General features: G+C 44.3%; 109 protein-coding genes and 2 riboswitches (2 of these 111 only partly in view). Of the genes, 19 read left to right on the top strand and 90 right to left on the bottom strand.

What is annotated here, in order from left to right:
- The 4 genes from FGL80_RS06670 to FGL80_RS06655 all read right to left on the bottom strand — a co-directional run.
- Positions 1-355: the 5' portion of a threonine/serine exporter family protein gene (locus FGL80_RS06670; RefSeq protein WP_147001875.1), read on the bottom strand. The gene continues 419 nt to the left of window position 1, outside the view; only the first 355 of its 774 coding nucleotides appear in the window; the start codon lies at positions 353-355; the stop codon falls past the left edge of the window.
- A 161-nt stretch (positions 356-516) separates the two neighbouring features.
- Entirely contained in the window at positions 517-942 is a 426-nt protein-coding gene (locus FGL80_RS06665; RefSeq protein WP_055307919.1) for an Rrf2 family transcriptional regulator, read from the bottom strand.
- Positions 943-1,004: 62 nt separating this feature from the next.
- Positions 1,005-1,862: an NAD(P)H-binding protein gene (locus FGL80_RS06660; RefSeq protein ID WP_055307920.1), complete on the bottom strand. Its 858-nt coding sequence runs from the start codon at positions 1,860-1,862 to the stop codon at positions 1,005-1,007.
- A gap of 170 nt (positions 1,863-2,032) precedes the next feature.
- A complete protein-coding gene (locus FGL80_RS06655; protein ID WP_147001874.1) occupies positions 2,033-2,962 on the bottom strand; it encodes a DMT family transporter in 930 nt (309 codons plus the stop codon).
- Positions 2,963-3,164: 202 nt separating this feature from the next.
- On the opposite strand from FGL80_RS06655, the gene FGL80_RS06650 reads away from it, so the two are divergent.
- A complete protein-coding gene (locus tag FGL80_RS06650; RefSeq protein ID WP_055307921.1) occupies positions 3,165-3,653 on the top strand; it encodes an MscL family protein in 489 nt (162 codons plus the stop codon).
- A gap of 88 nt (positions 3,654-3,741) precedes the next feature.
- On the opposite strand, the gene FGL80_RS06645 is transcribed toward FGL80_RS06650, so the two are convergent.
- The 4 genes from FGL80_RS06645 to FGL80_RS06630 form a co-directional block, all read right to left on the bottom strand.
- Positions 3,742-5,076: a dihydrolipoyl dehydrogenase family protein gene (locus tag FGL80_RS06645; protein ID WP_055307922.1), complete on the bottom strand. Its 1,335-nt coding sequence runs from the start codon at positions 5,074-5,076 to the stop codon at positions 3,742-3,744.
- A gap of 170 nt (positions 5,077-5,246) precedes the next feature.
- Positions 5,247-5,882, bottom strand: a complete 636-nt coding sequence (locus tag FGL80_RS06640) for an NAD(P)H-binding protein (RefSeq protein WP_055307923.1) — start codon at positions 5,880-5,882, stop codon at positions 5,247-5,249.
- A 170-nt stretch (positions 5,883-6,052) separates the two neighbouring features.
- Positions 6,053-7,399 (bottom strand): FAD-dependent oxidoreductase, encoded by a 1,347-nt coding sequence (locus FGL80_RS06635; RefSeq protein WP_147001873.1) that lies wholly within the window; start codon positions 7,397-7,399, stop codon positions 6,053-6,055.
- 482 nt (positions 7,400-7,881) lie between these two features.
- The gene (locus FGL80_RS06630; RefSeq protein WP_055307925.1) at positions 7,882-8,082 is read right to left on the bottom strand and encodes a cold-shock protein; all 201 of its coding nucleotides are present in this window, start codon (positions 8,080-8,082) and stop codon (positions 7,882-7,884) included.
- A 260-nt stretch (positions 8,083-8,342) separates the two neighbouring features.
- Between FGL80_RS06630 and FGL80_RS06625 the strand changes: the two genes are divergently transcribed.
- From FGL80_RS06625 to FGL80_RS06615, 3 genes are all read left to right on the top strand, one after another.
- On the top strand, positions 8,343-9,644 hold the full coding sequence (locus FGL80_RS06625; RefSeq protein WP_055307926.1) for a Y-family DNA polymerase: 1,302 nt from the start codon (positions 8,343-8,345) through the stop codon (positions 9,642-9,644).
- Complete coding sequence (locus tag FGL80_RS06620) at positions 9,637-10,065, top strand: hypothetical protein (RefSeq protein ID WP_147001872.1); 429 nt, start codon at positions 9,637-9,639, stop codon at positions 10,063-10,065. The genes FGL80_RS06625 and FGL80_RS06620 overlap by 8 nt, the downstream gene beginning before the upstream one ends.
- A gap of 109 nt (positions 10,066-10,174) precedes the next feature.
- A complete protein-coding gene (locus FGL80_RS06615; protein ID WP_055307928.1) occupies positions 10,175-11,710 on the top strand; it encodes a glycosyltransferase family 39 protein in 1,536 nt (511 codons plus the stop codon).
- Positions 11,711-11,770: 60 nt separating this feature from the next.
- Here FGL80_RS06615 and FGL80_RS06610 read toward each other — a convergent pair whose 3' ends face one another.
- From FGL80_RS06610 to FGL80_RS06595, 4 genes are all read right to left on the bottom strand, one after another.
- On the bottom strand, positions 11,771-12,865 hold the full coding sequence (locus tag FGL80_RS06610; protein ID WP_425280882.1) for an ABC transporter permease: 1,095 nt from the start codon (positions 12,863-12,865) through the stop codon (positions 11,771-11,773).
- Positions 12,862-13,581, bottom strand: coding sequence for an ABC transporter ATP-binding protein (locus tag FGL80_RS06605; protein ID WP_411162046.1), 720 nt, complete (start codon positions 13,579-13,581; stop codon positions 12,862-12,864). The genes FGL80_RS06610 and FGL80_RS06605 overlap by 4 nt, the downstream gene beginning before the upstream one ends.
- A gap of 133 nt (positions 13,582-13,714) precedes the next feature.
- Complete coding sequence (locus FGL80_RS06600) at positions 13,715-14,395, bottom strand: VIT1/CCC1 transporter family protein (RefSeq protein WP_055307930.1); 681 nt, start codon at positions 14,393-14,395, stop codon at positions 13,715-13,717.
- Position 14,396: 1 nt separating this feature from the next.
- Positions 14,397-15,071, bottom strand: coding sequence for a VIT1/CCC1 transporter family protein (locus FGL80_RS06595; RefSeq protein WP_055307931.1), 675 nt, complete (start codon positions 15,069-15,071; stop codon positions 14,397-14,399).
- 176 nt (positions 15,072-15,247) lie between these two features.
- Between FGL80_RS06595 and FGL80_RS06590 the strand changes: the two genes are divergently transcribed.
- Entirely contained in the window at positions 15,248-16,114 is an 867-nt protein-coding gene (locus FGL80_RS06590; protein WP_055307932.1) for a LysR family transcriptional regulator, read from the top strand.
- 29 nt (positions 16,115-16,143) lie between these two features.
- Here the strand turns inward: FGL80_RS06590 and FGL80_RS06585 are convergent, their stop codons facing one another.
- The 35 genes from FGL80_RS06585 to FGL80_RS06420 form a co-directional block, all read right to left on the bottom strand.
- Entirely contained in the window at positions 16,144-17,349 is a 1,206-nt protein-coding gene (locus FGL80_RS06585) for an aminotransferase-like domain-containing protein (protein ID WP_055307933.1), read from the bottom strand.
- Positions 17,350-17,467: 118 nt separating this feature from the next.
- Positions 17,468-17,731: an MFS transporter gene (locus tag FGL80_RS09110; protein ID WP_244297910.1), complete on the bottom strand. Its 264-nt coding sequence runs from the start codon at positions 17,729-17,731 to the stop codon at positions 17,468-17,470.
- On the bottom strand, positions 17,713-18,696 hold the full coding sequence (locus FGL80_RS06580; RefSeq protein ID WP_244297907.1) for an MFS transporter: 984 nt from the start codon (positions 18,694-18,696) through the stop codon (positions 17,713-17,715). Before FGL80_RS06580 ends, FGL80_RS09110 begins: the two co-directional genes overlap by 19 nt.
- The gene (locus tag FGL80_RS06575; protein ID WP_147001871.1) at positions 18,693-19,466 is read right to left on the bottom strand and encodes an amino acid ABC transporter ATP-binding protein; all 774 of its coding nucleotides are present in this window, start codon (positions 19,464-19,466) and stop codon (positions 18,693-18,695) included. The genes FGL80_RS06580 and FGL80_RS06575 overlap by 4 nt, the downstream gene beginning before the upstream one ends.
- Before the next feature lie 10 nt (positions 19,467-19,476).
- Positions 19,477-20,448, bottom strand: coding sequence for an NAD(P)-dependent oxidoreductase (locus tag FGL80_RS06570; RefSeq protein WP_055307934.1), 972 nt, complete (start codon positions 20,446-20,448; stop codon positions 19,477-19,479).
- 14 nt (positions 20,449-20,462) lie between these two features.
- Positions 20,463-21,698 carry an aminotransferase-like domain-containing protein gene (locus tag FGL80_RS06565; RefSeq protein ID WP_055307935.1) on the bottom strand — a complete coding sequence of 412 codons (1,236 nt, stop codon included), beginning with the start codon at positions 21,696-21,698 and terminating at the stop codon, positions 20,463-20,465.
- A gap of 20 nt (positions 21,699-21,718) precedes the next feature.
- Positions 21,719-22,462 (bottom strand): amino acid ABC transporter ATP-binding protein, encoded by a 744-nt coding sequence (locus FGL80_RS06560; protein ID WP_147001870.1) that lies wholly within the window; start codon positions 22,460-22,462, stop codon positions 21,719-21,721.
- A complete protein-coding gene (locus FGL80_RS06555) occupies positions 22,459-23,169 on the bottom strand; it encodes an amino acid ABC transporter permease (RefSeq protein ID WP_055307937.1) in 711 nt (236 codons plus the stop codon). The genes FGL80_RS06560 and FGL80_RS06555 overlap by 4 nt, the downstream gene beginning before the upstream one ends.
- Positions 23,170-23,181: 12 nt before the next feature.
- Positions 23,182-24,009, bottom strand: a complete 828-nt coding sequence (locus FGL80_RS06550) for a transporter substrate-binding domain-containing protein (RefSeq protein WP_055307938.1) — start codon at positions 24,007-24,009, stop codon at positions 23,182-23,184.
- Between the two features lie 57 nt (positions 24,010-24,066).
- Positions 24,067-24,813, bottom strand: a complete 747-nt coding sequence (locus FGL80_RS06545; protein WP_055307939.1) for an amino acid ABC transporter permease — start codon at positions 24,811-24,813, stop codon at positions 24,067-24,069.
- Positions 24,814-25,060: 247 nt separating this feature from the next.
- The gene (locus tag FGL80_RS06540) at positions 25,061-25,735 is read right to left on the bottom strand and encodes an ABC transporter ATP-binding protein (RefSeq protein WP_055308118.1); all 675 of its coding nucleotides are present in this window, start codon (positions 25,733-25,735) and stop codon (positions 25,061-25,063) included.
- A gap of 4 nt (positions 25,736-25,739) precedes the next feature.
- Complete coding sequence (locus tag FGL80_RS06535; protein ID WP_147001869.1) at positions 25,740-26,798, bottom strand: FtsX-like permease family protein; 1,059 nt, start codon at positions 26,796-26,798, stop codon at positions 25,740-25,742.
- A 2-nt stretch (positions 26,799-26,800) separates the two neighbouring features.
- Positions 26,801-27,331, bottom strand: coding sequence for a TetR/AcrR family transcriptional regulator (locus tag FGL80_RS06530; protein ID WP_029509367.1), 531 nt, complete (start codon positions 27,329-27,331; stop codon positions 26,801-26,803).
- 101 nt (positions 27,332-27,432) lie between these two features.
- Positions 27,433-27,786, bottom strand: coding sequence for a VOC family protein (locus FGL80_RS06525; protein ID WP_055307941.1), 354 nt, complete (start codon positions 27,784-27,786; stop codon positions 27,433-27,435).
- Between the two features lie 109 nt (positions 27,787-27,895).
- A complete protein-coding gene (locus FGL80_RS06520; protein WP_055307942.1) occupies positions 27,896-28,546 on the bottom strand; it encodes a phosphatase PAP2 family protein in 651 nt (216 codons plus the stop codon).
- Positions 28,547-28,587: 41 nt separating this feature from the next.
- The gene (locus tag FGL80_RS06515) at positions 28,588-29,370 is read right to left on the bottom strand and encodes a COG4705 family protein (protein ID WP_055307943.1); all 783 of its coding nucleotides are present in this window, start codon (positions 29,368-29,370) and stop codon (positions 28,588-28,590) included.
- Positions 29,371-29,465: 95 nt separating this feature from the next.
- Positions 29,466-30,800, bottom strand: a complete 1,335-nt coding sequence (locus FGL80_RS06510) for a sensor histidine kinase (protein WP_055307944.1) — start codon at positions 30,798-30,800, stop codon at positions 29,466-29,468.
- 4 nt (positions 30,801-30,804) lie between these two features.
- On the bottom strand, positions 30,805-31,482 hold the full coding sequence (locus FGL80_RS06505; protein WP_055307945.1) for a response regulator transcription factor: 678 nt from the start codon (positions 31,480-31,482) through the stop codon (positions 30,805-30,807).
- A gap of 29 nt (positions 31,483-31,511) precedes the next feature.
- The gene (gene msrB / locus FGL80_RS06500; protein WP_147001868.1) at positions 31,512-31,946 is read right to left on the bottom strand and encodes a peptide-methionine (R)-S-oxide reductase MsrB; all 435 of its coding nucleotides are present in this window, start codon (positions 31,944-31,946) and stop codon (positions 31,512-31,514) included.
- A 127-nt stretch (positions 31,947-32,073) separates the two neighbouring features.
- On the bottom strand, positions 32,074-33,951 hold the full coding sequence (gene pabB, locus FGL80_RS06495) for an aminodeoxychorismate synthase component I (protein WP_055307947.1): 1,878 nt from the start codon (positions 33,949-33,951) through the stop codon (positions 32,074-32,076).
- Positions 33,938-34,537 carry an anthranilate synthase component II gene (locus FGL80_RS06490; RefSeq protein ID WP_055307948.1) on the bottom strand — a complete coding sequence of 200 codons (600 nt, stop codon included), beginning with the start codon at positions 34,535-34,537 and terminating at the stop codon, positions 33,938-33,940. Before FGL80_RS06490 ends, pabB begins: the two co-directional genes overlap by 14 nt.
- Before the next feature lie 36 nt (positions 34,538-34,573).
- Positions 34,574-35,263 (bottom strand): NADPH-dependent F420 reductase, encoded by a 690-nt coding sequence (locus tag FGL80_RS06485; RefSeq protein WP_055307949.1) that lies wholly within the window; start codon positions 35,261-35,263, stop codon positions 34,574-34,576.
- 2 nt (positions 35,264-35,265) lie between these two features.
- The gene (locus tag FGL80_RS06480; protein ID WP_055307950.1) at positions 35,266-36,306 is read right to left on the bottom strand and encodes an LLM class flavin-dependent oxidoreductase; all 1,041 of its coding nucleotides are present in this window, start codon (positions 36,304-36,306) and stop codon (positions 35,266-35,268) included.
- 168 nt (positions 36,307-36,474) lie between these two features.
- Complete coding sequence (gene ribH, locus FGL80_RS06475) at positions 36,475-36,954, bottom strand: 6,7-dimethyl-8-ribityllumazine synthase (RefSeq protein WP_055307951.1); 480 nt, start codon at positions 36,952-36,954, stop codon at positions 36,475-36,477.
- Between the two features lie 12 nt (positions 36,955-36,966).
- The gene (locus tag FGL80_RS06470; protein ID WP_055307952.1) at positions 36,967-38,160 is read right to left on the bottom strand and encodes a bifunctional 3,4-dihydroxy-2-butanone-4-phosphate synthase/GTP cyclohydrolase II; all 1,194 of its coding nucleotides are present in this window, start codon (positions 38,158-38,160) and stop codon (positions 36,967-36,969) included.
- Positions 38,153-38,749, bottom strand: coding sequence for a riboflavin synthase (locus FGL80_RS06465; RefSeq protein WP_055307953.1), 597 nt, complete (start codon positions 38,747-38,749; stop codon positions 38,153-38,155). The genes FGL80_RS06470 and FGL80_RS06465 overlap by 8 nt, the downstream gene beginning before the upstream one ends.
- On the bottom strand, positions 38,713-39,771 hold the full coding sequence (ribD, locus tag FGL80_RS06460; RefSeq protein WP_147001867.1) for a bifunctional diaminohydroxyphosphoribosylaminopyrimidine deaminase/5-amino-6-(5-phosphoribosylamino)uracil reductase RibD: 1,059 nt from the start codon (positions 39,769-39,771) through the stop codon (positions 38,713-38,715). The genes FGL80_RS06465 and ribD overlap by 37 nt, the downstream gene beginning before the upstream one ends.
- Positions 39,772-39,886: 115 nt before the next feature.
- A riboswitch (FMN riboswitch) is annotated at positions 39,887-40,031 on the bottom strand.
- Between the two features lie 86 nt (positions 40,032-40,117).
- The gene (locus FGL80_RS06455) at positions 40,118-41,116 is read right to left on the bottom strand and encodes an AI-2E family transporter (protein WP_055307954.1); all 999 of its coding nucleotides are present in this window, start codon (positions 41,114-41,116) and stop codon (positions 40,118-40,120) included.
- 30 nt (positions 41,117-41,146) lie between these two features.
- Positions 41,147-42,394 carry an LCP family protein gene (locus FGL80_RS06450; protein WP_055307955.1) on the bottom strand — a complete coding sequence of 416 codons (1,248 nt, stop codon included), beginning with the start codon at positions 42,392-42,394 and terminating at the stop codon, positions 41,147-41,149.
- Positions 42,395-42,536: 142 nt separating this feature from the next.
- The gene (locus FGL80_RS06445; RefSeq protein ID WP_055307956.1) at positions 42,537-44,564 is read right to left on the bottom strand and encodes a KUP/HAK/KT family potassium transporter; all 2,028 of its coding nucleotides are present in this window, start codon (positions 44,562-44,564) and stop codon (positions 42,537-42,539) included.
- Positions 44,565-44,768: 204 nt separating this feature from the next.
- Positions 44,769-45,248, bottom strand: a complete 480-nt coding sequence (locus FGL80_RS06440; RefSeq protein WP_010001556.1) for a glutathione peroxidase — start codon at positions 45,246-45,248, stop codon at positions 44,769-44,771.
- A gap of 26 nt (positions 45,249-45,274) precedes the next feature.
- Positions 45,275-46,327 carry a 2,3-butanediol dehydrogenase gene (locus FGL80_RS06435; RefSeq protein ID WP_055307957.1) on the bottom strand — a complete coding sequence of 351 codons (1,053 nt, stop codon included), beginning with the start codon at positions 46,325-46,327 and terminating at the stop codon, positions 45,275-45,277.
- Positions 46,328-46,490: 163 nt separating this feature from the next.
- Complete coding sequence (locus FGL80_RS06430) at positions 46,491-47,039, bottom strand: NADPH-dependent FMN reductase (protein WP_010001558.1); 549 nt, start codon at positions 47,037-47,039, stop codon at positions 46,491-46,493.
- 94 nt (positions 47,040-47,133) lie between these two features.
- Positions 47,134-48,405 (bottom strand): 2-hydroxycarboxylate transporter family protein, encoded by a 1,272-nt coding sequence (locus FGL80_RS06425; protein ID WP_055308119.1) that lies wholly within the window; start codon positions 48,403-48,405, stop codon positions 47,134-47,136.
- A 24-nt stretch (positions 48,406-48,429) separates the two neighbouring features.
- Positions 48,430-50,058: a malolactic enzyme gene (locus FGL80_RS06420; protein WP_055307958.1), complete on the bottom strand. Its 1,629-nt coding sequence runs from the start codon at positions 50,056-50,058 to the stop codon at positions 48,430-48,432.
- A 141-nt stretch (positions 50,059-50,199) separates the two neighbouring features.
- On the opposite strand from FGL80_RS06420, the gene FGL80_RS06415 reads away from it, so the two are divergent.
- Both FGL80_RS06415 and FGL80_RS06410 read left to right on the top strand, forming a co-directional pair.
- The gene (locus FGL80_RS06415; RefSeq protein WP_055307959.1) at positions 50,200-51,090 is read left to right on the top strand and encodes a LysR family transcriptional regulator; all 891 of its coding nucleotides are present in this window, start codon (positions 50,200-50,202) and stop codon (positions 51,088-51,090) included.
- 83 nt (positions 51,091-51,173) lie between these two features.
- Entirely contained in the window at positions 51,174-52,286 is a 1,113-nt protein-coding gene (locus FGL80_RS06410; protein ID WP_055307960.1) for an SLC13 family permease, read from the top strand.
- 34 nt (positions 52,287-52,320) lie between these two features.
- Here FGL80_RS06410 and pnuC read toward each other — a convergent pair whose 3' ends face one another.
- From pnuC to dnaG, 6 genes are all read right to left on the bottom strand, one after another.
- Complete coding sequence (gene pnuC / locus FGL80_RS06405) at positions 52,321-53,106, bottom strand: nicotinamide riboside transporter PnuC (RefSeq protein ID WP_055308120.1); 786 nt, start codon at positions 53,104-53,106, stop codon at positions 52,321-52,323.
- Between the two features lie 271 nt (positions 53,107-53,377).
- Positions 53,378-53,947, bottom strand: a complete 570-nt coding sequence (locus tag FGL80_RS06400) for a uracil-DNA glycosylase family protein (RefSeq protein WP_055307961.1) — start codon at positions 53,945-53,947, stop codon at positions 53,378-53,380.
- A 69-nt stretch (positions 53,948-54,016) separates the two neighbouring features.
- A complete protein-coding gene (locus FGL80_RS06395) occupies positions 54,017-54,754 on the bottom strand; it encodes a 3-oxoacyl-ACP reductase (protein ID WP_055307962.1) in 738 nt (245 codons plus the stop codon).
- Positions 54,754-55,311 (bottom strand): QueT transporter family protein, encoded by a 558-nt coding sequence (locus FGL80_RS06390; RefSeq protein ID WP_010001569.1) that lies wholly within the window; start codon positions 55,309-55,311, stop codon positions 54,754-54,756. The genes FGL80_RS06395 and FGL80_RS06390 overlap by 1 nt, the downstream gene beginning before the upstream one ends.
- Positions 55,312-55,317: 6 nt before the next feature.
- Positions 55,318-55,363: riboswitch (PreQ1 riboswitch) on the bottom strand.
- A gap of 52 nt (positions 55,364-55,415) precedes the next feature.
- Positions 55,416-56,714: an RNA polymerase sigma factor RpoD gene (rpoD, locus tag FGL80_RS06385; protein WP_010001570.1), complete on the bottom strand. Its 1,299-nt coding sequence runs from the start codon at positions 56,712-56,714 to the stop codon at positions 55,416-55,418.
- A gap of 59 nt (positions 56,715-56,773) precedes the next feature.
- Positions 56,774-58,636 carry a DNA primase gene (gene dnaG, locus FGL80_RS06380; RefSeq protein WP_055307963.1) on the bottom strand — a complete coding sequence of 621 codons (1,863 nt, stop codon included), beginning with the start codon at positions 58,634-58,636 and terminating at the stop codon, positions 56,774-56,776.
- Positions 58,637-59,203: 567 nt separating this feature from the next.
- Here dnaG and rsgA point away from each other — a divergent pair.
- Entirely contained in the window at positions 59,204-60,148 is a 945-nt protein-coding gene (rsgA, locus tag FGL80_RS06375; protein ID WP_186737144.1) for a ribosome small subunit-dependent GTPase A, read from the top strand.
- 160 nt (positions 60,149-60,308) lie between these two features.
- On the opposite strand, the gene spxB is transcribed toward rsgA, so the two are convergent.
- The 4 genes from spxB to FGL80_RS06355 form a co-directional block, all read right to left on the bottom strand.
- On the bottom strand, positions 60,309-62,129 hold the full coding sequence (gene spxB / locus FGL80_RS06370; protein ID WP_055307965.1) for a pyruvate oxidase: 1,821 nt from the start codon (positions 62,127-62,129) through the stop codon (positions 60,309-60,311).
- A 387-nt stretch (positions 62,130-62,516) separates the two neighbouring features.
- The gene (gene topA, locus FGL80_RS06365; protein ID WP_055307966.1) at positions 62,517-64,622 is read right to left on the bottom strand and encodes a type I DNA topoisomerase; all 2,106 of its coding nucleotides are present in this window, start codon (positions 64,620-64,622) and stop codon (positions 62,517-62,519) included.
- A 38-nt stretch (positions 64,623-64,660) separates the two neighbouring features.
- Positions 64,661-65,512 carry a DNA-processing protein DprA gene (gene dprA, locus FGL80_RS06360; protein ID WP_055307967.1) on the bottom strand — a complete coding sequence of 284 codons (852 nt, stop codon included), beginning with the start codon at positions 65,510-65,512 and terminating at the stop codon, positions 64,661-64,663.
- A gap of 72 nt (positions 65,513-65,584) precedes the next feature.
- The gene (locus tag FGL80_RS06355) at positions 65,585-67,468 is read right to left on the bottom strand and encodes an ABC-F family ATP-binding cassette domain-containing protein (RefSeq protein ID WP_147001865.1); all 1,884 of its coding nucleotides are present in this window, start codon (positions 67,466-67,468) and stop codon (positions 65,585-65,587) included.
- A 99-nt stretch (positions 67,469-67,567) separates the two neighbouring features.
- Here FGL80_RS06355 and FGL80_RS06350 point away from each other — a divergent pair, with 99 nt between their 5' ends.
- Positions 67,568-68,506 carry a dihydroorotate oxidase gene (locus FGL80_RS06350; protein ID WP_055307969.1) on the top strand — a complete coding sequence of 313 codons (939 nt, stop codon included), beginning with the start codon at positions 67,568-67,570 and terminating at the stop codon, positions 68,504-68,506.
- Between the two features lie 36 nt (positions 68,507-68,542).
- Here the strand turns inward: FGL80_RS06350 and FGL80_RS06345 are convergent, their stop codons facing one another.
- From FGL80_RS06345 to FGL80_RS06330, 4 genes are read right to left on the bottom strand one after another with little or no spacing between them, the layout of a single operon-like run.
- Positions 68,543-69,178 carry an ABC transporter ATP-binding protein gene (locus FGL80_RS06345; protein ID WP_055307970.1) on the bottom strand — a complete coding sequence of 212 codons (636 nt, stop codon included), beginning with the start codon at positions 69,176-69,178 and terminating at the stop codon, positions 68,543-68,545.
- Positions 69,168-70,073, bottom strand: coding sequence for an iron chelate uptake ABC transporter family permease subunit (locus FGL80_RS06340; RefSeq protein WP_172792720.1), 906 nt, complete (start codon positions 70,071-70,073; stop codon positions 69,168-69,170). Before FGL80_RS06340 ends, FGL80_RS06345 begins: the two co-directional genes overlap by 11 nt.
- The gene (locus FGL80_RS06335) at positions 70,070-70,924 is read right to left on the bottom strand and encodes an ABC transporter substrate-binding protein (protein WP_055307972.1); all 855 of its coding nucleotides are present in this window, start codon (positions 70,922-70,924) and stop codon (positions 70,070-70,072) included. The genes FGL80_RS06340 and FGL80_RS06335 overlap by 4 nt, the downstream gene beginning before the upstream one ends.
- A 1-nt stretch (position 70,925) precedes the next feature.
- Positions 70,926-71,717, bottom strand: coding sequence for an NEAT domain-containing protein (locus FGL80_RS06330; RefSeq protein ID WP_147001864.1), 792 nt, complete (start codon positions 71,715-71,717; stop codon positions 70,926-70,928).
- A gap of 395 nt (positions 71,718-72,112) precedes the next feature.
- Here FGL80_RS06330 and FGL80_RS06325 point away from each other — a divergent pair, with 395 nt between their 5' ends.
- On the top strand, positions 72,113-74,353 hold the full coding sequence (locus tag FGL80_RS06325; RefSeq protein ID WP_055307974.1) for a leucine-rich repeat domain-containing protein: 2,241 nt from the start codon (positions 72,113-72,115) through the stop codon (positions 74,351-74,353).
- Between the two features lie 97 nt (positions 74,354-74,450).
- Here the strand turns inward: FGL80_RS06325 and FGL80_RS06320 are convergent, their stop codons facing one another.
- On the bottom strand, positions 74,451-75,698 hold the full coding sequence (locus FGL80_RS06320) for an acetate/propionate family kinase (RefSeq protein ID WP_055307975.1): 1,248 nt from the start codon (positions 75,696-75,698) through the stop codon (positions 74,451-74,453).
- A 155-nt stretch (positions 75,699-75,853) separates the two neighbouring features.
- On the opposite strand from FGL80_RS06320, the gene FGL80_RS06315 reads away from it, so the two are divergent.
- Entirely contained in the window at positions 75,854-76,756 is a 903-nt protein-coding gene (locus tag FGL80_RS06315) for an N-acetylmuramoyl-L-alanine amidase family protein (RefSeq protein ID WP_055307976.1), read from the top strand.
- Positions 76,756-77,055 (top strand): hypothetical protein, encoded by a 300-nt coding sequence (locus FGL80_RS06310; protein WP_010001815.1) that lies wholly within the window; start codon positions 76,756-76,758, stop codon positions 77,053-77,055. Before FGL80_RS06315 ends, FGL80_RS06310 begins: the two co-directional genes overlap by 1 nt.
- Positions 77,056-77,110: 55 nt before the next feature.
- Here FGL80_RS06310 and FGL80_RS06305 read toward each other — a convergent pair whose 3' ends face one another.
- From FGL80_RS06305 to thrC, 3 genes are all read right to left on the bottom strand, one after another.
- The gene (locus FGL80_RS06305; protein ID WP_055307977.1) at positions 77,111-77,644 is read right to left on the bottom strand and encodes a 5-formyltetrahydrofolate cyclo-ligase; all 534 of its coding nucleotides are present in this window, start codon (positions 77,642-77,644) and stop codon (positions 77,111-77,113) included.
- 44 nt (positions 77,645-77,688) lie between these two features.
- On the bottom strand, positions 77,689-78,921 hold the full coding sequence (gene glyA / locus FGL80_RS06300; RefSeq protein WP_010001812.1) for a serine hydroxymethyltransferase: 1,233 nt from the start codon (positions 78,919-78,921) through the stop codon (positions 77,689-77,691).
- Between the two features lie 112 nt (positions 78,922-79,033).
- Positions 79,034-80,497 carry a threonine synthase gene (gene thrC / locus FGL80_RS06295; protein WP_055307978.1) on the bottom strand — a complete coding sequence of 488 codons (1,464 nt, stop codon included), beginning with the start codon at positions 80,495-80,497 and terminating at the stop codon, positions 79,034-79,036.
- Positions 80,498-80,610: 113 nt separating this feature from the next.
- Here thrC and FGL80_RS06290 point away from each other — a divergent pair, with 113 nt between their 5' ends.
- The 3 genes from FGL80_RS06290 to FGL80_RS06280 are packed head-to-tail and all read left to right on the top strand — an operon-like array spanning position 80,611 to position 84,135.
- The gene (locus tag FGL80_RS06290) at positions 80,611-81,897 is read left to right on the top strand and encodes a homoserine dehydrogenase (protein WP_055307979.1); all 1,287 of its coding nucleotides are present in this window, start codon (positions 80,611-80,613) and stop codon (positions 81,895-81,897) included.
- Positions 81,894-82,772: a homoserine kinase gene (gene thrB / locus FGL80_RS06285; protein ID WP_055307980.1), complete on the top strand. Its 879-nt coding sequence runs from the start codon at positions 81,894-81,896 to the stop codon at positions 82,770-82,772. Before FGL80_RS06290 ends, thrB begins: the two co-directional genes overlap by 4 nt.
- A gap of 4 nt (positions 82,773-82,776) precedes the next feature.
- On the top strand, positions 82,777-84,135 hold the full coding sequence (locus FGL80_RS06280) for an aspartate kinase (protein WP_055307981.1): 1,359 nt from the start codon (positions 82,777-82,779) through the stop codon (positions 84,133-84,135).
- 45 nt (positions 84,136-84,180) lie between these two features.
- Here the strand turns inward: FGL80_RS06280 and FGL80_RS06275 are convergent, their stop codons facing one another.
- From FGL80_RS06275 to FGL80_RS06230, 10 genes are all read right to left on the bottom strand, one after another.
- A complete protein-coding gene (locus FGL80_RS06275; RefSeq protein ID WP_055307982.1) occupies positions 84,181-86,730 on the bottom strand; it encodes a M1 family metallopeptidase in 2,550 nt (849 codons plus the stop codon).
- Between the two features lie 73 nt (positions 86,731-86,803).
- Positions 86,804-87,772: an asparaginase gene (locus tag FGL80_RS06270; RefSeq protein WP_055307983.1), complete on the bottom strand. Its 969-nt coding sequence runs from the start codon at positions 87,770-87,772 to the stop codon at positions 86,804-86,806.
- Entirely contained in the window at positions 87,769-88,560 is a 792-nt protein-coding gene (gene recO, locus FGL80_RS06265) for a DNA repair protein RecO (protein WP_055307984.1), read from the bottom strand. Before recO ends, FGL80_RS06270 begins: the two co-directional genes overlap by 4 nt.
- A 44-nt stretch (positions 88,561-88,604) precedes the next feature.
- On the bottom strand, positions 88,605-89,516 hold the full coding sequence (era, locus tag FGL80_RS06260; protein ID WP_055307985.1) for a GTPase Era: 912 nt from the start codon (positions 89,514-89,516) through the stop codon (positions 88,605-88,607).
- 113 nt (positions 89,517-89,629) lie between these two features.
- Positions 89,630-90,103, bottom strand: a complete 474-nt coding sequence (locus tag FGL80_RS06255; protein WP_055308121.1) for a diacylglycerol kinase family protein — start codon at positions 90,101-90,103, stop codon at positions 89,630-89,632.
- Positions 90,087-90,560, bottom strand: coding sequence for an rRNA maturation RNase YbeY (gene ybeY, locus FGL80_RS06250; RefSeq protein WP_055307986.1), 474 nt, complete (start codon positions 90,558-90,560; stop codon positions 90,087-90,089). Before ybeY ends, FGL80_RS06255 begins: the two co-directional genes overlap by 17 nt.
- Positions 90,541-91,551 (bottom strand): PhoH family protein, encoded by a 1,011-nt coding sequence (locus FGL80_RS06245; protein WP_147001863.1) that lies wholly within the window; start codon positions 91,549-91,551, stop codon positions 90,541-90,543. Before FGL80_RS06245 ends, ybeY begins: the two co-directional genes overlap by 20 nt.
- A gap of 62 nt (positions 91,552-91,613) precedes the next feature.
- The gene (locus FGL80_RS06240; protein ID WP_055307988.1) at positions 91,614-92,810 is read right to left on the bottom strand and encodes an ammonium transporter; all 1,197 of its coding nucleotides are present in this window, start codon (positions 92,808-92,810) and stop codon (positions 91,614-91,616) included.
- Between the two features lie 156 nt (positions 92,811-92,966).
- Positions 92,967-94,388 carry a pyruvate kinase gene (gene pyk / locus FGL80_RS06235; protein WP_010000856.1) on the bottom strand — a complete coding sequence of 474 codons (1,422 nt, stop codon included), beginning with the start codon at positions 94,386-94,388 and terminating at the stop codon, positions 92,967-92,969.
- A gap of 96 nt (positions 94,389-94,484) precedes the next feature.
- The gene (locus FGL80_RS06230; RefSeq protein ID WP_055307989.1) at positions 94,485-97,838 is read right to left on the bottom strand and encodes a DNA polymerase III subunit alpha; all 3,354 of its coding nucleotides are present in this window, start codon (positions 97,836-97,838) and stop codon (positions 94,485-94,487) included.
- Between the two features lie 127 nt (positions 97,839-97,965).
- On the opposite strand from FGL80_RS06230, the gene FGL80_RS06225 reads away from it, so the two are divergent.
- Complete coding sequence (locus FGL80_RS06225) at positions 97,966-98,163, top strand: DUF2929 family protein (RefSeq protein WP_029509313.1); 198 nt, start codon at positions 97,966-97,968, stop codon at positions 98,161-98,163.
- A gap of 30 nt (positions 98,164-98,193) precedes the next feature.
- Here the strand turns inward: FGL80_RS06225 and FGL80_RS06220 are convergent, their stop codons facing one another.
- The 12 genes from FGL80_RS06220 to FGL80_RS06165 form a co-directional block, all read right to left on the bottom strand.
- Entirely contained in the window at positions 98,194-99,081 is an 888-nt protein-coding gene (locus FGL80_RS06220) for a type I 3-dehydroquinate dehydratase (protein ID WP_055307990.1), read from the bottom strand.
- Positions 99,078-99,632: a hypothetical protein gene (locus FGL80_RS06215; protein WP_055307991.1), complete on the bottom strand. Its 555-nt coding sequence runs from the start codon at positions 99,630-99,632 to the stop codon at positions 99,078-99,080. The genes FGL80_RS06220 and FGL80_RS06215 overlap by 4 nt, the downstream gene beginning before the upstream one ends.
- Complete coding sequence (locus tag FGL80_RS06210) at positions 99,629-100,429, bottom strand: shikimate kinase (protein ID WP_055307992.1); 801 nt, start codon at positions 100,427-100,429, stop codon at positions 99,629-99,631. The genes FGL80_RS06215 and FGL80_RS06210 overlap by 4 nt, the downstream gene beginning before the upstream one ends.
- A gap of 13 nt (positions 100,430-100,442) precedes the next feature.
- Entirely contained in the window at positions 100,443-101,282 is an 840-nt protein-coding gene (locus tag FGL80_RS06205) for a prephenate dehydrogenase (protein WP_055307993.1), read from the bottom strand.
- The gene (gene aroA / locus FGL80_RS06200) at positions 101,279-102,574 is read right to left on the bottom strand and encodes a 3-phosphoshikimate 1-carboxyvinyltransferase (protein ID WP_055307994.1); all 1,296 of its coding nucleotides are present in this window, start codon (positions 102,572-102,574) and stop codon (positions 101,279-101,281) included. Before aroA ends, FGL80_RS06205 begins: the two co-directional genes overlap by 4 nt.
- 36 nt (positions 102,575-102,610) lie before the next feature.
- Positions 102,611-103,789, bottom strand: coding sequence for a chorismate synthase (gene aroC, locus FGL80_RS06195; protein ID WP_055307995.1), 1,179 nt, complete (start codon positions 103,787-103,789; stop codon positions 102,611-102,613).
- 43 nt (positions 103,790-103,832) lie between these two features.
- Positions 103,833-104,900 (bottom strand): 3-dehydroquinate synthase, encoded by a 1,068-nt coding sequence (gene aroB / locus FGL80_RS06190; protein WP_055307996.1) that lies wholly within the window; start codon positions 104,898-104,900, stop codon positions 103,833-103,835.
- A gap of 25 nt (positions 104,901-104,925) precedes the next feature.
- A complete protein-coding gene (gene aroF / locus FGL80_RS06185) occupies positions 104,926-105,936 on the bottom strand; it encodes a 3-deoxy-7-phosphoheptulonate synthase (RefSeq protein WP_055307997.1) in 1,011 nt (336 codons plus the stop codon).
- Entirely contained in the window at positions 105,933-106,766 is an 834-nt protein-coding gene (locus FGL80_RS06180) for a shikimate dehydrogenase family protein (RefSeq protein WP_055307998.1), read from the bottom strand. Before FGL80_RS06180 ends, aroF begins: the two co-directional genes overlap by 4 nt.
- Position 106,767: 1 nt before the next feature.
- Positions 106,768-108,708, bottom strand: a complete 1,941-nt coding sequence (locus tag FGL80_RS06175) for a transketolase family protein (RefSeq protein ID WP_055307999.1) — start codon at positions 108,706-108,708, stop codon at positions 106,768-106,770.
- A gap of 311 nt (positions 108,709-109,019) precedes the next feature.
- The gene (locus tag FGL80_RS06170) at positions 109,020-109,565 is read right to left on the bottom strand and encodes an ECF transporter S component (protein ID WP_055308000.1); all 546 of its coding nucleotides are present in this window, start codon (positions 109,563-109,565) and stop codon (positions 109,020-109,022) included.
- Positions 109,562-110,557 carry a nucleoside hydrolase gene (locus FGL80_RS06165; RefSeq protein WP_055308001.1) on the bottom strand — a complete coding sequence of 332 codons (996 nt, stop codon included), beginning with the start codon at positions 110,555-110,557 and terminating at the stop codon, positions 109,562-109,564. Before FGL80_RS06165 ends, FGL80_RS06170 begins: the two co-directional genes overlap by 4 nt.
- 316 nt (positions 110,558-110,873) lie before the next feature.
- Here FGL80_RS06165 and FGL80_RS06160 point away from each other — a divergent pair, with 316 nt between their 5' ends.
- Positions 110,874-111,104, top strand: a complete 231-nt coding sequence (locus FGL80_RS06160) for a hypothetical protein (protein WP_055308002.1) — start codon at positions 110,874-110,876, stop codon at positions 111,102-111,104.
- Between the two features lie 111 nt (positions 111,105-111,215).
- The gene (locus FGL80_RS06155; protein ID WP_055308003.1) at positions 111,216-111,782 is read left to right on the top strand and encodes a hypothetical protein; all 567 of its coding nucleotides are present in this window, start codon (positions 111,216-111,218) and stop codon (positions 111,780-111,782) included.
- Positions 111,783-112,270: 488 nt separating this feature from the next.
- On the opposite strand, the gene trmB is transcribed toward FGL80_RS06155, so the two are convergent.
- From trmB to FGL80_RS06140, 3 genes are read right to left on the bottom strand one after another with little or no spacing between them, the layout of a single operon-like run.
- Positions 112,271-112,930 (bottom strand): tRNA (guanosine(46)-N7)-methyltransferase TrmB, encoded by a 660-nt coding sequence (gene trmB, locus FGL80_RS06150; protein ID WP_055308122.1) that lies wholly within the window; start codon positions 112,928-112,930, stop codon positions 112,271-112,273.
- Between the two features lie 47 nt (positions 112,931-112,977).
- Positions 112,978-114,249 (bottom strand): ABC transporter permease, encoded by a 1,272-nt coding sequence (locus tag FGL80_RS06145; protein WP_055308004.1) that lies wholly within the window; start codon positions 114,247-114,249, stop codon positions 112,978-112,980.
- Entirely contained in the window at positions 114,236-114,979 is a 744-nt protein-coding gene (locus FGL80_RS06140) for an ABC transporter ATP-binding protein (RefSeq protein WP_055308005.1), read from the bottom strand. The genes FGL80_RS06145 and FGL80_RS06140 overlap by 14 nt, the downstream gene beginning before the upstream one ends.
- Before the next feature lie 70 nt (positions 114,980-115,049).
- On the opposite strand from FGL80_RS06140, the gene FGL80_RS06135 reads away from it, so the two are divergent.
- Positions 115,050-115,343 carry the 5' portion of an HIT family protein gene (locus FGL80_RS06135; RefSeq protein WP_010000190.1) on the top strand. Its footprint extends 138 nt past the window's final position, so 294 of the gene's 432 nt are visible here — the first part of the coding sequence; it begins with the start codon at positions 115,050-115,052; its stop codon lies off the right edge, out of view.

The following is a 115,343-nucleotide window of genomic DNA, read 5'->3' as shown; positions in this document are numbered from 1 at the left end:
AATCCACTACCTGCTGCTTTAACGTTTTGATACCGGCGTAAAATTCCTCTGGCGTGATTTGCCCAGCCACCAAACTGCGCGATAGTGTGTTCACATGGTCAACCGTTCGTAAATTAAAACCGGAAATACGCGCTTTAACTAATTTCGTTTGTACCCCATTGTTTGCTGAAACGATGACAGCGGTTAACGTCACGTAACAAGTCAATGGTAGGCCCAGTGATTGCCCAATATGTTCAACTGTTTCTTCAATCCGAAAGGATTCCGCCCCACCAAGGAGTAACAAGCGACCGGCATCGGTAGCGACATTGATAATGTCTGCTTCGCTATAGCTTGGATTCGTCATATTTGTTGCCATCAAATTCGTTCACCATCACTTGAACAGCGCCAAGTACTGTCCTTCATTCATTTAAATCATACAAAATGCGGTTATTGACGACGACAATATTCGTGTTAACGTCAATAGCTCTTTAATCAGTATACATTAAAAAGCACCCAAATTTATGGGTGCTTTTAACTTTATTTTTGGTCGTTTGTAACAAGGTCACGAATCACATCAGCTAATGAAATGGCTTGCATTTTCTGATAAGCCGCGGATTCAATGTCGGTATAAAAATGATTCAACGTTGCTTGAATTTGTCCCCCGACAAGACAATTGGGATTGGTTTTTGGATCAATATGCAATAATTGGTGGGTCATATTGATAGCCATGTAGATATCATACAGGCTAATATCTTCTGGTAATTGGGCTAATGCGGGTGTCGCCACGCCCTGACGGGTCGTTAGTAAGCCGGCTGCCCGCAAATCCAACATTAAACTCCGAACCACACTGGCATTCGCGCCAATACTGCCGGCGATTGCTTTACTCGATAAGTCGTTGGTTTGATTAATATGAATATAAGCTAAAATGTGTATGGCATCGCTTAATTTATAAGAAAAACGCATATTAGGCGTATGCCCTCCCTGTGATCTTTGACATTAGCCAGTGGATGTTTACTGGCAATGCGTTATGCTTGGCGTGACAAAATTTCCTTCAAAGCAGCGGGTAATGGCGTTAAGTCACGACCCAAAACAGTCGCTAAATCATCTGAAGCGACATCAAGTGATCCTTCTGCAATGGGACTTTGGAATGAGGCAAAGAGCACAGCCAAATCATGTGGCAAGTCGTTCTTTTCTAGAATCGCGACATAGTCGTCTTGCGTCACTTGATCCACTTGAATGTCTTGTTCAGTTGCTTCAATTAAAGCTTGACCAAGCGTTGCATAATCTGCTAACACGCCAGAGAATTCATAGACTGCTTTTGGTGCATCACTCACCAACACTTTAACCGCGGCTTCGGCATATTCACGTTCCAATGCCCAGCCTGCGCGACCTGGTGCCCAGTAGGCTGTCACTTGTCGATTGGCACCAGTTGTGATGAAGCCCATTTCATTTTCCAGATACCAGTTGTTTCTTAAAATTGCGGCTGAAATATCAGCCTTTTCCAAAGCTTTTTCAGTGGCTAAATGATCTTGCGCTAATGCACTCACTGACTTGTCAGCTTGGATAAAACTTGTATAAGCCACAAATGAGACATGATTGGCAACCATAGCATCAATCACGTTTTGGTGTTGCGTTGCGCGTGGAACTGGACCACCAGGTTGCGATGAAATGAACAAGACCCGATCAACACCAGCAAATGCCCGTGTCAAAGCTTCAACATCATCATAATCTGCTTCACGGATATCTGCCGACCCAAACAACATCTTGGCTTTCTCTTGATTACGTACAATAAGCACGATATCTTTTTCATCCACTAATTCTCGCAAATAGTGATAAGCTAGTTGGCCGAAGTGGCCTGTCGCAGCAGTAATGGCGTATTTCATAATCGGTGTCCTTTTCTATTACCTGTTGTTTTATTCTGTACAAGTATTATAGCACAACTTGTTGGTTTATTGATAACAAGTGATTATCACATATTATCGTCACAATCCAATAAAAAAGCACGCGTATCGGTAACAGATACACATGCTGCAACGCATTGTGACAAAGCCAATTAACCCAATTTAATGAAAGCCACACCAACGGCCATGATAATGATGCCAATGACCTTCAACCAAGACACAGCCTGTCGTGGTGATTGCCACCAACCAAAATGTGACACCGCCATTGAACCGGCAAGTGCCCCGATTAAGCCAATCATCACCGCAAAGCCAGCACCCAGCACTGGCACACTTACGGCCATGGCAACAACAAATATACTGCCAAGGATTCCCCCGATATACACCCATTTAGGTTGGCTGGGTACAGGTTGGCTTGGCATTAGACGTTTATCACGCAGCAATACAACAAGGAAAATAATTAACATGCCGACACCAAACGACACAATGGCGGCACCAATCGCAGAACCTAAGGCAACTGCCAATTTTCCGGCAATGGCCTGTTGTGCTGATGATACAGCACCCGCAATGACACCCCAGATTCGCCAAGCGTTTAATTCAAGCGTCGATTCTTCAGATTTATCAATCGCATTTTCACGATTTAATTCGCGTCGATTGGCCCAAACGACTGCAACATACACGCCAAACAATAATAAAGCCGCTCCGCCAGCTTTTGTCAGTGTCATAGGTAATTGTTTGGCTGCAAACCAACCAAATGTGTCAATCATCAACCCCATCAGCACTTGGCCAACAATGGGGAAAACAATCGCCTGAATCGCACCAATTTTTGGAAAGAGTAAAATATTCGACGTCAAATAAACAACGCCAAATATACCAGGCGTCCAAATCCACCAAGGATGTTGCCCTGTCAGTGTCACATGCTGACCGCTCACTAGAAAAACGGCCACCAAGAAGACGAACCCTACGGTAAACGACACCAAACTTGAACGGAATGGTGATTTTAACGCCGCACCCAAGCGCGCATTAATTGGCGATTGGTTGGCTAAAGCCACACCCCCTAACAATAACCCCACGATGTATAACATGATAATCTCCTTACTTTTTTAAAGCACATAGTACAAGTCTACGCGGATTCAAACAAATTGCAAGGGATTACGGCAAGTATCATTACATGTATTTATCGTTATATTTTAGTCTTGTGGTCACGACATTGCGAAAATTTGGCATGTCACCGTGAGATTTGTTATACTTATTCTTACTATATTTGTTAGGAATCATCAATCACACATGAAAAATCCAAGAAAATTTATTCAACAACAAACGAATCAAATGCTGTCCAAGTCCACTGAAAGATTGGGTCAATTTAAGCAATTTTTGTTTGCCCCCAACTTGATTACCTTTGTGATTTCAGTGGTTGTTGGAAACAGTTTTGGCTCTACTATTAAGGCATTGGTCAATTTAGTCTTTGGTCTTTTTGATTTTACAAGAATCTGGCTCTTTTCTACGCAGCACACGCTTTACTATAATCGGTTTACACAGCCGTTATCTGAATTTGCTAGTAGCCTATTAACCACTGTCTTAATTGCGACCATCGTGTTCTTCACTATCCGCTTTATTAATGAAACGTTAATTGTCGATCCCGTCAATAAATGGGGCTACAATCAAGCGCATGCCGATGCCCTACATCTGCAAAAGCAAAACGAAGAAACGATTGCCTTACAACGCAAAATCCTGGCAGAACTTGAAAAACTCAATCAACAAGAAAACCCAAAGTGATGACACTTTGGGTTTTTCTTTATCGCAATCGCAATTAATCCGTCATAAAAAACTTGAATGTCATACGGTATGCCAAGATGTTCATCCCTTAAAGTTGTCCCCATGCCGATGCTGCAATTGTTGGGAATAAGTAGACAAGACGTTCAATCTCAGCAGGTTCAAAGCCAAATTCAATTGCTGGCAACAAAGCATTAATGGCATTTTCTGCCTGAGGTGACACTTCAGTAGCCCCAACCAGTTGCTGTGCCTGGTTGAAAATTAAGATATTGTCGCCCATCGTCTCCTGATCAACTTGACGATACCAATCATCTGGCGTGTGGTGTGCCACAATTGTATAGTCATCGGGATGTTGCTTGGCTTCTGCAACACTTATTCCAGCTTGCGCCAAACGTGGTGACGTAAAGACAACAGATGGTATTACGGGGTAATTAATTGGTGCTACCGTTTCACCGGAAAATGTGTGCATTAAGTATCGCGATTCAAAAATAGCGGTTGGCGTTAACTTGGGTTGTATCTTATCAATCACATCCCCAGCAGCATAAATATTTGGCACATTTGTCTGCAAATAATGGTTGACGACAATCCCTTTATCCGTATAAGCAATACCAACTTCATCTAAACCAAGTGCTGCGATATTCGGCACACGCCCCGTTGCATCCAACACCCAGTCACTGGTCAGGTTAAGATCGTTGTCACCCACCACAACAAAATGATCCGCAATCTGTTGGATTGCCGTCACCGTTGTTTCTCGTATGAAGGTTACCCCACGTTGACTTAAATCACTGATAATCTGTTCCACAAAGGGTTGATGGTAAGCACGCAACGCTTGTGCGCCCCGCATCAAAACCGTGACTTCTGAACCAGCGGCGTTCGCCATTGTGGCAAACTCCATGGCGATATAACCGGCCCCAATAATCGTTAAGCGCTTTGGCATGGTGCTTAAATTCATAAAGTCTGCGGAATCATGCGCGAACGCCGAACCAGGAATATCGAGTCGATTGGGTCGTAATCCGGTTGCAATCACAATTTTGTCAGCCGTCTTAGGCTGACCAGCCACTAATACCGTGTGGGCATCAACTAACTGACCATGGCCAAAGAGCACATCGACCGAATTGTCATCAAGCAAGCCTTGAATAAACGCTGGTAAACCACCAATCACAGTCTGTTTATGCGCTTGGTTAGCAGCCCAATCAATTGTGACCTCACCTAGCATCACGCCATGAACATCAGCTAAGTGTCGCTGCAAGGCGACTGGTGAATCCAACACAATTTTGGCGTTACAACCACGATTTGGACAAGTGCCGCCGATCAAGTCTTGTTCAATCACACCAACCTTGACGCCTTTGGCCCCAAGTGGAATGGCACCATCAAAAGTCCCATGACCACTGCCAATATACAAAACATCATAATCATACGTTGTCATTTTTTCCGCCTCCTATGGCATACGTGCTGACTAAAGCCAACAATACTTTAATCATGCAATGGTTATCTACAGTATAACTGAAATCAGAAAACCTACTGGATTTAAGCACTGTGAAAATTACCACTTGCCAAAATCAACTGCCAATCTGATCAACAACACTAACTAACGGTTTAAATTGCTGCCAGTGCCGTGTCAATTGCAACCGGCCCATCACTCATCTGAATCACTTGCTTAATTGTATTATCATGATTGAGCAACAAAGCGAGGGTTTCGCCAACGTTTTGAATTGTATTTTTTGACCCACTAGCATCGTTTAACGCAATATGATGAGTGCCCTCACCCGTAACCAAGGCTGTTGCTTGCAAAATTGTATAATCGAGTTGTGTTTGATTCACTAAATAGTTGTCTGCGAAAAATTTTGCGATATTGTAGTCTAATAACCCAGCCAAGGCCGGATTATCCCATTTTTCAGGCGTGAGTGAAAAAGCAGAACTGAGCAAAATGAAACGTTGAATATGGTTCATTTCGGCCACTTGCATCATTTTGACCGCCCCAAAAGCATCTGTCTGCAGCAAGTCTTGACTGCGGGAACCAACCACAAAATAAATCACCGCAACATCTTTAACCGTCTGCGCCAAGTGCGTGACCGTGTCATGTAAATCCAATTTAACGGGCGTAATATGGTCAGATACCATAATTTTTTCTGGTGAACGTGCACCCGCAATGACTTCATGCCCTTGCGCGACCAACGACTGCAATAAGACCGTCGCTACCCGACCGGTTGCACCAGCAACAAATATTTTCATGTGAGGACTCCTTCTATTTGACGTATTCTTGAACGTCTATTCTAACACGTCACCGTGCATTATATTACACTTTATTCTTTGTAATTTTTTAAGCAACCCGTTATTAATCGCAGTTCAGTAGACTAAAAAACGCGTTGATACTAGCGCAACTAGTATCAACGCGATATGTGTTATTGAATCAAACCAAAAAGATCATTAAACCCTTCCATCATTGATGGATGTGAATAAATTTGATCACGTAATGCTTGGTATGGCAACTTGTGATGCATGGCCAAAGAAATCACGTTAATCAAGTCTTGTGCTTCAACTGCAAAGAAAGTCGCTCCCAAAATCAAGTCGTCTTCTCCAACCAAAACCTTGAGATAACCACGGGTATTGCCTTCAATATGGGTTTTTGGCAGGCTCGCAACCGGTAGCTTAGCGACCCGATAGGCGTTATTTTTGACTTCGGCTTGTGCTTCACTCAAACCAATTGTTGCCAATGGTGGATTGGTGAACAACACGTGCGGCACCAAATCTTGCTGTGCCAATGTGGCTTTCCCATCACCAAACAACTGTTGCCAAACAATCCGTGAATCATCGAGTGAGATATACGTAAACTGCGCACCCCCACGCACATCACCAACTGCCCACACATTGTCAACTGTAGTGCGTAGGTGATCGTCCACGACCACGGCACCATTTTCAACGGCAATATCGGTATTTTCCAAACCAAGATTGGCAATATTTGGTCGGCGACCAGTGGCAATTAAAACCGCATCAGCTGATAATGGTGCGACAGGTTCATCATTTGCGACAAGCGACAAAACGGTGTGATCACCGTCATCAGTCATTTCAACCACTTGTGTTTGGTAACGAATCTCGACACCTAAATCAGTCAAAGATTCAGTCACGGCCGTCACGGCTTCTGATTCGACCTGTGGTAACAAGCGATTGTCACGCACCAAAAGCGTCACCTTAGCGCCAAATTGGGCATAAGTCGTGGCGAATTCAACGGCAATATAACCGCCACCAATAATCACTAGGTGTTCCGGCAAAGTTTCTTTAGCCATCAAAGTGTCTGTTGTATAAACAAACGCACTATCCTTTAGCCCAATAATACCTGGCCAAACTGGCTTAGCGCCCGTATTAATAAAGATGCGTTCGCCCTTAACGGTCTCTGTTGTGCCATCCTTCATTTGGATTGTTAACGTATGATTATCAACAAACTGGGCTGCGCCAGTAATAACTGTTGCCGTTGGTAAATCTGCCACCTTACGGTAGTTTGCTTGACGTAGTTTACCAATCGTCGCATCTTTCTTTAAGACAGCACGCTGATAGTCCGAACGATCCGTCGCACTACGCGACAAAGTATACAAAAACTTTGACGGGATGCAGCCGACATTAATGCAAGTACCACCATACATTTGATCCGACTTTTCAAGTAGAATAACGGATTCCCCTTTTGCCGCTAACTTAAAAGCGAGCGTTTTGCCGGCCTTACCAAAACCGACAATGACATTTTTTGCTTCTCTCATACGATCTTACCACCCATTCTATTTTATTTATGATTATGACCAATTGGTGCCAACCGCTGGGCATTTATTTTTACAAAACTTGTTCATACCTTCATTACACAATGTCTTGAGTTGCAACGCTTTCACGCGATAGTTCTGACTTTTCCTAACTTTTTTACTTACAAGTCGATTATATCACTGATAGCAAGGTGTACATCAAAATCTGAATTGGATTTAAAAAAATTCATAAAAAAACCACGGTCTACCTTAATGGTAAACCGTGGCCTTCGGACTAAGAATGCCCAACATGTTATGTTAATATATGGGTTTTTATCATACAGAAAAAATATACTAAAGTAAGGTACAACCACATGTTGGGCCAACGCATGATGCGTTACTACAATAATTTATCATATCAACATCTAAATTGTCAAACCTTTATCAAAGAAAAATACTAAGCGATATAAATAAAAAAAGCTCACCTTAGTGAGCTTTTTGTCTTATTAAGCTTTAACGATATTTGCAGCTTGCAAACCGCGGTCGCTATTCTCAACATCGAAAGTCACTGATTGACCTTCATCAAATGTTTTGAAGCCATCGCTTTGAATAGCTGAGAAGTGGGCGAAGACATCATCACCGTTTTCACGTGTGATAAATCCAAAACCCTTGTCGCCATTAAACCATTTTACTGTGCCTGTTTCCATTATATGTTTCTCCCTTGGTGCATTCACCAATCTTTATTTGTAATTTAAATAATTGGTACTGAATGTCCTTCAAGAAAAGAGAAATCAAAATCAAAAACTTTATTAACCGTTAACTGTAACACGTATCACAACTAATAGCAAATTTAAAAACCCTCGACCGCGAATTAATGCGATTATCCATCTGAACCCGATACGCATGACTAGACAAACAGAACATTTGTTCGTATAATGAGACCATTAGTATTTTTGGAGGTTTTGACATGACTGACTATGACTATCGCTTTGAAACAAAACGTGTGGTATTCGTGATTGACACTAAATCTTTTTATGCTTCTGTCGAAGCCGTAGACCGTGGTTTGCACCCAATGAAAGTGCCACTAGTCGTCGTGTCAAAAGGCCCTAATGTTGGCGGTGGTGGCTTAGTACTGGCAACTTCCCCCATGGCTAAAAAGCGATATGACTTAAAGCATAATGTCAGCCGTCTGAAAGACTTACAAGGATTACCTGATCTTATTCAAGTCCCACCACGCATGAACCACTATATTGACACCAATCTAGCAATTAACAAGATTTATCGTCAATATGTTGCCGATCAGGATTGGCACCCTTATTCCATTGATGAAAGTCTCTTGGATATGACGGATACATGGGAATTTTTTGGACCAACACCACAAGCAGTCGCCCGTAGAATTCAGCTCGATGTCCATGCCCAAACCGGCTTATACACTACTGTTGGCATCGGGGATAACCCTACTTTGGCAAAAATTGCGTTAGATTTGTATGCTAAACAGGATCCTTCATTTATTGGCGATCTTCATTTTGAAACCGTGCCAGAAAAATTGTGGCCAATCAATCAACTAGATCGCATTTGGTCAATTGGTCATCGCACCGCTCACAAACTCAATCAAATGGGCATTTATAGCATGGGGGACTTAGCACATGCGAACCCATTTCGTTTAAGAAAAGTTTTTGGCCCGCAAAACGGATTACGCTTATACGCACTAGCTTGGGGCGTCGACCGGACACGCATTCGCGAAAAAGCGGTCCCTGCGTCTCAGAGTCTAGGCAATTCTCAAATTCTGCCACGCCCCTATACTGACATCAACGATATCCGCATCGTTTTGCAAGAAATTGTGGCACATGTTGCTACCCGTTTACGTCAACAGCATTTGCTGGCAGGCACCATCAGTATTCAGATTAACAGCTTCACAACGCGTCAGCAGTGGCAGCAGACACAACGGTTGGCGACCCCGACTAACGTCACTCAAATTTTACAACAACACGCAGCCGCCTTATTGACCCAACATTGGCAAAGCGGTGTTGCTCAACAATTAGCTGTTTACTTTGGCGAGCTATCATCAGATGCTGTGATGCAGTTAGATTTGTTTAACACCCCAACCACACTCGCCAAACAACAACAACTCGACCAGGCAATCGATCAGATTCGACAACGTTTTGGTCTGACTAAACTGGTGTATGGCGCATCACTTGATACAGCAGCAACAGCCATCAGCCGCGCCAATTTAGTCGGTGGACATCAAGGCGGGCAAGCAGATGACTGAACAATACCCCAATTATGAGCCAACCTGGCCATTACAAGTTTTTGGTCAGCTTTATCATGACCAAGGCATGAAAAAATGGGGTGGCTTTTATCTCTCTGATCACACAGCAGCCCGACAACGAGAAGCCGAAACAACAGCAGCCATCGTTGCTCGGCAACGTCACGCACAAATGAACCTGTCTGATATGATGGCACTGGCACAGTTAGCCATCGAAAAGCAGCTATCAGTTACCGCGCAAAGTAACACTGGCACCTATAATTTAGCTGGGGATCTTGTCTTACCCCCACTCATCCAGGGCCCCATTACCGGTTACACCACGCAACATCTCCGAATTGCCCAAACAATCTTAGCTTGGACGGACATTCGCTGGTTGGCCATACTTGACGAACATCAGAAAAGCACCGCTTCACCAAGCCATTAGTTTCCATCACGATACCAATCACAAATTTATCTGCAAAACATCATTATATTTGTTATGATAGTGCTATCTGTGTTTAAATTCATCGGAACTTTTGGAGGAACTTTCAGTTATGCAACGCGTGTTTTATCGCATGATTAACACCGCCACTTTAATTTTGTTACTGCTGGCACTCTTCTTATCACTACAATCCAGTACACTATCACCCTGGCAACTGGGTAATCGTTTGATTATCTGTCTTTTTGTCGTGCTATTGCTGAGTTATGTTGGGACACTTTTACCCCTACAACGGCCAATCGCCACAATTTGGCGGTGGGTTAAATCCCATCACAACAGCTTATTCTGGCTAGCATTTTGTCTACTAGTAAGCTGGCAAGTCGCATTACTCATGACGTTGCAAACTGACGTTGGTTCAGATGCGCAAGTGATTTTAGGTGGTTTAGAAACCCCACAAACCATTGCCCACTATTTATCCATTAATCCCAACAATACCATGTATTTTTTCATGAGTTTTGTCATGTCAAAAGTGATTGGGACCCAACTATGGGCATTTAAATTAGCGACGCTTGTCATCATTGATGTCTCAGTCCTACTCTTTCGCTTATTTGCTAAAACCTATTTTAACTCACGCGCGATTGCCAATAGTGCGACTTTAATTTTTGCCTACTTTGGCATGGCTCAGCCTATCTTTATCCTCCCTTACACGGATAACTACGGCCTCTTGTTTACCAGTTTGGCACTCCTTTTCCTACTCAAAGGGTTTAAAACCAACAAATGGGGATTTCTGTACCTCACGGTAGCTGGTATCGCCCTGGGGTTGCTCTACTTATTGCGCCCTAGCGCCATTATCTTTATCATCGCCTTGGTTGTTTTTCTGATCATCTCACCAAAGTATTTGCGTCATATGCAATCGCCTAAAAAAACAGTACTGTTAGGACTGACTGGCGGCTTGTTTTTTGCCATGACTGTCGTATCGTTTAATAGTTACGTAGCGAAACAACAAATCGTTACCATTGATCCAACAAAAGGATTTCCTGCCGTCCATTATATTTTGCTTGGTAGTTACGGTAATCCTGAAGATAAAAACACGGTACACGGTACATTTAATGACGCAGATTACGGATTTGCCATTGCTTATCCAAATAAAGACGCACGCAAAAAGCCAGAATTACAGCGCCTGATTGCTCGTACGCAAGAACGCGGACTGGGCGGTTCGTTGAAATTCTATCTCATGAAATATAGTGATAATGTGGATACTGGTATCATGGGGGCACACCGCGAGCAGTTGTGGTCAACCGTACGGACACTAAAACAAAAAAATACCGCCAGTCAAAAGTTACAAGATGTCATTTATCAACATAACATTCAAGTTGGCGATCGCGTTACTTGGCATGCGAATTACCAATTTATCATGCAACTAGTTTGGTTACTCATTTTAGTTGCTATGATTTATACCACCTGGTTTTATCAAACAAACGCTAAAACGACGCTGATTTCACTTATCTTACTTGGCGGTCTCCTATTCTTATTGATTTTTGAATCTGGTGGCACAAAATACATGATTCAATACACGCCATTTATCAGTTTATTAGCCGGCTATGGCCTTTATCACATGTGTCAACGACAAACATACATGAGCCGCCATTAATAAAAAAAGCTGAAGTAGCCATGACTACTTCAGCTTTTTTACTTGTCGTTTTACAACCATCTAAACACGACGATATTGTTTTAAACCGCGAATATTGATCCCGGTCAAAATGATGAAGAAGCTAAGTAAAACCAAACAGTCAAACCAAATATGGGTCAGACCGAAACCTTGCATCATAATTTTTTTATCCGCATTGGCGACATATGTCAAAGGCAGAATGTATTGTACTTTCGCAAGCCATGGGTTAATGGTATCCAACGGCACAATACCTGAAAAAAAGATCTGTGGCACGACAATCAGCGGAATAAACTGCATCATTTGGAATTCGGAAGTCGCAAAAGTCGACATCAAGATACCTAGCGCCAACGCAACTAATGCTAAGAGTATATTCGTCACAATAACCCAACCAATCTGGCCAACAATTGGCAAGCGCAACACGTATACCGTGTACAAAACAATCGTTAACGTTTGCAAAATGGCGAGCACGCCATAGCTAATGGTATAGCCAAAAATAATCTGTCCACGGCGAACTGGGGTGGCTAACAAGCGCTCAAGCGTCCCTGTTGTGCGCTCCTTCAAAATAGCCATGCCACTCACTAAAAAGACGAAGAAAAAGACAAAGAATCCCATTAGAATAGGCAACACCGTATCCATATACCGTGTCTGACTATCACCATATCGGTAGGTTTGTTCTACCTTTGGCTGAAGTTGTGCGGCCAACGCTTGAGAATGAGGTAACGCGCTAACAACCTGCAGTAATGCTTGCAACTTATTCTGCGTTAAGGTATTCTGTAGGGCTGTTTTGGCTAACGTCGTCTTATTCACATCCAAGTTAGCATACGTTACCTGATACGTATGCGTTGCCTTTTTGTAGACAATCACGCTGTCAACCCGCTGCGCTTTTAACGCATCATGCGCAGCCGCTTCAGTCGCATAACTAGTTTGCGTGACGTGTTTAACCTGACCAAGTTGCTTCGCCACAGTCGTTGGCATTTGTACCGTGCCAATTTTGACAGACGGTGTTGCATTCGTATTAAAAATTAAATTCATCAACGTTAAAATCAAAAGTGGTGCCAAAAACATCAAGGCCAATGTGCGTTTATCCTTCGCCAATTCTTTTAAAATACGTTGCCCAATAACCATACTTTTCATCATCTGGTAGCCTCGACTTCCGCTTTTAAGAATACTTGCTCCACCGTGGCAACGTCATACTGTGCTTTGAGTGCAGCAGGACTATCATCAGCGATAATGCGGCCATCAAAAAGAAGCACAACGCGATCAACTCTTTCAGCTTCGTCCATCACATGGGTGGTCATCAAAATGGTCTTTTGGTTGGCTTGTTGGCGCCGTAATTCCTCCCATATTTGAAGGCGCAACGCAGGATCAATGCCGACCGTCGGTTCATCTAAAATTAATAAATCCGGTTCCCCTAACAATGCAATGGCGAGTGATAGGCGGCGTTTCATCCCACCCGAATAGCCTTTAACTTGCTGGTTTAAGGCAGCAGTTAAATCAACAATCTGCGCCACCCGACTAATTTCGCGATCAACAGCTTTGATATCACGCATTTGTGCGAAAAACTTAAGATTATTATAGCCAGTCAGCGTCTCATAAAGCGCATCATTTTGCGCCATATAGCCAATTTGAGCTAACGCTTTGCGATTTGGCATCCGCATCTCAAAAATATACGCTTCGCCTGTGTCGGCTTGTGTCATGCCAAGGGCTAGTTTAATCACTGTTGATTTCCCCGAACCAGACGGGCCAATTAACCCTAACAATTGCCCCGTTGGTAACTGCAAGCTCACTTGATCAAGCACTGTACGTGCCCCATATGATTTTGTCATATTTTGGAGTGCCAAAATAGTTGTCATCCGCATTCTCCGTCATTCAAATTTACTTGATTATACGTCTGAGAAAATCATAAGTAAACACTTTAACCAATCGCAATATTGTATGACCTGTCATCAACTAAAAAAGCTGAAGTAGCGTTGTCTACTTCAGCTTTTATTTGAGCAAAGTCCCAATCCAATAAGTAAATCCCATCGTGATCACACCTGTTAAAACATTACGCAGTATAGCGGGTAATTTTGGCGCGTGACCTGACCAGGCGCTCAACCAACCAGTCAAGAAAAGCGCCCATAGCGTGGCCATGACGGTACCAATCACTTTATAGTCCTGCGGCAAAAATGCCACGGCTAATAGTGGCCAAATCCCCCCAGAAACTGAGGCGATAAAGGATGAAACTAACGCATGTGAAGGGCTTAAATATTCACCCACAACAATCCCATGCTTAATCTGAACATAGTGTTTTAAAGCATCCTTGGCCATTAAATCATCAGCGACTTGGGCCGCCAATTCAGGGGTTGCGCCCCGTTGTTCATAATACGTCGCAATGTCATCATGGACGACTTGCGGTTGTGTGGCTAATAAGGTTTCAGCCTTGGCAACAACGGCTTGTTCGGTATCTTTTTGAGACGACACCGATACAAATTCACCAGAAGCCATGGAGAAAGCGACCGCAAACATTTCAGCAACGCCCGCCACAAAGATAACCGTGTTATTTGTTGTCGCACCCGTGACCCCTAAAATAACCCCGGCACCACCAATGATCCCATCGTTAGCACCTAAAACCCCGGCGCGAATAATATTTAATCTTTCAGATAATGATAATTTCTTTTTTGTCATGTCAAGCAACCATGAGTAAACCAACTACATACGTGACCCCCATTGTCACGATTCCCATCAATACATTCCGTAAAATCACCCGTGTTTTCGGCGTATTGCCATAAACGGCTGAGAAATAACCCGTTAGTACGAGCGCTAACACCACAAAAATAAGCGTGGTGATGACGCGATAAGGTGCCGGCACTAGCGTCATGCCAACCATCGGTAAAATCGCCCCAATTGGAAAAGCGATCATCGAGGCCAATGCCGCTTCAATTGGTGAAATCAAATTATCTTCATCAATGCCATAACGGGCATGTAACGTTTCGTTCAGGGCATCTTGCTGCATCGTTTGTTGCGCTAACGCACGGGCATGCTCGGCAGTGATGCCGTCAGCTAAATAGTGTTGCGTTAGAAATTCTTTTTCTTGGTTAAAATGTTGGTCTAACGCCATAATCTGCTGTGACCGTGCTGCGCGTTCAGAATCTAGCTGTGAGTTAACCGAGACATATTCCCCTGTCGCCATGGAAAAAGTCCCTGCAATGGTAGCCGTTAACCCAGCCAAGAAAATAGCCCACGCATTCATTGAGGCCCCATAGACCCCAAAAACAACGCCTGCAATCGAAATAATCCCATCATTGGCACCCATCACAATTGCCCGTAAAATATTAATTCGTTTACTAATATGCATTTCCATGGGGACATTATAGCACAAAATAACACGTGTTTCACCTTAAAATTGGTCAAAAATGAGATGTTTAATCGTTGTCACACCACACTATATCACGTGATTATTAAGTGTGGTACGATAATACTATCAGCATATCTTCATGGCCAATTATCAGGGCGCATTGAAAAATCAGGAGTGTTATTGTGAACACATTCATCTATGAAACCATCGTCACAATTGTTGAAGAAAAGTCCTTCCAAAAAGCATCTGAAAAACTCAACATTACAGCCAGTGCGGTTAGTCACGCCATTAATCAAATCGAAAAAAAATACGGTTTCCCCATTTTTATTCGTAACCGTGCGGAAGTCTCCCTAACGACGAACGGCGCGCAACTTTACCCCGTTTTTCGTAAAATTCTTGCCGAAGAAAAAGAACTCGAAAAAACAGTGCAAGCAATCCAAGGTTTAGAATCTGGGGTCATTAAAATTGGGGCCTTTAGTAGTGTCTGCATTAATTGGCTACCCGATATTTTGCGTAATTACGCCAAACAGTTTCCCAATATCGCCGTTTCTCTGACCCAAGATAATTTTTCAGATATTAGCCAACACGTCGCCTATGAAGAACTTGATCTCGGATTTACCCTCCTCCCCGTCTCCGAAAACGTCAAAGTCACTGAACTCCTGCGCGATGAAATTAAGTGTGTCGCGCCTGCAAACTTTCAGCCTCGTAATGGGAAAACTATTACTAAGGCAGATTTGAAAGGTGTTCAGTTCATGTTGCAAAAAGCGGATTATGACCGTGACACCAAAAAAACGTTGGATTTTTACGATGTTCGCCCGAATACCATTAACTTTTCCATTGATGATCAATCAATTGTTTCAATGGTTGAAGCAGGCCTGGGCTTCGGTATTTTACCTGATTTAGCGCTTAAAAAACTGAGTGGTGATGTCAGCATTTTCTCATTCGATGAACCTTTTTACCGCACGATTGCCCTTGTCCAAAGTAAAAACGACATTTTGTCGCCAGCCGTGCGTGCCTTAGTACAAGAAATTGAAACTTATCTCAGCTAAAAAGCCAATCTAATGACAGATTGGCTTTTTTATTGTGCGACTAAAAGCTGCTGATGTAACGCTTTACCCAAACGCGCAATACCTGTTCTGATGTCATCTGGCGTTGCACCGGTAAAGTTTAACCGGAATTGATGGGTTACCTGCCGTGAGGCATATTGCATCTCTGATGGGACATAGACAACTTTGGCTTGTGATAACACCTGTTCGGCTAATAATGCAGTTGCATTAACCCCTTCAGGCAAACTCACCCAGATAAAGAACCCACCATTTGGCTGCGTAAACGTCACTGTGTCTGGCATATCAGCAGCTAAACAAGCTAACATCAACGCACATTTATCACGATATTTGGCATTAATGGTGGCAATATGTGCTTGAATATCATGCTTGCCTAAATAGTGATCAATCGCCATCAAGCTAATATACGACGGTTGGATATCAAGTCCTGATTTGATTTTTAAGAACAACGCCATTAATGCCGGATTGGCCACAAGCCAGCCCGTACGCAAAGCCGGCGACAAAATTTTAGAGAAACTAGAAATCAAAATCACACGACCATCTGTGTCTAATGCGGCTAATGAGGGCACGGCCTCGCCGCTGTAACGCAAATAACGGTAAGGGCTATCTTCAATGATATAAAAGTCATATTGTGCTGCTAAAGTTAATAATTGCTTGCGCTTCGCCAAGCTCATGGTTACCCCAGTTGGGTTTTGAAAATCGGGAATCGTATAGACAAATTTTGTCTCTGGATATTGCTGTAAGGTTGCTTCTAACTGCGCCATATCCATGCCATCAGCTTCTAAACTCACTTCATGATAAATCGGTTCATAGCTATCAAAGGCATCTAAAGCGCCCATATAAGTTGGTGCTTCAACGATAATATGATCATCCTTATCTAAAAAGGCGCGCCCAATAATATCAATGGCTTGTTGCCCGCCTTGCGTCATCATAATCTGATCAGCTGTTGGTCGGTAATCAAAATAAGTTGCCGTCAAAGCCGCAATTTTTTCTCGCAGGGACACTGGTCCTTGCGTATCGTGATATTGAAAAATTGACGCACCTGCCGTAACAATCGCTTCATTAAAAGCCTGAGCTAAAGCCTCGCTAGGAAAAACCGCTTCATCTGGTAGTCCCATTCCAAAAGAAATATTTTCTGGATCAGCCGCCTGGGCAAAAATTTGATCCATGTTTAACTCTGCTGTTTGTTGGTAACGGATTGATAAATGTGATCGTGTCATAAGCGTTTAGTCCTCTTGCTTTCTTGACAACTATCATACCCGAATCCAAACATGAATATGACGAAACTATTTTAATTTAACATGAATAAAATACATGTTAAATCAGTTACATCGATTGTCACAACATTTGACGATAGCGCATGACAAGGCTTAGCGTCGTGGCAACCAATATCGCAGCGACACAATACACCGCAAAATAGCCAAAATGACTGGCAAAAATCCCCCATATAATGGCACCCATACCATAGGCCACGTCCGTTCCGGATGAAAAAATAGCGGTCGCACGACCACGCTGTGCTGGCAAGATATCCCGTAGTACGACGGCATTCATCAAGGGCATCAACAGCGCAAAGCCAAGGCCAATTAATCCGCCGGCGACCAAACCCCCCCAATGCCTGGACTAAACGCAATGCATACATACGCACTGGCAATCATCACAATACTACTACCTACTAAGGTCAGCGTGTGAAAATACAGATACAGCTTAGCAAACCAAATCCGTGCTAAAACACCAACCAACGCTTGCACGGTAAAACTTAAACCAACTAGCGTCAAGGGCAACCCTTTTTCAAAACCAAATTGGACTAAAAAGGCGGCCACAGCGGCGTTGGCGAAAGCAGCAATAAAAACAACTAAACTTGGCACCCAAATACTCACTTGTGCAAGTAATGCCCAAATGCCAACTGGGGCCGTTGTTGCAGTCGTTTGCTGCGCCTTGACATCATAAGTGTCACGCACCAAAACAGTCAAACCTAATGCCACAACAACTAAACCCAGACTGAAATAAAACATCGCCTGAAATCCCCAGTGATTGACAATTAAGAGACCAATTGCTGGCCCAACTGCTGCTGGTAACGTTTGCGAAATACTGAAGTAGCCTAACCCAACTGATAACTGTCGTGGCGGTAATTTATCAGCGACCAGCGTCGCAACTGCGGTACTTTGAGTGCCATTACCAATGCCTTGAAACGCACGCAGTAAAATTAAAACAAGTAATGATTGACTAAAAATCAGTAAGCCAAAATCGACCACTAAAATGAGCAACCCTATCACGATTAATGGCTTGCGCCCAAAGCGATCAATCATTTTACCAACTGGCACACGTGCTACTAAGGCTGCTAACCCCCAAACCCCAATCACCAAGCCCGACATCATCGCATTGCCACCTAATTGCGTCACATATAATGGTAACGTCCCCATTTGCGCGGTCACGGCGGTCATGACCATAAAATTAATCACCATTAACAACAGAAAATCTTGTTGAAAAAGACGCTGCATCTGACCAACATGGCGGTCTTTGGCGGCGTCTTTGGTATGCGGCATCAGCCGATCATGCTGTTGTATCATAGGCTGACCAATTCAGTGGCACTGAAATCCTGACCAGCTAAGCGCGCTAGGAATTTCTGTGTGCGATGATCTTGCGGTGCATTAAAGATAGTTGCAGGCGTCCCTGATTCGACCACAACACCACCTTCCATGTACAAAATACGATCAGCCACTTCATAAGCAAATTGCATTTCATGGGTCACAACAATCATCGTATGCCCGGCTTGCGCTAGTTTTTTCATGGCCGTTAACACTTCCCCCACCAGTTCCGGATCAAGCGCACTCGTTGGTTCATCAAATAGAAGCAATTCTGGTTCCATGGCCATCGCCCGCGCAATGCCGGCACGTTGCTGCTGGCCACCGGAAAGCTGTGCGGGATAATAGTTCACACGATCAGCCAAACCAACTGCTGATAAAGTGCGTAAGCCAAGTTTAGTTGCTGCTGCGCGCGACACTTTTTTCACCCGAATGAGGCCTTCAATCACGTTCTGTAAAACCGTCATATTTGGGAACAAAGCATGTCCTTGAAAGACCATCGCCGTCTTTAAAATTAAGTCACGCGTATTTTTGGGGTCATGGCCAGCAAAATCTTTGGTCACCTCATCAATTCTAATCTGACCACGATCTGCCTTTTCTAGCGTGTTAAGACAACGCAAAAAGGTTGTTTTGCCCGATCCAGAAGGGCCTAAAATGACAATCACCTCGCCTTTTTCAATCGTAAGATTAATCCCTTTTAAAATTTCCTTGCCATAAAATGATTTATGGACATCCTGAATTGTAATAAAGCTCATGGTTGACCTCCTAATTTAGCACCACGTTGTCAGATATACCTGTACTGATCACATCGTAGGCATTGTCTAATGCCGTCATCACGATATCTCTAACGGCTGCCGATGTGTAATAGGCAATATGTGGGGTGAGTATAACATTCTCAAATGCTTGTAACGCCTGATAATATGGGTTTGTTTGAAAGCCTTGGGTATCTTCATTTTCTAAAGCATCTAAGGCCAACCCACTAAATTTACCTTGTCGGACATACCGAATTAACGCTGCGGTATCAATGACACTACCACGAGCAGTATTAATGAGTATCGCGTCATCGTTCATTTTCCCCAATGTTGCCGCATTAAAACGGTGATACGTTGTCTCATTTAACGGCACATGAATACTTACCACATCACTAGCCGTCAATAATGTCTCAAAACTCACTTGCGTCAAACCCAGCGCAGTTAACACTGGTTTGGGCGTGCGGGCATAAAACAAGACGCGCGCCCCCATGACATGCAAAGTTTTAGCGACTAGACTACCTAAGCGCCCGGCGCCATAAATACCAACTGTCACGTCCGTTAATTCTTTGCCAATCAAATGCTGCCGTGACACGGTATGTGCTGTTCTCAGCTGTTCCGGTAACTGTCGTAGCAACATCAAAATACTCATAATCGTAAAGTGCGCGACCGATTCAGGTGAATAGTTGGGGACATTAGTCACCGTCAACTGATAGTGCTGCGCATATGTCAAATTAATATTGTCGTAACCCGTTGATTTAATGGATAGATGCTTAATACCATTTTGCGCTAATTGTTGATACAAAACCGCATCCGTTTGAAATGCCCGACTGGGATAAAATATCAAGGCATCATAGCCGCGTGTTAACACGAGATTGTCATGGGACAATGGCGCCGCGACTGTCTCAACTGACACACCATGTGTTGTTGACCATTCAGCAATCAGACGTTGTTCGATTATTGAGGCGTTAAAAAACAAAAACTTCATCGCAGTGCCCTCACTCAAACTTCTACCTGTTGCTGTATTTTCGCGGCAGCTGCGGCTGCGACAATCCGTTTTATCCCTTCAGTAATGGTTTCTGGCGTTGGCAACGTGAAATTCAATCGAAAATATTGGTCATATCCCTGACCGGCAGCACTCATAATATTGCCCGGGATTACCCCAACATGCCGGCGATCTAATTCATCATAGAAAACAGTCGGGTCAATATCATCGTTGAGTTTCACCGAGACAAAGTAACCCCCATCAGGGGCAACAAAGGTTAAATGCTCTGAGCCATATTGTTGCAAAGCTGTCACCATCGCCGCCATTTTCACTTGATAAATCTGCTTGAGATAGGCAATATGGGCATTAAACTCATCGTCTTCAATCAATTGACTCGCTAAGTACTGCCAGTATAAATTGGCAAACGAATCCGCCACCTGTTTGACCAAGACCAACTTTTGGAACACCGGCTTTGGTGCCAGTAAAAAACCTAATCGTGACCCCGGTGCCAAAATTTTTGAAAATGAGCCCGCATAAATCACATGACCTGACGCATCAAATGATTTGATCTTTGGTAGCGCTGGCGTATCCATATATAACAAATCACCATATGGATCATCTTCATAAATCATGACCTGATGGGCTTGGCAAATGTCATAAACGCGTTGCCGATCGGCCGCTGACATCGACGTGCCAATAGGATTTTGAAAGGTCGGAATCAAGTAAAGCAGCTTAATTTTATGGGTCACATCGGCCGCTAAAATTTGGGCTAACACGTCTGGGTCAATACTGCCACGGTTAATATCAAATGGGAGTCCCTGCACTTGACCCCCATAAGATTTGATGGCATTCACGGCACCAACAAAAGTTTGTTCTTCCGTCAGCACAATATCCCCTTCATTGACGAAAATTTTAAACACCAAATCCATCCCCTGCGTTGAACCAGACGTAATCAACACATCATTATTGACGACATCCAGACCCTGTTCGGTTGCTAAGCGCGTTTTAATTTGTTCACGTAGTTTCGGAATCCCCTCACTTTCACCATACTGCATAAATTCAAAGGCATGTTCACGGTAAATGCGTTCTGATATTTTCGCTAATTTTGCGACCGGAAAGGCCTCATTGCTGGGATACCCATAAGTGAGTTTAATGAAATCATCAGCAATCTGCACTTGCTTTGCCTGCTCCCGCAGGGTATTTGGTTGTAATGACGCCACGCGCGTGGCAAATTGGTATTGCTGTTCTGACATATTGAACTCCTTTATATCTCTTAGGCATAACGCACTTTAAAGCGGTTGAGGAAGGCTTGCGTGCGCGGTTCTTGTGGGGCTTCAAAAATTTGCTGTGGTGTCCCTTGTTCGACAATGGCGCCATCGGCCATGAAAATCACCCGATCACTGACTTCATAAGCAAACTGCATTTCATGGGTAACCACAATCATTGCCACACCGGCCTGTTTAACTGCCTTCATGACTTTTAATACTTCGCCAACTAGTTCTGGATCTAGGGCCGCAGTTGGTTCGTCAAATAACAAGACGGTTGGATGCACCGCCAAAGCACGGGCAATCCCAATACGTTGCTGCTGACCACCCGATAATTGCGCCGGATAATAGTCGCCAAAGTCCGCTAAGCCGATAGCTTGTAACAACTCTGTGGCACGATCAAAAGCTGCTGTCTGACTCACTTGATGGACCAACGTCATGGGTTCCATGATATTTTGGCGCGCAGTTTTATTGAGAAATAACCCATAATTCTGAAAAACCATTCCCATGCTGCGCCGGAGTTTCATCACATCATCTGTTGTGGCTTGGTCAAATGACACCCAATCCCCATCGACTTTGATGGCACCAGAATCAGCCTGTTCCAGAAAATTTAAACACCGAAGAAACGTGGTTTTACCTGATCCAGAAGGCCCTAAAATTGTCACCACTTCACCAGGTTGCAAAGCTAAATCCACGCCTTTCAAGACTTCATTATTATTGAATTTTTTACGTAATGCTTTCACTTCAATCATGCGCGTGCCCTTTCCATTTTTTTAGCAAAATTCAATTCAAAGCGGTGCGCCGCCTGTTCAATTAAAATGGTCATTAGCCAATAAACAATGGCCGCTGCGATATACGCTTCAAAGTATTTATAATTTGAACTGGCCGATTGGGTGGCCGCTGAGAAGATTTCCACCACTGAAACCAATGAAGCAATCGCGGTGCCTTTAATCAAATTAATCAACATGTTGACAATCATTGGGAAAGCCACTGGAAAAGCTTGTGGAATCAGTACCCGTCGAATGGTTTGCAATCGTGTCATCCCCAGTGAACGGGCCACATCAAATTGTACGGCCTTCACCGACTCGAAGGCACCACGGAAGGCTTCACTGAGACCAACCATCGCCATCAATGACAGCCCAATAATTGCTAACAGGCTCATCGGCAAATCACCATATTTGATCTGCAACCCGATGGCCTTAGCGATATTATTAAAGTTTTGCGAGGTGATTAAAAAGATGACCAAGAAAACTAAGATCAACGGCACCCCTTTCAGAATTGTAATCACGGTGCCTATAATTGGGGATAACACCGGCACCTGATAGAAACGAATCAAAGCCACCACCAACCCCAAAGCGCCACCAATAATAAGACTAACAACCGCCATGTATAAGGTGATCGGCACGTAACGGATTACTGTCAGGATCACCTGCAAAATAAAGCCAAAATCAAATGTCATAGTTCTCTCCCGTTAATCCTTTGGCACATAGTCGCCCTTGAGCCACTTTTCGCTTAATACCTTCAATGTACCATCCGCCTTCAGTTCCTTCATCGCCTTGTTGACGGCAGTAGTGAGCTTTGGATCCGCAGACTTATTAAACATTGGGTAAGCGTTTGAATGGTTAACTGATTGACCAGCAATCAACTTTGTCCCAAACTGACGATTCAATAAATCAATGGAGTACTTTGGCGCCGGATAAACATTGAATTGCCCGGACTTAAAGCCTTGTGCAATTTGTTCAGTAGTATACGTACCCCGAACGACTGAAAAGGCATCTGGATGGTCCTTGAGATAAGCATCCGTTAAGGTTGCCTGGTTCGTCGAGTTCGTGATATACAGCTTTTTACCCTTTGCATCAGCAAATGAGTTTAACTTGCCAGTTGCAGACTGTGTTGCTAGCAGTGTATCCCACACTGTATAACCAACCTGCCCAAACTTAAAGTCTTGCTCACGTTCTGCATTTTTTTCAATCTGATAGAGAGCCATATCCGTCTTGCCGCTCTTCAAATTCGTAATCAACGTTGGAAAATCAGACAACACTAACTTAAATTTGTATTGTGGCAATTTCTTATCGATTGCTTGAATTAACGCAATATCCATTCCGGCTGGCTTACCATCTTTATCGAGATAACCAAACGGCTGACCATCATTACCAGAACCAACATTAACCGTCGTCACACCACTCGCCGATGTCGCTGACTCGCCATTGCCGTGCAGTACCATCACCGCCGCTACGGCCACCCCAACAACGCCTAAACCAAGCCACAACCCTTTTTTTGAACCAGACTTCTTTTCCATCCCTATTTCCTCTTTTATCTCTCTAACTTATTTTTTCAATACTGTAAATTCTGTTTTTTAAATCATTTTTGGTTTTTCAATCACCGGCATCACGGGTGCTGGTGCCACCGTCGGCACTGCTCGATTTGCATAATGATGTCGCTTCTCAACAAAACGGAAGACACGTTCTAACACGAAGCTTAATACCACAAAGATAATCATGGCACTGATATAAGCCTCAACGGTATGAAAAGTTGCCGTCCCCAATGCTTTAGCTTTACCAACCACATCTAATACGCCAATCGTAAAGGCTAGTGAGGTGTCTTGTAACAGTGAAATCACCATCGTCGCAAAGCTTGGGATCGCAATCACCGTTGCCTGTGGGAAAATAATTTTCATATACATTTGTTTTTTGGTGTAACCAGCTGTCATCGCTGCTTCCTTTTGCGTTTTTGGGACACTCAACAAAGCGGCGCGGATAATTTCTGATAAGAAAGCAGCCATATTCAAGCCGTAAGTCAAAAACAAATAAATCAATGGGTTCACATTATCCGTGTTAATGCTGATATAGCTTAAAAATAGGGGTAAGCCATAATACACTAAGAACATTTGAATCAAAATTGGGGTGCCGCGGACAAATGAGGTAAAAACAACCGCAATTTGTTTTAAAATCGGGGTATTTTCGAGTCGCACATAGGCAATCCCCGCCCCAACAATCACACCGATGATTGTGGAGACAATAGTTAACAACAACGTTGTCGGCAACGCTGATAGCACATCGGGTAAAAACTCCCCGATGAATTGTGGTTGAAAATAATTATGCATAAAACGCCTCCTTTGACACTAATGTTGCCTCATCGCTCACGTCATTTCCTTACGATCTTGTTTTATAAAGCCATTAACCGGTTAAATGTTTTTATAATTAGATATATTAAACGTGGATTGAAAATATCATACCTTCTCAGGATAATATAAACAAGTTTTTTGTTATTTTTGTTAACATTGCACAAAAACGTCCGGTGCACGATGTTGCAGAACACACAAAAAACGCTAACTTATCGTTAGCGTTTTGTTATTTTTCCTGTTGGATGTGACCATCCTCAATCGTATAAATATGATCAGCAAATTGTTTTAAACGTAAATCATGCGTGACAACTACCACAGCTTTTTGTTGTTCGGCTGCAATTTGTTGAAAGAGTGCCCCCACTTTCTGTACCCGATCACTATCCAATGCCGCGGTTGGTTCGTCAGCTAAAATGAACGCCGGATCGGCATATAAAGCGCGCGCAATGGCGACACGTTGTGCTTGACCGCCAGATAATTCACCAGGATATTTATCTAATAGCGCATCAATTCCGAGAATTTTTAAATACTGCTGAAATTGTGCCGGTGTTAGATTACCCGATTTTTTAACATGATTAACTAGATCAAATTGTTGTTGCACGGTTAGAAATGATACCAGGCTATGTGATTGCAAAACAAAGCCGACTTGATTCAAACGGAACGTATCTGAAGCTTGCTGATTTTGAATATCAATGGTTTGATCATTGACTTGTACAATGCCTGATGTTGGTGATTGTAAACCACCAATAATGGTCAGCAATGTACTTTTACCAGAACCTGATGGCCCAAGAATTAAGGTTAGTTCGCCTTGTTTCGCTTCAAAACTAACATCATCTAACGCCAAAACACGGTTACTCTCTTGACCATATACCTTAGATACATGGCTTACTTTTAATGTCTGCATCATGTTATCCCCCAATGCCTTGTTGTGGTTCGATTTTGATAATCAATCGAATTGGGATGAAAGCAGCCAACATACCAGCCGCAATTAAGCCCAAGCCAACGCCCATAATTAAGGTTATATCAAAGTACATTGGTACCACACTGGGGATGACCAAGCTACTTAGAAAACAACCGGCTAAACCAATGGCGACTGCTAATGCCATAATGATGGCAGTCTCACTTAACGTGTTCAAAACGAGATAACGACTCGGAATGCCTTGTGTCCGTAAGACGGCAAAATTAGGCAATTTTTGCATCGTTAAGATGTATAAAAAGATTGCCACGACAACAATTGAAATAACGACTAAGAAGGCTATCATAAATTCAAACGTTTTATTCTGTGCACTATATCCCGGCATATGATTAAACAATTGTTGCGGTGTCACCACGCGGATTCCCTGCACGCCCGCAATCTGGTTATCCGCCATTAACCCGCTAGCATAATAACTGTTCGCCAGCCCTTTAATGACTGACCAATGCTGTAAATCACCGTAAACCACCGGCGCCATATTATACGCGGCATTTGTCACAAAACCAACCACTGTGAGTTTCTGAGCCAATAAACCAATGGTAAGCTGATCACCAATTTTCAAGCCACTTTGTTGCAATTTGTTAGACACCACGACTTCCTGCGCTGTCTTTGGTCGGTGTCCGGCTGTTAGGGTCAGACGTTGCCAGTAGCGATCTTGTGGCAACCAACCCACATAGGTCGCTGCGACACGCTGGTTGTTATACTTGACAATCGCTTGTGCTACCCCGACTGGCGCACTGGCGTGCGTTTGCCGTTCTGCTAACTGTGTGACCTGTGCTTTGGATAATAAGGATTGGGCCAAATTCCCGTCTGCATCGTTACTCATCGCAACACTTTTTACGCGCCACGTTGATACAGCAGCAGTATTTTCATGGGATAGCCCCAATGCCAACGCGCTCAGAATAAAAATCAGAAAACTAATTAACGCGATGACTACAATCACCAAACCGTAGCGTAATTTTTCTTTACGCATTTCTTGTAGTGCTAAAAACATGTTTAGTCTCTTTTCTGCCAATTGGCGAGTGTCGTTAACGTCTTTAAAATGTCATCTTGCGCATCGGGATGTAAGAAGAAATCAGCGACCAAACCATGAACCGACTGTGTCACCAACCACTCATGTATTGTTTGGTCATCAGCATCTGGCTTGAGATGGCGTAGTCTTTTGCGCTGTTGATCTGGTAGCCGTTGCGCAATAATTGCCGCATTAACGGTATAGTGGTACTTTAAAAAATCATAGTCCTCACGCGTTCTCACATGATTCAAAAAAGCAATCGTCTGCGCAATTTGTTCCCCCGAACCTTGCAGTTGTTGATGAATATCGGCAAAAATGAGATCGGCTGCCCATTGATAGGCATCATAAATATCATCAAAGTAAGTGTAGAAAGCGCCACGAGAAATACCGGCCTGTTTGACGATATTGGCCACTTTGGCATCTAATAAGGGACGTTGTGAAAATTCTAAAAATACTGCTTGTCGTAACTTTTCTTGTTTAATTGGACTTAAGTTAGCCAGTGTGGGTTTAATCATAACTGGATCCTTTCTAAAATGACACCGTGTCAATATAATGACATTGTGTCATTATATGATAAAAAAGTCAATAAAAAAATACCTTTCGGTATTTTAATGTTTTAATCTGGCATTTTCGCCATGACATAATAATTGCCTTCAGGATCAGGAAAGTTAAAGGTGTCGTTCATTTTTTCGCGCCCCTCACCGAGTTTTTCATACAAGGCATCAAAGTCCTCTGTAAAGAACATCAAAGATGGTACCGGTCCAAGCACTTCTGGTGAATACTTGGCAATAAAGGCCTTCGGGAAAAGACCAAATTCTAGTTGCTCACTCACCTTCAAGTTAATATTAAGGTAACCATCCGGCAATGGATTCTCTGCAACAACTTCGGCCTGTAGTGTTGTGACAAAAAAATCACGGATAACCTTAACATCTTCAACATACAACATGACGCGTGTATTTTTGATACGCATATCTTATCTCCTTTTAACAGCGTGGTAACGCTGATAGCCACTTAAGCGTGTTTCACTCATTATATCACAGTTCAATTTGGCGTTTAAGATCCCAATCAACCGGCACGATTTATTTTTGCGGTAAAATTTTAAGCAAAAAAGTATTAGCTTGCATTCGTAATGGCGCTTTGCGAAAAGCTATTGCCGTAGTAGCCCACCAAAAGAATCCTAAGAAAACCGCGGCGATGGTATCGGTTGGAAAATGATCGCGTAAGTAGACACGAGACAACGCCACTAAGAAAATCCAAATGACCCCCAGTACACTGGCCACCATAAACTTCTTAGTCCCCTTGGTCATAAATGAGAGTACCAACAACACAAGCAAAACGGCTGATAAGGTGTGCACACTAGGAAATGACAGACCAGTATCTGGTACGAGTTGATGGATTGGGCGTTGACGTGCCGTGATGGTTTTAATGATTTCAGCTAAAAAGTCGCCACCAATCACGGTCACTAAGACCCAGATACTCTCAAAACGTTGCTGTTTGCGCCAAAAGACAACAGCCAATACGGCCATCACGACCAATACAATGGCAGGATTGCCAATGGTTGACACCAGCTTCATCACACTGGTTAAAAATGGGCTTTGCAGCTGGCCAATTGCCTGTTGTAAACTGTGATCGAGACCGTTAAATGGTTGCATGATGACATAACCTGTCATACCAAGCAAACCGACTAAAGCCGTTACGGCGACTGATTTTCGTGCTAAAATTGGATTCATTTTTTCCTCTTTCTATTGTTTCAAACTGACTAATCAAACCATTAGCCGATATTGAGCTGGTCTTCTGGTCTGACCAACGCCGGCTCTTTGACCACTTGCCCTTCTTTCATGAGCAAGTAAACAAACAAGCCAACAAAGCCAATCAACCAGATTAAACTCATACCAGCACTTCCTAACACGCCATGCTGCCAATGATAACCAAAATAGTCAGCGAAGCTGGCGCCAATTGGTCGGGTCAGCACATAAGCCGCCCAAAATGTGAACGTATCAAAGCGACCAAAATACTGGCGGTAAGCAATAATGGCCAAAAAGACCAACCCGAGATAAACCCCAGTATCTAAGAAACCAAGGCGCAGCGATTCTGCTAACCAATCACCGACTGCCGTCCCTAAAGTAAAACTCAACGTGACAGTCGCCCAATAAAACAGCTCACGATGATTGGTTGTAATGGTGTGCACAGACAGATTATGTGCATTGCGATACCACAACACAAAGGTAACAATTAAAGCCGAACCATAAATCACAAACGCAGCGACATACGATATGCCAATGCCATGGGTCGCATCCGCAATGAAAGTGCCAAAAATTGCTAAGCTTAACAAAGTTAACCAATAAGTCCAAACACGGTAACGCGGTTGCCTAAATTGTAAAAACAGAAATACCCCAAAGCTCAGTAAGCCAATGGCCAAATCCGCAACTGGTCCTAATGTCTGATTGAAAAAATCTGACCAAGATTCCCCTAACCCAGTGGTAATTAATTTTGTGGCCCAAAATGCTAGCCCAATGGCCGGCACCTTTGTCGCCAAATATGTCCGTTCTGTCATCAAAATAAAAAACCTGCCTTCATAAACTAACCTTAGTTTAGCGCAGGTTTTAATTTCATACTATGGGACCATTCTGATGGTTTTCTGATAATTTGTCAGGAAGTTTGTGGTGCTAGGAATGTCAACGTCACAATTGTCCCAACTGGCTGATTGTCCGATAGGGAAATACTGATGTTTTGACGCGCCGCTAACTGTTGCGCCAAGGCCAGTCCCAACCCATTTCCTGGCGTTTCCGAACGCGAGTCATCCCCACGATAAAAACGATCAAAGACCCGTGTTTTATCCGCTGCCGAAATCCCTTGCCCAACGTCTTTAATGATGACTTGGTTCAACGTACTCGTCACGGCGATTGGCGAATCGACTGCAGAATATTTAGCGGCATTATCCAAAATGATCCGCACTAATTGGGAAAATTCGTTCACCCGTAAGCGGACCGAAAAATCAGTTAACGTTGTGATCACGTGACGGTTGGTGTCGATTTCAAAAGCCGTCACAATATCTTGCAACACAGGCGCAATCTGAACAACTGTTGGTGGATTCACGTGATCATCGGTAGCCCGCGACATGTCAAGTAACGTATCCACCAAGTTTTGCATCCGCCGCGATTCTTGATCTAACATGGCAATCGCTGTTGGGATAATTTCTGGATGTGTTGCCCCACGCCGTTTAATCAGATCAATATTGCCACGAAAGCCCGCTAACGGTGTTTTCAATTCATGCGAAGCGTTGCTAATAAAGGCGCGCTCTTTTTCAATTTGGGCTTGTAGTTGTTGTAACCAATCTTGTAAATGTTGATTCAGCGTGACAATTTCTTCCGCTCCGTCAATATCAGGCAACGTCAGCTGCTTAGTTCCGGCTTGATCTAATTGTTTCACTGCGCGCGTTAAAGTCAATAACGGCGCATTCAAATCTTGTGCCAGTTGCCGCACGATAAATATCGCTAAGACAAAAATCACAGTTAGTGTCACAAATAAGGCGGTACTGACGGTCAGCACCATCCCAATCACTTCAGCTAAGCCAATATAAATTTGATAGGTCATGTTACCAATATGGCCCGTCTGATAGTAATAAAAATAACGTTCGCGCGCTTTATAGATCATTCCAAACCATAAATACCGACCCTTAATCCGTTTGAGAAAAGCCTCACTCCCAGTAGAATAATACGTAGCTTGCTGGGACTTAATCACGACAAACGTATCGCGGGTATCAATGGTTGAATTCCGACGCCAGTTCGCCCAATCAAAACGGGAATCAATATCAGCGCCACGTAAACTGGTCACAATGCGCTGGGCATCGGCCGTACGCGATTCGAGTAATTGATAACTTACCGTGCTCAGCACCACCACTGTCGTGGCGATATAAATTAACGCAAATAATTTAACATAGGCCCGGGTCATCAAGGCAACAGCTGTGTTTTGACGTCGTCTCATACGCTTAATCTCCGACACGCATAACATAGCCTAAGCCACGTGCCGTTTCGATCAAGGACGGTTGGCCATCACGCGCAATCTTTTGACGTAAATGGCGAATATTAACATCAACTGTGTTATATTGCCCCGCAAAATCAATGCCCCAAACATGATCGAGAATGGCATCACGTGACACCACCTGACCCTCATGCTGCATCAAAAAAGCCAACAAATCAAACTCACGCTGTGTGAGGGCAATCAGCTGATCACCTCGTTGTACCCGATGTGTCGTCGTATTTAAGGTTAAATCGGCCACTTCAAAAACAGTTTGCACCGGCGCAACTTGGCGGCGTAACACCACTCGCAACCGTGCTAACAATTCTTCAGTTTCAAAGGGTTTCGTCAAATAGTCATCCGCGCCATTATCAAGCCCCATGACCTTATCATCTAACTCACTTTTAGCCGTCATCAAAATCACCGGCAACGTCTGATTGGCTTGCCGAACATGACGTAAAACAGCCATCCCACTCTTTTTTGGCAACATCCAATCCAGTAATACAGCATCTACAGTTTCTGATGCCAATAAGGCAAGCCCTTGTTGCCCGTCAAAGGCCTGCAAAACCGTGTAACCTTCAAACGTCAATTCATTTTTAAGATAAAATTGCAGACTCATCTCGTCTTCAATGATTAAAACAGTCGCCATGCATCCTCCAAAGCGTTACAAAAATGACCTTACGCTTCGTTGTCAATATGTGCTAAATAGTTGCCATATCCCGCCGCAGCCATCTCTGCTTTCGGAATAAAACGCAGCGCTGCTGAATTAATGCAGTAGCGTTGCCCACCCGTTTCGGCTGGGCCATCAGGAAAAACATGCCCCAGGTGTGAATCTGCGTGCCGCGACTTCACTTCAACACGTGACATGCCATAACTACGATCCGTTTTCTCAACAATGTGGTCCGTAATGGCAGCCGTAAATGACGGCCAACCACAGCCAGCATCATATTTCTCTTTTGAGGTGAATAAGGGTTCCCCACTGACAACATCAACATAAAGTCCTGGCTCATAAAAATCATCATATTTGCCCGAAAACGGCCGTTCCGTTGCCGCGTTTTGCGTCACGTTATATGCTTCAGCATCTAATTTTGCTAAAATTTCCGACTTATCCATGGTGTCTCCTTTGCCGATTCGTACCAGTTATACCAAAACAAGTATCTCTTGATATCTGTGGGCCCAACAACTCACATTTTGTAACCCTATTGTACCTTATTTTATCTTCCCCGCGGCATAAAAACGATCAGATCCCAACGAGATCAATCGCAACCAGACCACGAACAGCATTTGTCATATAAAAAGCGTCAAAATTAACCAACTCACTCACCGGGATCTCCGCATAGATGACGTGATGCGTTTTGGCAAATGCTGCTAAATACGTCCCCGGCAAAGCTTGGGTACTTGGTGTCACATAAGTATCACCGCGCTTGGCGAGGAAATTACCAATTGACAATTCAGTCACGAAGCCATCCGTATGGAACAGCACATCTTGGTAGCCCTGTGTTTTTGCGTGCACAACTTCCGGATGAAACGCCTTTTGAAATGTCGGTCCGGATAACTTGTATTGTGTCAGGACGGACGGTGCAATTGCCTCATCCGCTAACTTCACGCGATACGGTCCCACTAAAGGCGGTAACGGCCGTGTGGTAGCGGTAAATGTGTCGCCATCGGTGCTAACACGTAGCACACCATCTGGACTTTGAGCGGCTAAAGTTTGCAGTCGTGTTGCCAAATCAGGCTGATGATACTGCCGTGCTAGACGGGCAACATGGGCCGATAAATTGCATAATTGGCCATCTTTGACCTGTCCAGTCGTAAAAATTGGCGTCGGTAGCGTCTCAATGCCAAAAACAGCTAAAAATGGTTGCGCCTTGACCACGATTTCATCAAATTCAGCAGCAGCATCGCTTTCATAAGTGACGCCACCACCCACGCCTAATCGGTAAGTCTGGCCATCAAAAACGAGTGTTCGAATCGCAATGTTCATATCCAAATCCAGCCGACGGTTCAACCAACCTTGCATCCCCGTATAAATACCACGTGGTCGTTTTTCAAGACTGGCAATGACCGCTTGGGCGCTTTTTTTCGGTGTCCCAGTAATGGACCCACCAGGAAACATCGCCGTCATAAATTCAGTAAAAGTCAAGTCAGCTTTGACGCGACTTTGAATAGTCGTTACAAGTTGATGGACATGCGCAAAAGTTTCCACGGCAGCAAATTTTTTCACGACCAAATGGCCTGGTTCACTAATACGGGCCACATCATTACGCAATAAATCGGTTACCATCAATAGTTCTGCATGGTCTTTTGTATTATCTGCGAGTTTGGCCAGATTCTGCGCATCTTCTTCAGGCGTTTGACCGCGCGCAATCGTCCCCTTAATCGGTTTGGTGGTCAATTCACGGTCATGAATGGCGACAAAGCGCTCGACTGAACTTGAAATTTGGGTCATTTCCCAATCAGGATAGTGTAAGAAACTGGCAAAAGGCGCTGGATTTTGCGTCACCAATGCTTGAAAAACACTGATTGGTTCAGCATCAGATAAAATATCAAATTGTTGGGTCAAATTACCCACATACAAATCACCAGCGGCCATATGCGCTCGCATTTTTTCAACACTGGCCATATATTCCTGACGCGTCTGATCCATAAAAATTGCCGCCGGTTGCCGCACGGCTGGGACTTTCTGTGGTTTTGGTAATGGCGAAGTTGCCGACACCCAGTAAGTTTGATCAGTTTGTTCAAATTGCGCCACATATAGTTCCTGTGTCTCATGGTCAAACAACATGAGTTCGTCATAAAGACTAAACCGCGCCGGATCGCCTTCATAACTCACAAAGCCTAGTATTTCAGGTTGAATCGGCCAGTCCGATAATTCTGGTAGTTTGGTTGTACGCAGCGTATCCACCGCTTCAGAAAAGGATAATGTCGTTTTTGCCTGATTGACGCGGACAACGCCATCGCGTTGCGTGACCGTTGCAAACGGCGCATGGGCCAAAATACTGAAGTGTTCCGACGCCTCAGGTTGACTCGTATAAAGGAAAACGATTTCTTCATCTTGCCGATAATGCGCCAAGAAAATATCCCAAATATTGGCATTATCGCGCTTAAATTTTTTCAAAATCCTGTACCTGCTCCAAAAAATTGTTTAAGATATCGTAACCATGTGCTGTCATCCAGCTTTCCGGATGAAACTGTACCGACCAGATAGGCAACGTTTGATGATGCATGGCTTGAATAACGCCATCTTCACTACGCGCATCAACACAAAAGACCGCCGGTAATGCGGTTACAATCAGCGAGTGATACCGTGCGACTTGAAAATTTTGGGGCAACCCCGTCATGAGACCTTGACCAGTATGCGTCAAAGTTGACGTCACCCCGTGTTGTGGCCGATCCCCGCGAATCACTTGACCACCAAAAACGTCTGCAATGACCTGATGTCCCAAACACACCCCAAGAATTGGTAAGTGCCCTGCGTAAGTCGTCACGACTTGACGAGAAAATGCCGCTTCTTTTGGTGTTTTTGGCCCTGGTGAAATTACAATCGCTTGATAATCGGTTTGCACAGCAGCCGGCAATTGCTTAACTTGTTCGGCTAAGGCATCCGCTTCAGTCACGACCGTCACGTCTTGCCCCAACTCTTTCAAATAGGTTACGAGCAGGTAAGTAAATGAATCATAATTGTCAATCAATAGAATACGCATGGTCACCTCATTACTTTTATTATACTAAAAAAACGCCTACAAAGCGGCGTTTTCTCGGGCTGATTTAATTTTTTGACCACGTGGTGATTGCGAAAAACGATCAATCATGGCTTGTAATTCTGGTAACGTCACATTGGCACCAAATACTTCACTGCCAGGTTCTAACATGATCCCATTTGCCAATGGTCCAACATAGAGACTATCAAAACCTAAATCATCGATAAACCCACGGACTGTCGCAATGGCAGCATCATCGTCACCGGCCAATGCCAAAGCCTTACGTTTTGGCGCCCCTGCCGGCGCTGACTCGTCAAACAAATCATGGTAACCCATATGATTAAAAGCTTTTATCACTTGACTGTTGGGTAAAAAGCGTTGGACTAATTCACTTGACGATTGCAAAGGATTGGTTAAATCAGTACGAATCCCATCAACTTCCCACCAATAATTCATCGCATCTAACACGAGCTTCCCATCCAAACCAGAGCGATCGATTGTTTCATATTTACTTAATGGCAAGGCAAGGATGACCAAATCGGCCTTAGCCTCCGCTTCTGCTGCCGTGACGGCTTTTGCGCCAGGTGCTAACACTTCAACTGTTAAAGCGATTTTTTCAACTGGCCCAGAACCAGCAATCAACACCTCGTACCCAGCTTTTAAGGCTAATTGTGCCAGTACGATTCCAACTTTTCCAGCCCCCAAAATACCGACTGTTTTAATCGCCATGGTTAATCCTCCGCTAATAATTCTCGTACACGTGGGATGACTTCAGTGGCGTACAATTCAATCATACGTTCACGGGCTGCTGCTGGTTGCTCACCAGCACCATAAACCAAATCAAAACGGCCAACCCCAAGCGTCTTGATCGCTTTAGCCATGCGTTGGGCAACAACCTCTGGTGTGCCGACATACATTGAACCAGATTGAATTTCGTGTTCAAAGTGTTCGCGAGACATTGGCGCCCAACCACGCGTCACCCCAATTTTATCAAAGGCGAGCTTAATATTTTCCCAAGCCATCTCAACAGCAGTTTCTTGCGTATCAGCAATGAAACCGTGAGAGTGCATTCCCAATGGGTGCGTTGGCATATCAAACTGCTTAGCCGCCCGTTCGTAAAGTTCAACATACGGCTTGAAACGAATCGGATCGCCACCAATAATGGCTAAAATCACTGGGAAACCAAAATGCGCTGCTCGGACAATCGATTCTGGTGAACCACCGACACCAACCCAGGTATCCAAATGACCACTCTCCGTTTTTGGAAAGACGTCGGCTTGTTTCAAGCTCTGGGTAAATTCACCTTGCCAATCAAACGGCTTTTCTTCTAATAACTTAGAAAACATAGCGATTTTTTCTTCAAATAAAGCGTCGTAATCACCAAGATCGTAACCAAACAATGGGAATGATTCTGTGAAAGAACCACGCCCTAAAATAATCTGGGCGCGACCGTTAGAAACGGCATCCAAGGTTGAAAAACGTTCAAATACACGGACTGGATCATCAGAACTCAAGACCGTTACACCAGAACCAAGGGTAATTTGCTTTGTTTGTGTCGCAATTGCGGCCAAAACTGTTTCAGGACTAGAAATGGCAAATTCTTCACGGTGGTGCTCACCTAGCGTAATCACATCAACGCCCAACTTATCCGCCAACACCGCTTCTTTGACAACTTGACGCAAAGCTTGCGCATACGTCATCAACTGCCCATCACTGTTTTTTGGGACATCCCCAAATGTATCTAATCCTAAAATTACTTTTTCTGGCGCCATGTTCTGCTCCTTGTTTTCACTTATTTTTTATAAGTAAATTTTATGTTGAAATCTAACATTTGTCAACCAATATGTTTAACAACAAAAAAAGCAAGCGCGTTTCCGCTTGCTCAAACGTTTTTGAACTTGGTTCAGATGCTGTGACCGCTGTCTTGTGTATCATGCTGTTTATTGCCGCGCCATGGTCGCAATTTGGTCATAAAGACTCAGCACTTCGAGTAAGCTGAGTGCGACTTCAGCGCCTTTATTGCCGGCTTTGGCCCCAGCACGGTGTTGCGCTTGTTCTAACGTGTCCGTCGTGACCACACCAAAGACAATTGGGATTGACAACGTCTGACCGAGCGTTGCCACCCCATTCGCCGCAGCATTAATCACTAAATCATAATGGGCAGTATCGCCTTTAATCACGGCGCCCAGCGTCACAATCCCGTCAAAGACTTGTGTTTCAGCGACTTGCTTAGCCACCATTGGAATTTCAAATGCTCCTGGCACCCAAAAAACACTGATATTTTCTGCTGCGACACCGTGCATGACTAGCATCGTTTGCGCACCTTTTAAGAGTTGCTCAGTAATTAAATCATTAAATCGACTGACAACAATTGCAATTCGTCGCTGTTCATGTTGCGTGAAATGGCCTGAATAGATCATCGTGATCTCCTTTTAGAGTTGATGCTGGAATTTTTCTTTTTTGGTTTGTAAATAGGTTTCGTTATAGGGATTTTTGCCAACTAACAACGGCACACGCGCGACAACATCAATCCCACACGCTTTTAAAGCGGTCACTTTATCTGGATTATTGGTGATTAACCGAATCGTCGTTAACCCCGCCGCACGCAATATTTCAGCTGCTTGGCTGTAAGTTCGTTCATCGGGTTGATGATTGAGGTGTAGGTTAGCATCATAGGTATCGAACTGGTACTCTTGTAAGACATAACTACGTAATTTTTCATGCAAGCCAATCCCCCGCCCTTCTTGTCTCAGATACAAAACGGCCCCGCCATCTTGGGCAACCATGGCCAATCCGGCTTGTAATTGCGGACCACAATCACAACGATAGGACCCAAACGTATCCCCAGTTAAACATTCGGAATGTAACCGTACTAATGGCGGTTCTGATACTGTTTGTTGACTGCGGAGTAAGAGCGCTGGTTCCGCTTGACCGGTTTGATATTCCGTTAACGTCAAATCACCATACTGCGTTGGCAATTGAACAGTTACGCCTTCCTGAATACTTAACGTCGCTTCAAATTCACGATAAGCCACCAAGTCGGCCATACTTAATTGTTGTAAGCCATGGGTTGCGGCTAACTTAGCCAAACTCGCTTCCCGGGCCATATGGCCATCATCAGCTAAAATTTCAATAATATAGGCAACTGGTGGCACACCGGCAATCTTGGCCAGTTCAACCGCTCCTTCCGTATGCCCTTGTCGTTGCAAGACGCCACCATCCTCAGCAACCAAGGGGAAAATATGGCCAGGTGTTTCAAACTGTTGGGCCCCGGCACTCAAATTCGCGAGTTGTTGAATTGTATGGGCGCGTTCAAAGGCCGACACCCCAGTTGTGCTAGCAATATGATCGACGCTCACCGTAAATTTTGTCCCAAATTTTTCTGAATTCTGCTGCGTCATCTGCGCTAATCCAAGCGTAGCAGCTCGTTCAGCGGTCATGGGCACAGCTAGTACCCCACGGGCAATGGCGAGTGCTTGATTAATTTTTTCAGGGGTCACAAATGAGGCTAAGCCAACTAAATCACCCTCATGTTCGCGATTGTGATCATCCGTTAAAATAATGAGTTCGCCTTGCTTTAAGGCTGCAACCGCCTGCCGGACGCGTGTTTGTACTGTATCACTCATGTGTCGCTCCCATTAAATATTTTGCTAAAATGTCAGTTTCAAGGTTGACCTTGTCCCCGACGCGTATGTCACTTAACGTTGTGTGAGTCAAGGTATGTGGAATTAACCCGATTGTGAAAGTATCTGTTGCACAAGTGACCACGGTCAAACTGACGCCTGACACGGTAATGGCGCCTTTCGGCACAATTTGTCGTTGCAATATTGGTTGCTCAGGTTTAAATGTCAATAACACGGTGTCATCAATTTCAGCAACTTGTGTCACTTGTGCCATGCCGTCCACATGTCCTGACACAATATGCCCGTCAAATCGATCCGTTGCCAACATGGCTTTTTCCAGATTAACAGCTTGACCAATCTGATACTGTTGCACAATGGTCGTGATATAAGTCGGTTGCATAATATCAAAGGTTGCTACGTCAGCCGTTTTCGTTACAATTGTTAAACAAACGCCATCAATCATGATACTATCCCCAATCGTACTGGTCTCAAAAAAATGATTGGGCGCGGTCACCTGTAGCCGCAATGTTTGTGATGATTGCTGCTGAATGCTGGTTACCCGACCAATGATTTGCGTGATGCCTGTAAACATGTGGCGACCTCCTGATTAACATAACGTTGTCGTTGCGTATGACCGATGCGCTGAATATCGTCTGGCAACTGTGGCAATACAATCCCACGTACGCCGTCAGGTAAAAGACGATCTGCGGTATAAATGAGACATTCATGCCAGAGTTGAGCTTGTAAGAAACTCGTGATCAAAATAGGCCCGCCTTCGACCATCACAGATTGCATACCCTTGCGACCAAGATCGGCAATGACCCCAGGTAGCCCTGCTGTCATCAATTCAACATTTTCCTGTTGGGCAAATTGTGCATTTTCTGTATACACCAACCAATCTTTTAAGCGGGTCGCAGGTTCATGTGCCAAACGACCACGCCGATCAATCACCACCCGTTGCGGTTGTTGATGCGTTAACATCACATCACGCACGGTTAAACGCGGCTGATCAATGACCCATGTCTCAGAGCCGACAATAATGGCGCTATGGCGTGCACGCTGGCGATGGACATCTAAATCCGCCACGGCATCTGTGATTTTACTACGTTGCCCACGTACTGCACTCACATAACCATTGTGTGATTGGGCTAATTTAAGTTGAATATAGGGTTGGTGCTGTTCGTGATACTGATAAAACGCTGGATTCAGCTGACGACTATCATCAGTATCAAGCACTACCACTGAAATACCGGCGGCGCGTAATTTTTGGACACCTAGGCCATGTGTGGTTGGATTGGGATCCAAGTCACCAATCACCACTCGTGCCAACCCCCAGTCACGAATCGTTTCCGCACAGGCAGCCACCTTACCACGGACTGCACATGGTTCCAGCGTGACATACAGCGTTGCCCCCTGTGCATCATGGGCAGCGCCTAAGTGATGAAACGCATTAATTTCCGCATGCGCCCCACCAAATCGTTCATGCCAACCAACCGCCAAGACTTGATTGTCCTTCACGATTACCGCGCCAACCCGCGGGTTTTCAAAAGTTTGTTCTGGCTGTGCCTTGGCAGCCGCTATAGCTGCCAGACGAAGCCCTGTTAAATCATCCATCTTTACCTCCTGTATTTTCAGGACAAAAAACCCGATATGCTAATAACAGCACATCGGGTTTACAGTAATTTGATCGATTCAAAAAAGCCCAAGATAGAGAAAATCCCCATCTTGCCTATCTCTTCTCCCATCCAGACTTTAACTGTCGGTCACAGATTCTCACTGTGTCAACCGCATGAACAATCACGCGGGTCACGGACTTTGGGACACATTGTCCCATCACCGTCGGTCGGGAATTTCACCCTGCCCCGAAGATTAATTATTTAACTCCTTCAGAGTAGCACCCAAAACCATCGCTGTCAATGAAAAAAAGCACGTGTGATCACACGTGCTTTTCTATGTGGCTTTAAACACCACGAAAACGTTGAATTTTGAAAAAATCTAATAAGAACGTTAAAATCGGTAACCCAATCACAAGGCCCCAAACACCAAAGAGTTTTTCCATAATAATCAAATTCAATAAGATCACCAAGATGGGCATATGGGTCCGATGTGACATAAAATGTGGGTGCAAGAAGTAAGATTCCAAAAAGTGAATCACCGCCACAGCAATTAGGATGACAAGCACCGTATGCCAATTACCGATAATAAAGGCGGTAATCGTTAACGGTACTAACGACACCAACACACCGACAACTGGAATCAAACCTAAAATGAAAATCATAATGGTAAAGCCTAGTAAATATGGAAACTGTAAAAAGGCTAATACCGCCACCATTGCGGCGGTATTAATCACACAAATCAACAGTTGAACTTCAAATAGACGGCCCAAAATAATAATAAAGCGGTGCAAAATAATATAAAATTCACCAAAAAACTTTTTGTATGGACTGTGCAAAAAATGGAGCGACCAATTTCTTAACTGCGGATAAGTAATACAGAAAATAAAACTAAATAGTAACGCTAAAATCAATTCATAGATAATATGACCCAATTGATTGATTTGAGACAGCGCCTTCGTTAAGATTTGTTCAGTACTAAACGAGTTCGTATATTGATGAAAATTTTTATAGACTTCTTTTAAAATCCCGTGGGACCGCCAACTGGGATCCGTTGCGAGGACAATCATGCTTTTGACTTGATGAATGAGCGTATTGGCCCCATGATCAATCGCCCAAATCAGGAATCCAACAAAAACGATATAAACTAAACTAATGGCAATTCCACGGGAAAGCTTGAAAATGCGTTGGACACGCTTACCAGCATTTAAGGCTAAATACGCAAAAATTGTCGTTAATAACAGCAAAGACATAAACTGTCTGAGCAAGAAAATGAGGACCACAATGGCCAGTAAAACAAAATAGCGATAAAATCGTCTATTCTTAACGGTTGCAAAAACGTTCATAGGGGCCTCTTTCCTTCAGTAACAGGTGCGTTAATTATTTGACAATTTTTCGTTGCTTGCAGTATTGAATTCTGGATATTGATCATCCGCAGAGCCAACCTGCGCCAACTGGTATGACGTGACATCACTACCAAATTCTTCACCAGTTGTTGCCGGTGGTAGCCCCAGAGCTGAACGTACCGTATCCGTTACAGCTTGCCGTTGTGCCGTCGTTACCCGTTGGTAAGACACACCTTGATACATTTGGCCTTCACCTTGGACAGTGTAAGAGTTAATGTGCTTTGTTGCAGCCATATAATTTGATCCTAATGCTAACATATCTCCTAATTTAAGGTTTGAGGCGATATTTTTCGTTGTCGCATTAATGAAATCCGTGTTCAAAATCGTGGTCGGATTCTTTTTAACTTTGTTCATGATGGCTTCAAGTAAAATCCGTTGACGTTGAGTACGACCATAGTCGCCCTTTGGATCTTGATAACGCATCCGCGAGAAAGCTAAAGCGGCTTTGCCGTCCATGTTCTTATAACGCTTAAAATGTTCACCGTCGGCGGCATACGAATAAGCACTTTTCCCTTCGGTAAAACGATAAAGATCATTGCCTGTTTCGTGTGCCGTTTCTTGACTGAAGTCGAAAGTTAGGGGTGATACCGCTTGAATCCCACCAAGTCGATCGACCACATCGCCAAGCCCACTCATGTTCACCATGGCAAAATAGTTAATTGGGATATTAAACATTTTTTGAATGGTCGTGATGGTCGTGCTAACGCCGTCGCCCAAGGTCGCTTCCTTATCAGCAGTTTCTCTGAAAGCATACGCTGCATTGAGCTTTTGTGGGAAACTTTCTTCAAACCCATCAATTGAGGTCATAATATCTCTTGGCAACGAAATCATGGTTGTGGTCTCTTTTTCAGGATTAACGGTCACTAACATCAGTGAGTCTGTCAAACCCGAACGATCGCGATCCGCGCCAAAACCACCAGTCGTTCCCGTATCGGTTCCCAACACCAAAAAAGAAATCGGCTGTTTATCTTTGATTAATTGACTCGACATTTTTTCAGATTTAAGGCCTGTTGCCGAGTATGAATGGTCAATCGATTGTTTCAAACTGTTTGCAAAGAAGATACCTAAACCGATACCAACCAATGCCAGTGCACTCAAAACCAATAACGCAATACGCCAACCTTTTTTACGCTTTGGTTGATGTCGGTCAGCCCTGTGACGATCAAGGCGCGAAGCTGACCCGTCAAGTGGCAATTCTGTCTTATTGTTGTCAGACATATTGTCATTCCTTTAATGATATTATTTTTTTGCTACATTACCTAATTTAACACAAAAAATAGCAAAAGAAAAATAAAGTTATAATATTAAAATACCGGATAAATCGACTGATTACCAATCAATTTATCCGGTAATGATACCACTATTCGTTGTCCTTCAAAATGTTTTTCACTTCAATCTGGGTTAACTTTTGACGATTGGTCGTCGCAATAAAGAGCGGTACGATTTCTTCTACCACATCACTAAACTCCAACCCATAAAAGTTACTTGAACTCACCGTATGTGATTGTAACCAAACACGGCCACCAATTAGGAAGCGATCCCAAGCATGAATGTTAGGCAAATTCAGGAGATCAGCGTAGTATTGAGTGGCCACAACATACTTAAAGTCACCGACATTACCATGTTTATTCATGGCATATTTAGGGAATTGTGGCTTTAACACATTTTGTTTAATCAGCTCATTAGCAACCTGTTTCAGATAAACCGGAATTTGTGGTTCCACTTTAAATCCAAGGTTAAATGTCACATGGACAATGTTATCCGTTCCCAACATATCGACCGCATAACTCTTACCATAAGGATCACTTGATTCTTTAACTGTCACAAACCAATAAATCGTCGCGCGTTTTGGTCGTGAGCCAAGGATTGAATAGATCATTGATCGCTTCAGCATATAATTCTGATGCATATGCGCAATGTAGACCAAATTCGTTGCAAAAATTGGTTCGTCGTCATCCTTTGACAGGTTAATCAATTGCTTACGATAATCCTTCAATGACACATAATCATCTTGCTTTGAAATGGCTTCCCGTCGCTTATTGCCATAATACCAGACCACCATCACCAGCAAAATAGCGAGCATAATAATCAACGTTGCATAGCCACCATGGATAAACTTAGCCAGACTAGCAATCAAGAAAACAAATTCAATGAAACCAAATAGTATTAAGAAACCATACGCCAAAACTTTTTGGCCTTGCAGTTTAATGAATTCAAACAATAAAATGGTTGTCATTAACATCGTGACTGTAATGGCAAGTCCATAGGCTGCTTCCATATTATGTGACGTTTGGAAACTCCAAACCACAATCAGCCCAACCGCACAAAGCAACCAATTTACCATGCCAATATACATTTGGCCACGGACATTACTTGGATAAAAAATACGTAGGCGTGGCATGACCTTCAGGTTAATCGCTTCACTGACTAAAGTATAAGCCCCCGAAATCAAAGCTTGTGAGGCAATGATAGCGGCCAGTGTTGCTAGGATAACGCCAACAAAGCGCCAGTGACCCGGCAAAATTTCAAAGAATGGATTGGCAGATTGATCTAAAAGATCGGGGCGTTGACTATTTGACATAATCCAAGCACCCTGTCCCATATAATTCAACACCAGCATGCTATAAACAAACGGCCAACTGATATAGATATTCCGCTTACCCACGTGTCCCATATCCGAGTATAGCGCTTCCGCACCCGTTGTCGCCAAGAAGACACTCCCGAGAATAAAAATCCCCGTCTTGTTTTCCGGATTAAAGAGAATTTGAATCGCATATACTGGTGACAAGGCTTTCAAAATCGACAGATCAGAAAAAATATTGATGAGACCAAATACGCCAATAAATAAAAACCAAACGAGCATCACTGGGCCAAAAATATTCCCTATCTTTTTGGTGCCTGCTTTTTGGAACGTAAAAATTACAAGGAGTAACACGCTGACAACACCAATCACGACGGTTTGATTATCCGGGAATAAAAAAGTCCCTATTTGTTGATTTTTTAACCCTTCAATGGCTGTGGTCACCGTTACCGCAGGCGTTAGCGTCCCGTCCGCTAGGAGCGCTGCCCCACCAATCAAGGCCGGAATCAACAACCACTTTTTATTTGTTTCACGTACCCGACTATATAACGCAAAAATACCACCTTCCCCGTGATTATCTGCTCGCAGTGCAATCAGGACGTATTTGACAGTTGTAATCAACATCAATGTCCAAAAGACCAACGACACGGAACCCAGCACAAATTCTTGGATTTGTGCCACACTACGCGCACTGTTGAGAATCGAATTCATCGTATAGAGGGGTGATGTCCCAATATCGCCATAAACAATTCCCAACGCAACTAATGCACCAGCTGAAACCCATTTTGGTGCCTTAACAATAGACATTTCGTTCTACCTCATTTGTTGTATTAATTCTGTATGGCGATAATTATCTCACAAATCAAGCAAAATGCCCACATTTTTTATGCTAACACAGCACGTAAAAGATTGTCCGCCACCTGTTTTATTTTGGCTTTACAGTCGACATATATATCAAAAAGCAGCGCATAAAAAGCATCTTTCGACTTTAAAAGATGCTTGCAATCACTATTAGGCAAATAATTTTTCGATTTCAGGGATCATCGCTTCTGGTGATGTTGCTGGTGAAAAGCGCTTCACAACATGCCCTTCTTGATCGACCAAAAACTTTGTGAAATTCCACTTAATGCGCTGACCCAAAACGTTTTTGGCATGATCTTTGAGATAGGCAAAGAGCGGCGCCGTCTGTTTCCCATTCACTGCAATCAATTGATGCATCGGAAAAGACACGCCATAGGTTAAACGACAAGCGGCCGCTGCTTCCTCAGCTGATCCTAACTCTTGCTTGAATTGGTTCGATGGAAAGCCCAACACCACCAAGCCTTGCGCTTGATAGGTTTGATAAAGGGCTTCCAATGCTTCAAATTGCGGCGCGTAGCCACACTTTGTTGCCGTATTGACAATAATCATTGGCTGACCAGCAAAGTCCCCGAGTGAATACGTCTCACCATCTTCTTTTACGGCATTAAATTGATAAATATTATCAGTCATCGGTTCCTCCAATGCTGCACAACGGCCTAGTCTTCTTCTGCTAAGTTCACTAAAATTTTCGCCTGTGACTTATCCGTTGTCAATGACTCAAAACCATCGGTGACAATGTTATCCAATGCAATCATATCGGTAATCACTGGCGCCACATCGATTAGCCCTTGGCTCACCAAATCAACGGTTTGCTGGAAAGTCTCTTTAGAATAAGCAATCGTTGTCGTCAGCTTAACACCAGCATTCATTAACTGCATTGGATCAAAACTAATTGGTTTAGCAAAGATTGACACAATCACCATGGTACCGCGTGGGCGCGTGGCAGCAATCGCTTGTTCAAATGTTGGTTGCACCCCAGCCACTTCAAACGTCACGTCGGCACCGCCAGGGATAATGGCTTTAATGGCGGCAATTATATCGTCCACTTCACTGGGATTCACCACATCAGTGGCACCCATTTCCAAAGCTTTTTCGAGTCGAACCGCTGACAAATCAACAGCCACAATTTTAGTCGCACCTGCTGCCTTAGCCGCTGCGGCAACCAACACACCAATTGGCCCAGCACCAAAGATCACCACTTTTTCACCAAAGCGCAAGCCACCTTCTTTAACGGCTTGTACGGCTACGGCAGTTGGTTCAATCGTCGCAGCTAAGGTAAGCGGAAAGTCCTGTGGTAAATGGTATAAATTCGCTTCGGGTACATTCACATGGGTAGTAAAGCCCCCATCCGTACTCAAACCAATAAAACTATACCCATCATACACATCGACATCATCTGCTACTTCACCCTTAGTGACAGTGGGATTAACTGACACATGATCTCCAACTTTAAAGTCGGTCACGTCAGCGCCAACCTGTTCAACCACCCCAGAAAATTCATGTCCCATGGTTAGCGGTGCTTGACCGCCTGTCAAACCATCCGGTTGTTCAACTGGAATAAAGACAGGTCCTTCCAGATATTCATGTAAATCACTGCCACAAATACCCGCATAGGCAACACGAACCACCACTTCATTTGCCTTTAACGGTTTTAACGTCACGTCCTCAACACGTACATCCTTTACACCATGCCATACAGCTGCTTTCATGTTCCTGCTCCTTTGCTTGCGTTAACTTATGTTCAGCATCTTTGGCCCCATTATAGCACTTACTGAAAGCGATAACACAAATTTAATATTGCGATTCATACAATACTTATTGGCCAACAAAAAAAGCCGTGACCTCACGGTCGCGACTTTTTCAAGTTTAAAATTATGACACAAACTTATCAGCAAATGTAACAAATTGTTGGGCTGCATCAGCCAAAAAGGCTTTTGTGTCCGCATTTGTAATTTGACCTGATTCATCAGCAAGTGTGCCGACGTTACCGATGTAAAGTTCTGGTTGTTGCATGGTTGGCATGTCTAAGAAAACCAATGTTTGACGCAACACGTGGTGTGCTAATACACCAGCAATCCCAGAAACTGATTGTGAAGCGACCAAAGCTGGCTTACCAGCCCAAACATTTTGACCCCAAGGACGTGATGCCACGTCCAATGCGTTTTTCAAAGCTGCTGGAATGCTACGGTTGTGTTCTGGTGTCACAAAAATGAAGGCATCTTGTGCCAAAACGTCATTTCGGAAACGTGTGTAAGCTTCTGGTGAAGCCGCATCGAAATCTTGGTTATATAATGGCAAATCTGCAATATTAAGGTATGTTACCTCTGCATCAGCTGGCAAGCCAGCAACAAGTGCATCCGCAACACCCTTTGAATATGAATTTTCCCGAATTGAACCAACAATAACACCATACTTTGTCATATGAATTCTCCTATCTTCTTACTAAATATAAGTATAAAGGAAAAATCAATAATTGCAAGTTTTGTGGCTAAACGTGGATGTCCGCAGCGACGTTTTAATGTAAGAAACGAATTAAGATGCCGCCAAGAATCAAGACAATGGCGCCACCCATTCGGTTGCCCATCTGGGCAAAAGCAATCATCTCCATGCGATTAGCGGCTGACAAAACGGCAACATTTCCAGTACCACCCATACTATTATCAGCCATCCCCGCTGCAATTGCCGCTTCAACAGGGTACAAACCAAATAACTGACCGATTAACGCACTCGCCAATCCCATCACCACCACACTGGTCAAAACTAACAACACAAACTGCCAAGTCAGTGAGTGGGCTAACACGTTCAAATCAATCAAGGCTAACCCAATACCAGCAAGCACAGCATGAGTTAAATTCCCCATCACGACTTGATTAAACATCACGACTGAATCCTCTAGTGGCTTTGGTACCCAATTGAACGCTTTAAAAATAATCACCAAAATGATGACAAAAGCATAGGTGTGCACTTTCGGCACAAAATCATTTAAGATAGTGCCGACCAAGAAAAATGAGAACGCAAGCATCATTCCAACACCAATCCGCGTCGTATCAAGTTTGGTTACGGGTTGTGATTTTTCAGCTGCCGAAATCGGAATTAAAACGCCATGCCCATCATATTTGGTATTGGCACCGACTTTGGCAATCAAAGCTGCCCCAATGACTGCCATGACATTGCCTAACGTTACGGCCGGAATCAATTCAGAAAACATTGCCCCAGCATTTGTCCCCAAGCCTTGGGCATAAATATGTGAGAGTGGGACGGCACCTGCGCCAATTCCCCCAGCCATCATCGGCATAGACACAAACATCACTGCATGGCCAAATCCAACACCAAGCAACCATCCAACTACCCCAACAGCAAAGAAGCCAAGTACCATTGCTGCCAGCGAAACTGGAATAAAACGTACAGCTGCCTTTAACAATAAATTGCGATTCATGCCTAGGATTGAGCCGACAATTAACGCGGCAATATAAAAATCAAGTAACCCGTTCGCATTCATAAAAGTTTTGGTTGCCATTACCACATCAGCTGGTATCCAACCCAATGCCGCTAACGCTGCAGCCGCAAAAATGGTAAAGACCGACCCACCACCCAAGTAAGATTTAACGATCGGTAAGCGATTGCCAATATAGTAGAAAAAGTGACCCAGCAAGACTAACATCAACGTTAATCCTAACATATTAAGTGGCAACTTATGCAGCGCAATGGTCAACGCTAAAATGACCATCATGGTGAGGTAAAGCGGTAAATTAACCCCACTAACCTTTGTTGCCCGTATTTTTTGCATCATAATTTTTATTATCTATCCCGCTTAATATTCTGCAGACCACTTTGCATCTTTGACAACCTGTTTTGCATCAACAATTGGCTCACGGTTCAAACCTTGATCCAAGACACTTTGAGCGGTCACCTCAGCGATTTTTTGTGAAAACGCCGTCAAATGAGAAACCGGTGGTAATACTGCAGCACCTGCTTCTTCCGAATCAACTAAGCCACCAAGCGCGTGAATTGCCGCCGAAATAGTTTCTTGCGTTAACAATTTTGCCGTTGATGCAATCAACCCAAATCCTAAACCAGGATAAATCAAAGCATTATTACCTTGTCCGATTTTGTAAGTCACACCCTTATAATCAACATCGGCAGCTGGAATCCCCGTCGCAATCAAGGCCTGACCATCAGTCCATTGAATGATATCTTCAGCAGTTGCTTCGGCCAGTTTGGTTGGGTTTGACAATGGGAAAATAATTGGACGTGGTGTATGTGCAGCCATTTCCTTCACAATTTCTTCGGTAAAAGTACCTGGTTGTGTTGACGTCCCAATCAAAACTGTTGGATGAATCGTTTTCACAACATCCGCCAAGTTCGTCAACGTATCAGCATTGGCAAATTCAGCCCGTGAACGGGTAAATGGCTTTTGGGCGGCTGTTAAGTCTGGTGTATCTTCAAATAACAACCCTTGCTTATCGACCAAGTAGAAGTGTTGGCGGGCTTCGTCAGCAGTCAAGCCAGCACGCTGCAATTCCGTGAATATTTGATTAACTATTCCCATACCAGCTGTCCCAGCACCAAAGGTAACGAAGGTTTGATCAATAAGTTTTTCCTTAGAAATATTCAAAGCCCCGAAGATACCGGCCAAAACGATCATCCCTGTCCCTTGAATATCATCGTTAAAGGTTGCGATTTCATCTTTGTATTTATCTAAGATAACTTGGGCGTTTCCCCGACCAAAATCTTCCCAATGCAACAACGATTCAGGGAATAAGGTTTGTTCTGCTGCCACAAATTGATCAATGAATGCCAGATAGTCATCGCCAGCGATACGTGGATGCCGGTTACCCAAGTAACGTGGATTATCCAGCAAAGCTTGATTATTGGTGCCTGCATCAATACTAATTGCCAAAACACTAGCTGGGTCAATGCCGGCTGCTGCGGTATAAACCATCAATTTACCAACCGCGATATCAACCCCGTTGACACCCCAATCACCCATGCCAAGAATGCCTTCAGCATCAGTCACGACAACCAACTTAATATCACGGCCAGCTGCTGCATTTAGCAAGGATTGCTTAATGTCTTCTGGTCGATCAACTGACAAAAAGGCAGCATTTTGTGGATTAGTAAAAATGTCATTATATTGTTCAATTGCATCAGCCACGACTGGATCATAGACAATTGGCATAAATTCAGCGACATGTTGGTCCATCAAATGATAAAACAGCGTGACATTTTCATTAAATAAGTTCATCAAGAAAATACGCTTTTCCAGTGGCGCATCTTTTGATTGAAATTGTTGATAAGCTTGCGCGGCCTGCTCATCGATTGTCTGCACTTGACTTGGCAAAGTCCCAATAAGACCAAGCGTGCGACGTTCTTCTTGTGTAAAACCGGTCCCTTTGTTCAGAAATGGATTACGCAGTACGTCATATCCTGTGGTTGTCATGTTTAAATCCTCCAAATGTTTGTTTATCATTTAACAACTGCCTTGACTATACAGGTCGCCATCGTTTATAGTCAAACAAGCACGTCGTCATAAATAAAATTTATGACGTTAATCAAAACATTGATATTTAGGGGTTTAAACATGCAAATTAACGATTTAAAATATTATGATGCGTTATATCATGAAAAAAGTTTTACAAAAGTGGCTAAAAAATTCAAAGTAAGTCAGCCATCCATTAGCAGTGCCATCAAACGGCTTGAGACATACTTTCAAGCCAAGCTAGTGATTCGCGGACACGCGACCGCAGATCTTAAATTTACGCCAGCCGGCGAACAACTCTACCAACATGCGGCCTCTATTTTAAATGAACTCGATAGCGCACACCAAGAAATTACCCATTTGCAATCACGCACGACAACAATTGGACTGCCCCCGATTCTCAAACATGCTTATTTTGCCAAAATCGTGTTAGCCACCAAGGCCTTTGATCGCCAATATAATATTGACCATATGCATATTTATGAAGCTGGCTCTAACGGATTAACCCAATCGTTGATTAATGGCGATATTGATTTAGCCTTACTTGGTTCTTTAGGTCAAGCCACTAATGACAAACTCCAAGTTTTTCCATTTGCCACAGCCCCGTTCTATATCTATATGGCCAAAACGAATCCGTTAGCCCAACAGCAAGCCGGTATTTATTTTAAAGATTTAAAAAACCAACTATTTGTCTCATTTGATGCGAGTTTTATTCACGTCCAAGCAATGAAGCAACTAGCCAAAAACGCTGACATTCGCCCCAAGACATTCCTAAAAACCAATGATGTTTCCTTTCTCATGAGCTTAGTAGCCGAAAACATCGGGGTCGCCCTACTAACCAATATCGTAACCCCAACCGATCCAAATATTGTAGCCATACCCTTACTTGATGACAATCAACCTACTTTTAGTGCTAATGTGGCCTTTCGTAAAAATCATAATTTAACGACTGAGGAAACTTTACTCATCCGAATTTTATCCCAACAAACCTAAGCCAAATCCCATCGTGATTAACAACCCTTAGCCCTGAAAAATCAGGTATAATGAGTGAATATCGAACTCTAGAAAGCAAAAAAATGATCACAGTAGTCAAAAGAATTTATACCGATAAAACGTTTTTGGTCACGTTGGGCTTAGCCATCGTTGCCCTTATTTTCGGCCAAGTGTCGCCGAAAGATATTGATAGTCATACCATTTTGGCCCTGCTATCACTGCTGGTCATCGTGACGATTTACGGCCAATTACATGTCCTGACCTACATTGCCAACACAATTGTGGTAAAATGTCGTACAACCCGAGATATCATTGGGGTGATGCTCCTCTTTTCATTTATTGGTTCAATGTTTTTTACCAATGATGTGGCCATTTTGACGCTCGTGCCCATCTTTTTTAAGATCAGTAAACAAATTAATATTGGCAAAATTGTCCCGATTAGTTTATTAACCATCTATGCGAACCTCGGTAGTGCTTTGACGCCGTTTGGTAACCCACAAAATCTTTATCTCGTCTCTTATTATCACCTCAGCTTACCGCATTTTATGACTTTATCACTACCAATTGGTGTGATTGGTTTTCTAAGCTTAGGTATCGTGACCCTATTTTTCCCAGCCCAACCGATCCCAGCCATGACAACAACAGCACAGCCCATCGACCGCCAAAAAGTCCGTTGGCTCTTGCTCGCTACTGTACTGGTTTTGCTCGGTATCTTATCAATCTTACCCATTTGGATTGCCGTTGGTGTCAGTTTATTAGCCGCTGCTCTGTTGGATCGCCAAGTTCTCGTCAAAGTGGACTACGGTATTTTATTAATGTTCATCAATTTTTTCATCATTGTCGGTGCCATTAGTCGCTTACCAGCCATTCACCACCTCTTGTCATTCACAACAGACACAACACTCAAAACATTTTTTGCCGGCGTCATCAGTAGCCAAGTGATTAGTAACGTGCCCGCTGCGGTATTGCTCTCTAAATTCACCACACACGTGACCGGTTTGTATCTGGGCGTCACCGTTGGTGGTTTAGGAACGCTCATTGCCTCATTGGCAAATTTACTCGCCTTACGTCAATATCAACTATTTGACCACGAGCGCTCGAGTTATCGTTTTTTCAAAACGTTTACTTGGCTCAACGTCGTCTATTTAGTTATTTTTATGGTCATTGGCAGCTTAATTTGTCTCTGGCTTACCTAAAAAAGCAACCAAATCGTATTTGGTTGCTTTTTTGTTAAGCGGTTTGTGACTTTTTTAACCACATATATTGACCATAAAATGAATTAATTAACATCATGATTTGCAAAGCGAGCATCGACGTTGCCCCAGCAGATGGGTCTGCTTGCAAGGCTCTTGTCCAGATAATCACGTTAATAACGTCTAATACAATCCAAGCGATCCACTGCGAGCGATACCCATAGGTCATCAAGACTTGCCCAATGATGCCAAGCGGTAAAAGTGTCGCATCAAGGTAAATTTGGGCACCATGCAGCGAGTGACTAATACCTAAAACAATCCCATAAATCACAAAGGTCATGATCAGATACAATACGGCATTTTTAGCTGATAGTTTTTTGGCTTGTACCGTATTGTCGCGCCCTTTATTTTTATGCCAAACTGAGATACCGACAAACTGCATCACAAAATAAAAAGATTGCGACGCAATATCACCGATCAGATGATTATTTAAAGCAACAATTAACCACACCGCACAACCAAGAACCCCCCAGCTGTAATTTGTTAAGCGGCCCTGATCCACTAAAATCAGATTCATGACCGTCGCGATACCAGTTATCAAGCTGATCCAACCAATAAAACCAAAGTTTTGACCTAAAATAAACGCGACAACAGTTGCGCTTAGCATTAACCCCATCATGATGCGTGAGGTTTTGGTTAATGCTGTCAGATCACGTATATTCTCGCGTAAACTGAAGGTGTACCGGAGTTGTTTTGGCAACGCCTGGAGACCAAATTTAATGTTGGTCCAACCGGTGGCAGCCGAGTTTGTTAAGGTATTCATTGACATGTTAAGTTCTCCTATTGTTTTTGAGTAGCCGTGTCGGGAAGCAACGCTACATTGTGTCGGGGCAAGTATTCTCGGTTATTTGCCGGTCTATGGGATAGGCATTATCATCCGCTAAACTCCTTCTAGTTATTTGTGATATATCACACATTATTGCTTGCCTTATTATAGCGCATCAGCCTCACTAATAAAAGTTAAATTGAATTTTATTATAATAGCCGCATCACACCACAAAAAAACCAATCATTCAACATGATTGGTTGCTCGTTTATTTTAAAATATTGTGAACGGTGGTTTGTAGTGCTGGCACAACGTCCTGTGAAAACCACGGATTCTTTTTCAGCCAAATATTATTCCGTGGTGACGGATGGACAATCGGGAAATAGCGCGGCAAATAATGCGCATAATTTTTCACCGTTGCTGTGATGGTATCCTTTGGTGATAAGTCGAGATAGTACCGTTGCGCATAAGCGCCAATTAAAATCATCAGTTCAACATCAGGCATTTGCGCCAAAAGACGTGGATGCCATTTCTCAGCTATCCCGGCACGTGGTGGCTTATCCCCCGACTTGCCCTTGCCCGGGAAATAAAAATCCATCGGAATAACACCAAACAAACCAGAATCATAAAAGGTCTCTTCATCAACCCCCAACCACGCACGCAAGCGGTCCCCAGAGGCATCATGCCACATAATCCCACTATCTTGCACTTTTCGGCTCGGTGCTTGGCCAATAATGACAATTTTGGCCGTTGCTGGTGCCGAAAAAATGGGTTGCCAACCCTTTTGGGTGAAAACCGCATTTTCCGGATCCGCCATAATTTCTTCTAAAATTGACATACTACTTGTTATCCCCCCTAGAAATAAGTTCAGTATAACATCAATTTTTGACCATGTCACATCTCGATTTTAATGCCCCAGCGTCCAGCCCCCATCAATCGGCAAAACCGCGCCATTAATGTAGTCAGCCTGTGGACTGGTTAAATATAACGTCAAATCAGCGACTTCTTGCGCAGTGGCCCAACGACGGGCGGGCGTTTGGGCCGCAACTTGTTTGGCCATCGCTCCCTCACCAGCAAAATCAGCCGCGTTCATCGGCGTCGCAATCGCTCCTGGGGCAATGGCATTGGCATGCAACCCTTGCGGTGCATAATCAAAGGCGAGCTGCTTGGTATAACCAATAATGGCGTGCTTACTCGTGGTATAAGCGGCCCCGCCGCCACCAGCCGAAAAGCCTGCAATCGAGGCCATATTAATGATATGGCCATAGCCACGCGCCAGTATCGCCGGTAATACGGCATTACTTAAAATAAACATTGGCGTTAAATTCGTGTCGAGTACGCGCTGCCATTCTGCCAAATTAGTGGCCAACGACGGCTGATAGTCATCGAGCACACCAGCCGTGTTGAGTAAAATATCAAAATCAACGCGATTGGTCAGGTCAGTCGCTAGCGCGGTTAAGGCATCATGGTCACGTAAATCAATTTGATAAGTCTGTAAACGCGGATGCACCAGCGAAATAGGTTGAAAATCCAACGCATAGACGTTTGCTCCCGCGGCCAAATAAGTCTCAAGTTGCGAAAAACCGATGCCTGAAGCGGCACCGGTTACTAAAATATGCTTGTTTTGATAATCTTGTTCAATCATTATTTGCTCAAATCCACAATCTTACTTAACGCGTAAATCACGACACCACCAATAATCAGTGAGGCCAATTCACCTGGTACTAAACTTACATAATACGCCAACCATTGCGCCATCAGACCACCTTTAGCTCCTGAAGGAAAGGCACCGCTAGCGCCAATATTAAAGGCAAAGGTAAATTCGGCTGCTAAAATCGCCATACCCAGCGTTGATACGACAACTGTACTGATAATAATTTTGATTAACGCGCTAGTGACACGCCGTGCCAAAAGATACGTTACACCCGTCATAATCACTGTCCCTAATGTCCCAAATACCCAGTCAATCCAACCAAGCGGTGACACTAAGTTTGCAATAAAGACCCCAATACCTAATGCCACCACATAGCGCTTGTTCCAAGCGGCCAAATGATTGAGCCCTTCTGAAGCGCGTAATTGGACTGGCCCAAAAGCCACGGGTTGAATCACGAACGTAATCGCTGCGTAAATCGCAGCTACTACGGCAATTAGCGTGATGTTATGTGCCTGACGGCCGTTAGTTGTTGTTAAATTTTTTTGCATGATGGCAATCTCCTAGTTTTTTTAAGCGGGATGGTTGATGAACCGCTAATAACCAGCATAACATAGGGCTCAAAAAAAAGCCACGCAACGCGTGGCTTTTAAGATTAGATATTGCCGTCATCCATAAAGTCCTTCAATTGCTTTGAACGACTTGGGTGGCGCAACTTACGCAAAGCTTTTGCTTCGATTTGACGAATTCGTTCACGGGTAACCCCAAAGACACGACCAACTTCTTCAAGTGTACGTGTGCGACCGTCTTCCAAACCAAAACGCAAACGCAAGACGTTTTCTTCACGATCCGTTAACGTTTCCAAAACTGATTCTAATTGGTCACGCAACATTTCATAGGCAGCTGAGTCAGCTGGTGAAATCGCTTCGTTATCTTCAATGAAGTCGCCCAAATGTGAATCATCCTCTTCACCGATTGGTGTTTCCAATGAAACGGGTTCTTGCGCAATCTTCAAGATTTCACGGACCTTATCTGGTGTCAAATCCATTTCAGCTCCAATTTCTTCAGGCAAAGGTTCACGACCCAAATCTTGCAACAATTGGCGTTGGATACGAATCAACTTATTAATGGTTTCGACCATGTGGACTGGAATACGGATAGTACGCGCTTGATCGGCAATCGCACGTGTAATGGCTTGACGAATCCACCAAGTGGCATAAGTTGAGAACTTAAAGCCCTTCGTGTAGTCAAACTTGTCAACCGCTTTCATCAAGCCCATGTTACCTTCTTGAATCAAATCCAAGAATTGCATCCCACGACCAACGTAACGCTTGGCAATTGAGACAACCAAACGCAAGTTAGCTTCCGCTAATTCTTGCTTGGCTTCCACATCACCTGCTTCAATACGCTTGGCAATGTTAATTTCTTCATCACCCTTTAGCAAGTTCACGCGGCCGATTTCTTTCAAATACATCCGCACGGGATCATTGATTTTAATACCGGCTGGTGTATCTTCCGCTTGATCAAGTTCTTCTTTTGAAGGCTTGTTTTGCTTAGCTTGCAAGACTTCTGGTGCTGGTTCACCCTTTTCATCCACGATGGCCACACCAGCATCTTCAACTTTTTCCATCAAACGTTCAATATTTTCACCATCTAAATGGAACGGTTCTGCCAAACGTTCTGACAAAGTGGCATATGTCACTTCTTTGGCTGGCTTATATTCAGCAATCAACGCTTTAACGGCTTTGTCATATTCTGGGCTCTTAATAATCCCTGACTTTTTAGCCGCTTTTGGCTTTGATGCACGACCGGCAGCAGCAGCTTCTTCTGGTGTTTTACCTTGAGCCAAAGCGAGTAACTCCGCTTTCTTGGCACGGCTATTATATGAAATGTTTTGTGAATCAAGATAATCTTTGATATCTGAGATTTTGCTTGAAGATAAATTAGTTGCCATGTCTTACTTCTCCTAATATACGGGTTAATCGTTATCACCGGATCTTTGGCCTAAGCCACTTACCCTGAATGTTGTTTCTTAAGATTGATCAATTCTGTCATCAGTTGCAACAATTTGGTGTCATCATGTTGTTGCTTAGCGACGTTGATCAATTGTTGTAATTCTTGCACGCGTGCTTCAATCGGCGCCTCTTCCATAATGATTTGCAAATAATCACGAATCGCCTCATGCTCGATGGTGAGATCACCATAAGCCCGATCAATGGCCATAATCTTTTGATTTAAAGCTGGTTTCTGGATAAAATCCATAAACTGGGCTAAATCAAATGGTTCTGGATGTTGTCCTTGATAAATGGCCGCCAGCATCATCAATAATTGATAATCTGGATGCACAAACGCAAACCCCGTGGTCGCTTTGACTTGGGCCAATACCTGTGGTGACTTAATCATGGCCATGAGCAAGGCGCGTTCCGCCTGCTCAACTTTAGTTAAGCGTTGGCCAACCCGCGGCTCGCTATCAGCTGGTGCTGCGGGCGGTGGTACCATTTGATCCGTGTAGGCTTTGGGCGCACGTTTTGAATAACTTTTCGTAGCAGCCGGTCTAGCCCGATTTTGAGCCAACGTTTGTTGCAATTGTGCCTGCAACGCTTGTTTTGAGGTGCCAAACTCATTGGCGATTTTGGTCAGTTGTAAATCTTGTTCAACTGGCGTGGCTTGTTGCAAGGTTTGCATCACCTCTTGCAAAAAAGCCAGATACTGCACTTGGTTACTGAGATTTTTCCCAGTCCGAGCAGCGTTGACCAAGAATTCAACCGGTGTTTGAATATTTTGTTCCAAGGCTTGTTGCAAGGCAGCGGTGCCACGCTGAATCCGCAGGTCATCCGGATCCAATTGATCTGGCAAATGCACGACCCCAATTTCAACTTGTTGCGCATGCGTGCGAATTAAATCAATCGCACGTTTAGCTGCTTTTTGACCCGCTTCATCCCCATCGTAAACGAGTAAAATACGTTGGGCAACCCGTGCCAATTGCTGAACATGTTCTGGGGTTAAAGCCGTTCCCATCGTGGCAACACCCATGGTTTTGCCCGCCATGTCTGCCGAAATGACATCCATAAAGCCTTCAAAAATCAGGGCTGTATTGGTTTGCCGCATCTGATTTTTGGTACGGTCAAAATTATAAAGAATTTTGCCTTTTGTGAAAAATGGACTTTCCGGGCTGTTCATATATTTGATGGTGTTATCTGACGCAAGGGCACGCCCAGAAAAACCAACCACTTGGCCACGTGCCGTCTTGATGGGCCACACAATCCGTCCCGCAAAACGATCACGCATCACCCCTTGATCGTTTGTAATAAATAATTCCGATGCTTGTAGGATATCTGGTGCAATGTTTTGATCTTTGGCGTACTGCAATAACACATTGTCGTCCGGCACAAAGCCAATCCCAAATTGCTTGATGACCATATCAGATAACTGCCGCTTATCGTGTAAATAAGCTAAGGCTGTTTCACCTGAGGTGGTATTTAATAAAATATGCTGATACAACCGCTGTGCCGCTGAATGCAAATCATAAATGGCTTGCGTGCGACTGTCAATGGGATGAGCGGCTTGCGCTGTCAATTGTTGATCAACCGGCATATCCGCTTTTTCAGCCAAAGATAGGACCGCTTCAGGATAACTCAGCCCTTCTTTTTCCATGATAAAAGAAAAGACGGAGCCTGAACGACCACAAGAGAAACAGTTAAAGACTTGCTTATTTTCTTCAACGAAGAGTGATGGATGGCGATCATCATGGAAAGGACACGATCCGTTCCATTGGCGTCCGCGTTTAACCAGTTGTGTATATTCCCCGATCACATCAACAATATTCACTTTTTTACGCACTTCATCAATGAAGGCATCTGGGATTCGACTTGCCATGGCCGCCTTTCAATAATAAAAGTCGCAGACCACAGTCTGCGACACGAATGAACTGTACAAAAAATTATACGTTTTTACGCGCAACTTGTCAAGTCATTTGTTTCGGTGCAATCGTTGATATGACGGCATTTTTATTTTTACGTTACCAGATTATGTAAACCAAAAAGAACGTGAGCCCGTTAGTGCCAAACCAAAAATTGATAACCTTTTAACTTTTTTCTGGTTTAGATGTCCTATATTGTGTTTTCAAGCAGTAATGACTAGACTTTTTTCACTTTATTTTGAGGTATCTTGGCATTTTCTCATGTTCGCTCTCTGGTCAATACGGAAAATAAGCCACGACATCGACAATAAAATCCATCCTCTGATACATTAGAGTGAAATAAGTTTTTTATTAGTTAAACACTTCGATTCGTTAATATTTCATTACTTTTCTAGTTGTGATACTATTTAATCAAGGATCTTGATATGTTAGAAAAAAGTTCAACCACATTTTTTGCGACTGTTGTGTCACAAAATCATGATTTATATACCGTTGCTAAACATCATGCGTTGGACAACGACGTTTTGTTAGCAAAAATTTCTGGCCAGTTCGCTTACAATATTAGCACGTCGTTATCATATCCTGTTGTGGGCGACATTGTGGCAATAACACATTCACCTTTTGATAAAATAGCGATTATTCATCGCGTTTGTCCACGCAAAAGTTTACTGTCACGCGTCACTTCTGGCAGCAGTCATACTGTTCAGCCGATTGCGGCCAATATCGACATTGTTTTTGTCACCACCTCACTTGATCAAAATTTCAATTTAAGTCGCATCGAACGTTACCTATCTGTCGCTTGGGAAAGCGGTGCCCAACCGGCCATCATTTTGACAAAAGCTGATTTAGTTGTTGATTTAGAAAACAAAATGGCAGCCCTTAAACAAATTGCCAAATCGTTACCTATCTTCGTGACAGACAGTCATGAGTTTGCTTCATTAAAACATTTTTTATTGGCTCAACCACAAACTGTTGTGTTTATTGGCTCATCTGGCGTCGGAAAATCAACGTTGATCAACAATCTTCTTGGCTATGAAGCCATGCAGACGAAACAAGTTCGCATGCGTGACCATAAAGGTAAACATGCCACTACCCATAGACAATTATTTCGATTAGAAAATGGTAGTCAGATCATCGATACACCAGGTATGCGAGAATTACAAATTGATGTTGGCAATACCGAGGAAACTTTTGAAGATATTGCGCTTTTGGCTCAAAACTGTCGCTATAAAAATTGCCAACATCATGGTGAACCGGATTGCGCCATTTTTTCAGCAATAGCAAGCGGTCGCTTATCTCAAAAACGCTTCGACAATTATCAAAAAATATTACGAGAAAATAAGTACACGCAAATGTCAGCATCAGAAATTGCTGAAGATAAGTTCAATCGCTATTTTGGCAGCAAATCTGAAGCAAAGCGCGTCAGAAATCTTAAAAAAAATCGCCAAAAAGGCTATGGCCGGTTTTGAATTTATAGTGACTGCAATCATGGTGACGTTAAACCATGATTGCAAAGCCAAATCCTACACCATAACAGGCATTATCACCACAGATGCGCACAAAAAAGGTCAGATACACAAGTATCTGACCTTTTTCGCTCACCGCTATTTAACACATCGCGAGTTGCGCTTAAAAACTATATTTATTACCAGTAGCTGCTGCAACAACTTGTGACGTTAGGCCTTCGGCTTCAAGGAATTCACGGAATGGCACAAGATCTTGTGCTTCATACCGTTCTTTATAAGCCGTAATGACATCTTCGCTATACAACTTTGGATCAAGCTTTAACGTTTCAACTGGGATTGGTCGATCCTTCGTGATTTTTGCATCAATCACAACCACGCGACCTTGGTTGTAGTAGTCAACGGCTTCTTTCACAACCCGATCAACATCTTCAATGCGGCGCACAGTTAAACCAACTGCCCCTTGAGCTTCCGCAATCTTAGCATAATCAACGTCGGTAAAGTCCACGCCGAAGTTATACGTATTCGTATCTTCATACTTATTTTTAATGAAGCCATATTCCGTATTGGTAAACACGACGTTAATTACTGGTAAGTTATAACGCACGTTAGTCACCACGTCTGGGTATGTCATTGAGAAAGCACCATCACCCATTAAGTTCCAGACTTGTCGGTCAGGATAAGTGTTTTTAGCCCCAATCCCACCTGGCAACCCAATGCCCATTGTGGCAAATAATGGTGACGTCCGCCACATATTCTTAGGCGTCATATGCAAGTGACGTACTGACATTTGCGTCACATTACCAACATCAGTTGAGAAAATCGCATCTTCGTCGGCATACTTATTAATCGCCTGATAGACTTGATAAGCTTGTAAATCGCCTTCAGTTTTTTGTTCCAAGCGGTTCAGATATTGACGCCAGTTTTGCACATTTTTAACGTTAGCTTGCCACCATGGCGAATCAGAAACTGCAGTCACCTTATCCAAAATTGCCGTAATGGCCTCACCAGCATCACCTAAGATCGCCACATCATTGCGGTGACGCTTACCTAACATGGCAGGGTTGCTGTCAATTTGGATGAACTTCTTAACATTGCGGAAAGTCCCTTCAACTTCAGAGAATGGGAAGTTTGTCCCCGCAAACAAGACCGTATCAGCTTCCAAAACAGCTTCGTTGGCTGGTTTCCAACCAACACGGAACGTTGAGCCCGTAAAGCCTTCAAAATCCCACTCAAATGTTTCAAAGTTCTTCCCTGTCGTAATAATCGGTGCTTTAAGCTTACGGGATAATTCTTGGACGGCTGGGCCATGTCCCATTGTCCCAATTCCAGCATAGATGATTGGTCGCTTTGCTTGGTTCAACAGTTCTACCGCCGCATCAATATCGGCTTCGTCCACTGGGGCTGAACGGTATTCTTTATAAGTCAAACCTGATGAATAAAGCGGTGAAGAGTAAAGTGCGTCAGCATCAATTTCCGTAAAGCCAAAATCAGCTGGGACTTCTAACACAGCAACACCACGTTTTGCAATTGCCGTTCGGATCGCATCATCAACCAAATGCGGTAATTGTTCAGCAGTGGCAACACGACGGTTATAAACAGCAATGCTTTCGTACATTGGGTTTTGGTTTAATTCCTGAAATGAATCCATGTTCAATTCACGAACTGGCTTTGAGCCCAAGATGGCTAACACTGGAATATTATCCATCGCGGCATCATAAAGCCCGTTAATTAAATGTGTTGCACCGGGACCACCAGATCCTACCGTCACACCCAACTCACCACCGAATTTCCATTGCATAACAGCAGCCATTGCGCCAACTTCTTCGTGTTTCACCTGAAGAAACTTGATGTCATTATCAGGATGCCCCATTGCATTCATCAAACCACTTAAAGTACCAGATGGAATCCCATACATTGTGTCGACACCCCAACCTGACATTACCTTTAATGCCGCAAGACCTGCTGAAATTTTGTTACCTGCCATGTTACTACTCTCCTTCAAATATGATCGCTTTTTGTAAGCGCTTTCATTTCACTTACTTAGTATAGGTTATGGTCACTATAATAGCAAGCCCCAAACTCATTACCTTCGTGATATCTCATACGATAAAATCAACGTTGCACGCGATTTCATGAAATTTTTATCACAAAATTACAGTGCCATTATTGTTATGTAAATTTTTTCACGACACGTCATCTGCACTTTAAGTGCATCAGCGACTTTCATGACGACACATCAAGGTCATCTTTCAAACTCACCTCATCACATAATACAGAGCCACAAAAAAACGGTGAGCCATCACTGGTCACCGTTTTTGGCTGTCAATCGTGTGCTGTTATTTGCGTCAAACCAGCACAGCCCAATCTTAATTTACTTTTGATCCGCTGTTTGTGCCTCATCTTTTGGCGTTGTGCCATCAGCTAAGGTTTTATCCGTAGGCTTCTCCCAAGAGACAAAATCACAATCTGGATAGCGTGAGCAGCCATAGAATGTCCGTTGTTTTTTCGTTTTGCGTTCAACCACTTGACCTTTATGACACTTTGGACATGTCAAACCAATTTCTTTAATAATAGTTTGTGTATGCCGGCAATCAGGAAAACGTGCACAAGCAAAGAATTTACCATATCGGCCCATTTTAACAATCATCGGTGACCCGCAAACCTCACAGTCCATCCCAGCCAGTTCATCATGCATAATGACCTTTTCCAAGGTGGCGGCAGCGTTATCGACTTCTTTTGAAAACGGCTTAAAGAACGCATCAATGACGGGTACCCACTGCTTATCACCCGTTTCAACTTCATCTAACTCATGCTCAATGCGGGCGGTAAACTGTGTATCCGTAACATCGGGGAAATTATCCACGACAATTTTTTGTACGATTTCCCCTAATTCTGTTGGCACAAACTTACGCGCATCAATTCTGACATAATTCCGGCGTTGAATAGTATCTAGCGTTGGCGCATAAGTTGATGGCCGCCCAACGCCGTTTTCTTCTAACGCTTTGATCAGCGCTGCTTCTGAATACCGTGCTGGTGGTAAGGTGAAATGCTGTTCCGGATTAATGTTGGCTAACCGAATCTGATCACCAACCGCTAATTCCGGTAGCGCATTATCTTTTTCTTTTGCGGCTGGATACGCCTTAGTAAACCCTTGAAATTTAGTTTTAGACCCATTGGCCCGGAACGTCACGCCGTTTTGCTTAATCGTAACAGCCATCGTGTCTAAGATTTCAGGCGTCATTTGGCTGGCCACAAACCGTGACCAGATCAAACTATACAACTTAAACTGATCAGGGGTTAATTTATCTTTGATACTTGCGGGTGTTCGCATGACATCCGTTGGTCGGATCGCTTCATGCGCATCTTGCGCACCTTCTGGTAAATCACCTTTTAACGGCTGGTGGCGTGAATATTCCGGCCCCCAAGTCTCATGAATATATTGTGCCGCCGCGTTGCGTGCCACAGTTGAGATACGCGTTGAATCCGTACGCATATAAGTAATCAAACCGACTTGACCAATGCCACGCCCTAAGTTAATCCCTTCATACAATTGTTGGGCGGTCATCATTGTTTTTCGCGTCCGGAAATTAAGCTGCGTATTAGCTGTTTGTTGCATCGTTGACGTGGTAAACGGTAGCTGCGGGTTGCGCTTCCGTTCTTTGGCTTCTACAGTAACAACCTCAAAATCTGCTTCACGGTCAAAACGTTGCATGACTTCTTGCACATGCGCCTGATCCGGCAATTTTGTTTTTTGATCATCTACGCCATAAAACGTGGCTTTGAATTTAGTTCGTGATTTTTTAAATTCGGAATCTAATGTCCAGTATTCTTCTGGTTCAAAGGCTTGAATTTCTTGTTCGCGGGCAATGATTAATCCCAGCGCGACAGACTGTACCCGTCCAGCTGACAAACCACGCTTAACCGTTTTCCAAAGAATTGGCGAAATAGAATAACCCACTAAGCGATCAAGGATACGTCGCGCTTGTTGCGCATCAACGAGGTCTTGATTAATTGTTCGTGGTGTTTTAAACGCATTTTTGACCGTATCTTTGGTAATTTCATTAAACACAACGCGATTAGGTTGGTCTTGATCCAAATCAAGCAGATGTTGTAAGTGCCAGGCAATGGCTTCTCCTTCACGATCCGGATCGCTTGCCAAATAAACTTTTTTAGCTGCTTTTGCTTCCTTACGCAGTCCCTTGATCACATCCCCTTTACCACGAATCGTGATATACTTCGGATCGTAATCATTGTCGACATCAACACCTAAAGTGGATTTCGGCAAATCACGCACATGCCCAAGACTGGCAATAACTTTATACGTACTCCCCAAGTATTTTTCAATTGTTTTAGCCTTTGATGGACTTTCCACAATCACTAAATTTTTCTTGGCTTTAGTCGTCGTCTTGCGCTTTGCCGGCTTTTTGGTTGCCGCTTTTTTTGTTGTTTTTGTCGCTTTTTTTACTGTATCTACCATTTGATATGCCTACCAATCACTTCTTATTATATAGCATATCAGATTGTATCTAGATTTTGGACACTTTCGAGAATATCGGTTGGTTTTGCGACTAATTTTGCGCCCAATTGAATCAATTCATGGGTACCTTGTGCTGTTGCTGAAAAAATTGTCCCCGGTACTGCTAGGACATCACGATTTTCCTGTAAGGCAAAATTAGCCGTGATTAAGCTGCCTGAATGTTGTTTCGCTTCAACAACCAATGTCGCTGATGACAGCCCAGCAATGATACGATTGCGTGCAGGAAAATGTGATTTTTGTGGTCCAGTGCCAGGTGGGTATTCGCTTAAGACCAATCCTTGTTCGCCAATTTGGGTTTGCAAGTGGTGATGCGCTTTGGGATAAGCCACGTCGATACCCGTGCCAATGACGGCAATCGGTACACCACGTTGTGCCAACGTCATTTGATGTGCCATCACATCAATACCTTTTGCTAAACCCGACACAATCACGACATCAGGTAGTAGCGACCGCAACACGGCTAGACCATACGGCGTAGCGGTTCGCGTCCCCACAACGGATAGACTGGGTAACCTTAAAGCTGCTAGATGACCCTGGTAAAACAAGACCAGTGGGGCATCATAAATTTCTCGTAGACGACCAGGATAACACGCATCAAAATACGTCATATAAGATGTGGGCCACTGTTGCACCCGTTCAACCGCACTACTATACGTCCGCCGAATCAAATGATGACTGCGTTGATCACCAAAAGACAAAATGAGATCCAGCGGCCAAGGGTATATGGTCGGCACTTGCACCGCTGTAACGGCTGTGATCACGGCACGTGCTGCTTTAACCCCCATACCAGCTGTCAAATGGATGGCAAGTAACTGTTGATTTAAGTTCATGTTCAACTCCTTAAATCATCATACGTTTTCGGTCACTCATGCTCAAAAAAACGACCTGTTGCCAGATCGTTTTTAGCCTGTGACAATCTCACTCAAATATTCCCAGCGCAACATTTTTTCTTCCAATGTGGCTTCGAGTTGATCTTGTTCTTTTTGTAATTCGCCTAATTTCACATAATCCGTGCCAAATTTAGCCATTTCATCAGGAATAGCTTGGAGACGCGTTTCCAATTCGGTAATATCGTCTTCAATCGTTTCCCATTCCTTCTTTTCGTGATAAGTGAGTTTCTTTTTAGCTGGCGCAGCTGGTGTTGTTGGCTTTGGTTGGACCACTTTCGCAGCTTGGGCCGTCTTTTCTGCGGCTTGTTGGGCCAAGTATTGACTAAACAAACCATCATACCGCGTCACCACGCCATCACCTTGAAACATATACAGTTGGTTCGCCACTTTATCAAGGAAATACCGATCGTGTGATACCGTAATCACGGCACCCGCAAAATCATTCAGGAAATCTTCCAAAACCGTCAATGTACTAATATCTAAATCATTTGTTGGTTCGTCGAGTAACAACACATTGGGTTGTTGGAGCAATAGTTTCAAGAGATACAGACGGCGTTTTTCCCCACCTGACAATTTGCGAATCAATGTGCCATGCATAAACGGTGGAAATAGGAATTGTTCCAGCAGTTCTGACACACTAACTTGATTGCCATTTTTATCCGTGACCGAACTGGCCACATCAGATAGATAGGCAATCACCCGCTTATCCTCAGGAATCGTTTCCGTTACTTGTGTATAATACGCCATCTTAACGGTCTCGCCCAACTCGATTACACCGCTTGTTAATGGTACTTGTCCGGCAATGGCATTCAAAAAGGTGGTTTTTCCTGCGCCGTTTTCACCGGTAATTCCGATTCGATCACCCGCAGCAACACGCAAATTAAAATCATCCAGAATTTGTTTGTTACCAAACTGTAACTTGGCATGCTCAATGACGATGACTTTTTTCCCCAGTCGTTGTTGTCCTAGATTCACGGCAACATCGTCATCTACCTTCAACGTCCCCATTTGTGATTCTAATTCAGCAAAGGCATTTTCACGGGCTGTTTGCTTCGTTGTGCGTGCTCGTGCTGATTTACGCATCCAAGCCAATTCTTGCTTATAGAGCTGTTGTTGCTTGTGTTCGGCAATTCTTGACTGGGCAATCCGCTCAGACTTGCCTGCCATATAATCCTGATAATTCCCTTTATATTCGTATAAATCACCAAATGATAATTCGAAAATACGCGATGCCACAGCATCTAAGAAATACCGATCATGGGTCACAACCAAGACAGCACCTTTATAATTGGCCAAAAACTTTTCCAACCAAGCAATTGAATCAAAGTCAAGATGGTTGGTCGGCTCATCCAGAATCAACAAGTCTGGGGCTTCAATTAACACTTGTGCCAACCCCACACGCTTGCGCTGACCACCGGAAAGTTCGCTCACTTTTCGGTGTAAATCTGGCATGTGCAATTGCGTCAAAATCGACTTAATATGCGCTTCAGTCGTCCAAGCGTCATCACGATCCATCGCATTTTGGGCCGCCTCAAATTGTTGAGCCGCCTTCTCATCAGTCGGATGTTCACCAAAATGTTGCAACGCATATTCGTATTGCCGAATCGTTTGAAAAATTGGTTGATCACCAGACAAAATTGCATCCATCACGCGGGCATCTGGATCCAAGTTCGGATTCTGTGTCAAATACCCAATGGTGTAGTCATTTTGTGTGATGATTTGGCCGGCATCAGCTGGATTGACGCCAGCAATGGCATTCAAAAGCGAGGTTTTCCCCGACCCATTGACACCAATTAAGCCAATCCGATCACCTTCTGTGATTAAAAAAGAGATATCGTTAAATAACACTTTTTCGCCGTAAGTACTTTTTAAGTTTTCTACTCTAAATTGTTTCATACTTCTATTATACCCAACCTTTGACCTTTTTATCGGCTTATTTTTTTGATATACTTGGACTAACATTTTGCGAACTTGACGAATTTGAGGAGACGAAACATGCAATTAACTGCCGCCATTCAAAATTTTAATTTTGACCACATTTTGCTGAATGCAGCTGGGGTGATGTGCCAGACAAAAGCAGAACTTGATACAGTTCTGGCTTCCAATTACACTGGTGCTGTGGTGACAAAGTCGGCAACACCAGCCTTGCGTGAAGGTAACCCCACGCCACGTTACTACGAAATGGCACAAAATCTTGGCACGATTAATTCAATGGGCTTGCCCAATGCTGGGTTTGACTACTACATGGATTACGTCTCGCAAAAGCAAACCGATAAACCTATTTTCTTCTCAATTGCTGGTCTTTCCAAGCAAGATAATTTAGACATGCTGCGTCAACTGGAAGCTTCAGATTTTAACGGCTTGATTGAATTGAATCTCTCATGCCCAAATGTCCCAGGCAAGCCCCAAACAGCTTACGACTTTGAAGCAACCGAAGCTATTTTAACCGAAGCATTTGCCTTCTTCACTAAGCCTTTGGGCGTTAAATTACCCCCATATTTTGATATTGTACATTTTGACATGATTGCCGCTATCTTAAACAAGTTCCCACTCGCGTTTGTCAACACGATTAACTCAATTGGTAATGGTTTGGTCATTGATCCTGAAACTGATACTGTTGTGATTAAGCCAAAAGCCGGCTTTGGTGGTTTGGGTGGCACAATTGTGAAAGCCACGGCCTTAGCTAATGTTCGGGCTTTGCGTGATCGCTTGCGTAACGATATCAAAATTATTGGTACTGGTGGTGTCACAACTGGCCGTGATGTTTACGACCATGTGTTATGTGGGGCCGATTTGGTTGAAGTCGGCTCACAATTGGCAGTTGAAGGTATTGGTGTCTTTGAACGACTTGAAACAGAATTAGCCGCTATTTTAGCAGAGAAAGGCTTCACTTCACTGGATCAAGTCCGCGGTCAACTCAAAACAATCGCTTAATAAAAAGCAATCCGCATGGATTGCTTTTTTTAGTGCTTAACTATCAAAATAACGCTGTCCGTCCACCGTGACCTGATGTTGAATCGTCGTCTGGAAAACAGCGGATAATAGCGCATCATTCAACATCTCCGTTGGCGTACCGGCAATAACAGTCTGTTCATGCATTATCCAGACCCAATCTGCCACCCGTTGCGCATAGTTCAAATCATGCACAATCATGATCACGCTTGTCTGTGTTGTCACAAGTAACTGCGTCAACCGTTTTTGATAGCGTAAATCTAAAGCTGCCAGTGGTTCGTCTAGAAGTAAAATTGGTGCCTGTTGGACCAGCATAAATGCTAACCAAACGCGCTGTTGTTGACCGCCAGACAGTGTCCGCATGGCAGTTTTCAGTAAAGGTGCGAGATCAAACGCCGCAACCACATCAAGACGTGTAGGTTGGGTCGCACGTTGCTGGCCAAGTGCTAGCACCGCTTGTACCGAAATATCGTCGTAAATGTCATTTTTTTGCGGTAAATAAGCCGCTTCCGGTAATCGACGGGCTAATTCAGCTAGTAACGTTGATTTCCCAACCCCATTTTGACCAAGCATCACGGTTATGCCTTGATCAGGCCAGCATACCGTCTGTTCGTGCAATAGATCACGTGGCAAGGTTAAGTCGTTAATTTTCATATTGTCGCCACCATAAAACCATAAAAAATGGGGCTGTTAGTAACATCAGCATTGCCCCCGTTGGTAATTCAATCGGATAGCGGCTACTATGGGCCAGCATATCACTCAAACTCAAGACCAATGTACCGAACAACGCAGTTGGTAACAAGCGTTGTTGCGCACTGCCACCAAACCAAAAACGCACTAATTGCGCTACGATTAGCCCCACAAAAAAAATTGTCCCTAATACAGCACTCACCGCACCAATATAACCTGCTGCGACAAGCTGCCAGGGCCAACTTAATCGCGATTCAGGATAGCCCAAGCGTGCAATATGGCCCTGCGACAAAGCAAATAATGCTAATTGTGCCGGTCGCAATTGTATGAAGATTAGCCCCATCAAACCAATCACGGTTAACAACCAAGTGTCGGTCACGGTCACGTTGGCCAGTGACTTCCCCAGCAAACCTTGTTGGTTAGTCAGTAAACTGGTGCCAGCATTGAAAAACAACGCCAACGCGAGTCCACCCAGTGGCAACAATAGAGGTTGGCGGCCCATTTTTAAGACACTGCGGCGCAATACAACTAACCACCCCATCGCCAGCATGGCCCCAATGGCCACGCGATAGGTCAGCGCGGGCGCCCAGATTACCGTCAATAACGCTAGGCCTAACTCACTGCCACTCGCCAAGCCCAGCATACTGGCATCAATATAGTGATGTCGTAAAGTTGTTTGGAAAATCAAGGCACTAACTGCTAGCATTGCTCCACCTATTAAAGCGAACAGAACGCGGGGCAAGCGCAATTGCCAAAAAATATCCCAACTCGGCCATTGATTTCCTAACGGAAAGCCCAATGTTATCACCACCACTAACACAATACCCAAATACAAGATCAGCATCCCCCATCGTCTCATTGCGCCACCGCCAGCCATTGTTGAATATCGCGATAGGCCGTCACGACTTGTAAGTTTGCCGTCATCCCAAAATCAGGGGCCGAGACATCATGAATTTGACCTGATTGCGTCGCCTTTAAATGCGCATAAGGCGCTTGCTGAAATATTTGATCAAAACTCTGCTTGACCTGGGTTGGCATCGCATGAGCCAGTCGTATCACAACAGCGGGATTTTCTTGGGCAATCGCTTGTGGATTTGGTGTGGTCAAAGACTGATTCACATCACCGCCAACGACTTCACCGCCGGCACGTTTAACCAAATCACCGAGATAACTGTGCGCATTTGCCACCAAGAAGCCACCGCCAGGCATCCCCACCAAAATTAAAACCTTCACTGGTTTTTTGAGCGTTTTTGGTGGCAACTTAAGCGTTCTCAATAACTTCTGGGCTGACGCAACTTGATGATAAGTCATGCCAAGTTGCAAAATATTGCGCGTCAACTGCTGATAAGTTGTGAAATCAAGTGCCGTCATTTTAATCTGACTGGCCTTTAGTTTGGTGGCATAATCCGCCGTTAAAGCCGCATCAACATACACCACGCTGGGGTGAACACGGAGAATTTGTTCAAAATTGACACTCACATGGTTGCCGACTTTTGGCAACTGCGCATAACGCGGTGGTAGCGGTTCTTGACTGGTTGGCACAGCGGCTAGCGGTACCCCCAACCGATCAAAAATCGCCACTTGTGCCATCGTTGTCGCAACCGGTCGTTTTGCTGGGTGCGCTTGCCGTTGTGTCACCGCATAGCCAGCACCACCGATTAGGAGCATTATCAAAATCACACCACTAACCAACACCTGTTTTTTAGCCATGTTAACTCACTTTCTGTCGTTTTTTGGTCCAAACGATATGCCCAACGACACCAAGCCCGCCCAACAAGACCCCTGCTAAGGCTGCCGGCCATAGCGGCGCTTGTTGATGACGTTGTGGCGTTGGTGTTGCCGCTTTGGTAACACTGGCAGCCTGCGAGGTTGCCAGTTGGGTTGACGACGACGCAGCCGCCGGCGTTGGTTGATCGGCTGCTGGTTGGACATTACTGCTACTGTTAGCTGACGGCACCACTTGCTGCGACGCTGCGGTGGCCGATGTGCTGGATTGGTTATCGGCTTGACTAGCAGCTGACGCTGGTACTGATTGTTGCGCCTGCCCAGTGGTAGTAGTTGCTGATTGTGTTACCGCTGGCAAATTTTTGGCATCAAACTGCAAATTAAAATCATAAGTATGGTGATAATTTAAACTCGCAACGTCAACTTTCATCGTGCCACTTAACAGCGTATTGGGATTTTTGACCAGAAAGCTAAATGTATAATAGTCGGTATTACCTTGTGTGCTCTGAGTGACCGTTGGTTTTTGTTGATTAATCGTCAAAATAGTCACTGGAAACCGACCTAACTCGTGCTGTGTTGCAATGACAAGTTGCGCCCGATACTGGTCGCCAGCTGGCACTAAGTCACCCGGCGTCACAAAATAAGCACTGGCATACGACACGTCATGCGTTCCGTACTTCAAGACCTGATAAGGTATCGCTTGAGCCTGCACACGGGTCATGTCAGCAGTCCCAACAATGGCGCCAACTAGACACCCAAAAACAATTTTTTTAAACACACCAACCTCCACCAAACGTTATTTCTCACTGTTGCCGCCTTTATCACGGCAACCCCTAAAAAGGCAATAGACCCATTATATCGTTTTGACAAGTCAAAAAGTTTTATAATGTGATAAATTTATCAAATGATAAGACGTGTGACCCATTGGCACCGTAACAATACGCGCGTTTTATTACGATTGACGTATTTACCATAAAACCGGTCAAATACTTCATTATATACCCTTTGATAAGCGTGAAATGCCTTGATAGCTGGGGATTTTCGGCTATTTTTCATGCGCTTTTAACCCAGGCACCATCACGCTTTGCATAAAATTGTGAAATGAGAAGCAATGCGATACAATAATGCCTTAGTCTCTTTGACAGTAGAATAGGAAAGATAGGATAATAGCTCATGAGTCGAAAACACGTGACGGTTTTCTTGGCAACTGCCGCACTTGCAACAGTCGTTGCAACGTCACCCCAGAGAATCGCTGCAGCTGACGTTACAGGTAGTGCGCCAACCCTCGCACAACCTGAAACAGATTTAGCAACTTGGTTGCCCGATAAAAATTTGCAAACCAATTTGCAACAGCTCCTCGGACCAGATGTCCCACTGACACAGGCCAATTTGGCTAAATTGACAACAGTTAATTTAACGTATAGTGATATTACCAATTTAAAAGGGCTAGAATTCGCCAAAAATCTGCAACAATTAGATTTGACCGGCAATGCCATCAGTGATCTATCACCACTGCAGCACTTAACACAATTAACCGACCTGAGCTTACGTCTAAATAAAGCTGATCAACTGCCCGATTTAGCAAAATTAGGGCAAGCGCCCATCCAACAGTTAAACCTCGTTGGGGATGCTTATGGCACGGCGCCACAACAACTGGCCGGTTTATCACAACTGAAACAACTACAATCGCTCAAGTTAGTCAACAGCAAACTCACCACGCTACCGCCACTGGCGCCAACCGCTCCCCTCACTGCGCTTGATTTATCCGGAAACAAACTCACAGATGTGACCGGACTCGCAAACTTTCCGTTGCTGACGACATTAAGCCTTGGCAGTAACCAAATCGCAGATTGGCGCCCTGTTGCGAATCTCAGCCACCTCACCAGCCTCACAACTGGGAATAACCCACAAACAAACATTGGTGTGTTACAACGTTTAACCCAACTCAAAAAACTGAATCTCTCACAATTAGGCATGACTGACCAAGATTTGAAACTCGTGGCGAACATGACAAATCTACAAGATTTGGCGATTGATTTCAACGGAACCATTTCTGATTTATCACCGTTGGCCGGTTTAAAACAATTAACCGATCTTGATTTCAGTAAAGATGCGGTTAGTGATTTATCACCGCTAGCTGGTCTGACCCAGTTGGCGAATTTGTCTTTATCCAACAACCAGGTCACGGATTTATCGCCCTTGGCAAATCTCACCCAACTCGGGAATTTAACCATTTTACGTAACCAAGTACGAGATTTGAGTCCACTAAAAATGCTCAAAAAGTTGACCTACCTCAACGCTAAATTCCAATTTGTCACCATGCCAACGTTGACTATCCCAAGTGATACCGCCCAATTTAACACGCACCTCTCGGCTAAAGCCATTGATGGTACCGTGATTCCACTAACGTACCAAAGCGGGCTGAATGCCACGGTCAACCTTGACCAAATTAACTATTCAGGTCTGACTGGCGATGGGCAAACCAGCTTCTCATGGGACAATGCAGCTGGCGCTAACAAACTCAGTAGTCGATTTAGCGGGTCCCTCATCCAACCAATTAAATTGGTGCAGACTGTCGTCACCCCCACCCCAACACCCGATGTTGCGCCAGAACCGGTGACATTGTCCGTCATGAAGGGCGACAATCAGAAGTTAACCTCCGTAGCAAGCAATTACATTTTACCGACAGCGACGTTAACCCGACATGCGGATGGCTCGGGCAGCTTAACTTTCACCGCGAATGTCCCCGCTAACTACGGTAAAGACAGTATTGCCTTTACGCAAGCCACTCAAGTTTCTGCTGACCTAGTCGGGAGTGCCTATATTCTCACCTATACGTTACCACTTTCGGCAGCCGAATTAGCCCAACCCGCTATTTTGGAAGATATGCAAGTGGCCATTGATCTGCCTGGCTTTGATTATCATCATGCTTATCAAGTCTATTTCAAATTGTCACAAGATCCCAATGCTGCGCCGGCCTCACCTGCGCCAATCTTTGAGATCCCGCAGACAACACCTGATCTGCAACTAAAACCTGATTATGGGTTCGATCAGGCAGCCACACCACGATTGGCTAACAGCCAATCAAGCGCATTACGGCAATCATTACCAGTATTGTCACAGCCCCAGTCTACCAAAAAAACATCGGCACAACCCGTAACCACTGCGAAACAGCCGATGTCCCCAATAGCGGCTGCAACTGTGCCAACAGCACCCAAGTCGACCCCAGCGCCGACGACACCCACTAAAAAAGCGCCTGTGTCTCATGCAACTACGCCTCAAAAAGCTGCAACGGCACACTCCAACCCCGCACCGAAAAAAATAACCCAACACTACGGTGCTCAAATTGCCATTTTCACGGTTTCACTACTTAGTGTCCTTGGGCTTTATGGCTTCCGTGTCTTGCGAAAATAAGCCATTAAAAAAGCCGCTGTTTTGATTTAAAAAAAACAGCGGCTTTTTTTGGCCAACAAAAAACGCCACACAATGCTTGTGTCGCGTTTAATTTGTATTAACGCAATGATTCAACGTCGCGGGCAATCATCAATTCTTCGTTTGTTGGAATCAACAAACCAGTTACTGATGAATCAGGCGTTGTCAAAACAGTTTCCTTACCACGGACATTGTTCGCTTCGGCATCTAACTTCACCCCGGCAAATGACAAGGCTTCAAGGATCTTCGCACGTGTCACGGCATCGTTTTCACCAATACCAGCAGTAAAGATTACGGCATCAACACGACCAAGTTCCGCAAAGTATTGGCCAGCGTAACGAATGACACGGTCATAGAACATATCAAGTGCCAACTTAGCGTGTGGGTGTGTTTCTTGGACTTCTTCCAAATCACGCATGTCGTTTGAAATTGTTGAAATACCCAACAAACCTGACTTCTTGTTCAAGATTGACAACATTTCTTCGTTTGTCAAACCTTCACGTTCTTGAATATAGTAAATCAATGATGGGTCAACATCACCTGAACGTGTCGCCATTGTCAAACCAGCCAATGGTGTGAAGCCCATTGATGTGTCGTATGACTTACCGTTCTTAATCGCTGTAACTGATGCACCAGCACCCAAGTGGAATGAAATTGCGTTGAATTGATCCAATGGAATACCAAGCTTTTCAGCCGCACGTTCTGTCACGTAACGGTGTGATGTCCCGTGAGCACCATACTTACGCGCACCGTAGCGGGCATAATATTCGTAAGGAATGCTGTAAAGATAGTTCTTTTCTGGCATTGTTTGGTGGAATGATGTGTCAAATACCGCTACTGACAAAGCATCTGGCAACAACTTTTGGAAGGCACGGATGCCCATGGCGTTGGCTGGGTTGTGCAATGGTGCATAATCACCCAAACGATCAATCTTAGCAAGCACTTCGTCAGTCACAACAACAGAATGGTTGAACCATTCACCACCGGCAACGACACGGTGACCGACACCTGTGATTTCGTTAAAGTCCTTCACGATGCCGAGATCTGTCATCTTTTGCAATAGCACGTCAATTGCTTGTTCATGATCCTTAATGGCCATTTCATGTTCAAACTTCTTGCCGCCGTTTTTAGTTAATGTGATATGCCCTTCTTCGGCACCGATCAAACGCTTTGGTTCGATATTATTACCGTACTTGATTGAAATTTCAGCATTATCTGAACCAATACGTTCAATAATACCTTGCATCAATACCTTTTCCTCAGGCATTTCCAACAATTGGAATTTAAGTGATGAGCTACCAGCGTTAACCGCCATTACTTTTGACATCGTGTTTACCTTTTAACCTTTAAATGTATTCATAACAGTTCCTGCTATGTCATAATTCAATTGTAACATTTTTTCCGGGTAAAGGGCACGTTGATATAGCGCGAAATATGTTACAATATTTATACATAAATAACAATCGCTTGAGTAGGTAAAACATGATAAAAAAATGGTTATTAAGCAATCTCATCGGCGTGAGTATTAGCGTCTTCGTCTTAATGACAACTTTTGGATTAGTTTACTCGCTCACCAATAAAGACAAAATCTCGACCGGTCCAGATAACGTGCAATTACGTTCTGGCCCGGGCGTACAATACCGATCACTGGCCACTTTAAAACGTGGCACTGATTTGATTATCCTAAAAGATGATCGCGGTTGGTATCAAGTACGTCGCGCCGATAATGAAAAAGTTGGTTGGGTTGCAAGTTGGGTTGCCAAATCACGCACCTTACGTCACGCAACACCACTGAGTGAGGCAACGATTGTTTTAGATCCCGGTCACGGTGGTGATCCGGAAAAACGCTATAATGGTTTGTCTGGTGACAATGGTTCATCATCAGCCGATGGGAAGTATCACGAAAAGACGTACACCTTACGCACGGCACGTCAAGTACGTGATGCGTTGGCCCCAACGGGCGCACGTGTCTTGATGACACGTGATTCAGATGTGCTAGTGCCCTTATTAGACATCCCAAAACTCGCGACCAAGTATCATGCTGATGCACAAATCTCCTTTCACTTTGATCACGCTGGAGATGAAAACAGTGCAACAGCTGCCACAGGCATTACCCAATATTATTATCACGACAATGGTCAGGCACTGACCTCAGCACTGCATAACGCTTTAAATAGCTTACCAATGACTGATCGTGAGATGGACACCGCCAAATATGTTGTCCTCAATCGCGCGACGCAACCAGCAACATTACTTGAATTAGGTTATATCAATAACCCTTCGGATTTTAAGCGCATTCGGTCAACGCGTTATCAAGAACAAATTGCCAATGCGATTACCAAGGGACTGACAGCATACTTTAACAATGAAGCAGGAAAGAAATAATGGCATTTTTTAAGAAAACAAAACAAGCATTAAGCGCAAATATTGCGAACCAAACGACAGAACAAGTCGAAGAACATTTAGATGGGATGATTGTGCAACCCTTTGCTTACCGGAAATTATTAATTATTTACCGGATTGAACAGTATCCAAGTACAAGCAATCATATTGATAACAAAATTTTGACCTTTGATACCAAAGAACCGTTATCAGAACGCCGTTATCATGAAATTATTGAACGGTTAAAAAACGACGAGAGTGATCGTATTTCGATCGTTAATATTTTGCCCCTCGTTGACTAAATCAACACAAAAAGCCACGCTAACCTATCTCAGCGTGGCTTTTTGTTTGTTTAAATTAACTTGTCAGTACTTGGTCGATGACTTGATCATGTGATTCTAATGGCAACGTCTCAAGTAGTTGTGGCGTTAAGGCCAAAGCAATGGTTTGGCCTGTATAAGTCGACAAAAACCGATCATAATAACCAGCGCCAAAACCTAACCGTCCCCCTTGCTTCGTATAAGCTAAGCCAGGAACAATCACAAGATCAATGTTCTCTGGTGGATACGGCGTACTGTGCTGTGGCTCTTGAATATTTAACGCCCCGGCAGCAAATGTCGTTTGCGGCGTAATCGCAACAAAATGCATCTGCTTCGCCACAATCTTTGGCACCACAACTTGTTTCCCAGCAGCCCATGCTTGGGCAATAATTGGCTGTGTGTTGAGTTCCATTGGTGTACTGAGTACCACTGCAATGGTTTTCGCTGCAGCCCATTGCGCTGTATCAAATAGTTTAGCCTGTAACGCAGCCTCTTCGGCTAAACGGTCCGGTCCTTGATAAGCTTGTAGTTTCTGCTTTTGTAGTTGTCGCAAATCGCGTTTTGTATGCATGTTATTGCCCCCAATAAAAAAAGTCGGCCTAGACCGACTTGCCATTATTCAAATAAGTGTGCCATGGCCAAAATTTCGGCTTCTCTTTTCACTTCTTTTAGCACCTTTGGATCGTCATAATTGTGAATGGCTGTCACAATTAATTCAGCCACGCGACGGGCATCATCTTCCTTGAAACCACGCGTTGTGATGGCTGGTGTACCAATACGAATACCAGAAGTGACAAATGGGCTGAGTGTTTCATTTGGCAAGGCTTCTTTATTGGTTGTGATTGACACAGAATCCAATAATTCTTGCGTTTGCTTACCATTCAAGCCAGTCTTAGTCAGGTCTAAGTTAAACAAATGGTTATCTGTACCACCAGCCACTACGCGAATATCTTCAGTTTCTGAGAATACTTCTGCCATGGCTTGAGCGTTCTTGATAATTTGTGCGGCATATGTCTTGAATTCAGGTTGCAACGCTTCCCCAAAGGCAATCGCCTTTCCTGCAATCACGTGTTCCAATGGCCCACCTTGTGAACCAGGGAAGATTGCTGAGTTCAATTGCTTAGCATACTTTTCTTGTGACAAAATGACACCACCACGTGGGCCACGCAACGTCTTGTGTGTTGTTGACGTGACAACATCTGCAATGCCCACTGGATTTGGATGCAAACCAGCAGCCACAAGGCCAGCAATATGCGCCATATCAACCATCAAGTACGCACCAACTTCATCCGCAATCGCACGGAACTTGTCAAAGTCAATAATACGTGAATAAGCCGAAGCCCCAGCAACAATCATTTGTGGTTGTACTTCACGTGCTTGTTGCGCAATGGCTTCATAATCTAATTGTTCCGTTTCAGGGTCCAAACCATAAGTAAATGATTCGTACATTTTACCGGAGAATGATACTTTCGCACCATGTGTCAAATGCCCACCGGCATCCAAATCCATCCCCAGAATACGGTCACCAGGCTTTAAGAACGCCATGTAAGCCGCAGCATTTGCTTGTGAACCAGAATGGGGTTGCACATTGGCATATTCAGCGCCAAAGAGCGCCTTCAAACGATCAATCGCAAGTTGTTCAATCACATCGACATACTCTGTACCACCGTAGTAACGCTTATAGGGATAACCCTCAGCATACTTATTCGTTAATACAGAACCTTGTGCTGCTCGGACACCTTTTGAGGCAAAGTTTTCCGATGCAATCAATTCAATCGTGCGGTTTTGGCGGGCACCTTCTTGTTGAATGGCGCTCCACACTTCAGGGTCACGTTCTTTAAATGACATGATGTTCTCCTAATACGTTAATGACTTAATTATAACGTATTGAACCATTTTTTTCTTTCTAATTATCCGTATAATAACGAATTATTTATCATATTTCATCAAAATGTTCGTTTTATAACAATTCTTGGCGGAACGTCTTTTCAATTTGCGCGGGTGTAATCACCTGACGGTGCAAAATTGGTTGTGCAAACAAGGTGTCGACTGCTGTTGGAATGGTTGTTTGCGTGAGTTGGGCTAATTGGGCCAAACCTTGATAACCTGTTTCAGCTTGCGTACCTAATGCCGTCAACACTGTATCCGCAAACTTATACGGACTCGCCGTCGCTGCTAGCAAAGTTGGGCCACTAATCGCTTGTTCTGACAAGACAAAACGGCCAACAGCCGTATGTGGATCAATGGTGTACTGCGTCTGATCAAATACGTCTTGAATTGTTTTTGTTACCTGTTCTTGCGTGGCAAAGCCAGCCGTAAATTGACTGAGTTGACGACGTGTTTCAGGCGTGACCTCATATACTCCCTTATCAGCGAGGTCTTGCATATAACGTTTCACTTCAGCTGTATTCCGGCCGCTGGCAAAATACAACAAACGTTCTAAATTACTTGACACCAAAATGTCCATTGCTGGGGCGTTGGTGACCTTGAATGCGCGTTGTCGATCATAACGACCCGTCTGGAAAAAGTCAGTTAGCACATGATTTTCATTTGACGCGACGACAAATTGTCGCACAGGTAACCCAATTTGACTAGCATAATAAGCGGCCAAAACATTCCCGAAATTACCGGTTGGGACAACAATTGAGACCGGCTCACCTGCTTGCACTTGCCCTTGTTTAACCAATTGCGCATAGGCATGAATATAATAAACAATTTGTGGCACCAAACGCCCAATATTAATCGAGTTAGCCGATGAAAAACGTTGATGATGGGCAGCTAAATCAGCCACTAACTCTTTTTCAGATAGCAACGATTTTACCGCTTTTTGGGCATCATCAAAATTACCCGTAATGGCAATCACATGGGCATTTTTGGCAGCTTCCGTTTGCATTTGTTGTCGCTGCATCTCACTCACACCCACTTCAGGGTAAAAGACGACAATCTCTGTTTGTGGGACATCACCAAAGCCGCGCATCGCTGCCGTTCCCGTGTCACCAGACGTAGCCGTTAAAATAACCATCGTATCCGTAATCTGGTGCTTTTTAGCAGCAGTGGTCATCAAATGTGGCAAGGCTTGCAAGGCCACATCTTTAAAGGCCAGTGTTGGGCCATGAAACAGCTCCATATACGTCAGTTGGTCTTCTTGGTGATACGTGACAACGTCGCGCTGCGCCCACTGGTTTCCATAAGCTTTCGCAATAATATGATCGATTTCAGCCACACTAAAATCATCAAAAAAACCATCAAAAACTTGTGTCGCAATTTCTTGATACGTCTGGTTTTTTAATTTTTCCCAATCCAGTGTCAATGTTGGCCACACTTCAGGGACATAGAGTCCACCATCTGGCGCAATACCATTTAAAATGGCTTGGCTGGCGGTCACCTTTGGTGCTTCACCACGTGTTGAAACATAATTAAGCATACATGATTTCCTTTAATATTGAGTAATTTAGTTTGATTATAACAAATAACTTCTAATTCTTGAAGAAAAATGATAGAATTGTCATAATAATGAACGAAACAAAGGATGATTTTATGGAAATTGGAATTGGCCTCTTTGGCTTAGGCACAGTCGGCAGTGGCGTGGTGAAAATCCTCCAAGAAAATGCCGAACAAATTACAAAACGTACCGGTGCTCGCCTTGTCGTGAAGCAAGCTGTCGTGCGTAATTTAGCAAAGCAACGGACTGGTTTTCACCAGAATTTTCCAATCACCGATGACCCCAATGACATTTTGGCAAATCCAGCAATTCAAATTGTCGTGGAGGTCATGGGTTCAATTGATCAAGCCTACACGATTATCAAACAAGCCCTGACTGCAAAAAAGCATGTGGTTACAGCCAACAAAGACTTGATTGCCAGTCGCGGTCAAGAACTCGTCGCCATTGCGGAAGCAAATGGCGTTGATTTGTTTTTTGAAGCGGCAGTTGCCGGCGGTATTCCAATCCTCCGTACCCTGTCAACGAGTTTTACGGCGGATGAAATTTCGCGTGTTGCCGGTATTATTAATGGCACCAGTAACTTCATCTTAACGCAGATGGCAACCAATCAATTATCTTATCACGCAGCTTTGAAGTTAGCCCAGGAAAAAGGTTTTGCGGAATCTGATCCAACCAATGACGTCGATGGTTTTGATGCCGCCTACAAACTCATCATTTTGGCTAATTTTGCGTTCGGTGTCCAACCCGTGATGTCTGATTTAACCATTCAGGGCATTACGGGTATAACTGATGCTGATATTGCGGATGCCAATAGTTTTGGCTATGCCCTTAAATTACTAGGGGTTGCGCAACGCGTCGGGGAAACAAAAGATGCCATTAGTATCGAAGTGTCGCCACAATTAGTCCCTTTCACCCATCCGCTAGCCACTGTCAACAATGAAAATAACGCAGTCTTAGTCAATGGCGAGTCTGTTGGCGAAGTCATGCTTTATGGTCCAGGTGCCGGGGAAATGCCAACCGCTAATTCGGTGTTAAGTGACTTAACCAATGTGGCAACCGACCTCGCCTTAAACACGCCTGGTCGTCCCTTTAACTCCTTTAACCAAAACATTGATTTGGCCAAGCCATCACAGCGTATTGCACGCCGGTTCATTGTGATTGAAGTGGATGATACACCAGGTGCGATGTATTCAGTAACCGGCATGTTTGCTGCGGCTAAAATTAGCTTTACAGATCTCAAACAAACCCCTGCTGCTAACGGTACCGCGCGCTTAGTCGCCTTAACCCACCCTGCTAGTGATGCTCAAATCAACCTCATTCGAACGACCATTCGCAATGCCGATGGTATCAATCTCGCTGCGGAGTATAAGTTATTCTCATGATTACAATTAAAGTACCAGCTACTAGCGCAAATATTGGCCCTGGTTTTGACTCACTAGGGATTGCCTTACAAACCTATTTAACCTTAGAAATTCACGAAGAAACCGCTAAATGGGTGGTAGAACACACAATGGGTGCTGCCATTCCCCATGATGCCACGCACTTCATTGTGGCAACTGCTCGCCAATTAGCCCCAGATCTGACACCCCATCGTTTGGTGGTCAAATCAGACATTCCATTAGCACGTGGCCTGGGCTCATCTTCATCGGCCTTACTGGCTGGTTTGGCGATGGCCAATGAATTGGCTAACTTACAGTTAACAGCTGATGATATCTTAACGTATGCGACGAAACTAGAGGGACATCCAGATAATGTCGCGCCAGCATTATTTGGCGGCGGGGTCGCTGCCTACTTTGACGGTCAACAAGTTTATCATGCCCCGATTCATTTCCCTGAGGATTTGCAATTGGTCACCTATATTCCTGACACGCAATTATTGACGGCCGCAGCGCGGGCTGCGTTGCCCGCCCAATTGGATTTTAAAACCAGTGTGGCAGCTGGTGCGATTGGTAATACCTTGATTGCGGCTCTCAATGCCAATGATTTTGAGACGGCTAAGCAGTTGATTGAAGCCGATAAATTCCACGAATCTGCACGTCAGCATTTGGTCCCGCATTTGGCACAAATTCGAACGATTGCCCATGATCTCGGAATTGTGGGCACTTACTTGTCCGGCGCAGGCCCAACAGTCATCACCGTAGCACCTGCCCAAGCCGCACAAAAATTACTAACAGCACTGAAAGCTGCCGGTTTAGCTGGTACTTGCCAACAATTGCAGTTGGATACCACTGGCCTCACTATTCAAAAGGAAGATTAAACCCATGAAAGTTTCTAAATTTGGCGGCTCATCACTCGCTGACGGTCGCCAATTACAACGTGTTTTTGATATTATTCAAGCCGATAACGCCCGTAAAGTTGTGGTCGTTTCTGCTCCAGGTAAGCGTTTTAAAGACGATACCAAGGTAACTGATTTACTCCTTGCTTATGCCGAGGGGACAATTGCTGACACCGACACAACAGAGATTGTGCAAACTATCAAAGCGCGTTATCACGCCATCGGCGATTATTTTGATCTCCCTGCTTATGAATTAGCAGACATTGATGAACAAATTGATCATCTTGCCCAAAAACACTACCGCTCATTTGATTATCTTTACGCCGCTTTCGCCGCCCACGGTGAATTTCTCAACGCACAACTAGTCGCCAAAGTCTTCACCCACCTTGGCTTACCAGCCCGCTTTGTTGACCCTAAGGAAATTGGCCTCCGCGTTGATGATCAGGCACGCTCAGCCACTTTTAATCCAAAATCTTACGATACCATTGCGAAACTTGATTTGACCACCAGTGAACGTTTGATTGTGCCAGGCTTTTTTGGTTACACGGAAAATGGTGATATGGCAACATTTTCACGAGGTGGTTCTGACATCACTGGTGCCATTATGGCACGTGGTTTGAGTGCTGATTTGTATGAAAACTTTACGGATGTCAGCGCGATTTATGCCGTTAATCCCAACATCATTGACCAACCTGCAGCCATCAAACAAATGACTTATGACGAAATGCGTGAATTATCTTATGCGGGATTTGCTGTTTTTCATGATGAAGCCATTATTCCAGCCATTCAGGGTGGCATTCGTATTAACATTAAAAATACCAACGACCCTGACGCGCCTGGCACTTTTATTGTGCCACCAACTGAAGTGCAGCAAACAACACCGGTAACTGGTATTGCGAATTCTAATCGTTTTGCCGCCCTCTACCTCCACCGTTATTTGCTCAACAAAGAAGTTGGTTTCACACTACGTATTCTGGAAATTTTAAAGCGGCACAACATTTCATATGAACACATGCCTTCAGGAATTGATGATTTAACCATTATTTTTGATAAAACCCTCCTTTCTCAAGCCCAAATTGATCATATGTTGGCTGACATTGCCGCCGAAATTAAGCCGGACACGCTCAAATGGTTACCAAGTTATGGCATTATTATGATTGTGGGCGAAGGGATGCGTAACCGTATTGGTGCGTTAACTGAAATCGTGGCACCGCTTAAAGATCAAGGCATTAGCTTGCAGATGGTGAACCAAGGCGCCAGTGAAATCTCAATTATGTTAGGTATTCAACCTGATTTAGCCGATCAAGCAGTTAAAGCCATTTATCATAATATTTTCACAGCCTAAAAAAAATCACTCACAATGTGAGTGATTTTTTTGTGGTTAGGTATCTTAAACCTTATCCGCAAGATAAGTCGTTAATGCTTGGCTTAACGGTGCACGTTGGTTATCAACCAACGCCATTTGGTTCGCAATGACAAGCTGTCCCATTTTGATTTCTCGGGTCAAATTAAGTTGCTGTAATTTTGGCATGAAGAAGGCGTTAAACTCCGTGAGCCGTTGCGCCGTTTGGAAATAGTTAGCTGGGACTCTTACCAAATTGGTATAGTTCATACTACCATTCAATTTATGGTCCAGCCATGACCAATGTTGGCGCACCCAATCCCATACCTGTTGTTGTGCCAACGGATTATGCAAGAGGCCACCATACCAAATGGCAAAATCTTGCGGCTTGATAATGGCTGGTTGATTCAAGCTCGCAATCAGCTTTTTAAGCGCGGTAGCGTCTGTACTTGCTGGCAAAACAGCCATTAAATCATTTTTAAACCCAGTATCCGTTGTTTGTTGATAAGCTGTAAATAGCTGTTCAAACAACGCACCCGTTGGCTGGGTCGTTAACTGATATGTCAACACCGCACGCCGCATATAAGCTGGCATTTGCGTGAGATTGTCGCGATATTGGGTGAATTGTTGCGTCGCCATCGCCATAGCTTCCGGCAACTGTGCGTATAAGGCGGCATCCAATATTAACGGCCGCACTCTGACATCATCATTTGAGTCTGTTGGTTTCTCATCCCAACCCAAGCGTTGTAAATGCGATTGAACCAACTCTCCGACAAACTGCTTGAGCTGCGCTGTGCTTGCAGGATCATCTGCTACCAGACGCTTTAAGTCCGCAATGATTTGATGTACAGCTTGTTGCACTAAAATAGTATCACTTTGTGCCAATATTCCAAGCATTGGCACCAATTGCGCATACGATATCACTTGCGCTTTAGCAAGTAATCTGAGATCCGTCAACAGTTGTAATTGTGTCACCGCATCCAGCTGGTCACGATGCGCCATTAAATCAGCCAATAATCGGTCATCATAGTGCATCACTGCATGTACTTGATTGTGCAAATTAAACTGCAACGGTCCCCCAGCTTGCACACGCAATGTGGCATAGTCGCCCACAACCATTTCAGGCGTCGTCAACATCAGGGTGTCCTCTGAAAAATTATTGGTCAATGGCACCTGCCATAATTGCCCTGTTGTCGTATGCTGACCGATGAAAAACTGACTTTGCTTGACCACAAGTTGCCCATCGTCATTGATAGACACTATGATCATAGGATAGCCTGGTTGTGACAAATAAGTCGCCATCACACCCGACACATCTTTTTCAGACGCTTGCGACAAAGCACGCCATAAATCGTCACCAGTCGCATTGCCATATTGGTATTGATCAAAGTACTGCTTCAGACCCGCTCGGAATGCTGTTTCACCAATCATGGCCCGTGTCATCACTAACATCCGCGCCCCTTTAGCATACACAATCGCACTATCAAATAAAGTGTTCACTTCATCGGGATGGTTAATGGCCACATGCACCGGTTGTACGCCGTCAATTGCATCACGATTTAAAGCTAATGAGACGTCATTCATTTGGAATGATTCCCAAATGTGCCATTCTGGCATTAAAGCATCAACAGCAACATATTCCATCATATTGGCAAAACTTTCATTTAACCACAAATCATCCCACCATGTCATCGTGACTAAATCACCAAACCATTGATGCGCCAATTCGTGCGCAATGATGGTCGCAACCCGATGTTTCTGCGCCAAAGACGCATTGTCAGGGTCTAAAATCAGCGCTGATTCACGATATGTGACCAAGCCCCAGTTTTCCATGGCACCAAATGACAAATCTGGCACGGCAAGTTGCTTGGATTCTGGCAATGGATAAGTGGTATCAAAGTAATCTTCATAAAATTCAATACTGCGCTTGGCAATATCCAGCGCAAAACGGAGCGCCGAAGGTGTATAAGCATCCGAAGCAAAAACTTGAATTTTTACTCCAGACGCCGTAGTCGTTGTTTGACTAATTAACGCCCCGAAAGCAAAGGCTACCAGATAGGTCGACATTCGTTTGGTCGTGGCAAAATAGTGTACCCCGTCGGTAACATGCGTTTCTGGCATATTCGCCAAAATGGTTTCATGCGGTTGCTCGTCATACTTGATCGCCAGATCAAAAGTCGCTTTAGCCGCTGGTTCATCAATCCCTGGAAAGGCCTCACGTGCACCACTGGATTCAAACTGTGTTAACACAATTTGTTTTTTAACACCATTGACCTCATAATCTGCCGGATAGATCCCCATCAACGTCGCGGTTAAGACTGTCTCATAAGTGACAACAATTTGAATATCACCCAAAGGGACGTTAGGAATGATTAACGCCTCCTGCTCATCTTGGGTGTTAAAAGCCATCGCTTGATCATTGACGGTAACCGTTTTGATTTTGAGACCACGTTGATGTAACAAAATTTGATTCGTTAATGCCTGACCAAAAATGGTGGTTTGGCCGCTAATGTGCTGTTTTTGTCGATCAATATCCAGATAAACATCATAATGTTCCGGTATGAATGTTGTCAGAAAATGTTGCAATGGTTTCGTCATCAGATCTCCTTTTGGGTCACCAGTCTTGGTGGTCAAGTAATGGCGTTCGCATCAGCTCACCCGTATTTCAGTATTAAAATTGGTGCAAATAGTTTTTCAAAGCCACATCATCCAAGTGATTATCTAAGCCAATCAACAGCTTGAGACGTGCTTTTTGACCGTTAATACTTGTGGCAAAGATGGCTCCAGCTTTTTCAAGTTGGACACCACCACCCAAATAGTCGTAGACTGGTTCAGCCACACCATTGAAACTCCGTGACACAATCACCACTGGGATGTTGCGTGATAAGAGATAAAGCACCCCATTAGCCGCTTCTTTTGATAAATTCCCGGCTCCCAAGGCTTCAATAATGATCCCATCAATTTTAGCGGCCGCTAACAATTCTAATAGTTGACCGTCCATGCCGGCATACGCCTTTAGTACCGGAATATTTTGCTTAACGCTGTTGATTGGTAACACATGGCGTTGTGGCAAATCATAAAAATAAATAATTTGATGTTTCGTCAATAGCCCCATCGTGCCACTAATTGGTGAGCCGAATGTGGCCACATTGGTCGTATGCGTTTTAGTCACAAAACGCGCGGCATGAATTTCATCGTTCATCACAACCAATACACCACGGTGTCGTGAAGCATCATGTGCCGCAACCCGCAATGCAGAATGGTAGTTATATAACCCATCTGACCCAAGTTCATTAGACGAGCGCATTGCCCCAGTCATCACGATCGGAAAATCAACCGCTAACGTACTATCCAAAAAGAATGATGTTTCTTCTAACGTATCTGTCCCATGTGTAATCACAACCCCATCAAAGGCTTGCTTTGCCGCTAAAATGCGCTGTTGTAATTGCAACATATGCACGGGACCAATATGCTCACTGGGCAAATTGAAAATATTTTCAACCGTCAGTTCAACATCTGGTAAGGTCAATTTAACGCCCGTTAAGGGATTTTCAACGCCTGTTTCAACACCACCATTTTCGCCTTCGTGCATTGAAATGGTCCCACCAGTATGGAGGACTAATATTTTTTTAACGGTCATGATGCACCTTCCTTATTCTTTCTGAAATTAACCAATGTATTTTGCCAAGCATGCATTTGCTCGATAAACGTTTTAGCACGCGGTTTTAATCCCACTTGCTTATCATAAATATGATCAATCACCCGCTGAAGCCCGCGTTTTGTAACGGGCGACAAATTGATTTGATTGATTTGCCGCAAATCAATGACACTAAATTGCCGCAAATAAAAAATGGTTTTCTGATCTAACATCAATCGATGTTCGTCTAAATCATAATGTTCTTCAGCTAAAATGCCATTATATTTTTCCGAATAATCAAAACGCCCGGTCACTTGGCCACTGATTGGATCTGCGCGCCAATTAGGCGCGACCCCAAGTGGCACGAGCAACTGAATTTCAAAGATATTGGCAATCACTTGCGGATCAAGGCCCGCTTCTAATTTCTGTAAAGCCAGTTCAAACTGATGATACCAACGCGTCAGCGGTTCACCCTCTTCAAAACTCTGATCAATCAGACTGGCAATTAAAGCCGCATAAGCATTGGCTTCAACGTCATCAATCAATCGTGGATACAAGTTAGCTTGCTGCGCATCGTTGATGTAGCCAAGTCCGGTGTGGCGCTTTGGCAATGCCCCTTCAAACGATAAAATCGTGAACGGCTGCACGGCTGCACTCAACGCCGACTTTGGCTTTTTAGCACCACGTGCCAAAAAAGTTCGCAACCCATCGTTTTCGGTGAGCATACGAACTAATAAATCATGGTCTTTATATTGTCTGGTATATAGCACAATGCCATTAATTACTGCCATTTATCACATTACCAACTACATTAACTGGCAGGTCATCGTCAAGCTTAATAATCTTCTTTACGGTAACCTAGTGTTTGCAAAGCTTGTGGTCGGTCGCGCCAGCGTGGTTCAACCTTAACCCATGTTTCCAAGAAAACTTTGTCGCCCATCAAACGTTCAATATCTTTACGGGCGCGCGTGCCGATTTCTTTAATCATCGCCCCTTGCTTACCAATAATAATATTCTTTTGCGTTGGGCGTTCGACAATAATTGACGCTTGAATATGAATTTTATCTTCACTTTCACGTGCGATCTTATCAATCACAACAGCCACTGAATGTGGAATCTCCTGACGTGTCAATTGTAAGACTTTTTCACGAATCAATTCGCCAATGACGAAACGTTCCGGATGATCTGTCAATTGGTCAGAATCGAAGTATTGTGGGCCTTCTTCAAGACTTTCAACAATGTTACCCAATAATTCTGGCACATTGTCCCCTTCAGTTGCAGAAATTGGGAAAACTTCAGCCCAGGTTGGGGCGTCTTCTTGATAACTCTGAATCACATCAAGGAGCTCATCTGACGTGACCAAATCAACCTTATTAATCAACAGATAGATTGGTGTGTCTTTTACTTCTTTGAGTCGGCTAATAATAAAATCATCACCGCGACCACGTGGCATTGAGGCATCAACCACGAACCAGATGGCATCCGCTTCATGCAACGCTGAGAAGGCTGACTTCACCATGAAGTCGCCCAATGAATTTTGTGGCTTATGCACACCAGGTGTGTCAATGAAGACCACTTGTGCGTTATCAGTGGTATAAATACCTTGGATTTTATTCCGTGTTGTTTGTGCTTTATCTGACATGATGGCGATCTTTTCACCAACGATGCGATTAAGCAATGTTGACTTACCAACATTTGGTCGGCCAATAATGGCCACAAATCCTGATTTAAATGGTGTTTCTGTCATAATATTTTGCGACGCCTAGGTCGACTTTCTCCCCTATTGATATTGATAGCCCGATTACCATTGGCAATCAAAGCACAACTGGTACCTTATCGATACCACATATTAATGTTACCTTATTTAAAATTATGTAGCAAATCAGAAAAATTAGTCACAATGCCGAATTGACGCCAAACATAGGGCTGAAAAATCAGCAATAAAATAATAATTTCAACGCCGACGGCCACTAATACCGCCCCCGCAGCGACATCCTTGGCGAGTTTCGCCAACGGATGATATTTTCTCTCCACAACTAAGTCCACAACGGCTTCAATAATCGTGTTCAAAAATTCACTGAAAATAACAATAAACACGGCCATTGTAACCCAAAGCCAGTCTGATCGATACAAGCCATAATGTAAACCAGCGACTAAAATCAGAAAAGCCAACAAAATATGGATACGCATGTTGCGTTCGCGTACCAAGATTAACCAAATACCATTAAGTGAGTTGCGCATTGCGCGCAAAAAATTGCGATTACGCGTTGTTTGCCGCTTTTCTGATGCTGGTTCACCGATTAATTTTGTCTGTTTATTATCTCTTGAGGCCATAATCATCCAAAATCTTCCGCTGCAAATCAAACATTTCCTTTTCTTCTGCATCACCTAACATATGGTCATAACCATTTAGATGCAAAAAGCCATGCACAACCAAGAATCCGAGCTCACGTTCATAGCTGTGGCCTAGATATTCTGCTTGCGTGGCGATGACATCCACAGAGACAATGATATCACCAATGTTTTTAGCAATTTCATCAATCTCAGCGAATTGTTCAAACACATCATCGCCCTCTTCGATTGCAAAACTAATCACATCAGTTGGTTTGTCCACGCCACGATATTCACGGTTATAGCGTTGAATATCCTCGTTGTTGACGAACGTAATCGACATTTCTGTATTATCTGGTAAAGCCAATGCTTGTCCAGCAAAATTGATCACCGACGTCACAAGGTCGTGGTGATACTGACTGATGCCAGCCTGTGTTTGATCAATGATCGCTAAATCCATGTGAGGATGGCTCCTTTTCATTCGTGTGTTGTGCGGCTTCTGCTGCCTCATAGGCATTAACAATCAAGCCGACGACTGGATGTCGCACCACATCAGCGCTACTAAAGTTAATAAAGGCAATACGGTTCACTGATTGCAAAATCTTTTGTGCCGTAATCAAACCAGACTTAGCCCCACGTGGTAAATCGATTTGTGAGATATCACCATTGACGATCATTTTGGAGCCAAAGCCCAAACGCGTCAAAAACATTTTCATCTGCTGATTGGTTGTATTTTGTGCTTCATCCAAAATGATGAAGGCATCATCTAATGTTCGCCCACGCATGTATGCCAGTGGCGCAATTTCGATGACACCACGATCCATCAAGCGTTGCGTCTGTTCGGCCCCAATAATGGCATGCATCGCATCATAGATGGGCCGTAAATACGGATCAACTTTCTCTTTCAAATCACCTGGCAAAAAGCCTAACGATTCACCTGCTTCAACAGCTGGTCGTGTAATAATAATCCGCTCAACTTCACCACGCTTCAGCGCAGAAATCGCCATAACGACAGCAAGATACGTCTTCCCCGTACCGGCCGGACCAATCCCAAAAGTCACATCATGCTTACGAATGGCTTGGATATACTGCCGTTGGCCAAAGTTCTTTACACGAACGGCACGGCCTTTATTATCCCGAATCAATGTTTCAGAATATAAATCACCAAAATATTCAAGTGTGCCACGTTGTGCCATCGTGACAGCACTCACGACATCTGCTGGTGAAACGGTAATTTGATGTTTAATCAGTTGCGTTAGTTCATGTAAGACAGCTTGCGCAAGTGCCACCTGATCGGCTTCACCCGCAATCGTCATCTGGTCGCCGCGTGCATGCAACGTGACATCTAATCCTTCCTCGATGAGACGGATTAGACTATCATTTACCCCAATTAATTTCGTCTGCTGCTCAGCATTCTCGAATTTAAAAATTTGCTGTATTTGTGCTGACAAATTGCAAATCCCCTTTTATATTGTTTCTTTTAATTTTAACACAAAAAACGGGCATTTGCCCGTTATTCCACCGTTAAATCATGCATAATATTGTCATAGCCCTGCGCTTCTTCTTCAGGTGTTAAGCGTAATGGTGCGGCGATCACTGCGGTGATTTTTGCCAAAATATAGGTGCCAATCGCAGCAAAGGCCACAGTGAACAAAATAGCAACCAACTGTTTCCAAACTAATGACCAATCACCGTTCACAGCACCGGCAATACCACCAATCGTTTTATCGGCAAATACACCGGTTAAAATAGCCCCAACTGCACCACCAATGCCATGAATTCCAAAGGCATCTAGCGTATCATCATAACCAAAACTATTCTTAACAAAAGTAATTCCGCCAAAGCCAATGACACCGGCCAACAAGCCCATCACAACCGCTGCCCAAGGGGCAACGAAGCCTGCAGCTGGCGTAATGGCAACTAAACCAGCAACCCCACCACTGGTAATCCCAGACAAGGTAGCGCGGCCATGCATTTTATATTCGGCAAGTCCCCAAGTCAACACACCAGCAGCTGAAGCCAACCACGTGTTAACCAAGGCCAAGACAGCAATACCATTAGCGGCTAATGCAGAGCCTGAGTTAAAGCCGAACCAACCCACCCAAAGCAACGCCCCACCAATCAACACATAAGAAGGTCGAACAGGTACATGCTTATCGTTATGTCGGTGACCAATCATCAAGGCCAAGACCAAGCCAGTCACACCACTTGAAATGTGAACAACTGTCCCACCAGCAAAGTCAATCGCACCTAGCTTTGCCAACAAACCACCGCCCCACACCATGTGTGCCAATGGCGTATAAATAAAAATCAACCATAGCGTAATGAACACAATCATGGCTTTAATGCGGACACGGCCAATCACCGAACCGGTAATGATGGCAGCCGTGATAATCGGGAACATGCCCTGGAACAAGGCAAACGCACCATCGGGAATCGTTAAGCTCTTTGTTGAATGGGTAAACGATACCCCAGACAAAAATAAATGCTTAAAGTTACCAATGATATCCCCCGCGCCACCAAATGCCAGCGAGTAACCAACAGTGAACCAGACCATTGTTGCAATCCCAATGATTAAAATGGGCACAAACATGGTGTGCAATAAATTGCGTCGTTCACCCAAGCCACCATAGAAGAGGGCCAAACCTGGCGTCATTAACCAAACCAATGCTGCCGAAATTAACACCCAAGCCAAATCACCTGTATTCATAATACCTTACTCCTCTTTTAACGTTGCTCTAATCATATCAGCTAGACCAATTGAACGTTTTAATTGTGGTAGGTTTTGTGACATTACCGATTTTTAGTCAGAAGCATAAAAAAAATAGCCGCTAGCGGCTATTTTCATTGCATCAATTGCGTTTGATTAAACTGTTTGTACAGTAATCATGTTTGTTGTACCAGATTGTGACATTGGTACACCGGCTGCGATGACAATTGTGTCACCTGTGTTAGCCAAACCTTGTTCCTTAACAGCTGTCTTAGCCAATGCAATCATTTCATCGATTGTTGCAGGAGCATCGTAAACAACTGGCAAGACACCGTAGTTCAAAGTCAAACCACGTTGTACACGTTCTGAATAAGTCACGGCCAAAATGTTAACTTCTGGACGGTACTTTGATACCATACGTGCTGTGTAACCTGAGTTTGTTGACACAACGATTGCCTTAGCATTTACGCTGTGGGCAATACGTGATACAGCTGAAGCAACGGCTTCTGTCGCATCTGTTTCATCAAAGTGAAGATCTTGATGACGACCGTTGTAAGGCAATGATGATTCAGCCTTTTCGTCGATAGCAGCCATTGTGGCAACGGCTTCAACTGGATATTCACCGTTAGCTGATTCACCTGACAACATTGTGGCATCAGTACCATCGAAGACAGCGTTGGCAACGTCGGAAGCTTCGGCACGTGTTGGACGTGGGTTTTCTTCCATTGAGTCAAGCATTTGTGTCGCAGTGATAACTGGCAAACCTGCCAAGTTCATCTTGCGGATCATTTCCTTTTGTACCAAAGGCACGTTTTCGGCTGGAATTTCGACACCCATGTCACCACGTGGTACCATCAAACCATCAGAAACGGCAATAATAGCATCAAGGTTGTCGATACCTTCTTGTGATTCGATCTTAGGCACGATTTGCACGTGTTCCATGTTCTTTTCCTTCAACAAGGCACGAATTTCGAGCACGTCTTCAGGCTTACGAACGAATGATGCGGCGATATAGTTGATACCGTGGTCCAAACCGAAGCGAATGTCATCAGCATCCTTTTCAGTGATACCAGGCAGGTTGATTGAAACACCTGGTGCGTTGACACCCTTACGTGATCCCAAGATACCATCATTGTCAACACGAACAACAAGTTCACGGTTAGCAACGTCCTTTTCAAGAACAGTTGTGCCAAGCAAACCATCATCAAACAAGACTTGTCCACCCACTTGCACGTCATCAAACAAACCTGCGTAGGTTACGGCAATCTTTTCCTTTGTACCTTCAAGGTTTTCGTCCATTGAGATACGCAAAACGTCGCCTGTTTGGAATTCAATCTTACCATCGACTTGCTTTGTTGTACGGATTTCAGCACCCTTTGTGTCCAACAAGATACCGACTGTCTTACCTGTGATCTTTTCAGCTTCATGAACAGCATTCATGCGGCTCAAGTGTTCTTCGTGATCACCGTGTGAGAAGTTGAAGCGGAATACGTTGGCACCCGCTTGGATCAACTTGACGATTGTTTCGACATCAGATGATGACGGACCAAGTGTTGAGACGATTTTCGTCTTTTTCATGGTTAAATATGCTCCTTAGTTATCTTGGTTGTTGCTTGTGCAACACTACCCAAGCTCTATTTTATACATTCTTAGGTGTTTATACAAGCCATAATATTAATGATTTCGTCGAAAGACCACATTGTCATTTCCCAGTAATGGCGCTAGTTCACGCATGATAGCGGTTTCATCACTCAACCAAAACGCCGGTGCTAATTGTTGATTTTTTTGGTCATTTTGCCAATGAATCACGACTGGATTATCGCCATGATACTTTTTCAAAACCGCAATGACGTCACGACGATTTGTTTGCGTATCATGTACGGTATCAAACTGCAAAAACCACGTCCCATTTTGTTGTGATTGAGCTAAATCCGGGGCCAAACTCAAGTGATTAGCCACAACTGAAATTTTGCCATTATAGTGATCGACACGGCCCGTGAATTGAATGATGGCTCCAACCTTTAAGTCAGCTTTCACTTTGTCATAAAGTTGATGGAAAACGGTCACACTAGTTGTGCCCGTCGCATCTGATACTGTGACAAAAGCCATTTCCTCACCTTTTTTGGTACGTGTTGTGCGCACTTGGTCAATGAGGGCAATAACGGTCACCGGTTGCTTTTTATCAGTCTTTTCAGTCAAATCAGCAATTTCTTGGTAATTGTGATCGGCAATTAAGCTGGCATAGCCATCGAGTGGATAGCCCGATAAATTCACACCGATAGCCTCTTTTTCGTAGGCTAACTTCTCCGTTAAGTCCCAATCAGGCATTTTCTTAATTTTGGTCTCGTTTAAAATCAAGTCGCCAAAACTAGCCGCTTCAATCAAATCATCTAAAGCGGTCACAAGTTCCATCCGGTTGTAGCCAAATGTATCTAAAGCCCCCGCATAAACTAACTGACGCAGCGTGTCCCGTTTTCTAAACTTTTCGGGTAGGCGTCGAACAAAGGATTGAATCGATTGAAACGGGCCATTGGCCGTCCGTTCAGCCAAGACAGCAGCCACAAAATCAGTCCGTAAACCACGGATGTTATTAAGTCCCATTTGCAAAACACCCTGATTAACTGTCCAAAAACGCTGTGACTGATTGATGTGCGGTGCTGCTACCTGCAATTGACGCGCCTTGGCTTCCGCAACATACAGCCGTACCTTTTCGGGTGACCCTAAATTGGCATTTAACACGGCGGTAAAGAATGCCGCTGGATAGTGGGCCTTCATATAAGCTAACTGGAAAGATAGCTTACTATAAGCCACCGCATGCGAGCGGTTAAAGCCATAGTTTGCAAACTCATCAATATAAGCAAAAATTTGGGCCGCTTCTTGGCGGTCATGTCCCAAGGCTACCGCACCATTAATAAACTTTTCTTGCATCGCCGCCATTTGTGTCAACTTCTTTTTTGACATGGCACTACGCAACACGTCCGCTTCCCCAAGTGTCAAACCAGCGTAAGCTTCGGCAACCAACATGACTTGCTCTTGATACACGATAATGCCAAATGTTGGTGCTAAAATGGTCTTCAAACTGGCGTCAGGCACCGTCACCGGTTCAAGACCATGTCGACGTTTGATAAAGCTTTCAATGTTGCGACTAGGCCCTGGTCTGTAAAGCGAATTAACCGCCACAATATGTTCAAAAGTGGCCGGTTGTAATTGCCGCAAGACATGTTTAATACCCGCCGATTCAAATTGAAAGATTCCATTGGTATCGCCTTTGGCATACAAAGCGAGCGTTGCCGCATCATCCAATGGCACACGACTAATGTCAAAATGCTCTGGCAATTGGTGCCGTGCTTCATATAAGGTTTGTGCCAAAATGGATAAGTTTGATAACCCTAGGACATCGATTTTTAGTAGTCCTAACGCCTCCACCGTATCCTTTTCAAACTGCGTCAATAAGCGCTCATCAGTCCCTGACTGCACCGGCAAGGTGTGCACCAGTGTATCCGCACTTAACACGACCCCTGCCGCGTGCGTCGAATAGTTTCGTGGCAATCCTTCGATTTGTTGGGCAACTTTCAGCAGTAATTGACCGTCATCAATTTCTGACAAGACCTTTTGGAGCCCATCACCTGCTTGGAGCGCATCTTGAATTGAGACTTTTCGCCCTTGTTTACCCGTTGGTACGGCATTACTAATCCGGCTCATCATCTGCTGTGAGACACCAAACACACGCGCCGTATCGCGCAGTGCTTGTTTGGCGGCTAACGTCCCAAACGTTAAAATCTGAGCAAAATTACGCTGACCATATTTATCATGTAGATATTTCAAGACCACGTCGCGTTTATTATCCGGCCAATCAATATCAATATCTGGCATTTGGACACGGTCCGCATTCAAAAAACGTTCAAAGAGTAAGCCAAACTGCAGTGGATCCACATCTGTGATGCGCAACGCATACGCTACCAGTGATCCAGCAGCTGATCCACGCCCTGCCCCGAGTTGGATATGATTTTGATAAGCAAAATTCACAATATCCCAAACAATTAAGAAATAATCATTAAAGCCCAACTGATCAATCACTGCCAGCTCATGTGCTAAACGCGCTTGATAACGGGACTGATCAACATGCAGACCTTGTAATCGTGCCGCCAAGCCTTTCTCGGCCAAAGTTCTTAAATATGTGCCGGCATCCGGCATACCAGCTGGTAACTGAAACGCCGGTAAAGCAGCCGTCTGACTAAAAGTCAACGTGACCTGACTTCTAGCTACCAAGGCTTCATTGGCCAAAAAGGCAGCCTTTAAGAGATCACTCGTCTGATAGGCAGCCTTAACCTGGTTGTAATCTTGTAAAATTTGGGTACCTGATTGCTGTGATAGCGCCTTAATGCCCTCTAGTTTGACATTAGCATCAATTGACTTTAACACCTGGGTCGTGAACGCATCATCTGTATTCAGATACGCGACGTCATCTAGTGCAATTAATTGTGCTTGGGTTGTCGTTTGGAAATCAGCGAGACGGGTTTGGATTTGTGGCGCCATCTGGGGGTTAATCCCCAAGTATAAATGTGCTGGCGTAATATAAGTCATGAGGGTTTGCCAATATTGCGCCACATCATCGTAGGCCGACGCAATGAACTGTGATAATTCACTATCGCCTGGCAAAATCACGTTAATCCCTTCTAAATGGTCTGACAATGCCGCCAACGTTAAATCAGGCGTTTTGGCCGTCATTTTCGCTGATGATAACCACATCAAGTTTTGATAACCGACTTGCGTTTCCGCAATTAAAATCATGGGAAACGTTGTCGCTGTGTTCACTAATCCATTGACTTCCAAAGTTACGCCAAATAACGGCTTAAGATTATTTTCCAAAGCCGTTCGGTAAAATTCGACTGCCCCATACATCACATTGAGATCAGTTAGGGCAATCGCCTCATAGTGTCGTGCTTTCGCTGTTGCAACAATTTGAGGAATCGTATTAGGATTTTTTAGTAAGCTATAGGCGCTTAAAATTTGTAACGGTGCGTACATTAGCCCTCCGCATTATTTCGCTTCATGATACGAAACTTTGTTCCCTTTAATTATACACGAAAATCGCGAAAAAAGGTTGCGCTTTTCAGGAATAAGCGTATGATAGTTCTGTAAAGAGGTGAAAAGTATGAAATTCATTACTGTTGCTTTTTGGTCTGCTGTATTTGGCGAAATTTTGGGTTACATTGTGTCTCAACTGACTGGTGGTACTTATTCATTCGTCGGTGCTGCCGTTTTGGCCATTATTGTTGGCGAAATTGCGATCATTGCAATCCCTGCAATTTCGGGCTCAGCCGCATCAAAAGCAGTCATTCATAAAAAATAAAAAAATCGCGCAAGTTATTGCGCGATTTTTTTATTTAGCTTGCCAAGCTGCCCGTAATTCACTTATTGTGAGTTGTCCTGGTGCACTCACAGGTTGGCCATCTAAGACCGCAAAAGTCATTTCTGAGCCATATTGATACCCTTCAATCCGTGACCGTTGCCCCAATAGTCCCATACTAATGGTGATAAGCGGCTGCGCAATTTGTGCGGCTTGTGTTGCCAGCAGCAAGCGCTCAACATCCGCTTCATCATGTGGTGTTACCGCAAGTTTCACAATATCAGCACCGGTTGCTGCCAAATCAGCTAAATAAAGCGGCACATCCGGCGTCTCATTTAAGTCATGATACGACATGATGACTGGCACACCAGCTTCACGCGCGACCGCTATGATTTTGTCACGGAATTCAGCAGCTAACGTATATTCCACATCAACAGCGGCAAAATGATAGCCCGATTGTAATGCATTAACCATGAATAACGTATATTCAAGTGGCGACATTTCACCCCGACCACCTTGTGCTTGCGTGCGATACGTCAAAATAATGGGAAAGTCGCCAATCGTCTCAAACACTGATCCCGTCAATTCTTTAATGATTTGTTGGTTCATAATCGGCCAATTCGCCTTAAATTCCTGCTGGGCTTGGTCGATTTCTGCTAACATTTTAGCTTCAGTCATTGCTGACACATCTTTTTGCGCTAACGCTGCTTGCGCTCCCGCTTTCACTTGTTGCCACATCACCGCTTCGCTAAAATCATCCGCAATATAGTCGGCGCGCCATTCCACCACGTCTGGCTTTTGGACTTGGAGTTGCTGGGCAAACGGTGTCAATTTATCAGTTGGTCCAAGCATTAATGGCACAGCGATAACCGGCTTACCAGTTGGACTTTCAGGAAGGTGTAATTGTTCTCGTAATGTCATTTGATTTGATAGACAACCCAGACCATTTGTGGACTTAATCGTTGTCGCACTTGGTACTTTGGATCTTCACTTTCTGGTAATTTTAAGAATTGTGCTTCTGATATAATTGTAAACCGATTTTGGTCATTTATAAAGGCTGACATGGCGACAGGCTTACTGGGGGCAAAAATCACCGAGGGTCCCCAGGCGTTATCTAAGCCATTAGCGCGTAAATATTGGGTCAATAACCCCTCAGTTGCGGCGTGAATGACAGCTACATTGCGTACATAAGCGGTATTTTCAACCACAACAAGTGTCATCAAAGGTCGAGCAAACGTGGCCACAATGGTTGCCTTTTCCCAAGCCAAGTAGTTAAAATTTGCCCAATTCAACGCTGGCAACTGATGCGATTTAAACGCTGCTGGCACAAGAATCTGATCACCGACATAATCGTCTAAATGCATTAAAATACCCTCAAAATCTTGATGTAAAACCAACGTCTGGTCGGTGATATAAGCTTTGGCTGCCTGTTCTGAGTCGGTCCCGACAGGCCCTAACGTGTGTAGTTTCATCGCTTTAACTGCTTATTTTCTTTATTAATCGCTGAATTTGTCAGGATTGTCATAATTTGATCAATCATGTCATCTGAGATATCAGCCGATTGCGCAAAATCATATTTCAATAAATCACGCATCTGTTGCATGCGCGCTGTTTGTACGGTAGCCATGCCGCATTTTTCTTTGTACTGCGCCACAGCACCCACAACTTGCATCCGTTTTTCAATCATTTGAAAAATTTGACGGTCAAGCGCATCAATTTCCGAGCGTAATTGTAACAAATCTAATTCATCTTCCGGCGTACTAAATAACGCGATAATTTCTGCTGCCAGTCGTTCAGGCGTTTTACCAACCGTTTCCACTGTGACATGTGCCACACTACGATATAACGGATCCCGTAATTGCCATAGCTGAAAAAATGCTGCGGTTGATTTTTCTTGCAATAACGGCCGTTGACCTTCGTTCAGCAAACGACTAATCGTACTTTCCAAGTTCCCATGCAGATAAATAATCGTGGCTGATGAGGCTTTCAATATCGCCCGATTTTCCGGCCGCTCAATCACCCCACCACCAGTCGCCACGACGCCTTTAAACGTCTGCAAATCTGCTAAGACTTGGGTTTCCAGCGCACGAAAACCCGCCTCACCTTGACTGGCAAAAATTTCTGGAATCGTTTGTCCAGCGCGGCGTTCAATTTCTGAATCGCAATCGATAAAATTGGCTTGGTGTTGGCGGGCAATTTCCTGACCAATCGTCGTTTTGCCGGCGCCCATAAATCCAACCAATAGCAATGTTTCTGGTGATGTCAACATGATTGTCGCTACCTCATAAATGTTGTCGTGCCTTTTGCGCAGATTGAATCAATCGTAACAATTGGTCAGTGTCTTGTGCGGACAATGCCTGATTAAATGCAGTCAGTTCCGCCATCAATTGTTGCGTACTGGCAAGTACCGCTGCTTGATTACTCATTAAAACGTCTGTCCAAAGCTTAGGATCGCTGGCTGCAATGCGCGTGGTATCTCTAAAGCCACCGGCTACATATTGCCCAAAATCGGCCACATCCCCAAGTTGCTTAACCGCTGCATTCATCAACGCAAACGCCGCAATATGTGGCACATCACTAATCATCGCCATCAAGTGGTCATGGGTGGTTGTGTCAATCGTTTTAAAGTTCGCCTGTAAGGGCGCCAACAACGTTTGCAATGTCGATAAAGTAGCCTGCCCTTTTTGATTTGGGATGAGAAAATAGGGTGCTTGCTGGTATAACTGTGGGTTGGCGGCAGTCACCCCACTTAAATGCGTCCCCGCCATGGCATGACCACCAATAAAGGCCACGTGAGCGAGTTGCGTGGCTGCTACGGCCATAATGTCACGTTTTGTCGAACCAGTATCTGTGATGATGACATCCGGTTTCAAAGGCAGCGACGCGAGTGTCTTTAAGGCTTGGATAATCCCTGTCACGGGTGTTGCTAAAATAATGACGTCAGCTTGCGTAGCGGCTGGCGCTAATTGTGATGCCGTTTCGGCGACAATTCCTTTAGCTAATGCTACGGTTAACGTATCTGGGTCTTGATCAACGCCAATCACGTGATGCGCCGGTTGGGCATTCAAACAAACCGCCAGTGACGCCCCCATTTCTCCTAACCCTTGCACAACAATGTTCATCGCATCACCTGCATCAAATCGGCCAAAAATCCAGGATAAGAGACACTCATCGCATCTTCACCGGTCATCACAACATCTTGATGAGCAATCAAAGCGGCCACTGCATTCATCATGCCAATCCGATGATCCCCATGCGTCTCTAACAACGTGGAATCATTGCTGCTATGGAGTGGTGTGCCACCGTGAATAATCATCCCATCCGGTAAGGCCTCAATATCTGCACCTAACTTTGTTAATTCAGCAACCACCGTGGCAATGCGATCCGTTTCTTTCACCCGCAGTTCAGCCGCACCCGAAATGATAGTATCCCCTTGTGCTTGCGTGGCAGCTAAGGCCAAAATCGGAATTTCGTCTACAGCGCTAGGAATATCTGCAGCAGTGATTTGTATCCCATGCAACGGTTGCGCGCGCACTGTAATATCTGCAGTCGGTTCATAGCCGTCATTCACATGCGTCAGCGTCAAGTCAGCGCCCATCCGCCGTAGCAGACGCAAAACCCCATCGCGCGTTGGATTAATGCCCACATTTTTCAAAGTAATCTCAGAATTTGGGGTAATCAAGGCAGCCACAATGAAAAAGGCAGCACTGGAAATATCAGCTGGTACTACGACATGTTGGCCCATCAGTGTTGGCTGCTGTGACAAGGTAATGACGCCATGATCTGCCTGGATTTGACCGCCAAATTGGCGCAGCATGCGTTCAGTATGGTCACGCGAAGGCAACTTTTCAATAATGGTCGTCTGTCCCGCTGCCTGCATCCCAGCTAAAATAATCGCGCTTTTAACTTGCGCAGACGCCACTGGCATCTCATAGGTGATACCGGTTAACGCTTGATTCGCATGAATCACACCTGGTAATTTATCACCATTGGTCAACGTAATTTGCGCCCCCATTTGTGATAACGGTGCCAACACACGTTGCATCGGCCGCTGACTTAATGACCCATCCCCAAAAATTGTCATGTCAAAGGGCTGCTTACTCAACAATCCCATTAACAAGCGTGTGGAGGTCCCTGAATTGCCCATGTCTAATGGCGCTTTGGGCGCCTGAAAATGTTCAAGCCCTTGTCCTTGAATGCGGACATGTGTGCCGGTTTGTGTGATCTGAACCCCCAAGTTCTGAAAGATGCGCATGGTGTGTAACACATCATCAGAATCTAAGAAATTTTCAATTTCGGTCATGCCTTGGGCAATGGCCCCAAACATTAAGGCGCGGTGTGAAATAGATTTGTCCCCAGGGACAGTTAGTTGCCCGTGTAGGCCCGTTGTCGGGGCGGGCGTTAATCGAATCATAGCCTCTCCTTTTTCCTGTTATCTGAAAATATCTTGTTAGAAACGACGAACTTCTTCACGGTAGGCTGCGACCTGTTCTTTCATCCGGTCAATATTGTCGGCATCAAACTTATCCAAAACTGCCTTAGCCAACTCAATGGCAACCATCGCTTCGGCAATCACCGCAGCTGCCGTCACCGCCGTCGTATCGGAACGTTCAATTGACGCTTTGTGATCTTGGTGGGTATCAATATCAACCGACTGCATTGGCCGATAAAGTGTTGGAATCGGCTTCACCACGCCACGCACCACAATCGCTTCCCCAGTTGTCATCCCACCTTCAAAGCCGCCTAAATTGTCTGAGCCACGATAGAAACCCTTTTCCGCATCCCAAAAAATTTCGTCCATCACTTGGTCGCCGTATTTTTCAGCATTGTCAAAACCACCGCCAAATTGGACCCCTTTAAACGCGTTAATGCCCACAATGGCCCGCGCAATTTTACCGTCCAATTTTTCATCAGCTGACACATAAGACCCTAAACCAACTGGCATGCCAGTTGCAATGACTTGCACCTGACCGCCGACCGTGTTAGCATCGCGTTTCGTTTTATCAATCACGTCACGAATCGCCGCATCAGCTGCAGCGTCAAGGGCGCGGGTTTCAAAGCCTTCTGTGACTTCACGCAAAGCTTGTAAGTCATGATACTTGGTTAACTGACTCAAATCGGATTTAGCTGGCCCAACATTGACCACAAAACCATGGACATCAACCCCAATTTCAGCCAATAATTTCTTGGCTACGGCACCGACGGCCACGCGCATCGTCGTTTCTCGGGCAGATGACCGTTCTAAGACATTTCGTAAATCATCATGGTGACGATACTTGATTCCCCCCACCAAATCAGCATGACCTGGTCGTGGTCGCAATACTTTCCGGAGCGTATTTTCCGGTGTAGCCGGCGTGTTAGGCGCCATAATTTTTGACCAGTTATTGTGATCGTCATTATGCACATTAAGAGTAATCGGTGAGCCGAGTGTGTACTGATGCCGCACCCCTGTTAAAAAAGTGACTGTGTCTGTTTCAATTTTTTGACGTTCACCTCGACCATACCCGCGTTGGCGTCGTGCAAGTTGTTCGTTAATGTCTTCTTGGGTAAGATGTAAGCCGGCAGGAATCCCTTCAATCACAGCAATTTCTTCTGGGCCATGGCTTTCGCCAGCAGTTGTATATCTCATCGTCTTATTATATGTTGCGCCTACAGGCGCAATTCCTTTCAAATCAAATTGATGCCATAAATTCCGGCATGGCGGATAACGCTTTAGGTACAATAATGGGTTGCCCAACCTCAGCGAGCGCAACCAGGTTCAAAGTCCCGGCGTGATTTTTCTTATCATTGACCAATCGGTCAAAAAAGGCCGGTGTGCCTAACAAATCAGAGGTAATTGGCAGACCAACTGCCGTTAACCGAGATTGTAATGCTGGGACAAGATCAGCTGGTGAAATGCCATCGCGCACCATACGTTCAGTCAACGCCATCATACCAATCGCCACTGCTTCACCATGCCGCAGATCCCCATGTGCCAGTAATTCAATCGCATGACCTAACGTGTGGCCAAAATTGAGGAACTGCCGTTGACCGGCTTCTTTTTCATCCGACATCACTACTGCTGCTTTGTAAGCAATAGCGCGGGCTGATAACGCTTGCGCATGGGTGCGAATATCTGAGATACTCCGAATATCACCCGTCAAGTTAAAAAATTCGGATCCGGCTAACGCAGCCGTTTTCACCACTTCCGCATAGCCTTCCACTAAATCACGATCCGGCAAGGTAGCTAAGTAAGTCTGATCAACTAAGACCAAGTCAGGTTGATAAAAAGTGCCAGCAATATTTTTGGTCGCGCCTAAATTGACAGCAGTTTTACCGCCAACTGATGAATCCACTTGCGCTGTCAGCGAGGTTGCAATTTGAATGTAGGCAATGCCGCGCATATACAGTGACGCTACCACGCCGGCTAAATCACCAATCACGCCACCACCTAACGCCACCACCCCGTCACTGCGGGTAAACCCATGCTCGGCCAGGGCGCTTATTAGATCACCGGCAACTTGGAGTGATTTTGATTGTTCGCCAGCCGGCACTTCGAGTGGTAAAACATGAAAGCCGGCTGCTTCGAGTTGGCGTGTCGTATCGGCTAAATAAAGTGGTCCAACATGACTATCGGTGATTAAGGCGATTTGCCGTGGTGTCCAAACGGCTGCGATCTCGTCGCCAATGTGCGTGTGGTTATTATCATCAATTTTAACGTCATAAGCCTGTTGGCCAACATTGACAGTTACAGTCGTCATGGTCTCTCCTTTCTCACATGCAATATCATTGCGCCACTAAATCAGCTTGCACAACCTCATGCACCCGACGCGCTTTGTCTGCTAATGCGCTAAATTCGGCTGGGGTCAGTGCTTGCGCCCCGTCAACAAAGGCATGCGCTGGATCATCATGAATCTCCGTCATCAAGCCCTGAGCCCCCGCTGCAATCGCTGCCAAAGCCAACGGTGCCACAAATTTTGCAACCCCAGCGGCATGTGAGGCATCAGCAATAACCGGAAAATGGGTCAAGCTCTGCAAAACTGGAATGGCTGACACATCAATGGTGTTACGCGTGTACTTATTATCGTAAGTGCGAATACCGCGTTCCATTAAAATAATTTGCGTATTCCCACCAGCCACAATGTATTCGGCAGCATTTAACAAGTCATCAATCGTGGCAGACATCCCACGTTTCAAGACAACGGGCTTCCGCTTTTGTCCAAGGGCTTTCAACAAGGCAAAATTTTGCATGTTACGTGTGCCAACTTGGAAAATATCCGTGTACTGATCCACGAGTTCAACGTCACGGGTATCCAAAATCTCGGTGACCATATCCATCCCTAACGCATCAGCAGCGGCACGATGCGCCTGAAGGCCAGCTTCACCATTCCCCTGGTATGAGTAAGGTGACGTACGGGGTTTAAAGGCACCACCACGTAAAATCGTTGCCCCAGCCTTTTTAACGACCTCACCCATATCCATCACATGGTCCGGACTTTCAATGGCATCTGGCCCAGCCATGAAAACAAAATTGTCGCCCCCAATGACAGAATGCTTGGTCGTAATCACCGTATCTTCTGGATGGAAGTCACGCGATGACGCAATGGCGGTATGGTGGTCGGTAATGATATCAATAATATCATTATTAAAAGGGGCCAGTAGCTCATCAGATAGTGTTTTAACACCGGCTAATGCCACACGATTGTTGTGGACAAATACCGGTTTAAGTGGATCACCTGTGCTCAGGTTGTCGGCCAAATGCTGGGCAGTGGTATTGTTATTTGCAATAATAATCATATTGTTATTCCTCGAATTGTTTCTGCCATCAACTGGCGATCAGCTGGTTGGTTAAACCAGTATTCAAAACTTAATGCGCCTTGATTCACTAACATCGCCAACCCATTTTGCGTAGGTAATTGACGACTGGCAGCGGCACGTAATAGGCCTGTTTGTTGGTTACGATAAATCATATCTACCACTAACGTATGTTGTGGCAAGAGGCCAATTTGGTAATCTGTTAACAAGGTGCGGGCATCATTCATCCCCACCGTTGTGGCATTAATTAATAAATCGGCTTGCTGTAAGGCGGCTGAGAGTGTTTGATTATCAGCCAAATCGGCCAATTGGCCAATCCCTTGGCTAAGATACGCCACGGTTGTTTCCCGTTGTGACCAATCCAGATGTGCACGGTTGAAAACGGTTAATTGTCGCACCCCGTATTGTGGTGCCGTTGCCATAACGGCACGCGCAGCACCACCAGTGCCGAGCAACACCACCCGTTCATGTGGTTGGTTACGTGGGATACTTTGCCAAAAGCCATCGCCATCCGTGCTCGTTCCAATCAAGTGCCCCTTTATATTTTTCACCGTATTAACCGCTTGCAAACGTTGTGCCTGTGGCGTGAGTTCATCTAAATACGGGATAATGGTTGATTTATGGGGGGTCGACACATTGAACCCACCAACTGATAGGACCCGTAATCCTGCAACCGCAGCACCCAGTTGTTCGGGTGCAACATCAAATGCTTGATAATACGCATCGATTTGCCGTGCGGCGATCATCCTATTTTGCATCACTGGTGATAGCGAATGCATAGCCGGTTGGGCAATCAAACCATATATTGTCATACTAACTCCCTAAATATTGCGTAATTTTTTCAGTCAACACATCTACGACCAAACCAACGTCTTCAAGAACGGTTTGCGGTGCAGCGCTCATGCCGAAATGATCAAGGCCAAATATCAAGCCATCATCGCCGGCAATAGCCTGCCAACCAAGCGTTGTGCCTGCTTCTATTATCACATTTTTAGCCTGATCTTTGGGGATGATTGCATCTTTTTTTGACTGATCAAGCGATAGAAAACGTTGCAAGTCTGGCATTGAAATGACCCGGCTGGGCTGTGGGAGTTGTTGGCTAACAGCAAGGGCTAATTGCACTTCCGACCCTGTGGCAATCAAATTAACGACGGCCGCTGGTGCCACGACAATTTGCGCTGCCCCAGCAATCATGGCCTGATGCGCTTGTACTGGTGTGCCCTGTACCCCTAGGCTGCCACGACTTAGGACTAAAACCGTGGGTGTGTCTGTTGATAACAGGGCTTGGTGCCAGGCGGCCGCTACCTCTTCAGCTGTCCCTGGTCGTAAGACGTTCACCCCAGGAATTAGGCGCAACCCCATTAACTGTTCAATTGGTTGATGCGTCGGCCCATCTTCACCAACTGTGACACTATCATGGGTAAAGACATAGATGACGGGAACATGCTGCAAGGCACTCAAACGAATAGCGGCCTTCATATAGTCGGAGAATGCCAAAAACGTACTGCCAAATACTTTGGTGCCGCCGTGTAACGCAATCCCGTTCATGACTGCGCCCATCCCAAACTCTCTTACGCCAAATCCAATGTTGCGCCCCGTGCGATTGTCTGGCGCAAACAAGGATGAATCGGTAATCGTCGTTTGCGTGGAACTGGCTAAATCCGCGGCTCCACCCCACAACTGTGGCCAAGTTTGGGCAACTGTTTGTAACGTAATTTTTCCAATTGTGCGCGCTGCTTGTTGCTGCGCGGTAGCATTCAGGGTTGGTATTTGTAGACTCTGACATTGCGCAAATTCAAAATAAGCTTGTAATTCATCAGCACTAGGCGTTGTTTGTTGTGCGAGACGCTGCTTTATTTTGTCACGCATATGAGTAACGAGTGGTTCATCAAGGCTAAAGTTCGGCGTTAATGTGGTGCCTAAATTATCCGCTAACGCGTTGAGTTGGGCCGGTGTTAGCGGCGTCCCGTGGGCTTGATGCGTCCCAGCATATGGTCCTGAATCACCAATAGTTGTCCGCACCGCAATCAACGTGGGTTCTGGTGACAATTTGGCATTTTCAATCGCATCATGAATCGCAGCCAAATCATTACCATCGGTAATACGTCGCACATCCCAACCATAGCTGGCAAAACGTGCCACATTGTCCGCCGTATCGGCCCGCGCCCGCTGTCCATCTAAGCTCACCTGATTGTCATCGTATAACACAATCAGTTTTGCCAGCGCTTGTTGGCCAGCCAGCGTCGCCACTTCATGACTGATACCTTCCATTAGGTCACCATCCCCAACTAATGCATAAGTGAAGTGATCAATGACCGTTGGAAATTGGGCATGAAGCTTAGCTTCTGCCATCGCCATCCCGACTGCCATGCCTAACCCTTGTCCCAGCGGTCCAGTGGTGGCATCGACGCCTGGCGTCACCCCCACTTCAGGATGCCCAGGCGTTTTTGAATGTGGTTGACGAAACGCGGCTAAATCAGCAGCCGATAGTGCAAACCCTGCGACATGCAAAGTGGCATACAGTAACGCGGCCCCATGACCTGCTGATAGTACAAACCGATCGCGATTAAGCGCCTCTGGTTGTGCCGGGTCAATCACCAATTGATTCGCATACAATTCATAGAGCATTGGCGCCGCACCCAAAGCAATTCCTGGATGACCCGAGCCCGCTTTGGTAATCATTTGGTTAGCGAGTAATCGTAATTGATTAATCGTCTGCGTGGCAATATCAGGTTTTACTAATGTTTCACTCATTATTCTTCCTCATAAAAAAATCGTGCTGGGTGTAACCCCCAGCACGATTTACCACAACAGTTCACCTGTTAAAATAAAAAGCCACTAAGTGTTACATTCCACTTAGTGACCCAACCTTGAAAAACCTCTGGCCGCTAAGTGCGTCGTTGACCGACGCACTTAACATGCGACGGTACTACATAAACCAGAAGTAATAATAGCTATTGTTTTTCAAGATTGTATTGTTCATGATTTTTCTCGTTCCTATTTGATGTTCTTACTATAACGTTGAAAATGATAGTTGTCAACAATAAATTAAAAATAGGTGATAATTATTTAATATATCGATGAATGACCGGATAAACAATCGCTACCACATAAACACCAATCAAGCGATCAAGATAATCTGTCCCCACTTGCACTAAAAAGACTGCGACGACTTCATTAATGCCCATGCCATGTAGCATTTGAACAATCATACTTGATCCTGATGACGTGATGCCATGAAAGAGTATCACGGTAACTATCGTGCTGACAATCGTTGCTGGCAACGAAATAACCAAAGCCAACCACCAAATATTTTTGATATCGGTTGGCTTGAACTTTTTATAGACCAGACCAGCCATTAAGGCCACGGTAATTTGACTAGGCATGTAATAAATCGAGAATAAGTCGCCAGTTGTGCCGTTAATCAGGGCCGTTAAGACACCTGTAATCACACCACCAATTGGTCCAAAGAACGCACTGCCTAACAGGGTCCCAATTGTATCTAAATAAACCGGTAGCCGTGTATAAAGGGCCAAATGGCCACCTACAATGTTAATCACAATAAAAAGCGCAATGAGGGCAATTTTTTGTGCTGAAAACTGTTTTGTCATGATGATCGCTCCAAATCTGTGGCGATGTTATCAAGCTCTTTTTCAATTGTTGTCACATCGCGTGTTAATAAGCCACCCACAATATAGGCCATTGCCCGTTTAGCGTCAATTTGTTGTAAAATTTTCGCATTTGCTGGTCGCTGCCAAAAGTCGGCCCCGTCTACAATACTTTGTCCCAAGGCAACCCCTGAGGTTATCACCGTCACATACTTTTCGATGGTGCTTGCCAATTCGGGATGCAAGGCGTAGACAATGACCAACGGATCATTAATCACGGCCCCCAAGACATGTTCTTGGGCCCAATGGAAATCAAAGTAAAATGGCAAGATTTGTTCAACAAAGGCTGATTTATCAGCATCCAAATAATGCATCATTTGCAAAATATTGGGCGTCATCACAATTTTACGGGTCACGTCTAGCGGCACCAATTCAATCATCAGCGGACTATTCTGGAAAACATAATCGGCCGCATCGGGATCCACCCAAAAATTGTATTCAGCAACTGGGGAGGTATTCCCATTGGTTTGATAGGCTCCACCCATCACAATCAAACGCGAAACATGAGACCAAAGTTCTGGTTGCGCTTTGAGCGATTGCGCGACGTTGGTTAACGGCCCTAACGCCATGAACCAAACGTCATCGTGTGCTTGCAACAAGGTTTCGTACCCTGCTTGCGCATCTAATGGTGAAGCGCTCATGTCGGTAACTGGTGGCAATTGGCTCTCGCCCATGCCATCCATCCCGTGGGTATCTTGGGCACTCACATACTCATGAGTCCAAGGGGTCGTGGCCCCAGCAAAGACTGGGATATCTAACCGATCGACTTCACGCAAGACTTTTAGTGCATTGGCGACGCCAATCTCAGTTGGGACGTTACCAGCGACAATTGAAATCCCAATGACTTCAATCATTGGCGATTGCAACGCCACCAGTAACGCGAGGCTATCATCAATGCCAGGATCAGCATCGATAATCACTTGATGTTTTTGCATTATCTCTCCTACCTTTCAAGGGTTCTTGGTTTTTTATCCTGGGCAGCATTTCGAACCAGTCCAACGAGTAGCCGTTGATTTTTGATAAATGCTTATTAAGTGTATCAAAGATCACGTCACAAAAGAACCCCTAGCCCTAGATGTCCCGATTTCCCGTATGTAAACGTTTAGCAATTCACTTGACTGACACATAAAACTCATTTAATATATTTTATGAAAAAAATCACTTTGCCCGTTGTAAATTTGTAACATCATACAGCAAATCAACACAACATGTGCTAAACAATCACAGTAAAAGGTTTTTGGGAGAGAAAAAATGGCTGAATTTTTATGCATTCTTTGGCTGATTGCAACATTAATCTTTATGTTGCTATTAGTTATTTTTTTCGTTGATAAAATCAACAAACGACCAAGCGCAATTAATCTACGGACACTCATTATTGCTTTCTTTGTCGTTTTTGTCTTTTTTGCTGGCATCATCGGGGCAGCCATCATGGATGCTGCTGAAACACAGCCAACAGCCTACCAAACAAAGCAAACACAATAACCCGACGTTTGCGTCATGCCCAAGTGGGCGTACATATTGGACCATGTAGCCGCTCAAATAGGCGCAACATGTGCTGAGCATCCACATAAAAAGGCTTTAGGGAGTTATGAGATGACAGAAATTTTTTCCATACTATCTCTAATTGCGACAGTCGCATTTGTCGTTTTGTTGGTCATTTACGTCATTGATAAAATTAGAAAGCGTCAAGGATCAATCCGTTTACGCGCGGTTATTATTGCTTTTGTTGTCGCGCTCGCCTTCTTGAGTGCATTAGTCGTGATAATGATCGCACAATCAAAGCGCGATGCGCACGACCAAGATCCTAAAGCATACCAATCAAATATTACTTACAAGCAAGTTGCGCGTAATCCCGAGCAGTTCGATGACAAGAAGTTAAAATTCACTGGTCGCGTTTTGCAAGTGATCAATGTCGAAGATGACGAGGTTGAAGTGCCAATTGCCGTTGATAATAATGAGGATCACGTGATGCTCGTTGAAATCGATCGTCACCTCCTTAAAAACGCAAGTATTTTAGAGGACGATCTCATCACTGTATCAGGAATTGGTGATGGGACCAAGTCTTACAATGCTCCCAACCGTGGTCATGTGACTGTCCCATACATGGAAGCTAAAATCGTCAACAATCGTGGTGATGCCAACGATATTTACGAAGAATAATTATCATTTGTTGGCGTAAATAAACACAACGTCAAAATTCGGTCAATAAAATACACATAAAAACCGCTAAACGTCTGTTTAGCGGTTTTTATGTGCATATTTTTTTCAAAATAAAAAGCCTAACAGGCTTCTTGATAAAACGGATATACATTACAAAACTAGATTTAATTGATTAATTAAACTCACTTAATATATGTGATGTTAACGGGCTCTCTGTCCCATTCAACATCTATTAAATATCATATTAAAACAAATAACTTATGATTTGACAAGTATTCTGCTAGACTGCTGAAAACACTCTCTGTTGCATTCAATAATAATAAGTGTATCACATATTTTAAGCCACTGCAAGGTTTTATTTTTAATCCCCAACACAACGATGATTGTTTGCGTATCAGGTCCCCGAAATCTCCCCAAACAATAAAAACACCACTCAATTTGAGTCGTGTTTTTATTTTTAATGGAAGGCGGCTGTAACCCTTGCAGGATTAGAAGTGTGCCTTAATTTTATAGATTGGTTGTCCTTTAGCTAAGAACTTTTGTTCATACTCGGTTTCAATATTGCCAGCGACCTTGTCTTCATCCGCATGCAAATCCAATGTGTAGTCATCGGCTGTCCAACGCATACCGTAGTCCATGAAACTCACCATTGAGTATTCAAACAAGTGACGATTATCGGTCTTGAATTCAACTTCACCATGATCAGGCAAAATCGCTTCATACGACTTCAAAAATGACTTGTAAGTTAAACGGCGTGATTCGTGGCGCTTTTTTGGCCAAGGATCAGAGAAGTTCAAGTACAATTTGGCGACTTCGGCCTTTTCGAAATACGTTTCTACGCCGTTACCATTGCCGTAAATGTAACGCAAGTTTGGTAATTTCCCAACTTGATCAAAACTTTTACGTGCCGCAATGGCAATCGCTGTTTCTTGAATTTCCATCCCAATATAGTTGATTTCAGGGTGTGCTAAAGCCATCCCCAAAATAAATTGGCCTTTTCCTGAACCAATTTCAACATGAATGGGCTGTTCTTGATCAAACAATTCTTGCCACTTGCCAATTTGTGCCGTTGCCCGTTCTTGGTCAATCACAATATCTGAATGGGCAGCCAACCAATCGGCCGCCCAAGGTTTTGCTCGTAAATGCATATGCATAACATCAATCAATGCGCATCACGCATTGATTGCCTTTCTTTTTAAAATCTTTTCTTATTTAACTGTTTGGGGAGATAAACTCGGCTTAAAAATAGCCACATCACAACCACGCTAATCAGCGTTGCCCCCATTGTTGCCCACCCGTGTCGCCAACTTACTAACACCAGCAAACTGGCAACTAATCCATTGAACTGTTGATTCAACGTGATAAAAGCCTGCTGCTGTGTTGCGGACGACACTGGCATTAAACGCGTCCATAATGTCTGTTGCGTATTGGTATACAACGGTAACAGTTGGAATGTGATCAAATACAGCACAGCTGCCGCAATAACGGCAACAAGCCAAATTGGTGCCTGTGCTAACGCCCAAACGAGTAACAAGCCTAGCACTGCTAATCGCATGACTAATGGCAAACTGTCATTATCTCGTGCCAAACGTATCAAATATAAACGATACATGACCGAACGGCGTTTTGTCAATGTTTTTATCACCCCGTCCAAATAACGCCGACGCTTAATGGTTCTTGGTTGGTTAGGGATTTCTGCAAAGGTTGCATAAAAGCGATAGACGCGCTGCTCATGTTGTTGTGCTTGCGCAATGGCTATTGGCCAATTGATAGCCAAGTTTTTGGCCCGTGTTGTTGTTAACCAATAGCGATAACCAGCTAGGCATAATATGATGAGTAGCGTCAGGCCAACCAACCCCAGCCATTTTTGCGGTACGGTTAAGACTGAGGTTAGCAGGCCACCAGGTATCACAACGCGATATATGATTGCTTGGATGCCCCGTCGCCAGTCGTAATCTGACTGTTGCAGCGTTAAAAATAAACGTTGCCGCGCGACCAAAAGCAACTGCCCTTTGTATGCAAAAACGATACCCCAGAGCAACGCCAAACGCCAGCTCGACATCCCCCCGATTTGCCAAAGGATGGGCACAATGAGGCCGATAGCCGCCGACTGCCACACGACAGCCCAACCATAACTTACCGCAAAAGCACGTGGCAGATAATGTTTGATCAGCTGTTGGTCACTTCCCATCAAAAACAACGCATCAGCTGGCTTAAAATACGTGATCAATGCCCCAAATTGCAGGCCCACGACCAACCACAAGACCACGGCGGCAATTAACCACGGCGATTGCCACAACTGCATGTATCGCGGGTCCGTTAACAGTTCGCGATAGCCCAGTACCCCAACGCCAAATGCTATCACGAGAAAAACTAGAAAATGGTCATTAAACAACCGCTTCAAGTAAGTAACCGTGATGTGATTAGCTTGATGCCAACGCGACTCAAAAAGCTTAGTCATGGCCATAAGACACCGCTCCTTGCGCCAAGTCAAAATAGTCATCAAGCGTCGCCACCGTGAGCTGGTATTGATCTGCTAATGCCTGTGGGGTCCCCACAAAGCGTACTTGACCAGCTTCTAATACGACAAAAGTATCCACAAATTGAGCCGCCGAGCTCAGCAAATGGGTCGTCATCAGCACACTGTTGCCGGTTGATACTTGTGCTTGCATCAAGCGCACCACATCCCGATGGGCCAACGTATCGAGCCCTAAAAATGGCTCATCAACGAGTAATAACGGCGCCTTTAACATAAATGCTGAAACCAGCATCACCTTTTGGCGCATTCCCTTGGAAAAATGGCTCGGTAACCAATGTAATTTGTCCGCTAACCGAAATAACGTTAACAACGCCACCACATCTGGCCAAATCGCGGCTTTATCAAGCCCATGCGCAGCTAACATCAAGTCAAGATGTTCCCCTAACGTTAATTCTTCATATAAAATCGGCTGTTCTGGAATATAAGCCAATTGTGCCTTGAAGTTTGACGGGTCTTGTGCCAAATCAAGACCGTTTAAGGTAATTTTGCCAGATTTTGGTAATAACTCACCAATAATATGATTGATGGTGGTTGATTTACCTGCCCCATTCAACCCAATTAACGCCACAATTTGGCCATCAGCTACTTCAAACGACACGTTGTGCAAGACTTGATTCCCAGCATAACCACCGGTTAAATTGTCAATTTTTAATCCCATGATTCCATTATAACAGGGGCCATTGGTTATTTGGTATAATAGCCATAACAAAACGAAATGGAGTTAAACAATGGATATTTTTGATCAAATCATTGCTGGTGATATTCCCAGCTACAAAGTATATGAAGACGACGATGTGTTAGCATTTCTAGATATTTCTCAAGTAACCCCTGGTCATACGCTAGTAGTGCCCAAAAAACATGTCGATGATATCTTCGATTATGATGCCGCTGTGTCTGAAGCGGTGTTATTGAAACTCCCTATGCTTGCACGGGCGATCAAAGCCAGTGATCCTAAGATTACGGGGATGAATATTTCGTCTAACAATGGCGTATCCGCTGGTCAAACAGTCCGTCATTCCCAC

It is taken from the genome of Leuconostoc lactis, assembly GCF_007954625.1.
Lineage (GTDB): Bacteria > Bacillota > Bacilli > Lactobacillales > Lactobacillaceae > Leuconostoc > Leuconostoc lactis_A.
This window is presented reverse-complemented; position numbering and strand designations above follow the sequence as displayed.

Excerpts from the sequence above, each read along its gene's own strand:
- FGL80_RS06550 (WP_055307938.1), bottom strand. The coding sequence starts at position 24,009 with ATGGAAAAGAAGTCTGGTTCAAAAAAAGGGTTGTGGCTTGGTTTAGGC.
- FGL80_RS06205 (WP_055307993.1), bottom strand. The coding sequence starts at position 101,282 with ATGAACATTGTTGTGCAAGGGTTAGGAGAAATGGGGGCGTCACTGGCG.
- aroC (WP_055307995.1), bottom strand. The coding sequence starts at position 103,789 with ATGAGATATACAACTGCTGGCGAAAGCCATGGCCCAGAAGAAATTGCT.
- FGL80_RS06455 (WP_055307954.1), bottom strand. The coding sequence starts at position 41,116 with ATGAACGTTTTTGCAACCGTTAAGAATAGACGATTTTATCGCTATTTT.
- FGL80_RS06530 (WP_029509367.1), bottom strand. The coding sequence starts at position 27,331 with ATGATTAAACCCACACTGGCTAACTTAAGTCCAATTAAACAAGAAAAG.
- thrC (WP_055307978.1), bottom strand. The coding sequence starts at position 80,497 with ATGCTTAATTATGTTTCAACACGTGGTGAAGCACCAAAGGTGACCGCC.
- FGL80_RS06650 (WP_055307921.1), top strand. The coding sequence starts at position 3,165 with ATGAAAAATCCAAGAAAATTTATTCAACAACAAACGAATCAAATGCTG.
- FGL80_RS06655 (WP_147001874.1), bottom strand. The coding sequence starts at position 2,962 with ATGTTATACATCGTGGGGTTATTGTTAGGGGGTGTGGCTTTAGCCAAC.
- FGL80_RS06335 (WP_055307972.1), bottom strand. The coding sequence starts at position 70,924 with ATGGCTAAAAAACAGGTGTTGGTTAGTGGTGTGATTTTGATAATGCTC.
- FGL80_RS06640 (WP_055307923.1), bottom strand. The coding sequence starts at position 5,882 with ATGAAAATATTTGTTGCTGGTGCAACCGGTCGGGTAGCGACGGTCTTA.
- FGL80_RS06400 (WP_055307961.1), bottom strand. The coding sequence starts at position 53,947 with ATGTCAATTTTAGAAGAAATTATGGCGGATCCGGAAAATGCGGTTTTC.
- FGL80_RS06350 (WP_055307969.1), top strand. The coding sequence starts at position 67,568 with ATGCAATTAACTGCCGCCATTCAAAATTTTAATTTTGACCACATTTTG.
- aroA (WP_055307994.1), bottom strand. The coding sequence starts at position 102,574 with ATGATTCGATTAACGCCCGCCCCGACAACGGGCCTACACGGGCAACTA.
- FGL80_RS06425 (WP_055308119.1), bottom strand. The coding sequence starts at position 48,405 with ATGCAAAAAATACGGGCAACAAAGGTTAGTGGGGTTAATTTACCGCTT.
- FGL80_RS06315 (WP_055307976.1), top strand. The coding sequence starts at position 75,854 with ATGATAAAAAAATGGTTATTAAGCAATCTCATCGGCGTGAGTATTAGC.
- FGL80_RS06660 (WP_055307920.1), bottom strand. The coding sequence starts at position 1,862 with ATGAAATACGCCATTACTGCTGCGACAGGCCACTTCGGCCAACTAGCT.
- FGL80_RS06280 (WP_055307981.1), top strand. The coding sequence starts at position 82,777 with ATGAAAGTTTCTAAATTTGGCGGCTCATCACTCGCTGACGGTCGCCAA.
- FGL80_RS06445 (WP_055307956.1), bottom strand. The coding sequence starts at position 44,564 with ATGTCTATTGTTAAGGCACCAAAATGGGTTTCAGCTGGTGCATTAGTT.
- pyk (WP_010000856.1), bottom strand. The coding sequence starts at position 94,388 with ATGAAAAAGACGAAAATCGTCTCAACACTTGGTCCGTCATCATCTGAT.
- FGL80_RS06255 (WP_055308121.1), bottom strand. The coding sequence starts at position 90,103 with ATGGCCTCAAGAGATAATAAACAGACAAAATTAATCGGTGAACCAGCA.
- rpoD (WP_010001570.1), bottom strand. The coding sequence starts at position 56,714 with ATGGCAACTAATTTATCTTCAAGCAAAATCTCAGATATCAAAGATTAT.
- FGL80_RS06170 (WP_055308000.1), bottom strand. The coding sequence starts at position 109,565 with ATGACAAAACAGTTTTCAGCACAAAAAATTGCCCTCATTGCGCTTTTT.
- topA (WP_055307966.1), bottom strand. The coding sequence starts at position 64,622 with ATGGTAGATACAGTAAAAAAAGCGACAAAAACAACAAAAAAAGCGGCA.
- FGL80_RS06595 (WP_055307931.1), bottom strand. The coding sequence starts at position 15,071 with ATGGAAATGCATATTAGTAAACGAATTAATATTTTACGGGCAATTGTG.
- FGL80_RS06395 (WP_055307962.1), bottom strand. The coding sequence starts at position 54,754 with ATGATTGAACAAGATTATCAAAACAAGCATATTTTAGTAACCGGTGCC.
- FGL80_RS06355 (WP_147001865.1), bottom strand. The coding sequence starts at position 67,468 with ATGAAACAATTTAGAGTAGAAAACTTAAAAAGTACTTACGGCGAAAAA.
- FGL80_RS06215 (WP_055307991.1), bottom strand. The coding sequence starts at position 99,632 with ATGAAACTACACACGTTAGGGCCTGTCGGGACCGACTCAGAACAGGCA.
- FGL80_RS06545 (WP_055307939.1), bottom strand. The coding sequence starts at position 24,813 with ATGCATAATTATTTTCAACCACAATTCATCGGGGAGTTTTTACCCGAT.
- FGL80_RS06225 (WP_029509313.1), top strand. The coding sequence starts at position 97,966 with ATGAAATTCATTACTGTTGCTTTTTGGTCTGCTGTATTTGGCGAAATT.
- dnaG (WP_055307963.1), bottom strand. The coding sequence starts at position 58,636 with ATGGCAAGTCGAATCCCAGATGCCTTCATTGATGAAGTGCGTAAAAAA.
- FGL80_RS06525 (WP_055307941.1), bottom strand. The coding sequence starts at position 27,786 with ATGCGTATCAAAAATACACGCGTCATGTTGTATGTTGAAGATGTTAAG.
- dprA (WP_055307967.1), bottom strand. The coding sequence starts at position 65,512 with ATGAACTTAAATCAACAGTTACTTGCCATCCATTTGACAGCTGGTATG.
- spxB (WP_055307965.1), bottom strand. The coding sequence starts at position 62,129 with ATGGCAGGTAACAAAATTTCAGCAGGTCTTGCGGCATTAAAGGTAATG.
- FGL80_RS06275 (WP_055307982.1), bottom strand. The coding sequence starts at position 86,730 with ATGACGAAACCATTGCAACATTTTCTGACAACATTCATACCGGAACAT.
- FGL80_RS06410 (WP_055307960.1), top strand. The coding sequence starts at position 51,174 with ATGATCACAGTAGTCAAAAGAATTTATACCGATAAAACGTTTTTGGTC.
- FGL80_RS06320 (WP_055307975.1), bottom strand. The coding sequence starts at position 75,698 with ATGTCAAAAGTAATGGCGGTTAACGCTGGTAGCTCATCACTTAAATTC.
- FGL80_RS06140 (WP_055308005.1), bottom strand. The coding sequence starts at position 114,979 with ATGGGATTAAAAATTGACAATTTAACCGGTGGTTATGCTGGGAATCAA.
- FGL80_RS06620 (WP_147001872.1), top strand. The coding sequence starts at position 9,637 with ATGACTGAACAATACCCCAATTATGAGCCAACCTGGCCATTACAAGTT.
- FGL80_RS06240 (WP_055307988.1), bottom strand. The coding sequence starts at position 92,810 with ATGAATACAGGTGATTTGGCTTGGGTGTTAATTTCGGCAGCATTGGTT.
- FGL80_RS06230 (WP_055307989.1), bottom strand. The coding sequence starts at position 97,838 with ATGTACGCACCGTTACAAATTTTAAGCGCCTATAGCTTACTAAAAAAT.
- FGL80_RS06555 (WP_055307937.1), bottom strand. The coding sequence starts at position 23,169 with ATGACATTTGATTTTGGCTTTATTTTGCAGGTGATCCTGACAGTAATC.
- FGL80_RS06485 (WP_055307949.1), bottom strand. The coding sequence starts at position 35,263 with ATGGCGATTAAAACAGTCGGTATTTTGGGGGCTGGAAAAGTTGGAATC.
- FGL80_RS06570 (WP_055307934.1), bottom strand. The coding sequence starts at position 20,448 with ATGAAGTTTTTGTTTTTTAACGCCTCAATAATCGAACAACGTCTGATT.
- msrB (WP_147001868.1), bottom strand. The coding sequence starts at position 31,946 with ATGGATAAGTCGGAAATTTTAGCAAAATTAGATGCTGAAGCATATAAC.
- FGL80_RS06145 (WP_055308004.1), bottom strand. The coding sequence starts at position 114,249 with ATGGCCATGACTAAGCTTTTTGAGTCGCGTTGGCATCAAGCTAATCAC.
- FGL80_RS06615 (WP_055307928.1), top strand. The coding sequence starts at position 10,175 with ATGCAACGCGTGTTTTATCGCATGATTAACACCGCCACTTTAATTTTG.
- FGL80_RS06220 (WP_055307990.1), bottom strand. The coding sequence starts at position 99,081 with ATGACATTACGAGAACAATTACACCTTCCTGAAAGTCCAACTGGTAAG.
- FGL80_RS06610 (WP_425280882.1), bottom strand. The coding sequence starts at position 12,865 with ATGATGAAAAGTATGGTTATTGGGCAACGTATTTTAAAAGAATTGGCG.
- FGL80_RS06345 (WP_055307970.1), bottom strand. The coding sequence starts at position 69,178 with ATGAAAATTAACGACTTAACCTTGCCACGTGATCTATTGCACGAACAG.
- FGL80_RS06630 (WP_055307925.1), bottom strand. The coding sequence starts at position 8,082 with ATGGAAACAGGCACAGTAAAATGGTTTAATGGCGACAAGGGTTTTGGA.
- FGL80_RS06430 (WP_010001558.1), bottom strand. The coding sequence starts at position 47,039 with ATGACAAAGTATGGTGTTATTGTTGGTTCAATTCGGGAAAATTCATAT.
- FGL80_RS06390 (WP_010001569.1), bottom strand. The coding sequence starts at position 55,311 with ATGCAAAAAAATTTAACAACAACTAACGGCCGTCAGGCACATAACATC.
- FGL80_RS06435 (WP_055307957.1), bottom strand. The coding sequence starts at position 46,327 with ATGAAAGCAGCTGTATGGCATGGTGTAAAGGATGTACGTGTTGAGGAC.
- FGL80_RS06540 (WP_055308118.1), bottom strand. The coding sequence starts at position 25,735 with ATGCAGACATTAAAAGTAAGCCATGTATCTAAGGTATATGGTCAAGAG.
- FGL80_RS06465 (WP_055307953.1), bottom strand. The coding sequence starts at position 38,749 with ATGTTTACAGGCATCACGCAAATCATTGGTCGGGTAACCAGCATTCAG.
- FGL80_RS06505 (WP_055307945.1), bottom strand. The coding sequence starts at position 31,482 with ATGGCGACTGTTTTAATCATTGAAGACGAGATGAGTCTGCAATTTTAT.
- FGL80_RS06575 (WP_147001871.1), bottom strand. The coding sequence starts at position 19,466 with ATGAGCTTTATTACAATTCAGGATGTCCATAAATCATTTTATGGCAAG.
- FGL80_RS06625 (WP_055307926.1), top strand. The coding sequence starts at position 8,343 with ATGACTGACTATGACTATCGCTTTGAAACAAAACGTGTGGTATTCGTG.
- pnuC (WP_055308120.1), bottom strand. The coding sequence starts at position 53,106 with ATGAATACCTTAACAAACTCGGCTGCCACCGGTTGGACCAACATTAAA.
- FGL80_RS06175 (WP_055307999.1), bottom strand. The coding sequence starts at position 108,708 with ATGAGTGAAACATTAGTAAAACCTGATATTGCCACGCAGACGATTAAT.
- FGL80_RS06165 (WP_055308001.1), bottom strand. The coding sequence starts at position 110,557 with ATGCAAAAACATCAAGTGATTATCGATGCTGATCCTGGCATTGATGAT.
- FGL80_RS06210 (WP_055307992.1), bottom strand. The coding sequence starts at position 100,429 with ATGTTGACATCACCAGAAACATTGCTATTGGTTGGATTTATGGGCGCC.
- FGL80_RS06290 (WP_055307979.1), top strand. The coding sequence starts at position 80,611 with ATGGAAATTGGAATTGGCCTCTTTGGCTTAGGCACAGTCGGCAGTGGC.
- FGL80_RS06305 (WP_055307977.1), bottom strand. The coding sequence starts at position 77,644 with ATGCATACAAAACGCGATTTGCGACAACTACAAAAGCAGAAACTACAA.
- FGL80_RS06340 (WP_172792720.1), bottom strand. The coding sequence starts at position 70,073 with ATGAGACGATGGGGGATGCTGATCTTGTATTTGGGTATTGTGTTAGTG.
- ybeY (WP_055307986.1), bottom strand. The coding sequence starts at position 90,560 with ATGGATTTAGCGATCATTGATCAAACACAGGCTGGCATCAGTCAGTAT.
- era (WP_055307985.1), bottom strand. The coding sequence starts at position 89,516 with ATGACAGAAACACCATTTAAATCAGGATTTGTGGCCATTATTGGCCGA.
- trmB (WP_055308122.1), bottom strand. The coding sequence starts at position 112,930 with ATGCATTTACGAGCAAAACCTTGGGCGGCCGATTGGTTGGCTGCCCAT.
- FGL80_RS06565 (WP_055307935.1), bottom strand. The coding sequence starts at position 21,698 with ATGTCAGAACAGCAATACCAATTTGCCACGCGCGTGGCGTCATTACAA.
- ribD (WP_147001867.1), bottom strand. The coding sequence starts at position 39,771 with ATGGATGATTTAACAGGGCTTCGTCTGGCAGCTATAGCGGCTGCCAAG.
- FGL80_RS06490 (WP_055307948.1), bottom strand. The coding sequence starts at position 34,537 with ATGCGTATTCTATTGATTGACAATTATGATTCATTTACTTACCTGCTC.
- aroF (WP_055307997.1), bottom strand. The coding sequence starts at position 105,936 with ATGATTATTATTGCAAATAACAATACCACTGCCCAGCATTTGGCCGAC.
- FGL80_RS06600 (WP_055307930.1), bottom strand. The coding sequence starts at position 14,395 with ATGACAAAAAAGAAATTATCATTATCTGAAAGATTAAATATTATTCGC.
- FGL80_RS06155 (WP_055308003.1), top strand. The coding sequence starts at position 111,216 with ATGACAGAAATTTTTTCCATACTATCTCTAATTGCGACAGTCGCATTT.
- FGL80_RS06635 (WP_147001873.1), bottom strand. The coding sequence starts at position 7,399 with ATGAGAGAAGCAAAAAATGTCATTGTCGGTTTTGGTAAGGCCGGCAAA.
- FGL80_RS06560 (WP_147001870.1), bottom strand. The coding sequence starts at position 22,462 with ATGATTGAAGTGAAAGCATTACGTAAAAAATTCAATAATAATGAAGTC.
- FGL80_RS06470 (WP_055307952.1), bottom strand. The coding sequence starts at position 38,160 with ATGAGTGATACAGTACAAACACGCGTCCGGCAGGCGGTTGCAGCCTTA.
- FGL80_RS06535 (WP_147001869.1), bottom strand. The coding sequence starts at position 26,798 with ATGTTTTTAGCACTACAAGAAATGCGTAAAGAAAAATTACGCTACGGT.
- FGL80_RS06580 (WP_244297907.1), bottom strand. The coding sequence starts at position 18,696 with ATGATACAACAGCATGATCGGCTGATGCCGCATACCAAAGACGCCGCC.
- FGL80_RS06325 (WP_055307974.1), top strand. The coding sequence starts at position 72,113 with ATGAGTCGAAAACACGTGACGGTTTTCTTGGCAACTGCCGCACTTGCA.
- FGL80_RS06450 (WP_055307955.1), bottom strand. The coding sequence starts at position 42,394 with ATGTCTGACAACAATAAGACAGAATTGCCACTTGACGGGTCAGCTTCG.
- FGL80_RS06160 (WP_055308002.1), top strand. The coding sequence starts at position 110,874 with ATGGCTGAATTTTTATGCATTCTTTGGCTGATTGCAACATTAATCTTT.
- thrB (WP_055307980.1), top strand. The coding sequence starts at position 81,894 with ATGATTACAATTAAAGTACCAGCTACTAGCGCAAATATTGGCCCTGGT.
- FGL80_RS06605 (WP_411162046.1), bottom strand. The coding sequence starts at position 13,581 with ATGACAACTATTTTGGCACTCCAAAATATGACAAAATCATATGGGGCA.
- FGL80_RS06645 (WP_055307922.1), bottom strand. The coding sequence starts at position 5,076 with ATGACAACGTATGATTATGATGTTTTGTATATTGGCAGTGGTCATGGG.
- FGL80_RS06585 (WP_055307933.1), bottom strand. The coding sequence starts at position 17,349 with ATGACACGATCACATTTATCAATCCGTTACCAACAAACAGCAGAGTTA.
- FGL80_RS06480 (WP_055307950.1), bottom strand. The coding sequence starts at position 36,306 with ATGGCGCCAGAAAAAGTAATTTTAGGATTAGATACATTTGGGGATGTC.
- glyA (WP_010001812.1), bottom strand. The coding sequence starts at position 78,921 with ATGTCATTTAAAGAACGTGACCCTGAAGTGTGGAGCGCCATTCAACAA.
- ribH (WP_055307951.1), bottom strand. The coding sequence starts at position 36,954 with ATGATCTATTCAGGCCATTTCACGCAACATGAACAGCGACGAATTGCA.
- FGL80_RS06310 (WP_010001815.1), top strand. The coding sequence starts at position 76,756 with ATGGCATTTTTTAAGAAAACAAAACAAGCATTAAGCGCAAATATTGCG.
- FGL80_RS06270 (WP_055307983.1), bottom strand. The coding sequence starts at position 87,772 with ATGACCGTTAAAAAAATATTAGTCCTCCATACTGGTGGGACCATTTCA.
- FGL80_RS06440 (WP_010001556.1), bottom strand. The coding sequence starts at position 45,248 with ATGACTGATAATATTTATCAATTTAATGCCGTAAAAGAAGATGGTGAG.
- FGL80_RS06415 (WP_055307959.1), top strand. The coding sequence starts at position 50,200 with ATGCAAATTAACGATTTAAAATATTATGATGCGTTATATCATGAAAAA.
- recO (WP_055307984.1), bottom strand. The coding sequence starts at position 88,560 with ATGGCAGTAATTAATGGCATTGTGCTATATACCAGACAATATAAAGAC.
- FGL80_RS06510 (WP_055307944.1), bottom strand. The coding sequence starts at position 30,800 with ATGAGACGACGTCAAAACACAGCTGTTGCCTTGATGACCCGGGCCTAT.
- FGL80_RS06420 (WP_055307958.1), bottom strand. The coding sequence starts at position 50,058 with ATGACAACCACAGGATATGACGTACTGCGTAATCCATTTCTGAACAAA.
- FGL80_RS06520 (WP_055307942.1), bottom strand. The coding sequence starts at position 28,546 with ATGAATCCAATTTTAGCACGAAAATCAGTCGCCGTAACGGCTTTAGTC.
- FGL80_RS06515 (WP_055307943.1), bottom strand. The coding sequence starts at position 29,370 with ATGACAGAACGGACATATTTGGCGACAAAGGTGCCGGCCATTGGGCTA.
- aroB (WP_055307996.1), bottom strand. The coding sequence starts at position 104,900 with ATGACGACTGTAACTGTCAATGTTGGCCAACAGGCTTATGACGTTAAA.
- FGL80_RS06665 (WP_055307919.1), bottom strand. The coding sequence starts at position 942 with ATGCGTTTTTCTTATAAATTAAGCGATGCCATACACATTTTAGCTTAT.
- FGL80_RS06180 (WP_055307998.1), bottom strand. The coding sequence starts at position 106,766 with ATGACAATATATGGTTTGATTGCCCAACCGGCTATGCATTCGCTATCA.